Genomic DNA, 111652 nt, shown 5'->3' with positions numbered 1-111652 from the left:
AAGAAGGCACCGGCGAAGAAGGCACCGGCGAAGAAGGCACCGCGCACCACGGGGTGACGCCCGGGAGCAAGGGGCGGGGCGACCGGAAGCCGCCGCCCCGCCCGGGCCCCCGGCCGACCGCGCAACGCCGCCCGCCGCCCCCGCGTCCTCACTGGCGCGGAGGCGGCGGCGGCCTGCCCGGCCGCCCCGCGGGAAGCGGGGTGAACAGCCGCCGGGTGTGACATCCATGATCGCGATGAGGGGTACCGCCGGCTCCCTGGCCGGGCGCCTTGGCGCCGCCGCGCGCAAGCCCTACTGGCAGCGGCCCAGTACCGCCTACCTGGTGCGGCGCTGGCCTGACCTGACCGCGACCTGCGTGGCCACGGTCTTCTTCTGGCTCTCCCTGACCCCCTCACTGGTGCCCCGGCCCTGGTACCTCCAAGGGCTCATCGGCGGCATCAACGCCGCCATCGGCTACACCCTCGGTGTCACCCTCAGCTGGCTCTTCCGGCTCCTGGTCGCGCGCCGTCCGAGCCGCGCCGTCCGCGCCCACGCCTGGCAGGCGTACTTCCTGATCAGCCCTCTCTGCGCGGTCTGGCTGATCTCCGAGAGCGCCCACCTGCAGCGCCAGCTCCGCGCACTGCAGGGACTGCCGCCCTCGCTGACCTGGCACACCCCGATGATCGCCCTGATCACCGTGGCCCTCTGGGCGGTACTGCTCCTCCTCGCCCGCGCCGTGCGGCTCGGCGCGAGCCGTCTCATCCGGCTGCTCGGACGGCTGCTGCCACGACCGGCCGCCGTCGGGCTCGGACTGCTCCTGTCCAGCCTCGCCGTCCTCTTCTGCGTGCAGGACCTGGTCTTCGAACGCGGAGTGGTCGACATCGCCGACCGCATCGCCAAGGCCACCGACGACGGCACCAAGGAGGGCGTGAACCGGCCGGACTCGCGCCTGGTCTCCGGCGGCCCCGGCTCGTACATCCGCTGGCGCGACCTCGGCTTCCAGGGGCGCAACTTCACCGGCTCCGTCCTCACCAGCGAGCAGATCACCGACTGGACCGGCCGGGACGCCGTGGACCCCATCCGCGTCTACGCCGGTTCGGCCGCCCCGAAAGCCTTCGCCTACGACGAGGACCCCGTCGCCGCCCAGGTCGACCTGGCCATGAAGGAGCTGGACCGGACCCGCGCCTTCGAGCGGGACGTGCTCGCCGTCGCCGGGACCACCGGCACCGGATGGGTCAACGCCAACGTCGTGGAACCCCTCGAATACATCCACGACGGCAACACCGCCACCGTCGCCCTCCAGTACTCCTACCTGCCGAGCTGGCTCTCCTTCCTCGTCGACAAGGAGAAGGCCGCGCACGCCACCCGCGAACTCCTCGACGCCGTGCGCGCCCGCTGGGCTTCGCTGCCCCCGGACGAGCGCCCCCGCCTCGTCGTCACCGGCGAGAGTCTCGGCGCGTACGCCGTCGAAGCCGCGTACGAGCGGCCCGGCGAGCTGCTGGACAACGTCGACGGGGCCCTGCTGCTCGGACCGCCCGACTTCTCCCCCGTCTCCCAGGAGATCCGCGCCCACCGCGACCCGGCCAGCCCCGTCTGGCGGCCCCTCTACGAGGAGGGGCGCAACTTCCGCTTCGCCCAGTTCCCCCGCCGTGACCTCGCCCGCCCCGCCGGACCGTGGCGGGAGCCGCGCGTCGTCCACCTCCAGAACGCCTCCGACCCCGTCGTCTGGTGGTCCTACGACCTCCTGTTCAAGCGCCCCGAGTGGCTGGACGACCCGCTCGGCCCCGACATCACCCCGGAGGCCAACTGGTTCCCCTTCGTCACCTTCTGGCAGACCAGCGTCGACATGGCCGTCAGTTACGGCGTGCAGGCGCCGCACGGCCACCGGTACGGAGCCGGCCCGGTGGACGGCTGGGCGGCGGTGGCGCCCCGCGCGGGCTGGACCGAGGCCGACACCCGCCGCCTGCACGCGTTCATCGCCTCCCGCCCTGCTCCCTACTGACCGACGGCGCCACTGACCGGGGGCGAGGCCGGGACCCGGGCGGGCCCCGGTTAGGGTCGTGACCGAACCGAGCCGCCCACGGACCTCAGCGGAGGCGCCATGTCCGCCCACCCCCTCTCCCGCCGCACCGTCCTGCGGGGCGCGGCCCTGGTCCCGGCCGCCGGGCTGGGCGTGGCGGCCTGCGCGCCGCCGGACGACGGCCGCGCCGAGGGGCCCGCCGAGCCGGTCGAACTGGGCTCCGCCGACGCCGTGCCGAAGGGCGGGGCGGAGATCTTCCGCGAGCACCACGTCGTCGTGAGCCGTTCCGAGGACGGGGAGTACCGCGCCTTCAGCGCCGTCTGCACCCACCGCGCGTGCCCGCTGCACAAGATCAAGGGCACCGTCTCCACCTGCACCTGCCACGGCAGCCGGTTCGACGTCACCACCGGCGAGGTGCTGGAGGGGCCCGCCGTCGCCCCGCTCACCGAGCTCGACGTCTCCGCCGACGGCGGCCGCCTGGTGGCCCGCCCCCGGCCCGCCTGACCCGCCGCCGCGCGCCCAGGCCCCGTCACTGCGGGTGACGCCGGAGTGTCGGTGGCCGACAGTAGGGTGTCTGACATGGCCGACCCCTCCAGCTACCGTCCGAAGCCGGGGCAGATCCCTGACTCCCCGGGCGTCTACCGCTTCCGCGACGAGCACCGCCGGGTGATCTACGTCGGGAAGGCGAAAAGCCTGCGCCAGCGCCTCTCCAGCTACTTCCAGGACCTGGCCGGCCTCCACCCGCGCACCCGCACCATGGTCACCACCGCCGCCTCCGTGGAGTGGACGGTGGTCTCCACCGAGGTCGAGGCGCTCCAGCTGGAGTACACCTGGATCAAGGAGTTCGACCCCCGGTTCAACGTCAAGTACCGCGACGACAAGAGCTACCCGTACCTCGCGGTGACGATGAACGAGGAGTTCCCCCGCGTCCAGGTCATGCGCGGCCAGAAGAAGAAGGGCGTGCGCTACTTCGGCCCGTACGGCCACGCCTGGGCGATCCGCGACACCGTCGACCTGCTGCTGCGGGTCTTCCCCGTCCGCACCTGCTCGGCCGGCGTCTTCAAGAACGCCGCCCGCACCGGCCGCCCCTGCCTCCTCGGCTACATCGGCAAGTGCGCCGCCCCCTGCGTCGGCCGCATCAGCCCCGAGGACCACCGCGCCCTGGCCGAGGAGTTCTGCGACTTCATGGCCGGCCGCACCGGCGCCTACCTGCGCCGTCTGGAGCGGCAGATGCAGGAGGCCGCCGAGGAGATGGAGTACGAGCGGGCCGGGCGCCTGCGGGACGACATCGAGGCGCTGCGCCGCGCCATGGAGAAGTCCGCCGTGGTCCTCGCCGACGCCACCGACGCCGACCTCATCGCCGTCGCCGAGGACGAGCTGGAAGCCGCCGTCCAGATCTTCCACGTGCGCGGCGGCCGGGTCCGCGGCCAGCGCGGCTGGGTCACCGACAAGGTCGAGGCGGTCGACACCGCCGGTCTCGTCGGCCACGCCCTCCAGCAGCTCTACGGCGAGGAGCGCGGCGAGGGCGTCCCCAAGGAGGTCCTGGTCCCGGCCCTCCCGGACGACTTCGCCGCCGTCTCGCACTGGCTCGGTGACCGGCGCGGCACCCAGGTCTCCCTGCGCGTCCCGCAGCGCGGCGACAAGAGGTCCCTGATGGAGACGGTCCAGCGGAACGCCCAGCAGTCCCTGGTCCTGCACAAGACCAGACGCGCCTCCGACCTGACCACCCGCTCCCGCGCCCTGGAGGAGATCGCCGAGGCGCTGGAGCTGCAGAGCGCTCCGCTGCGCATCGAGTGCTACGACATCTCCCACTTCCAGGGCGACGACGTGGTGGCGTCGATGGTGGTCTTCGAGGACGGGCTGGCCCGCAAGAGCGAGTACCGCCGCTTCCAGATCAAGGGCCGGGCCGGTGACACCCAGCTCTGGCACGGCCAGGGCCAGGACGACGTCCGCTCCATGCACGAGGTGATCACCCGCCGCTTCCGCCGCTACCTGAACGACCGGGAGCGCACCGGCGAGTGGACCGAGGAGCACGACGCCGTGGAGGGCGGTGAGGTCACCGCCTCCCTCACCGACGAGGACGGCCGCCCCAGACGGTTCGCCTACCCGCCGCAGCTCGTCGTGGTCGACGGCGGCCAGCCGCAGGTCGCCGCCGCGCAGCGGGCCCTGGACGAGCTCGGCATCGACGACATCGCCGTCTGCGGCCTGGCCAAGCGCCTGGAGGAGGTCTGGCTCCCCGGCCAGGACGACCCGGTCGTGCTGCCCCGCACCAGCGAGGGCCTCTACCTCCTCCAGCGCATCCGCGACGAGGCCCACCGTTTCGCCATCACCTACCAGCGCGCCAAGCGCTCCAAGCGCATCCGCACCAGCCCCCTGGACGACGTCCCCGGCCTCGGTGAGACCCGTAAACAGGCTCTGATCAAGCACTTCGGCTCGGTCCGCAGACTGCGGGCCGCCACCGTCGAGCAGATCTGCGAGGTCCCCGGCATAGGCCGCAAGACCGCGCTCTCCGTCGCCGCCACGCTCTCCCGGTCCGCCCCTTCGGTCGCGGTCAACACCGCCACGGGTGAGATCCTCGGGGACGACACGGAGGACACCCCGGAGGCCACGGACCCCTCCACGGCACCGAGGGAGACCGCTCGGGTGCCGGGGGAGGGCGGCGCCGCGCCGCTCCAGGGGATGGCTCCCCAGCCGCCCGAGGGCGGACCGGGCCGTGGCGGCGACGAGACCGCCGGGCCGACCGGTGGCTCCCCGGGCCCGCCCCGCGCGGCCGGTGCCCCGGATGACGGGGCGGCGGGACAGACTGGAGGACCAGGGGTGTCCGGCCCGGCCGAGCAGAAGGGGCCGGACGGCCGGACCGCACCGGACGGCGGGCCTGACCAGGCGTCGCCGCAGACCGCACCGAAGAACCGGGGGCAGCAGACATGAGCGAGCACGACGGAGACGAGGCACAGGTGGGTACGGGCACGACCGGCGACGCGGCGGAGGCCACCGAGACGGCCATCCCCGAGCTGGTGATCATCTCCGGGATGTCCGGCGCCGGGCGCAGCACCGCGGCCAAGTGCCTGGAGGACCTCGGCTGGTTCGTCGTGGACAACCTGCCACCGGCCCTCATCCCCACCATGGTGGAGCTGGGCGCCCGCTCCCAGGGGAACGTCGCACGCATCGCCGTCGTCGTGGACGTACGCGGCCGCCGCTTCTTCGACAACCTCCGCGAGTCCCTCGCCGACCTCGACGTCAAGAACGTCACCCGGCGGATCGTCTTCCTGGAGTCCTCGGACGACGCGCTGGTGCGCCGCTTCGAGTCGGTCCGCCGGCCGCATCCCCTCCAGGGCGACGGCCGCATCGTCGACGGCATCGCCGCCGAGCGCGACCTCCTGCGCGAGCTGCGCGGCGACGCCGACCTGGTCATCGACACCTCCAGCCTCAACGTCCACGAGCTGCGCGCCAAGATGGACGCCCAGTTCGCGGGTGACGAGGAGCCCGAGCTGCGGGCCACGGTGATGTCCTTCGGCTACAAGTACGGCCTGCCCGTCGACGCCGACCTCGTCGTCGACTGCCGCTTCCTGCCCAACCCGCACTGGGTCCCCGAGCTTCGCCCCTTCACCGGGCTGAACGAAGAGGTGTCCGACTACGTCCTCGGCCGTCCCGGCGCCAAGGAGTTCCTGGACCAGTACACGGAGCTGCTCCAGCTGATCAACCGCGGTTACCGCCGGGAGGGCAAGCGGTACGTGACGATCGCGGTCGGGTGCACCGGCGGCAAGCACCGTTCCGTGGCCATGTCCGAGAAGCTCGCCTCGCGTCTCGCCTCCGAGGGCGTCGAGACGGTCGTCGTCCACCGTGACATGGGCCGGGAATGACCGGCCGCCCCTCGCGCCTGCGGCGGATGCGGCGGACCCCCCCGTCCACGACCGCCTCGGGCTGGGCGCCGCGCCCGCGCCCGCGTGGCCGCGGCGCCCAGCCCAAGGTCGTCGCCCTCGGCGGCGGAATGGGCCTGTCCGCCTCCCTGGCCGCACTGCGCCGCATCACCGGGGACCTCACCGCCGTCGTCACCGTCGCCGACGACGGCGGTTCCAGCGGCCGTCTCCGCGACGAACTGGGCGTGCTGCCCCCGGGCGACCTGCGCAAGGCGCTCGCCGCGCTCTGCGGCGACGACGACTGGGGCCAGACCTGGGCCCGGGTGATCCAGCACCGCTTCCACTCCCGCGGCGACCTGCACGACCACGCCGTCGGCAACCTGCTGATCGTCGCCCTCTGGGAGCAGCTCGGCGACCACGTCCAGGCGCTGGACCTGGTCGGCACCCTGCTCGGCGCGCACGGCAGGGTGCTGCCCATGTCCGCCGTCCCCCTGGAGCTCCAGGCGCTGGTCCGGGGCCACGACCCGGCCCGCCCGGACGCCGTGGACACCGTGTGCGGCCAGGCCACCGTGGCCCTGACGCCCGGCGAGGTCCAGTCGGTGCACCTGGTGCCGCACGACCCGCCGGCCGTGCCGGAGGCGGTCGAGGCGGTCCTCGACGCGGACTGGGTGGTACTCGGCCCGGGCTCCTGGTTCTCCTCGGTCATCCCGCACCTTCTGGTGCCCGAACTGCTCGACGCGCTGCTCTCCACGAAGGCCCGCCGGGTCCTCTCGCTCAACCTCGCGCCGCAACCCGGAGAAACCGAGGGGTTCTCCCCGCAGCGTCATTTGGAGGTTTTGGCCCGACACGCCCCTAAACTCGCCCTGGACGTGGTGCTCGCCGACGAGGCGGCCGTGCCCGACCGTCTCTCGCTCGACGACGCCGCCCGGCGTCTGGGCGCGACGGTCGAGCTGGCGCCCGTGGCCCGCCCTGACGGCAGCCCCCGGCACGACCCGGAGCTGCTGGCGGCCGCGTACGACCGTATTTTTCGGATGCATGGAAGGATCGGCCCATGGCGATGACGGCAGCGGTGAAGGACGAGGTCTCCCGGCTTCCCGTCACCCGCACCTGTTGCAGGAAGGCGGAGGTCTCCGCGGTCCTGCGGTTCGCGGGTGGGCTGCACCTGGTGAGCGGCCGCATCGTGATCGAGGCGGAGCTGGACACGGCGATGGCCGCCCGGCGCCTCAAGCGGGACATCCTCGAGATCTTCGGACACAGCTCCGAACTGATCGTGATGGCCCCCGGCGGGCTGCGCCGGGGTTCGCGATACGTGGTGCGGGTGGTGGCCGGAGGCGACCAGCTCGCCCGGCAGACGGGACTGGTCGACGGCCGCGGCCGTCCGATCAGGGGGCTGCCGCCGCAGGTCGTCTCCGGCGCCACCTGCGACGCAGAGGCTGCCTGGCGGGGTGCGTTCCTCGCCCACGGCTCGCTCACCGAGCCCGGCCGCTCCTCCTCCCTGGAGGTCACCTGCCCCGGCCCGGAGGCGGCCCTCGCCCTGGTCGGCGCGGCCCGCAGGCTCTCCATCGCCGGCAAGGCCCGCGAGGTGCGCGGCGTGGACCGGGTGGTGGTACGCGACGGCGACGCCATCGGTGCCCTGCTGACCCGCCTAGGCGCCCACGAGTCGGTCCTCGCCTGGGAGGAGCGGCGGATGCGGCGCGAGGTGCGCGCCACGGCCAACCGCCTCGCCAACTTCGACGACGCCAACCTGCGCCGCTCCGCGCGGGCCGCCGTCGCCGCGGGCGCCCGCGTCCAGCGGGCCCTGGAGATCCTGGGCGAGGAGGTCCCCGAGCACCTCGCCGCCGCCGGCCGGCTCCGCATGGAGCACAAGCAGGCGTCGCTGGAGGAGCTGGGCGCCCTCGCCGACCCGCCGCTCACCAAGGACGCCGTCGCCGGACGTATCCGGCGCCTGCTGGCCATGGCCGACAAGCGGGCCCAGGACCTGGGCATCGCCGGCACCGAGGCCGGTCTCAGCGAGGACCTGGCCGACCACCTCGTCGGCTGACGCGCCGCCCAGGTCAACCCGGACGGCGCAAGGTTCGCCCGTACGGACGACGCACCGCCCGGCCCCGCCCCCCGGACACGGGGGAGCGGGGCCGTTCCGGTCGCGGGTGGCGGTAACCGCGCGTACCCTGCGGCCTGTTGACGGAGCGTGACGAGAGTCCGCTCCGGCAGGTGGGCGAAACCCCCTTACCGGCTACCGGAGGGTAGTGCCGGGGGTGCCCCGCGCGGTCTCCTCCGATGTCACTCCCAGGGCGTCGGAGAGGTAGGGTCGGAGGCGGTCGGGGACATCCCATACAGCTCGCCGGCGTCGAAAACCGGCGTACCAACGAGGAGATCGGCTCGTGACGATCCGCGTAGGCATCAACGGCTTCGGCCGCATCGGTCGCAACTACTTCCGCGCGCTTCTGGACCAGGGCGCGGACATCGAGATCGTGGCTGTCAACGACCTGGGTGACACCGCGACCACCGCACACCTGCTGAAGTACGACACCATCCTCGGCAAGCTCTCCGAAGAGGTCTCGCACACCGAGGACACCCTCACGGTCGGTGACAAGACCATCAAGGTGCTCTCCGAGCGCAACCCTGCCGACATCCCCTGGGGTGAACTCGGCGTCGACATCGTCATCGAGTCGACCGGCATCTTCACCAAGAAGGCCGACGCCGAGAAGCACCTGCGGGGCGGCGCCAAGAAGGTCATCATCTCGGCTCCGGCCAAGGATGAGGACATCACCATCGTGATGGGCGTCAACGAGGACAAGTACGACCCCGCCACCGACAACATCATCTCCAACGCCTCCTGCACCACCAACTGTGTGGCGCCGATGGCCAAGGTTCTGGACGAGAACTTCGGCATCGTCAAGGGCCTGATGACGACGGTGCACGCGTACACCAACGACCAGCGCATCCTGGACTTCCCGCACAAGGACCTGCGCCGCGCCCGCGCCGCCGCCGAGAACATCATCCCGACCACCACGGGCGCCGCCAAGGCCACCGCGCTGGTCCTGCCGCAGCTCAAGGGCAAGCTCGACGGCATCGCGATGCGCGTCCCGGTCCCCACCGGCTCCGTCACCGACCTGGTGGTCGAGCTCAAGCGCGAGGTCACCAGGGACGAGGTCAACGCCGCGTTCGAGAAGGCGTCCCTGGAGGGCCAGCTCGCCGGGAAGCTCGTCTACACGGCCGACCCGATCGTCTCCTCGGACATCGTCTCGACCCCGGCTTCCTGCACCTTCGACTCGCTGCTGACCATGGCCGAGGGCACCACGGCCAAGATCATCGGCTGGTACGACAACGAATGGGGCTACTCCAACCGCCTCGTCGACATCACCGTCTTCGTGGGCGAGCGGCTCTGACCGCTCCCCGCACGGCAGGCAGCACCGCACGATGAGTGACAGGGTCCGGACCCGCGCGACGCAGCGCGGACCGGGCCCTGTCGCACGCCGCACGCCCGCCCCCACGACCATGCAGCACGAGAGCAGAGCCACGAGTCCAGGAGAGCAGTCATGAAGACGATCGACGAACTTCTCGCCGAGGGAGTGAGCGGCAAGCGGGTCTTCGTCCGCGCCGACCTCAACGTCCCCCTCGCCGACGGGCAGATCACCGACGACGGCCGCATCCGCGCCGTCCTGCCCACCGTCGAGGCCCTCGCCGGTGCCGGCGCCAAGGTGGTCGTCGCCTCGCACCTCGGCCGGCCCAAGGGAGCCCCCGACCCGGCCTTCTCGCTGCTCCCCGCGGCCGAGCGGCTCGGTGAACTCCTCGGCAAGCCCGTGGCGTTCGCCCAGGACACCGTCGGCCCCGCCGCACACGCCGCCGTCGACGGACTGGAGCCGGGCCAGGTCGCGGTCATCGAGAACCTCCGCTTCAACCCGGGGGAGACCAGCAAGGACGACGCCGAGCGCGGCACCTTCGCCGACGAACTCGCCGCCCTCGCCGACGTCTACGTGGGCGACGGCTTCGGCGCCGTGCACCGCAAGCACGCCTCGGTCTACGACCTCCCGGCGCGCCTGCCGCACTACGCCGGCTACCTCATCGCCACCGAGGTCGGCGTCCTCAGGAAGCTGACCGACGACGTCCAGCGCCCGTACGCGGTGGTCCTCGGCGGCGCCAAGGTCTCCGACAAGCTCGGCGTCATCGACAACCTGCTGGAGAAGGCGGACCGCATCCTGATCGGCGGCGGCATGGTCTTCACCTTCCTGAAGGCCAAGGGGTACGAGGTCGGTGCCTCGATGCTCCAGGAGGACCAGATCCCGGTCGTCCAGGAGTACCTGGAGCGTGCCGAGGAGAAGGGCGTGGAGTTCGTCCTCCCTGTGGACGTGGTCGTCTCCGGCGGCTTCCCCGACCTGAAGGCCAAGGCGCCCACCCACCCCGACACCGTCCCCGCCGACGCCATCCCGGCCGGGCAGATGGGCCTGGACATCGGCCCCGCCACCGCGGAGCTGTACGCCGGCAAGCTCGCCGACGCCCGCACCATCTTCTGGAACGGACCCATGGGGGTCTTCGAGCACCCCGACTACGCTGGCGGCACCCGGGCAGTGGCCCAGGCCCTGCTCGACTCCCCGGCCTTCACGGTCGTCGGCGGCGGCGACTCCGCCGCGGCCGTCCGACTGCTGGGCTTCGACGAAAACGCATACGGACACATCTCGACCGGTGGCGGCGCCAGCCTCGAATACCTCGAAGGCAAGACGCTCCCCGGCCTCGCCGCACTGGAGGACTGAACCACCGTGACTGACACCCAGGGACGCACCCCGCTGATGGCGGGCAACTGGAAGATGAACCTCAACCACCTGGAGGCCATCGCCCACGTCCAGAAGCTGGCGTTCGCCCTGTCCGACAAGGACTACGACGCCGTCGAGGTCGCGGTCCTGCCGCCCTTCACGGACCTCCGGTCGGTCCAGACGCTGGTCGACGGCGACAAGCTCAAGATCAAGTACGGCGCCCAGGACATCTCGGCCCACGACTCCGGTGCCTACACCGGCGAGATCTCGGGCCCGATGCTGGCCAAGCTGAAGTGCACCTACGTGGCCGTCGGCCACTCCGAGCGCCGCCAGTACCACAACGAGAGCGACGAGCTCTGCAACGCCAAGGTGAAGGCCGCCTTCAAGTACGGCATCACCCCGATCCTCTGCGTCGGTGAGGGCCTCGACGTCCGCAAGGCCGGCGAGCAGGTCCCGTACACCCTCGCCCAGGTGGACGGCGGCCTCAAGGACGTCCCCGCCGAGCAGGCCGAGACCATCGTCATCGCCTACGAGCCGGTGTGGGCCATCGGCACCGGCGAGGTCGCCACCCCGGAGGACGCGCAGGAGGTCTGCGGGGCGATCCGCGGCCGTCTGGCCGAGCTGTACTCCCAGGAGCTGGCCGACAAGGTCCGCATCCAGTACGGCGGCTCCGTCAAGGGCGGCAACGTCGCGGCGATCATGGCCCAGCCCGATGTGGACGGCGCCCTGGTCGGCGGTGCCGCGCTGGACACGGACGAGTTCGTCAAGATCGTCCGCTTCCGCGACCAGTGAGTCCGCGCTTCCGCGACCAGTGAGTATGCGGTAGAGCGGAATCGTCGTACCCTTGCGGGGGCCGGGGCACCTGACCCGGCCCCCGCAGTCCATCCAGTTCCGAGGAAGTTGGTCCAGCCGTGGTTATGGGGTTCTCGATCGCCCTGATCGTCTTCAGCCTGCTGCTGATGCTGCTGGTGCTGATGCACAAGGGGAAGGGCGGCGGCCTCTCCGACATGTTCGGTGGCGGCATGCAGTCCTCCGTGGGTGGCTCCTCGGTCGCCGAGCGGAACCTCGACCGGATCACGGTCGTCGTCAGCCTGCTCTGGTTCGCCTGCATCGTGGTGCTCGGCCTGCTGATGAAGCTGGACTGAGCCACCTGGCACCGTCGGCGCCGGTCCCGATCCGGGCGTGCGGCCTATCATGAGGCGTGCGCCCGGCGGGTACCGCGTCCGCGGAGCCCTGAACTCCGCTCCCTGGACGCCCGCCGCTCCATCCGTACACTGGTGCGCCCGCGGCGGAGCCGGTCACGCTTCGCGGCACCATCACCCAGGGAGTGACGACTGTGGCAAGTGGCAACGCGATCCGCGGCAGCCGGGTCGGAGCGGGGCCCATGGGGGAGGCTGAGCGGGGCGATTCGGCACCGCGTCTGCGGCTCTCCTTCTGGTGCGCCAACGGACACGAGACCCAGCCGAGTTTCGCCCGCGACGCGCAGGTCCCCGACACCTGGGACTGCCCCCGCTGCGGCTTCCCCGCCGGCCAGGACCGGGACGACCCCCCGGCGCCGCCGCGCACCGAACCGTACAAGACGCACCTCGCCTACGTCCGCGAGCGGCGCTCCGACGCCGACGGCGAGGCGATCCTCGCCGAGGCCCTCGCCAAGCTCCGCGGCGAGATCTGAGCCACCCGCCGCGCCGTTCCTCCGCCCGGCGCACCGGGAGTCGTCCCGGTAGCCGTCTCGCGGCCCCTCTGTGGCACCACCGCACGCGCCCCGCCATCAATTAGGTTGGTGGGGCAGCGGGGCAAGCCCAGACGAGAGAAGGCGGAAAGTCACCGATGAACCCAGCAAGCCGAACCGGGCTGTCCCAGCGGCCGCAGTGGACCGCGCTCGCCGACCACCGCGCGGCGCTCGGCGAGGTGAGTCTGCGTCAACTGTTCGCCGACGACCCGGGCCGCGGTGAGCGGTACACCCTCCACGTCGGCGACCTGCACATCGACTACTCCAAGCAGCTCGTCACCGACGAGACGCTGGTGCTGCTGCGGGAGTTGGCCGAGGCCACCGACGTGGCCGGGCTGCGCGACGCGATGTACCGCGGCGAGCGCATCAACACCACCGAGGACCGCGCGGTCCTGCACACCGCACTCCGCGCGCCGCGCGGCGCCGTCATCGAGGACGGCGGCCCCGGCGGGCCCAACGTGGTCCCCGAGGTCCACGAAGTCCTCGACCGCATGGCCGGCTTCGCCGAGAAGGTCCGCTCCGGCGAGTGGACCGGCGCCACCGGCCGCCCGTTGCGCACCGTCGTCAACATCGGCATCGGCGGCTCCGACCTCGGCCCCGCCATGGCCTACGAGGTGCTGCGCGCCTTCTCCGACCGCGACCTGACGGTGCGTTTCGTCTCCAACGTCGACGGCGCCGACCTCTACGAGTCGGTCCGCGACCTCGACCCGGCCGAGACGCTCTTCGTCGTGGCCTCCAAGACCTTCACCACCATCGAGACCGTCACCAACGCGACGTCCGCCCGCCGTTGGCTCCTCGACGGCCTCGGCGCCGGCCCCGAGGCCGTCGCCCGGCACTTCGTGGCGCTCTCCACCAACGCCGAGAAGGTCGCCGAGTTCGGCATCGACCCGGCCAACATGTTCGAGTTCTGGGACTGGGTGGGCGGCCGCTACTCCTACGACTCGGCCATCGGCCTCTCGCTGATGATCGCCATCGGCCCCGAGCGGTTCCGCGAGATGCTCGACGGCTTCCACCTGGTCGACGAGCACTTCCGCACCGCGCCGCCCGAGGCCAACGTGCCGCTGCTGCTCGGCCTCCTCGGCATCTGGTACGGCAACTTCCACGACGCCCAGTCGCACGTGGTGCTGCCCTACTCGCACTACCTCTCCCGCTTCGCCGCCTACCTCCAGCAACTCGACATGGAGTCCAACGGCAAGCGCGTCCAACGCGACGGCACGCCGGTCGCCTGGCAGACCGGACCGGTCGTCTGGGGCACTCCCGGCACCAACGGCCAGCACGCCTACTACCAGCTGCTCCACCAGGGCACCAAGCTGATCCCCGCCGACTTCATCGGCTTCGCCCGGCCGGTCGACGCGCTGCCGAAGGGCCTCGCCGACCAGCACGACCTGCTGATGGCCAACTTCTTCGCCCAGACCCAGGCGCTGGCCTTCGGCAAGACCGCCGACGAGGTCCGCGCCGAGGGCGTCCCCGAGGAACTCGTACCGCACCGCACCTTCCCCGGCGACCGGCCCACCACCACCATCCTGGCCGACGCGCTGACCCCCTCGGTCCTCGGTCAGCTCGTCGCCCTCTACGAGCACAAGGTGTTCGTGCAGGGCGCGGTCTGGGGCATCGACTCCTTCGACCAGTGGGGCGTGGAGCTCGGCAAGGTGCTCGCCAAGGAGGTCGAGCCGCTGCTGACCGCCGAGGACGGTGAGCGCTCCACCGGCTCCCTGGACAGCTCCACCGCCGCCCTCGTCGCCCGCTACCGCGCGCTGCGCGGCCGCTGACCCGGGTCACGCGTCAGGGCCCGGCCTCCCCGCGTGGGAGGCCGGGCCCTGACGTCTCGCAGGGGGCGCCGCGCTCAGGCGGACGCCGACGGGTAGAGGTCGCGCGGCAGCTGGGAGGCGGCCGCGTCGTCGAGCAGCCACAGCGTCCGCGACCAGCCGTACGCGCCCGCCGCCGGGGCCTGGACCTCCCCGGCGCCGGAGAGGGCGATGGCCGCGGCGTTCGCCTTGTCCTCGCCCGCGGCCAGCAGCCACACCTCGCGGGCCGCCCGGATCGCCGGAAGCGTCAGGGTGATCCGGGTCGGCGGCGGCTTGGGCGCTCCGTGCACCGCGACCACCGTGCGCTCCGTCTCCCGGACGGCCGGCAGCTCCGGGAAGAGCGAGGCCACATGGGTGTCCGGGCCGACGCCCAGCATCAGCACGTCGAAGTCGGGCACCGCGCCGTGGTCGTGGTGCCCGGCCGCCGCCGCCAGCTCGGCGGCGTACGCCTCGGCGGCCGCCTCCGGGTCGTTCCCCCACGGCCCGTCCGAAGCCGGCATGGGGTGGACGCGGTCCGGGTCGAGCGGGACGGTGTCCAGGAGCGCCTCCCGGGCCTGGGTGGCGTTCCGCTCCGGGTCGCCCTCGGGCAGGAACCGCTCGTCGCCCCACCACAGGTCGACCCGGCGCCAGTCCACCGCGTCCCGCGCCGGGGAGGCGCCGACCGCGGCCAGCAGGCCGTTGCCGTTGCGGCCGCCGGTGAGGACCAGCGAGGCGTGGCCGCGCGCCGCCTGGGCGTCGACCACGTGCGTGATCAGCCGGGCGGCGGCCGCCTGGGCCATCAGCCCCTTGTCGTGGTGGACCACCAGCTGGGGGGTGCGGGTCACTTGGCGCCCTTCTTCGCGGCCGTCGCCCTGGTCGTCCGCTTCACCGGCGCGTCCTTGTGGCCCTCCGCGCGGTGCGGGGCGTCCGGCGCGTCGGCGACCGGCGGCACCTCGTGCTCGTCGAGACGCTCCACGCCGTACCGCAGCGCGGCAGCGTAGGTGTCGTCCGGGTCGAGGCGCCGCAGCTCCTCGGCGATCAGCTCGGCGGTCTCGCGGCGCTTGAGGGCGACCGCGCGCTTCGGCTGGCCCTCGATGGAGAGGGTGGCCAGGGCCCCGTCGGCCCGGTCCAGGACGATCGGGCCGCAGTCGGTCTCCAGCCGCACCCCGGTCAGTCCGGGCCCCGGCGACGCCTTGCGGACCACCGGCACCTGGAGCCGTTCGGCGAGCCACATGGCGAGCAGCTCGCAGCTCGGGTTGTACTCCTCACCCTCCACCTCGACGGAGGCGACCTGGCAGATCACCTGGTCGAGCGCGGCGGCCAGCATGGAGCGCCACGGTGTGATGCGGGTCCACGCCAGGTCGGTGTCGCCCGGCGTGTAGGAGGAGGCGCGCTCGGCCAGCTCCTTGATGGGCAGTTCACCGGCGTAGGTGTCGGTGACCCGGCGCTGGGCGAGGGCGCCCAGCGGGTCCTTGGCCGGGTCCAGCGGCCCGTTCACCGGCCACCAGACGACGACCGGCGCGTCGGGGAGCAGCAGCGGCAGCACCACCGACTGGGCGTGGCCGACGATCTCGCCGTAGAGCCGGAGGATGACCGTCTCGCCGGTGGAGGCGTCGGCGCCGACCCGGATCTCGGCGTCCAGCCGGGAGGTGGTGCGGTTGCGCGGGGAGCGCGAGACCCGCTTGATGACGACCAGGGTGCGCGAGGGGTGCTCGCGCGACGCCTCGTTGGCCGACTTCAGCGCGTCGTAGGCGTTCTCCTCGTCGGTGACGATGACCAGGGTCAGCACCATGCCGACGGCAGGGGTGCCGATCGCGCGGCGGCCCTGCACCAGCGCCTTGTTGATCTTGCTGGAGGTGGTGTCCGTCAGATCGATCTTCATGGCCGGCGCCAGCTCCGTCCGTCTCGTGCGAGCATCTCGTCCGCCTCCTTGGGGCCCCAGCTGCCGGCCGGGTACTGCGCCGGTTTGCCGTGGGTGTCCCAGTACTCCTCGATCGGGTCGAGGATGCGCCAGGACATCTCGACCTCCTCGGTGCGCGGGAAGAGGTTGGCGTCGCCGAGCAGCACGTCGAGGATGAGCCGCTCGTACGCCTCGGGGCTCGACTCGGTGAAGGACTCGCCGTAGGCGAAGTCCATCGACACGTCCCGGACCTCCATCGAGGTGCCGGGCACCTTCGAGCCGAACCGCACGGTCACGCCCTCGTCCGGCTGGACCCGGATGACCAGGGCGTTGTGGCCCAGCTCCTCCGTGGTCGTGGTGTCGAACGGGGAGTGCGGGGCGCGCTGGAAGACCACCGCGATCTCGGTGACCCGGCGGCCCAGCCGCTTGCCGGCCCGCAGGTAGAAGGGGACGCCCGCCCAGCGGCGGTTGCCGACCTCCAGCTTCACGGCGGCGTAGGTGTCGGTCTTGGAGCGGGGGTTGATCCCCTCCTCCTCCAGGTAGCCGACGGCCTTCTCGCCGCCCTGCCAGCCCGCGGAGTACTGCGCGCGGACCGTGTCCTTGCCCAGGTCGCCGGGGAGCCGGACGGCGCCGAGGACCTTGGCCTTCTCCGCCACCAGCGCGTCGGCGTCGAAGGAGGCGGGCTCCTCCATCGCGGTCAGCGCCATCAGCTGGAGCAGGTGGTTCTGGATGACGTCGCGGGCGGCGCCGATGCCGTCGTAGTAGCCGGCCCGGCCGCCGATGCCGATGTCCTCCGCCATGGTGATCTGCACGTGGTCGACGTACGACCGGTTCCACAGCGGCTCGAACATGGTGTTGGCGAAGCGGAGCGCCAGGATGTTCTGGACGGTCTCCTTGCCGAGGTAGTGGTCGATCCGGAACACCTGGTCCGGGGCGAACACCTCGTGCACGATCTCGTTCAGCTCGCGGGCCGAGACCAGGTCGTGGCCGAACGGCTTCTCGATGACGGCGCGCCGCCAGGAGCCCTCGGGCGCATCGGCCAGACCGTGCTTCTTCAGCTGCTGGACGACCTTGGGGAAGAACTTCGGCGGGACGGAGAGGTAGAAGGCGAAGTTGCCGCCCGTGCCCTGCTCCTTGTCCAGTTCCTCCATGGTCGCCTTGAGGGTCTCGAACGACTCGTCCTCGTCGAAGGTGCCCTGGACGAACCGCATGCCCTGGGCCAGCTGCTGCCAGACCTCCTCGCGGAAGGGCGTGCGGGCGTACTCCTTGACGGCGTCGTGGACGACCTCGGCGAAGTCCTGGTCCTGCCACTCGCGCCGGGCGAACCCGATGAGGGAGAAGCCCGGCGGCAGGAGGCCGCGGTTGGCCAGGTCGTAGACGGCGGGCATCAGCTTCTTGCGCGACAGGTCGCCGGTGACGCCGAAGATGACCAGGCCCGACGGCCCCGCGATACGCGGGAGCCGTCGGTCCGCGGCGTCACGAAGCGGGTTCGCTCCGTGCAGTGCGGTCAAGGGGATCAGCCCTCCGAGGAGGCGAGCCGGTCCAGCTCGGCCTTGGTCGAGGTGAGGAGGTCCTTCCAGGACGCCTCGAACTTGTCGACGCCCTCGTCCTCCAGGAGCTGGACGACCTCGTCGTACCCGATGCCCAGCCCGGCGACGGCGTCGAGCACGGCCTGCGCCGACTCGTACGTCCCCGAGACCGCGTCCCCGGTGATCCGGGAGTGGTCGGCGGCGGCCTCCAGGGTCGCCTCCGGCATCGTGTTGACGGTGCCCGGCGCGACCAGGTCGTCGACGTACATCGTGTCCCTGTACGCCGGGTCCTTCACGCCGGTCGAGGCCCACAGCGGGCGCTGCCGGTTGGCGTGCGCCTTCTCCAGCCCGGCCCAGCGGTCGCAGGCCGGGGTGGTGCCGTCGAGCGAGCCGAAGACCCGCTCGTACGCCTGGTAGGCGAGGCGGGCGTTGGCCACGGCCGAACGGCCCTTCAGCGCCCTGGCCTCGTCGGTGCCGATCGCGTCCAGCCGCTTGTCGATCTCGGTGTCGACGCGGGAGACGAAGAACGACGCCACCGAGTGGATCTTCGAGAGGTCCAGGCCCGCGGCCTTCGCCTTCTCCAGGCCGGCCAGGTAGGCGTCCATCACCTCGCGGTAGCGCTCCAGCGAGAAGATCAGCGTGACGTTGACGCTGATGCCCTTGCCGATCACCTCGGTGATGGCGGGCAGGCCGGCGCGGGTGGCGGGGATCTTCACCAGCGTGTTCGGCCGGTCCACCAGCCAGGCGAGCTGCTTCGCCTCGGCGACGGTGGCCTTGGTGTTGTGCGCCAGCAGCGGGTCGACCTCGATCGACACCCGGCCGTCCTGGCCCTCGGTGGCGTCGAAGACCGGCCGCAGGATGTCCGCGGCGTCGCGGACGTCGGCGGTGGTGATCATGCGGACGGCCTCGTCGACGGAGACCTCCCGCGCGGCCAGGTCGGCGAGCTGCGACTCGTAGCCGTCGCCCTGCGAGATCGCCTTCTGGAAGATCGACGGGTTGGTGGTGACCCCGACGACGTTGCTCTCGTCGATGAGCTCGGCGAGGTTGCCGGACGTGATGCGCTTGCGCGACAGGTCGTCCAGCCAGATCGCCACGCCCTCGTCCGAGAGGCGCTTCAGTGCGTCTGCCATGGAAAAAACATCTCCTACAGCTACAGAGGTATGTGCCGTCGTCAGCGCTGAGCGGCGGCGAGGGATTCCCGGGCGGCCTCGGCGACCGCGTCCGCGGTGAAGCCGAACTCGCGGAACAGCACCTTCGCGTCCGCCGAGGCACCGAAGTGCTCCAGCGAGACGATCCGGCCCGCGTCGCCCACGAAGCGGTACCAGGTCAGGCCGATGCCGGCCTCGACCGCCACCCGCGCGCGCACGGCACGCGGCAGCACCGACTCGCGGTACGCCTCGTCCTGCTCCTCGAACCACTCGACACACGGCACGGAGACCACCCGGGTGGGCACGCCGGCCGCCTGGAGCTGCTCGCGGGCCGCCACGGCCAGCTGCACCTCGGAGCCGGTGCCGATCAGGATGACCTGCGGCTCGCCGCCCTCGGCCTCGGCGAGGACGTAGCCGCCGCGGGCCGCGCTCTCGTTCAGCTCGTAGGTCGGCACGCCCTGGCGGGTCAGCGCCAGACCGTGGGGAGCCCCCTTGCCGTACACCTTGGTCCACCGGCGCATGATCTCCCGCCAGGCGACGACCGTCTCGTTGGCGTCGGCCGGGCGGACCAGGTTCAGGCCCGGGATGGCACGCAGCGAGGCCAGGTGCTCCACCGGCTGGTGGGTCGGGCCGTCCTCGCCGAGGCCGATCGAGTCGTGCGTCCAGACGTAGGTCACCGGCAGGTGCATCAGCGCGGAGAGGCGTACCGCGTTGCGCATGTAGTCGGAGAAGACCAGGAACGTGCCGCCGTAGATCCGGGTGTTGCCGTGGAGCTGGATGCCGTTCATCTCGGCGGCCATCGCGTGCTCGCGGATCCCGAAGTGGATCGTACGGCCGTACGGGTCGGCCTCCGGCAGCGGGTTGCCGGCGGGCAGGAACGACGAGGTCTTGTCGATCGTGGTGTTGTTCGAGCCGGCCAGGTCGGCGGAACCGCCCCACAGCTCGGGCACGACCGCGCCGAGCGCCTGGAGGATCTTGCCGGAGGCGGCGCGGGTGGCGACGGCCTTGCCGGTCTCGAAGACCGGCAGCGCGTCCTCCCAGCCCTCGGGCAGCTCACCGGCGGCGACGCGGTCGAAGAGCGCGGCGTGCTCCGGGCCGGCGGTGCGCCAGGCGGCGTACCCCTTCTCCCACTCGGCGCGCAGCTCGCGGCCGCGGTCCAGGGCGCCGCGGGTGTACGCCAGGACCTCGTCGGAGACCTCGAAGCTCTTCTCCGGGTCGAAGCCGAGGACGCGCTTGGTGGCGGCGACCTCGTCGTCGCCGAGCGCCGAGCCGTGCGCGGCCTCGGTGTTCTGCGCGTTCGGGGCCGGCCAGGCGATGATCGAGCGCATCGCGATGAAGGAGGGACGCCCGGTCTCCGCCTTCGCCGCCTGGAGCGCCTCGTACAGGGCGGCCGGGTCCAGGTCGCCGTTCTCCTTGGGCGCCACCCGCTGCACGTGCCAGCCGTACGCCTCGTACCGCTTGAGGGTGTCCTCGGAGACGGCCGTCTCGGTGTCGCCCTCGATCGAGATGTGGTTGTCGTCCCACAGCATGATCAGGTTGCCGAGCTTCTGGTGGCCGGCGGTGGAGGACGCCTCGGCGGAGATGCCCTCCTGGAGGCAGCCGTCACCGGCGATGCAGTAGACGTGGTGGTCGAAGGGGGAGGTGCCCTCGGCGGCCTCCGGGTCGAACAGTCCGCGCTCGTACCGTGCGGCCATGGCCATGCCCACCGCGTTGGCCACCCCCTGCCCGAGCGGGCCGGTGGTGGTCTCCACGCCGGTGGTGTGGCCGTACTCCGGGTGCCCGGGGGTCTTCGAGCCCCAGGTGCGGAACGCCTTCAGGTCGTCCAGCTCCAGGCCGAAACCGGCCAGGTAGAGCTGGATGTAGAGGGTCAGGGACGAGTGGCCCACGGAGAGGACGAAGCGGTCGCGCCCCGTCCAGTCGGCATCCGCCGGGTCGTGCCGCATCACCTTCTGGAACAGGGTGTACGCGGCCGGCGCGAGGCTCATCGCCGTACCGGGATGGCCGTTGCCGACCTTCTGTACGGCGTCTGCGGCCAGGACGCGGACGGTGTCGACGGCCCGCTGGTCCTCAGCGGTCCACTCGAAGTCTGTGGTGGTCGGCTTGGTGCTCACCCTGGGTCAGGGCTCCTCTCCACATGTCGAACGCCGGTGACGTCGGGACACCGGACGCGGTCGAGCCTACCGGTGACAGAAGGTGCCGATCCTCCCTTCACCGCCGCCCTCCCCGCGCCCCGCGCCCCAGGCCGCCGGGGCCCGGGAACGGGCGCCTGCCGGGTGCCACCGACGCGCGCCCCGCCGGGGCCCGGACGGACACGTTCCGTCAACCGGGTGGCGCACGCGGCCCCGTACCGGCGCCACCCGGACACGCTCCGTGCACCGGGGGGCGGGCGCCAACACGACGGACCCCCCGCGAGGGGCGGGGGACAGCAACGTCTAAAGTGACCAGGAAGGCGCGAGTCCTAACCGATCCTCCATGGCCGGTGACTTGCTGGAAATGTCTCTGTCAGGGGTGTGCGTGACGGCCGTTGAATCCCGTCCTGCGGGAGCGCTCGGGACCAGCCCAGGCCATCGGCCGTTCGGGGCCCGCGCCAAGGCATTCGTGGCGATGACCAAGCCGCGGATCATCGAACTGCTCCTCATCACCACCGTCCCGGTGATGTTCCTCGCCGAACAGGGGGTCCCCTCGCTGAAGCTGGTCCTGGTGACCTGCATCGGCGGCTACCTCTCGGCGGGCGGCGCCAACGCCCTGAACATGTACATCGACCGGGACATCGACGCCCTGATGGCGCGGACCGCGCAGCGTCCGCTGGTCACCGGCATGATCAGCCCGCGTGAGGGCCTGGTCTTCGGCATCGCGCTCGCGGTGGTCGCCACCCTCTGGTTCGGCCTGCTGGTCAACTGGCTCTCCGCCTGGCTCTCGCTCGGCGCCCTCCTGTTCTACGTGGTCGTCTACACGATGATCCTGAAGCGGCGCACCGCGCAGAACATCGTCTGGGGCGGCATCGCCGGGTGCATGCCGGTCCTCATCGGCTGGTCGGCGGTGACCAACACGGTCTCCTGGGCCGCCGTCATCCTCTTCCTCGTCATCTTCTTCTGGACGCCGCCGCACTACTGGCCGCTGTCGATGAAGGTCAAGGAGGACTACGCGCGAGTCGGCGTGCCGATGCTCCCGGTGATCGCCTCCAACCGCGTCGTCGCCCGCCAGATCGTGGTCTACAGCTGGGTCATGGTCGGCGTCTCGCTGCTCCTCCAGCCGCTCGGCTACACCGGCTGGTTCTACACGGCGGTCGCGCTGGTCACCGGCGGCTGGTGGCTCTGGGAGGCGCACGGCCTGCAGAACCGCGCCCGGCAGGGCACCACCGGGGCGAAGCTCAAGGAGATGCGGCTCTTCCACTGGTCCATCACCTACGTCTCGCTGCTCTTCGTGGCCGTGGCCGTGGACCCGTTCCTGCGCTGACCGCCCCTGCGGCAGCACTCCTCAGCAGCCTTCACCGACAGGCGGGGCGGGTGGCCAAGGCCACCCGCCCCGCCCGTCGCCCGTCGATCTACCGCTCGGTAGCATCTGGCCATGGCCAACACACAGCAGGACGACACCAAGCCGGACGCCCGCGACGAGCGCCGCGCGGCCAAGGCCGCCAAGTCCATCACCGCCTTCGCCGCCGCCCACGGGGGCGCCGAGGCCCAGTTCGCCCACCTCGGTGAGAAGGGCGCCCGCATCGTCCTCGTCTGCGGCGACGGCGCCTGGGGCGACGTGGTGGTGCCCAGCATCGAGGTGGCCCGCGCCGCCACCGAGAAGGCCGGCGTCACCGTCCACGACGAGTTCAGCGGCGAGTTCGCCGCCAAGGTCGTCACCGGCCCGTACGAGTGGTCGCGCATGGCCGGCATCCAGATCGGCGGCCCCGGCCAGCCGGGCGAGGCGGCCTGAGGACAGCCGCGACTCTCCCCGGGCGGACGGCTGCCCGGGGAAGCGGCCGGGGGCGATCTTCGGGGAGGGCAACACCTGACACCCTCTTCACCCGTTAGGCACAGCGGCAGCGCCGCGCGCCGACGGGGGGAACCCATGACCGACACACCGCTCCTGGTGGCCGACACAGCGAGTCTGGTCGACCAGTACTGCCACGGACTCGTCCGGGACGAACTGGGGCTCGCCACCTTCGAGGCCCGGCTGGGGCGCGGCAGCCCCGCCCCCGGCACCACCTTCTTCGACAGCCGCACCGGGTTCGCGGTGCGCCGCTGGTGCCCGCCCCTGCTCGGCCTGGAGCCGCACTGCCCGCCCGCCGCGTACCTGGCACGCCGCCGTGAACTGGGGGTCCTGGAGTCCGGCCGACGGCTGTTGCGGGCCGTCCGGATCGCCGCCCACCTGGTGGACACCGGGACCGCCGAGGAGCTGACCGGGCCGCCGGAACTGGCCGCGACGGGCGGGGCGGTGGCGCGGGAGGTGGTGCGCCTGGAACACCTCGCCGAACAGGTGGCCGACACCTCGGGCACCGCCGACGCCTTCCTGACCAACCTCGCCGAGGCGGTGCACGCCGTCTCCGCCACCGCCGCCGCCTTCACCTCCACCGAGGGGCCCGGCGAGGACGCCGCCGTGGCGGGGACCCCGCCGGGGCCGGGCGCGGTACGGGCCGCCGCCGCCACCTGGCTGTCCGGGCGGGCGGCGGGCGCCAGGCTCGCCGGACCGGTGCTCGTCTCCCATCTGCTCTGGGTCGCGCTGACCACCGGCAGGCCGCTCCAACTGCACGCGCTGCCCGGGCCGCGCCGGGCTGCCGCGCTCACCGCCTTCGCGCGGGCCACGGCCGGGCTCGGCGCCGACGTGGTCCTGCTGGGCGGCGGCGGGCCCCACGACCACACCGCGCGGCTCGCCGCCCTCCACCCGCACGTCTACGCGGGGATCGGCCCGGTGGACCCGTACGGCGGGCCGCCGGTGCGCGACGCGCTGGCCGGCGCGCTGGAACGGGCCCCCTTCGGCAAGCTCATGTACGCCAGCGGCGCCGGCGGTCTGCCGGAGCTGCACGTGGTGGCCGCCCGCGAGTTCCGGCTGGCCCTGGAGGCGGTGGTCGGCGGCAAGGTCGCCGAGGGCGCCTGGTCCGCCCGGGACGGGCGCCGGGTCGCCCGGATGATCGCCTCGGAGAACGCGCGGCGGGTCTACGGGCTGGACTGAAGGCGCCCGGACACGGCGACGCCCCCGCTCCCACGGACGGGGAGCGGGGGCGACGCGGAAGGGTCAGCGGGCTGCCGCGACCGGGTTCTCCGGCTGGGCCGGGACCTGCCCGGGCGAGGCGTACGGGCGTTCCCGCAGGGACAGCAGGAGGCGCAGGACGCCGATCCACACCAGGCACGAGCCGAGCATGTGCAGGCCGACCAGGATCTCCGGCAGGTCGGTGAGGTACTGGACGTAGCCGATGACGCCCTGGAGGAGCAGGATCGCGAAGAGGTCGCGGGTGCGGGCCAGCGGACCGGCGGGCGCGTCGACCGCCTTGAGGACGAACCACAGGGCGAAGACCAGCGCCACCACGACCCAGGCGAGCACGGCGTGCAGCCGACTGACCACTTCCCAGTCGAGCGGCATCCGCGGGACCTCGCTGGAGTCACCCGCGTGCGGTCCGGCCCCGGTCACCACGGTGCCCACGGCGATCAGCAGGGCCGTCACCGCCACCATGACCTGCACCAGCTGGCGCAGCGGCTTGCCGACCAGCGGCCGGGGCGGCTCGTCGCCCTCCTTGGCCCGCTGCCAGGTCACGGTCGCCACCGCTATCAGCACGGTGGAGAGCAGGAAGTGCGCGGCGACGGTGTACGGGTTGAGGCCGACCAGGACCACGATGCCGCCGAGGACGGCGTTGCCCATGACCACCCAGAACTGCACCCAGCCGAGCCGCGTGAGGCTGCGGCGGTGGGGCTTGGCCGCGCGGGCCGCGATGATGGCCCAGCCGACGGCGGCGCACAGCACGTAGGTCAGCATCCGGTTGCCGAACTCGATGGCGCCGTGCAGCCCCATCTCGCGCGTGGAGGTCAGCGAGTCCTCGGTGCACTTGGGCCAGGTCGGGCAGCCCAGCCCCGAGCCGGTGAGGCGGACGGCGCCGCCGGTGACCACGATGACCACCGTCATCACGAGGGCGGTGAGCGCCGCCCGGCGGACGATCCCGGGGGAGGGGGTCCATCGCGCGGCGATGAAGGCGAGCGGGTTGCGTGCGGCCTCGACGGCGGTGGCACGGGTCTTCTCAGGCACGGAGGACATGCTAGGCGGAAGCTTGTGCACGGTTTCACTTGGGGTGCCCGGCGGGTCGGCGGGTCACTCCCAGCGGAAGAAGCGCCCCGCCGCCGCCAGCGCGGCCACCGCCCACACCGCCAGGATGCCGATCTGCGCGAGGGGCAGCGCGGCCCCGTCCTGGAGGACGGCCCGCAGCCCTTCGGAGAGTGCCGAGATCGGCAGCCAGCCCAGCGCCGCGCCCACCGCGTCGGGGAACTTCGACAGCGGGACGACCACCCCGCCGCCGACCAGCAGCAGCAGGAAGACCAGGTTGGCCGCGGCCAGCGTCGCCTCCGCCTTCAGCGTGCCCGCCATCAGCAGGCCCAGCCCGGAGAAGGCGGCCGTACCGAGGGCCAGCAGCAGGAGCACGGCGAGCGGGTTGCCGAGGGGCGACCAGCCGAGCGCCAGCGCGATCACCGCCAGCAGCACCACCTGGATCACCTCGGTCACCAGCACCGCCAGCGTCTTCGACGCCATCAGTGCCCAGCGGGGCAGCGGGGAGGCGCCGAGCCGCTTGAGGACGCCGTAGCGGCGCTCGAAGCCGGTGGCGATGGCCTGGCCGGTGAAGGCGGTCGACATCACCGCCAGCGCGAGGATGCCCGGGGCGAGGAAGTCGACCGGCTGCCCGGCGCCGGTGTCGACCACGTCCACCGTCGAGAAGAGGACCAGCAGCAGCGACGGGATGATCACGGTGAGCAGCAGCTGCTCGCCGTTGCGCAGCAGCAGCTTGGTCTCGAAGGCGGCCTGGGCGGCGATCATGCGGCCCACCGGCGCCGCCCCGGGCCTCGGGGCGTAGGTACCGGTCCTCATGCGCGCAGCTCCTTGCCGGTCAGTTCGAGGAAGACGTCCTCCAGGGTGTGGCGCTCCACCGACAGCTGGTCGGGCATCACCCCGTGCTGGGCGCACCAGGAGGCGACGGTGGCCAGCAGCTGCGGGTCGATCGTGCCGGTCAGCCGGTACGAGCCGGGAGCCGGCTCGGCGGCGGTGGTGTCCGCGGGCAGCGCCTTCAGCAGGGACGCCAGGTCCAGGCCGGAGCGGCCGGTGAAGCGCAGGGTGTTCTCGGCGCCGCCACGGCACAGCTCCTCGGGGCTGCCCTGGGCCACGACACGCCCGGCGTCGATGATCGCCACGTCGTCGGCGAGCTGTTCGGCCTCGTCCATCGCGTGGGTGGTCAGCACGACGCTGACGCCGTCGGCGCGCAGCTCGCGCACCAGCTCCCAGGTGGAGCGGCGGGCCTGCGGGTCGAGCCCGGCGGTCGGCTCGTCGAGGAAGACCAGCTCGGGGCGGCCCACCACGGCCATGGCCAGCGCGAGCCGCTGCTGCTGCCCGCCGGACAGGCGCCGGTAGGTGGTGCGGCCGCAGGAGCCGAGGCCGAGGCGCTCGATCAGCGCGTCCACATCCAGGGGGTGGGCGTGCAGTTTCGCCATGTGGCGCAGCATCTCGTCGGCGCGGGCGCCGGAGTAGACACCACCCGACTGGAGCATCACGCCGATCCGGGGCCGCAGCGCCGCCGCCTCGCGGACCGGGTCGAGGCCCAGGACCCGGACGGTGCCGCCGTCGGGCCTGCGGTAGCCCTCGCAGGTCTCGACCGTGGTGGTCTTGCCCGCGCCGTTGGGGCCGAGGACGGCGGTGACGCCCGCCCGGGCGGTGAGGTCGAGACCGTCGACGGCCGTCTTGCCGCCGTACCGCTTGATCAGGCCCCTTACCTGGAGGACGGGCTCCGGCGGGGTGGGCCGGGGGATCTCGCCCGGTGGGGTGCTGCGCATACCGGAGAGTCTAGGGACGGGCCGCCGGGTGCCGGCACGCGGCCCGAGGCCGCCCGGGACGGGTGAGACCCCCGGGGCCAGTACCACAGCAGGGACGGTTAGGTGACCCTAAGTGATCGAAACCACCCCGGGGCCGCCACCTGGGCGGTTGTCGCTCTCGGATGAATTACGCAACAATGGCGTTGTGAAAAAGGCTGGCGAGGCTCCGCAGGAGGAACTCGCGACCGGTGAGCGGTCCACCCGCAACCGTGTCGCGCGCTCCATCCTGGACCACGGCCCCTCCACGGTCGCCGCCCTCGCGAAGCGGCTCGGGCTCACCCAGGCCGCCGTCCGCAGGCACCTCGACGCCCTCGGCGCCGACGGCGTCGTCGAACCCCGCGAACAGCGCGTCTACGGTGCCCGGACCAGGGGCAGGCCGGCCAAGGTCTTCGCCCTCACCGACTGCGGACGCGACGCCTTCGACCAGTCCTACGACGCCCTCGCCGCCGACGCGCTGCGCTGGATCGCCGAGACGGCCGGGCCCGGCGCGGTCGCCGCGTTCGCCCGCGCCCGGGTCGCCGCCCAGGCCGCGCAGTACCGCTCCGCGGTGGAGGAGGCGGACCCCGCCGACCGCGCCCACGCACTGGCGAGGGCGCTGAGCGCCGACGGGTACGCTGCTACGGCGCGTAGCGCCCCCGAGCCGCAGCAGGGCGAGCAGCTCTGCCAGCACCACTGCCCGGTCGCGCACGTGGCCGAGCAGTTCCCACAGCTCTGCGAGGCGGAGACCGAGGTCTTCTCCCAGCTCCTGGGCACCCACGTCCAGCGCCTCGCGACCATCGCGCACGGGGACGGCGTCTGCACGACGTTCATCCCGCGCGCCACCCCGCAGACCACCGACACATCAGCAAGCACGGCCGGGAGGAACCCCGCATGACGCTCCCCACGGAGACTGCCCACCCCGAACTCGAGGGCCTGGGTACGTACGAGTACGGCTGGGCCGACTCCGACGCGGCCGGAGCCTCCGCCCGGCGCGGCATCGGCGAGGACGTCGTCCGCGACATCTCGGCCAAGAAGTCCGAGCCCGAGTGGATGACCAAGCTCCGCCTCAAGGGCCTGAAGCTCTTCGGCAAGAAGCCCATGCCGAACTGGGGCTCGGACCTCTCCGGGATCGACTTCGACAACATCAAGTACTTCGTGCGGTCCACCGAGAAGCAGGCCGAGTCCTGGGAGGACCTGCCGGAGGACATCAAGAACACGTACGACAGGCTCGGCATCCCGGAGGCGGAGAAGCAGCGCCTGGTCGCCGGTGTCGCCGCGCAGTACGAGTCGGAGGTCGTCTACCACCAGATCCGCGAGGACCTGGAGGAGCAGGGCGTCATCTTCCTCGACACCGACACCGCGCTGAAGGAGCACCCGGAGCTCTTCCAGGAGTACTTCGGCACCGTCATCCCCGCCGGTGACAACAAGTTCGCCGCGCTCAACACGGCCGTGTGGTCCGGCGGCTCCTTCATCTACGTGCCGAAGGGCGTGCACGTCGAGATCCCGCTCCAGGCGTACTTCCGCATCAACACCGAGAACATGGGCCAGTTCGAGCGGACGCTGATCATCGTCGACGAGGACGCCTACGTCCACTACGTCGAGGGCTGCACCGCGCCGATCTACAAGACCGACTCGCTGCACTCCGCGGTCGTCGAGATCATCGTCAAGAAGGGCGGCCGCTGCCGCTACACGACCATCCAGAACTGGTCGAACAACGTCTACAACCTGGTCACCAAGCGCGCCGTGGCGTACGAGGGCGCGACCATGGAGTGGATCGACGGCAACATCGGCTCCAAGGTCACCATGAAGTACCCGGCCGTCTACCTGATGGGCGAGCACGCCAAGGGCGAGACGCTCTCCATCGCCTTCGCCGGCGAGGGCCAGCACCAGGACGCGGGCGCCAAGATGGTCCACATGGCCCCCAACACCTCCTCCAACATCGTCTCCAAGTCGGTGGCGCGAGGCGGCGGCCGCACCTCCTACCGCGGTCTCATCGAGATCGGCGAGGGTGCCCCGGGCGCCAAGTCGAACGTGCTGTGCGACGCGCTGCTGGTCGACACCATCTCCCGCTCGGACACCTACCCCTACGTGGACGTCCGCGAGGACGACGTGTCCATGGGCCACGAGGCGACCGTCTCCAAGGTCTCCGAGGACCAGCTCTTCTACCTGATGAGCCGCGGCCTCACCGAGTTCGAGGCGATGGCGATGATCGTGCGCGGCTTCGTCGAGCCGATCGCCAAGGAGCTCCCCATGGAGTACGCCCTGGAGCTCAACCGGCTGATCGAGCTCCAGATGGAAGGCTCCGTCGGCTGACGCCGAGCCCGCACCACAAGCGAAGTCCTCCGGCTCGGTTCGCTGAGTCCGACGCAGAGAGAGAGCACCACGACAGCCATGGCTGAGGCCCAGAACGCCCCCGTCCAGGGGGGCACCGTGCCGGCGGGTTCCACCACCGCCGGTCAGATCGCGGTGGCCGCCGAGTCGACCGTCGCCACGCGCATGAGCGCACCCCCCTCGTACGACGTGGCGGACTTCCCGGTCCCGCACGGCCGCGAGGAGGAGTGGCGGTTCACGCCGCTGGAGCGGCTGCGCGGCCTGCACGACGGCAGCGCCGTCGCCGACGGCGGCATCCGCATCGAGATCTCCACCCCCAACGGGGTCACCCAGGAGACCGTCGGCCGTGACGACGCCCGCGTCGGCCGGGCCGGCAAGCCCGTCGACCGCGTCGCCGCCCAGGCGTACAGCGCCTTCGAGAAGGCGTCCGTCATCACCGTGCCCAAGGAGGCGCGCCCCGAGGGGCCGATCCGGATCACCGTGCACGGCGAGGGCGGCACCGCCTACGCCCACCAGGTGATCGAGGTCGGCGCCTTCGCCGAGGCCGTCGTGGTCATCGACCACACCGGTGACGCGGTCCTCGCCTCCAACGTCGACTACCTCCTCGGCGACGGGGCCAAGCTGACCGTCGTCGCCGTCCAGGACTGGGACGACAAGGCCGTCCACGTCGCCCAGCACAACGCGCTGGTCGGCCGGGACGCCTCGTTCAAGTCCGTCGTCGTCACCTTCGGCGGCGACCTGGTCCGGCTGCACCCGCGGGTCTCGTACGCCTCCACCGGAGGTTCGGCCGAGCTGATCGGCCTGTACTTCACCGATCAGGGCCAGCACCAGGAGCACCGCCTGCTGGTCGACCACAACCAGCCGCACTGCACCTCGAACGTCGTCTACAAGGGCGCGCTCCAGGGCGACGACGCGCACGCCGTCTGGATCGGCGACGTCCTCATCGAGGCCGCCGCCGAGGGCACCGACACCTACGAGATGAACCGCAACCTCGTCCTCACCGACGGCGCGCGGGTCGACTCGGTGCCGAACCTGGAGATCGAGACCGGCGAGATCGTCGGCGCCGGCCACGCCTCGGCGACCGGCCGCTTCGACGACGAGCAGCTCTTCTACCTGATGGCGCGCGGCATCCCCGAGGCCGACGCCCGCCGCCTGGTGGTCCGCGGCTTCTTCGCCGAGCTGGTCCAGCAGATCGGCCTGCCCGACGTCGAGGAGCGCCTGCTCGCCAAGATCGAGGCCGAACTGGAGGCCGCGGTCTGATGGCCATCGCGTACGTGAGGGCGTGCGGGCTCAGCGAGCTGGAGGAGGACACCCCCAAGCGGGTGGAACTCGACGGCACGCCCGTCTCCGTGGTGCGCACCCAGGGCGAGGTGTTCGCGATCAACGACATCTGCTCGCACGCCAACGTCTCGCTCTCCGAGGGCGAGGTCGAGGACTGCCAGATCGAGTGCTGGCTCCACGGCTCCGCCTTCGACCTGCGCACCGGCAAGCCCTCCGGCCTGCCGGCCACGCGCCCCGTCCCCGTTTACCCCGTAAAGATCGAAGGGGACGACGTGCTCGTCTCCCTCACCCAGGAGTCCTGAGGCACCATGGCAACGCTTGAAATCCGCGACCTGCACGTCACCGTCGAGGCCGACAACGCCACGAAGGAGATCCTCAAGGGCGTCGACCTGACCGTGAAGCAGGGCGAGACGCACGCCATCATGGGCCCGAACGGCTCCGGCAAGTCGACGCTCGCCTACTCGCTGGCAGGCCACCCCAAGTACACGATCACCGGCGGCACCGTCACTCTCGACGGTGAGGACGTCCTGGAGATGTCCGTCGACGAGCGCGCCCGCGCCGGCCTCTTCCTCGCCATGCAGTACCCGGTCGAGGTCCCCGGCGTCTCCGTCTCCAACTTCCTGCGCACCTCCGCCACCGCCGTCCGCGGCGAGGCCCCCAAGCTGCGTACCTGGGTGAAGGAGGTCAAGGAGGCCATGGCGCGTCTCCACATGGACCCCGCCTTCGCCGAGCGCAACGTCAACGAGGGCTTCTCCGGCGGCGAGAAGAAGCGCCACGAGATCCTCCAGCTCGAACTGCTCAAGCCGAAGGTCGCGATCCTCGACGAGACCGACTCCGGCCTCGACGTCGACGCCCTGCGGGTCGTCTCCGAGGGCGTCAACCGCGTCCGCGAGGGCGGCGAGGTCGGCACTCTGCTGATCACGCACTACACCCGCATCCTGCGGTACATCAAGCCCGACCACGTCCACGTCTTCGCGGGCGGCCGCATCGCCGAGTCCGGCGGCGCGGAGCTGGCCGACAAGCTGGAGGCGGAGGGCTACGAGTCCTACGTGAAGGGTGGCGCATCCGCGTGACTGTGGCCCATCAGGGGCTCTCCGGCCTCCTCGACACCGAGGCGATCCGCAAGGACTTCCCGATCCTGGACCGGGAGATCCACGACAGCAGGAAGCTCGTCTACCTGGACAACGCGGCGACCTCCCAGACGCCCCGCCAGGTGCTCGACGTGCTCAGCGAGTACTACGAGCAGCACAACGCCAACGTCCACCGCGGCGTGCACGTGCTCGCCGAGGAGGCCACGGCGCTGTACGAGGGTTCCCGCGACAAGGTCGCCGCCTTCATCAACGCCCCGAGCCGCGACGAGGTGATCTTCACCAAGAACGCCTCCGAGTCGCTCAACCTCGTCGCGAACATGCTCGGCTGGGCCGACGACCCCTACCGCGTCGACGCCGACACCGAGATCGTCATCACGGAGATGGAGCACCACTCCAACATCGTGCCGTGGCAGTTGCTCTCGCAGCGCACCGGCGCGAAGCTGAAGTGGTTCGGGCTGACCGACGACGGCCGCCTCGACCTCTCCGACCTCGACGAGATCATCACCGAGAAGACGAAGATCGTCTCCTTCACCCTCGTCTCCAACCTGCTGGGCACGGTCAACCCGGTCGAGAAGATCGTCCGGCGCGCCCAGCAGGTCGGCGCCCTGGTCCTCATCGACGCCTCGCAGGCCGCCCCGCACATGCCCCTGGACGTGCAGGCGCTCCAGGCCGACTTCGTGGCCTTCACCGGCCACAAGATGTGCGGGCCGACCGGCATCGGCGTCCTGTGGGGCCGCCAGGAGCTGCTGGAGGACCTGCCGCCGTTCCTCGGCGGCGGCGAGATGATCGAGACCGTCTCGATGCACTCCTCGACGTACGCTCCCGCGCCGCACAAGTTCGAGGCGGGTACGCCGCCGATCTCCCAGGCCATCGGCCTGGGCGCGGCGGTGGACTACCTCAGCTCCATCGGCATGGAGAAGATCGCCGCCCACGAGCACGCGATCACCGAGTACGCCGTCGAGCGGCTGCTCCAGGTCCCCGACCTGCGCATCATCGGCCCGGCCTCGGCCGAGGACCGGGGTGCGGCGATCTCCTTCACGCTGGGCGACATCCACCCGCACGACGTCGGGCAGGTCCTCGACGAACAGGGCATCGCGGTCCGCGTGGGTCACCACTGCGCGCGCCCCGTCTGCCTGCGGTACGGAATTCCCGCGACCACGCGGGCGTCGTTCTACCTGTACTCCACGCCCTCCGAGGTCGACGCCTTGGTCGACGGCCTGGAGCACGTACGGAACTTCTTCGGCTGAGGGACGGGTCGTGAAGCTGGATTCGATGTACCAGGACGTGATCCTGGACCACTACAAGAACCCGCACGGGCGGGGGCTGCGCGACGGCGACGCCGAGGTGCACCACACCAACCCGACGTGCGGAGACGAGATCACCCTGCGGGTCAAGTACGACGGCGAGCGCATCGCCGACGTCAGCTACGAGGGGCAGGGCTGCTCCATCAGCCAGGCCAGCGCCTCGGTGCTGAACGACCTGCTGGTCGGCAAGGAACTGGCCGAGGCGCACAAGATCCAGGGCGCCTTCCTGGAACTGATGCAGTCCAAGGGCCGGATCGAGCCGGACGACGCCATGGAGGAGGTGCTGGAGGACGCGGTCGCGTTCGCCGGCGTCTCCAAGTACCCGGCACGCGTCAAGTGCGCGCTGCTGAGCTGGATGGCGTGGAAGGACGCGACCGCCCAGGCCCTGGGCGAGGACGCGAGCGACACGACTGCGAGGAGGACGGCATGAGCGAGAACGCAGAGGCCACTCTGAAGCCCGCCTCCGAGGAGGAGGTCCGCGAGGCGCTGCTGGACGTCGTCGACCCCGAGCTGGGGATCGACGTCGTCAACCTGGGGCTCATCTACGGGGTGCACGTCGACGACGCGAACATCGCGACCATCGACATGACCCTGACCTCGGCGGCCTGCCCGCTGACCGACGTCATCGAGGACCAGGCCAAGTCGGCCACCGACGGGATCGTGAACGAGCTTCGGATCAACTGGGTCTGGATGCCGCCGTGGGGTCCCGACAAGATCACCGACGACGGGCGCGAGCAGCTCAGGGCACTGGGCTTCAACGTCTGAGCCGTGGGCGCTGCGACGCGTCCCGGAGAGGCGGGGTCCACCGGTCATGGCCGGTGAGCCCCGCCTTTTCGGCGTGTCCGGGGGCCGTCGTGCCCGTTCCGGCGCCACGCGCGGCCGGGCCGCGGGCTCGGTTGGCCCGGGCGGGGTGGCGGCGGTTAGGTTGCCCTCATGACCGACTCGACTGCTACTCGTACCACCGGCGCCGTCGCCGCCGGGCTGGCCACGCTCTCCGCCGACGGCGTGGTGCTCGACACCTGGTTCCCCGCGCCCGCGCTGACCGGCACCCCCGGCCCCGCGGGCACCGAACGGCTCACCGCGACGCAGGCCGCCGAGCTCCTCGGCGCGGCAGCCGCCCAAGCGCTGGGCGAGGACCCGCGCCGCGGGGTGGAGACCGTCGCGGTGCGGACGGTCATCGGCTCCCTCGACGACAAGCCGCTCGACGCCCACGACGTCTACCTGCGGCTCCACCTGCTCAGCCACCGACTGGTCCGCCCGCACGGCCAGAACCTGGAGGGCATCTTCGCCCACCTCGCCAACGTCGCCTGGACCTCGCTCGGCCCGGTCCCGGTCGACTACCTGGAGCAGGCCCGCCTCAACGCCCGCGCCGCCGGGCTGCACCTCCAGGTCACCTCGGTGGACAAGTTCCCCCGGATGACCGACTACGTGGCCCCCAAGGGCGTCCGCATCGCCGACGCCGACCGCGTCCGGCTCGGCGCGCACCTCGCCGAGGGCACCACCGTGATGCACGAGGGCTTCGTCAACTTCAACGCCGGGACGCTCGGCACCTCCATGGTCGAGGGCCGTATCTCGGCCGGCGTCGTCGTCGGCGACGGCTCCGACATCGGCGGTGGCGCCTCCACCATGGGCACCCTCTCCGGCGGCGGCAACGTCGTCATCGCCGTCGGCGAGCGCTGCCTGGTCGGCGCCGAGGCCGGCGTCGGCATCGGCCTGGGCGACGAATGCGTGGTCGAGGCCGGGCTCTACCTGACCGCGGGCACCCTGGTCACCCTCCCCGACGGTGAGGTCGTCAAGGCCCGCGAACTGAGCGGCGCCTCGAACATCCTCTTCCGCCGCAACTCCCTCACCGGCAAGGTCGAGGGCCGCCCGAACAACGCGGTATGGGGCGGGCTGAACGAGGTGCTGCACAGCCACAACTGACCCGGCGGGCCAGGTGCCAGGACGAACGGCCCGCTCCGGAGCACCCCGGAGCGGGCCGTTCGCCGTGCCAGGGCTCAGGGAGTCACGGGCGGAACCGCAGCACCTGCGGGTCGTGGTCGCTGTCCTGGTCGGCGAACTCGGCGTTGATGTGGACGCTGTCGTAGCGGAAGTGCTTGACGGCGGGGCTGACCAGGATCTGGTCGAGGACCTGGCTGTTGCCCTGGAAGACGTACGAGTAGCGCTCGGCGGGCGGGAGGGTCAGGACGGCGGACTTCAGGGCCTTGCCCGAGGTCAGGGTCCTGGTGGTGCCGGAGAACTCGAAGTCGTTGATGTCGCCGAGGACCAGGACCTTGGCCTTGCGGTCGGCCGACAGGAGCTTCTTCACGAAGGTGTTGACCGAGGCGGCCTGGGCGTGCCGCTGGGTCTCCGAGGAGCGGGTGGGGGGCTGGTGGTGGCCGGCCAGGGGCTCGTCGCCGCCCTTGGAGGCGAAGTGGTTGGCGATCAGGAAGACGCGCTCGCCCCGGAAGGTGAACTCGCCCGCCAGCGGCTTGCGACTGTTCTGCCACGCCGGGTCGGCCGGGTCGACGCGGCCGGGGGAGTGGGTGAGGGCGGCGCCGCCGCGCTCGCGGACGACGCCGGTCGCGGTGGTGGCGTCCCCGCCGGGCCGGTCGGTGAAGGAGACGCGGGCGGGGTTGAAGAGGAACGCCTGGCGGATGTTGCCGCCGGGCTCGCCGCCGTCCGCCTTGTCCACCGGGTCGACGGTGCGCCATGCGTAGTGCGGCCCGCCCGCCGCCGTGATCGCCTCGGTGAAGCGGCGCAGCGTCTCCTCGGCGGAGACCGTGCCGTCGTCGGTGGCCCCGTTGTCGTCCTGGATCTCCTCCAGCGCCAGTACGTCGGGGGAGGCGAGGTTGGTCACGACGGCCCGCGCCAGCGCGTCGAACTTCTCCCGCGGGTCGCCCGGATCGAGGTTCTCGACGTTGTACGTGGCCACCGCCAGCTCGTCCTTCGCCTGCGGCCTGGTCCTCTCCCGCTCCAGGCCCCGGTTCTGGACCTCGCCCAGCTCGCGGGCGGCCAGCGTGTACCCGCCGTACTGGTTGTAGTCCAGCGGCCCCTCGGTGCGGCCGGTGAGCCGGTCGCCCACGTCGGCCCGGGGGAAGGGGCTCTCGGCGAGCGGCGCGAGCTGCTGCACCTGGAGCCGCCCGGTGTTCTGTGCCCCGTACGAGCCGTAGACGGTGCCGCCGCGCGCGCTCGGCCGCTCGTCCGGCTTCACGGTCACCCACAGCTCGGCGTACGGGTCGGTGGCGCCGACGACACGGGAGGTGCCGACACGGACGTTCATGCCCTCCAGCGACTCGTAGAAGTCCAGGGCGTACGAACGCGGTTGCAGCGGCAGGGAGTTGAGGGAACCCCCGGCGGCCGGGTCGCCCGCCTGGGTGTAGCGGGACGGGACGGTGCGGGCGTCGATCACCTGGGCGGGCGGCAGCGGGTTGCCGGAGGAGACGACGGTGACCGTGGGCCGGGAGAGCTGGGTGAGCGACTGGTTGCCGCTGGAGGCGCCGCCGGGGACGTATTCGGTGACCGTGCCGGAGACCTCGACGGCGTCGCCGGTCTTCACCGTCGGGACGCCACTGGTGAAGACGAAGACGCCCTCACTGGTGGCCGGGTCGGCGTCGGGGCGGGTGTCCTGGAACCAGAAGCCGCGCGAACCGTACGTCCGCACCCCCGTCACGACCCCGGGCACCGCCTCCACCCGCTGCCCCACCAGCGGCGAGGTCCGCGTGGCGCCCTGGATGTCGTGGATGCGCACGGTGGCGTCGGCGGCGGCCTGCGGCGAGGCGGCCACCAGCAGGCCCGCGCCGAGCGCGGCCGTGCAGAGGGCTGCGACGGCGGGGGAGTGGCGCGGCAGCGCGGCGCGAGGGACGGGGCGGGCGGGAGAACCGGCCATGGAGGGCTCCGAACATGGTGGAGAACGGGCAAGCAGAAAGGGTGCGGGAGCCGGTCCGCCGGGCGCACCGGCCCACGGGGTGCGGCTCTACGCGCGTCAATCTCTTGGAGTGCGGGGTGAGTTGTCAAGGGACGGCAGATGCACACCGGGTGACGCGGACCGGAACCGGTCGGCATGCCAACAAATCCGTTTACGCTGAACCGCACCAGGACACGCCGTCGACCGAGGAGAAGCACCCGATGCCCGCACACCCCCCGGCCCTGCCCCCGGTCAGGCTCACCTCCGAGGCGGAACTGGCGCGGGACGCGCTCGCCACGCCACTTCTGGGCCGCGCCGTGCGGCTCGCCCGCTGGGCGGGACCCGCCGCGCGGGTCGGCGCCGGCGGCGAACTGCTCGACGCCCAGCTGCCGTTGGCCGCGAAGGCGCTGGGACTGCCCGCCGGGGACGAGGGCGAGGCGTTGGCGGGCGAGGCGTGGCGGGTCGCCGTGGACACCGGGCTGGTCATCGTCACGGACCCGGTGGAGGGCGAGGACGGCGAGGAGGCGCCCGGCACCGCCGAGGCCGGGCCCGAGCTGGCGCTGCTCACCGGCGGCAGCCCGCAGGACGTGCTGGGCATCTGGGAGACGGCGGTGGAGACCGTCCTCGCCGACGCCGCCGTACCGGATCTGGAGGGGCTGGTCGAAGCGGTCGAGGCGGGCGGGGAGTTCGACCTCGACGCGCTCGACTGGGACCCCGAGGCGGAGGAGGAACTGCTCGACCTCGCCCTCACCAACCTCTACACGCTGACGCTCACCGCGGGCGCCGACGCCGGGACGCCGGTGCCGCTGCCCGCCCTCGCCGCCACCATGGTCGCCTCGGACGAGCCGGTGGGCGAACCCTCGGACGAACTCCTGGAGTTCGTCTCCGACACCATGATGCGGCTGGACGACTACTTCCGGACGCTGGAGCCGGTCGGGCTGGTGGAGTTCTGGCCGGTCGACGAGGAGTTGATGGCCGACGCCGACGAGGAGCCCGGCGCGCCCGAGCCGGAGGAGGACATCAGCCGCTACGGCATGGTCCGGCTCACCGGGCTGGGCCGCCACGCGCTGCGCCTCAGGCTCGCCGAGGCGGGGTACGAGACCCCGGTCGTCGGCGACCTGGCCGGCAAGGGCGCCGACGCCCTCCTCGACGGGATCGCCGCCTACCCGCCGCAGGCCGTCCGCGACGAGCTGGCCGCCTGGCTGGCCGGCCGCGAGGCCGTGCCCGCCGCCCGCGAACTGCTCGCCGCCGCCCGGGGCGCAGACGAGGGCGCGCCGCTGCGCAGGCTGCGCTGCCAGGAGGCGCTGTCGCTGGTCGGGCCCGAGGCGGAGGGTGCGCTGCGGGAGGTACTGGGCGACCCGGAGCTGGGCGGGCTCGCCCGGGTGTGGCTGGCGGAGCGGGGTGCGGCCGACGTGCCGGCGCCCTCGCAGGAACTGGTCTTCTGGCTGACGGTGGACACCATCGCGGCCCAGCTGGCGGCGGAGGGCAACTCCGGGGAACTGCGGGCGCTGGTGGAGGGCCTCGCCGACCAGCACAGCGGCTTCTTCGAAGCGGCGTGGCGGGTGGAGCACCCCGCCACCGCCGAGGTGCTGGAGGCGATGGGGCGGCTCCACCCGGACCGCAAGGTGGCGAAGGTGGCCCGCAAGGCCGCCTTCAAGGCGCGCTCCCGCCAGGGGGCGTGACCGCCGCGGCGTCAACTCCCCTACAGGGGGAACGCCCTTGGCTGGTCCTTGGGACATGTGACGGCGGCCCGGACCTTCACTGGTCCGGGCCGCCGTCGTCGTGTGCGCCCGTGTGTGCGTGCGTGCTCTCGCCCCGTCCGTCCCGGCGTCCGCCGGGGGCGTCAGGCCGCTTCGACGATCTCGTCGCGGATGGCCGCCGCCCACTCGGTGACGAGCCGCTGGTACTCCGCGGCCTCATCGGGGGAGAGGGAACCGCCCGCACGCAGCCACAGGCCGCGGATCTGCTCGTTCAGCACGGCTGCCGAACGCCGTGCGGGGCCGGAATGAGGGTGGTTCGTGGACATGCGGGCAAGCCTAGGGGAAAGAACTGACGTTCCGCCACGGAGCGGTCACTGATCGCACCGAGACGCGGCTGTGACCTGGGGGTTCTTCGTAGGCATGCTGCGAGGATCACATGCGTGGCCGTGTGGGGTGCCGCCGTACGGGGCGAGAACGCTTCTTCCGGGCGCATCCGGGGGCGCATCGAGGCGAGGGGGCGCGTGGCCCGGTTGCCGGGCGTACGGCACGAGGGGCGGGCGGGGCCGGCCTCCTGGTCGCGGTGAGGGGCGGCGAGCCTACGCGGCCTTGGCCTCGCCGGTGCTGACGGCCGTCGCCCACTCCTCCACCAGCGCCTCGTACTGCGCGCGCTGCTCCGCCGTGAGCCGTCCGGCAGAGCGCAGCATGAGGGCGCGGATCTGCTCGTTGATGACGGACGGGGGGCGCACGCGGGCGGTTACGGGGATGGAGGACATGTGAACAGAGTAGGGGCTCGCTGTGATCCCTCGCTGCCCATTGCAGGTCACCGAATTGGCCTCCCCTTCCGAGAACCTGCTCTGACCTGCGTGTACGCGTGAATTTCGGCCCCCTGGCGGCCGATTGTGACGTTCGACGCCTCATTGGCCCGGCGCGTTACGTACGAGGTCTGCGCCCCCTGGCAGAAATGCATCGGCCGTGGAGGACGGGGAGGGACGGGTGCGAGGCTCCGCAGGGCAGGCCGACCGGCGCCCTGGCCCCCGGCCCGGTGGCCGGGGCGGGGGAGGGGCGGACGTACGGCGGGGCGGCGCCGGCCGTCGCGCCGGTGCCGCCCCGCCGTGCCCGCCGGGTGGTGCGTCCTACAGCGCCTGGGCGCCCGGCTTGACCATGCCGCGTACGGTGCGGGACTTCACGAAGTCGCCGATGGCCGTCATCTCCCACTCGCCGGTGTACTGGCGGATCAGCTTGGCCATGAGGACCCCCGTCTGCGGCTCGGCCGAGGTGAGGTCGAAGCGGACCAGTTCCTCGTCGGTCGCCGCGTCCACCAGTCGGCAGTACGCCTTGGCGACCTCGGTGAACTTCTGGCCGGTGAAGGAGTTGACGGTGAACACGAGGCCGCTGACCTCGGCCGGGAGGCGGCCGAGGTCGACCACGATGACCTCGTCGTCGCCGCCGCCCTCGCCGGTGAGGTTGTCGCCGGAGTGCTTGACGGCGCCGTTCAGGATCGACAGGCGGCCGAAGTAGCAGCTGTCCAGCTGGTTGCGCTGCGGGCCGTAGGCGATGACCGAGGCGTCCAGGTCGATGTCCTTGCCACGGAAGGCGGGCTCCCAGCCCAGGCCCATCTTGACCTGGGTCAGCAACGGTTGGCCGCCCTTGACCAGCGAGACCGTCTGGTTCTTCCGGAGGCTGACCCGGCCCTTGTCCAGGTTGATCTTGCCCGAGCCGGGGGCGGGGGCGGGGGCGGCCGGCGCCGTCTGCGGGGCGGCGGGCGGCGGCGTCGACATGGCCGTACGCGGGTCCGGCGCGGCGGGCGGGACCGGCGCGGGGGCCGGGGGTGCCGCGGCCGGCTCCTCCTCGACACTCACCCCGAAGTCGGTGGCGATGCCGGCCAGTCCGTCCGCGTAGCCCTGGCCGACGGCGCGGGCCTTCCACGCGCCGTTGCGGCGGTAGACCTCGACGACGACGAGGGCGGTTTCGGCGCCGAGCCGCGGCGGGGTGAAGGTGGCGAGGGGCTGGCCGTCGCCGCCGCGGATGGTGGCGGTGGGCTCGATGCCCTGGAAGCTCTGGCCGGCCGCGTCCGGGCTGGCCGTCACCACGATCTTCTCGATCTCGGCCGGGACCGACGCCGTGTCCACCACGATCGCGTCGGGGGCGGAGCCGCCCCCCGAGCGGTAGGTGACACCGGCGCCGGCGGGCTGGTTGTAGAAGATGAAGTCGTCGTCGGAGCGCACCTTGCCGTCGGCGGTGAGCAGCAGGCCCGAGACGTCGAGCCGCACCGGGGCGGAGACGTCCACCGTCACGCTGGTGGCGGTGAGAGGGATGTTCGAGCCGGGGGTCATAGCTGTCATGCCCCAAGGAACGAACGACCCCGCTTTGCCGTTCCCTTACCTGCGCGGAACTTCTCCCGCTTCCCCCGAACGGACGCCCCGCACCAGCCACGCGGCACAGCCGAGAGCCCCCGCCCCGGCGGCCACCAGCAGCACCCGGTGGTCGGCGACCGCGAGCAGGCCGGCTCCCGCCGGCAGGGCCACCGCGTTCGGTGCGTACAGCAGGGTGTGGACCCGGCCGGCCGCCACCCCGAGGCGGTCGGCGGGCGTCTCCCGTTGCACCGCCGTGAGCGCGGCGATCAGGGCACCGGGCAGACCGGCGCCGATCAGCAGGCTGCCGGCGAGCACCGGGGCGTCGCCCGGGCCGCGACGCCCAGGCCGAAGAGGGCGCAGCCCCCGGCGGCGAACCCCCGCTCGCCGAGGCGCCGCAGCAGCGTCCCGGCGGCGAGGCCCGTCGCGACCGACCCGGCGCCCTGCACCGCCGGCCTTGGGGCACAGCGGTACAACGGGTGACGCCAAGCCGGTGATCATGGGATCGATGCGGGTCTACCGCAGCTCGACGTTCGGGTGGGGCTGGGCCTGGAGCCGTTCGCGTAGCTCGATCCCCTCGGCGCTGAGCGGCTCCCCGGTCCGACGGATGCGTACGGGCTTGGGCCGCATCGGCAGGCCGTCGTCCACCCGCTGCCGCCTCAGCTTCCGCGAGGGCCCGGTACAACGAGGCGACCGATGGAGACTTGCCCGCGTTCTTTCCGACCTTGAGGGTCAGCTTCTTGGCGATCTCGGGGACTGGGACGCCCTTGTCCTTCAGCGCGACGGCGAAGGTGAGCATGCCGCCGTCGACGACCTTCGGGCGTCCGCCGCGGTTGCCCTTGGACGCGGCGATGACCTGGCCTTCGAGGGTCTTCTCCCGGATGCAGTTGCGCTCGATCTGGCCGGCGACGGCGAGGACGGCGAAGAACATGGCGCCCATGCCGTTGGGGTCGTAGATGCCGGTGAGCGGCCCGGCGAGGAGTCCGAGCCGGATGCCGCCGGCCTGGAGCTCGGCGGACAGCGTCATCAGCTCGGCCGCGTTGCGCGCGAGGCGCTTGAGCTCGTCGACGGTGAGGACGACCGGGGTCTCGGGGGCGGCCTCCTCGAACTGGTGGGCCAGGGCGAGCGCCTTCTCCAGCTCGATCTCCTGGCCGGGGCGGGGCCCGTCTCGCGCAGCCCTGTCCGGTGGCGGTCCGGTGCGGCCGCGCCTCCCGGGTCACGAGCTGGTGGCCGATGGGCCCGTCCGGCGCCGCTCGCGGGACAACCCCGTGGAACGCAACCGGACCGGGAGCGGCCCGCCTGTGGCCGCCCCCGGTCCCGTGGCCCGGGCGCCGTGTGCGCCGGTGCGTGGTGAGCCGCTGCCAGCGACTCATCCGGTCCGCCTGCTCCACTCGGGTGAAGCGGGCGGACCGGGTTCACCTCACCGGGGTGAAGTCACGCGCCCCGATGAACTCCGGGCGCCGCACCGGCGCCGCGAAGGGCTCCTCAGCAGCGTTCTCGACGCTGTTGAAGACGATGAACACGTTGCTGCGCGGGTACGGGGTGATGTTGTCCCCGGAGCCGTGCATGGCGTTGCAGTCGAACCAGGTGGCCGAACCGGCCCGGCCGGTGAACAGCTTGATGCCGTGCTGGTCGGCGAACTCGGTCAGCACCTCGTCGGAGGGGATGCCCGCGTCCTGCATCTGGAGCGACCGCTTGTAGTTGTCCTTCGGCGTCACGCCGCTGCACCCCACGTAGGTGCGGTGCGACCCCGGCATGATCATGAGGCCGCCGTTGGTGTCGTAGTTCTCGGTCAGCGCGATCGAGACGGACACCGCGCGCATCCTGGGCAGCCCGTCCTCGGCGTGCCAGGTCTCGAAGTCCGAGTGCCAGTAGAACCCGGAGGCCCCGAAGCCCGGCTTGACGTTGATCCGCGACTGGTGGACGTAGACGTCCGAGCCGAGGATCTGCCGGGCCCGGTCCAGCAGCCGCTCGTCGCGGACGAGCCCGGCGAAGACCTCACTGATCCGGTGGACCTCGAAGACCGAGCGGACCTTCTCCGACTTGGGCTCGACGACGGCGCGCTCGTCGGCCCGGATGAGCGGGTCGGCGATCAGCCGGTCCAGTTCGGCCCGGTAGACCCCGACCTCCTCGGGGGTGATCAGCTCCTCGACGGCGAGGAAGCCGTTCTCGTCGTACGACTGCAGGTCGGACCGCGTAATGGGTCCAGGGGCGTCCTGCGAGGACCACACCACGGGGTCCTTGCGCGGGATCGTCACCTCGGTTGCAGTCCGGCTCGGGTAGAGATCGGTGCGCTCCGACGCGACAGTCATGACTCAGTCCTCCTCGGTCAGCAGCGGGTAGACGCCGTTCTCGTCGTGGTCCTCCCGTCCGGTCACGGGAGGGTTGAAGACGCAGACGCAGCGGAAATCTGTCTTCGGCCTCAGGGTGTGCTTCTCGTGGCCGTTCAGCAAGTACATCGTGCCGGGCTCGATCCAGTGGGTCTCGCCCGTTTCGCGGTTGGTCAGCTCGGCCTCACCCTCGACGCAGAGCACGGCCTCGATGTGGTTGGCGTACCACATGTCGGTCTCGGTGCCCGCGTAGAGGATGGTCTCGTGCAGCGAGAAGCCGACCTTCTCCTTGGCGAGCACGATGCGCTTGCTCTCCCAGGTGCCGGACGCCGACTTGACGTGCCGGTCGGTGTTCTCGATGTCCTTGAACGATCGGACGATCACAGTGTGGTCGTGCCCTTTCTTCCGTCGGTGTGTGTCAGGCCGTCTCTCGGACGGCGCGGGCGAGGATGCGCAGACCCTCGTCCAGCTCGTCCGGGCTCACGGTGAGCGGCGGCAGCAGCTTGACCACCTCGCTCTCCGGCCCGGAAGTCTCGACCAGCAGACCCAGCTCGAAGGCGCGCTTGGAGACGGCGCCCGCGCGGGACTTGTCGCTGAACTCCATGCCCCAGACCAGCCCCCGGCCGCGGACGGAGGAGATGGCCTCGCCGCCGTGCTCGTCGAGGATGGCGGTGAGCGCCTGCTCGACCTGCTCGCCCCGGGCGAGGGTCTGCTTCTCCATCTGGCCGTCGCTCCAGTACGCGTCCAGCGCGGCGGCGGCGGTGACGAAGGCCGGGTTGTTGCCCCGGAAGGTGCCGTTGTGCTCGCCCGGCTCCCAGATGTCCAGCTCGGGCTTGAACAGGCAGAGCGACATCGGCAGGCCGTAGCCGCCGATGGACTTCGACAGGGTGACGATGTCCGGGGTGATGCCCGCCTCCTCGAAGGAGAAGAACGGGCCGGTACGGCCGCAGCCCATCTGGATGTCGTCGACGATCAGCAGCATGTCGCGGCGCTTGCACAGGTCTGCCAGGGCGCGCAGCCACTCGGGCCGGGCCACGTTGATGCCGCCCTCGCCCTGGATCGTCTCGACGATGACCGCGGCCGGGGTGTTGAGGCCCGAGCCCTGGTCCGACAGCAGCCGCTCGAACCACAGGAAGTCCTGCACGGTGCCGTCGAAGTAGTTGTCGAACGGCATCGGCGTGCCGTGCACCAGCGGGATGCCGGCACCGGCGCGCTTGAAGGCGTTGCCGGTCACGGCGAGCGAGCCGAGCGACATGCCGTGGAAGGCGTTGGTGAAGGAGACGATGGACTCGCGGCCCTTGACCTTGCGGGCCAGCTTCAGCGCCGACTCGACGGCGTTGGTGCCCGTCGGGCCGGGGAACATGACCTTGTACGGCAGGTCACGCGGGCGCAGCAGCACGTTCTGGAAGGTCTCCAGGAACGCGCGCTTGGCGGTGGTGCCCATGTCCAGGCCGTGGGTGATGCCGTCGCGCTCGATGTAGTCGATGAGCGCGCGTTTCAGCACCGGGTTGTTGTGGCCGTAGTTGAGGGCGCCGGCGCCGGCGAAGAAGTCGAGGTAGGTGTGGCCGTCCTCGTCGTACAGGTAGCTGCCCTGGGCCCGGTCGAAGACGGCGGGCCAGCTGCGGCAGTAGCTCCGTACCTCCGACTCAAGGGTCTCGAAGACGCTCAGGGCGGGCGGGGTGATGGTCACGACTGCTCTCCTGGGAGATGGGGGGTGAAGCGGGGCGGAAGTCGGGGATGCGTGCGGAAGGGCGGCCGGGGGCCTGCTTCCCGGCCGGACCTTGAGTCGCGTGTGCGTTCCGGTGTCAGTCGGCGAACGGTCCGATGCGGTACAGCACCTCGGGGTCGTGCCCCCCGTCGGGGAAGAGCCCGGCACCGAAGAGGACCTCGCGCTCCAGCTCGGCGCCGTGGCGCTTGGCGTACGAGGTGAAGAGGCGCTCGGAGGGCGTGTTGCCCGGGGTGATGGTGGTTTCGATCCCGTCCAGCCGCCCCTTCTCACGGAGCCGGTCGGTGAGCCCGTCCAGCAGGGCGGCGGCGAGGCCGCGTCCGCGCTGCGAGGCGTCCACGGCGACCTGCCAGACGACGAGGGTGTGCGGGCGCTCGGGCCGGAAGTACCCGGTCACGAACCCGACCGGCTCGCCGTCGGCGTCGCGCGCCACCACGGAGGTGCCGGCGAAGTCGCGACACCACAGGAGGTAGCTGTAGGAGGAGTTGAGGTCGAGGGTGCGTGAGTCACGGGCGATGCGCCAGATGGCTGCCCCGTCCTCGACGCCCGGGTGGTCCAGGCGCAAATCCTCTGGCATTTCCTTCATGGTGGATCGGCCACGTGCAAGGTCGGCTTGTGCGGCGGTCATGCAAATTGAATTTACCGATCGAATCTGAAAAATGCATCGCGGGTCAGGGTTACATGACAGCACCTTCTGTGTTATCGGGCGCGGGGGTGCGCCTGCGCGGACGGCCGCCGGAATATGGTAATTTGTCATGCATATAGAGCGTGAAACGGTCACCGTGTGGAGTCAGTCACAAGTGCGTAACGCATGCGCGACGCGTCCGAATTACACGGTTTCGGTGTCCGGAAAATCGATGCGTTTAGCTTCGGAGGGAGCGGGCAGACGAATAGGGGAAGGTGGGCGGGAAAGAATTCGGAATTCCCTGTAGTAGGTCTATCGATAAAAATATTGTTTGTTGTCCGTGCCGAAGTCGGTGCGGACTTCGGCGTACCCGGGGGCGGAGAACGGGAAAAGCCGACGGGCCGCCCCGCGCGCGGCGTGAGCCGCGCACCGGACGGCCCGCCGGGCCGGTGCCGCGGGGTCAGCCCGCGGGGCGCTCCCAGGCCGCGGTCGTCGCGCGCCGCGCCGCGTCCAGGTCGACCGACCGGCCCGTGAGGTCGGTCAGCGCCGCCCCCAGCGCGGCCAGGCAGGAGTGGACGGTGGAGCCGGCCGCGGCCGTGCCGTAGTGGTTGACCCGGATCATCTCCTTGGCCAGCGCCCCGCCGCCCGCGACCAGCGGCAGCACCGGGTCCGCCGCCAGCGCCCGCGCCACCAGCTCCGAGGCGTCGACACCCTCCGGCGCCCGCAGCGTGGTCGCCACCGGCGCCGCGTCCCGCGCCTGGCGGACGTACGGCGCGAAACCGCCGCCGATCGCCTCCACGCCTGCCCGGGTGGCCGCCGCCGCCCGGGCGTGCCGGCCGATCACCGTCTCCAGGCCCTCGTCCTCGATCCGCTCCACGCACGCCTGGAGCGCCAGCATCTCCAACTGGGCGGGGGCGTGCAGCAGGGCGGTGCGCCCGGCGTCGATCCACCGCTCCTTCCAGTCCAGCAGCGAGAGGTACGAGCGGCGCGGCGCCCCGGGGTTGGCCGCCAGCCGCTGCCAGGCACGCTCGCTCACCGAGACCGCCGAGACCCCGGCGGGCCCGCCGAGCGCCTTCTGGGCGCCGATCACGCAGAGGTCCACGCCCCAGGCGTCCGGGAGCAGCGGCTCGGCGCCGACCGACGCCACCGCGTCCACCATGAAGAGCGCGCCGTGCTCGCGCACCACCCGGCCGATCTCCGCGACCGGGTTGGTGTTGCCGGTCGCGGCCTCGGCGTGCACCAGCGAGACGAACCCGGTCTCCGGGTGCTCCGCCAGCGCCTCGGCGACCTGGGCGGCGCTCACCGCCGAGTCGTAGGGCACCGCCAGGTCGATCACCCGCGCCCCGCAGTCGCGCAGCCAGGCACCGAAGGTCTGCCCGTACGGGCCGGTGATCACGTTGAGCGCGGTGGTGTCCGGGCCCGCCGCGCCGCGGATGCAGCCCTCCAGCGGCAGCAGCGCCTCACCCTGGGTGATGACGACGTCCTGCGAGGTGGAGAGCAGCGACGCGACGCGACGCTCGATGTTCGCGAAATGCGCGGCGGTCAGCGGGGTCAGGTCCAGGAGGGGGTGGGTCACGGGGGTGCTCTCTTCGCCGGTCGGTCGTCGGGCTGCCGGTTCGAGCGTACCCACCGGGTCCTACGCTGCCGTGCATGAGCGAAGACATGGTGCTGCACGTGAAGGGCCGGATACTGGTCGGTCCCCAGGAAGTCAGGGACGAACTCTGGGTGGTGGGCGGGCGGATCGCCTTCACCCGGCCGCCGGGCGCCCGCGAGGTGCGGACCGTCGAGGGGTGGGCGCTGCCGGGCCTGGTCGACGCCCACTGCCACGTCGGCCTGGACCGGCACGGACCGGTCGCCGCCGACGTCGCCGAGCGGCAGGCGCTCACCGACCGTGACGCCGGGGCGCTGCTGCTGCGCGACGCCGGCTCCCCGAGCGACACCCGCTGGATGGACGACCGCGACGACCTGCCCCGCGTCGTCCGCGCAGGCCGCCACATCGCGCGCACCCGCCGCTACATCCGCAACTACGCCCACGAGATCGAGCCGGACGAACTCGTCGCGTACGTCGGCCAGGAGGCGCGGCGCGGTGACGGCTGGGTCAAGCTGGTCGGCGACTGGATCGACCGGGGCGAGGGCGATCTGACGCCCTGCTGGCCCCGCGAGGCGGTCGAGGCCGCCATCGCCGAGGCGCACCGGCTCGGCGCCCGGGTCACCGCCCACTGCTTCGCCGAGGACTCGCTGCGCGACCTGGTCGAGGCGGGCATCGACTGCGTCGAGCACGCCACCGGGCTCACCGAGGACACCATCCCGCTCTTCGCCGAACGCGGCGTCGCCATCGTCCCCACCCTGGTCAACATCGCCACCTTCCCCGACCTCGCGGCGGGCGGCGAGGCGAAGTTCCCCGACTGGTCGGCCCGCATGCGGCGGCTGTACGAGCGCCGGTACGACACCGTCCGCTCCGCCTGGGACGCCGGCATCCCCGTCTTCGTCGGCACCGACGCGGGCGGCAGCCTCCCGCACGGCCTGGTCGCCGCCGAGGTGGCCGAACTGGTCACCGCCGGCATCCCGCCGCTCGACGCGCTCTCCGCCACGGCGTGGGGCGCCCGCGACTGGCTCGGCCGGCCCGGGCTGGCCGAAGGGGCACCGGGCGACCTGGTGGTCTACGCGAGCGACCCGCGCGCCGACGTCCGGGTGCTGGCGGCGCCCCGCCGGGTGGTGATCGGCGGCAAGGTCGTCGCCTGACCGCGAGAGGGGTGTTGACGGGCCGTTACGGGGGCCGGAGCGGCGTCGTTGTGCTCCGGCCCCCGTAACGGCCCCGCGCCCGCGTACGCCGTCCGTACACCCCTCGGGGGGCGGGAAGCAGGGGGGTGCGGGCGACTCGGAGGGAACGGCCGTGCCGATAAGGTCGAACGCGTGCACCAAAACCCCCCTTTGGAGTGAACTCGCCCCAGGTTGTCGCTCATTCACCCACAGTGCGTAAAGATTCCGGCAACGACGTCGTCGGCGACCGCCTGTCCCCAGGCGCGGTCCCCGGCGGCTCCATGTCTCTGTGGGGGTTTCACCATCTTGAACAGCACCAACTTCCGCATGCCCGCGCGCCGTCTGGTGGCCGCTTCGGCGGCCGGTCTGCTCGTCGCGGCACCGCTCGCCCTCGCCTCGGCCACCACGGCCCACGCCACCGGCGACCACGGGCGGGCGGACGCGGTCGTCCTGCGCACCGGCCTCGACGTCTCGCTGCTCAACAAGACCGTCAACGTGCCGCTGAGGGTCGCGCTCAACGAGGTCCACGCGCCGCAGAGCGCCGAGAAGACGGCGCTGACCGCCGAACTCTCCGGCGTCAACAACGGTGAGCCGTTCCGTGTGCTCAGCGCCCAGGTCGCCGAGGCGAAGGCCACCGCTGACGAGCACCAGGCGCAGGGGCACACCACGCTCGCCCACGCCGAGGTGCACCTGCCGGGCCTGCCCCTCCTGCCGCTGCTGGAGGTCGAGAAGGTCACCTCCACTGCGCTCTGCGAGGCCGGGAAGAAGCCGGTCGCCGAGGCCAACGTGCTCGGCCAGGTCACGGTCCTCGGCAAGCGCGTCGACCTCACCGCCGGCGGCACCACCGAGGTCAAGGTGGACGGCGTCGGCGAGGTCACCCTCAACCTCTCCGAGCGGCACACCACCACCTCCACCGCCGCGGCCACCGCCCTGGAGCTGAAGGTCGCCGTCAACCCGCTGAAGCTCGGGGTCGCCGAGGTCGACGGCACCGTCACCCTCGGCGGAGCCACCTGCGAGGCTCCCGCCGCCCCGGCCCCCGCGCCCGAGGAGGAGAAGCCCGCCGCCGAGGAGCCGGCCGGTGAGCAGGAGGCCGAGAAGCCGGCCGAGGACTCCGGTGCCGAGCAGGTGAAGACCGAGGACGACGGCGTCACCGCCCAGACCGGCAAGGCCCCCGCTACCGAGAACCTCGCCGAGACCGGCGGCAGCTCCATGACCCCCTACCTCGCGGGCGGTGCCGTCCTCCTGCTCGCCGCGGGCGGCGGCGCCCTCGCCCTGACCCGCCGCAAGCGCGCCTGATCCGACCCCGCCGCGCGGCTGCCGGGGGTGCGCTGTGCGGCGGAGGAGGCCGGACGTCGGAGAGAAGACGGCGTCCGGCCGTACGGACGGGCGGGAGCGGGGCGCGTGGGGCGCCCCGCTCCCGTACCGGAGGGGACGGTCGCGTGGGGCGGCCGTCCCCTTTTCCGGGCGGGGGCGGTCCGCGTTCCGGGGGAGGCCGGCGCCCGCACCGAGGACGCGTCGGGCGGAGCCGTACGCGGGGCGCGGTCCGGGCCCGTCGACTGCCGTCGGCCCGCCCCGATGCGCGGCGACGGCCTGCGGCGAGCTCCTGGGCCGCCCCCTACGACGACGCCATCGGTCCCGGCGATGGCTTCCGCGCCGGTCAGCACCCGGCGCGACGGGGCGTCGTCCGTGGGTACGGGCCGTCGCGGCTCGGCGAGCATGGCCGCGTCGGGACCGGTGGTGGCGACCGCGATGCCCCGCCCGGCGAACAGACGTATGGCCTACCTGTTCCGGCGCCGACCTCCAGGGCGGGTCCGGACCGGGCGGCCCGCGCAGCTCGTCACGAAGCGGCGAGTTCCACCGGGCAGCCCGGCCCGAACCGCTCGTACGCCTCTGCCAGAGCTCCGAAAGCCGACGCGCGTTCAGGCGTGCCGGGCAGGGTGTCACGGTCGCCCGTACCGGCGCCGGGGACCTCGTGCCGCCCAGCCCCGCCCCCGCCGGGCCAGCGCCATGTCCAGAGCCTCCAGGAACGCCTCCGTCGTCGCCGCGTCCCGGACCGCCAGGCGGAGCCAGTCGGGGCCCAGGCCCGGGAAGGTGTCGCCCCGGCGGACCGCGAAGCCGAGGGTGCGCAGCTCCTCGCGGACGGCAGCCGCGCCCTCGGCCCTCATCAGGACGAAGGGGGCCTCGGCCGGGCCCGCGACGCGTATGCCCGCCTCCGCCCGCCTCACCAGGCCCGTCACCAGCGACTCCCGGTCCACCGCGATGCGCTGGGCCGCCCGGTCCGCCTCGGCCAGGGCCGCCGGGGAGACGCACGCCTCGGCGGCGGTCAGGGCCGGGGTGGAGACCGGCCACAGGGGCTGGGCGGAGGTGAGCCGGGTGATCAGTTCCGGGGCGGCGAGGAGGTAGCCGATGCGCAGGCCCGCCAGGCCCCAGGTCTTGGTGAGGCTGCGCAGGACCACCAGGCCGGGGAGGTCGGTACGGCCGGCGAGGGCTTCCCGCTCGCCCGGTACCGCGTCCATGAAGGCCTCGTCCACGACGAGTACCCGTCCCGGCCGGGCGAGCCGGACCAGTTCGCGCGCGGGGTGCAGGACCGAGGTGGGGTTGGTGGGGTTGCCGACGACCACCAGGTCGGCGTCGTCGGGGACGGCGGCCGGGTCCAGCCGGAAGCCGTCGACCTCGCGCAGCAGGACCCGGTCCACCCGGTGTCCGGCCTCCCGCAGTGCCGCCTCCGGCTCGGTGAACTGCGGGTGGACCACGACGGGACGGCGTACCGGCAGCGCCCGCGCCAGCAGGACGAACGCCTCCGCCGCGCCGGAGGTCAGCAGCACCCGTTCCGGCACGACGCCGTGCCGTGCCGCGACCGCCGCGCGGGCCGCATGCCCGTCCGGATAGGCGGCCAGGCCGTCCAGCGAGGAGGCGATCCGCTCCCGCAGCCAGCGCGGGGGTGTGCCGGTACGCACGTTCACCGCGAGGTCAGTCAGACCGGCGCCGCGTACCTCGGCGTCGCCGTGGTGGCGCAGGTCGGGCTCGTCCATCGTCACTCCCTCCCGGGCCCGCGCCGGGCCACCGCGCAGGTTGCCACCGCCGGGCCAGGGCCGCCCGACTTCCTCTTCGGCACGAGGAGTTCACCGCCGCCCGCCAGCGCCGCGGCCTCCGCGACCGAGGCCACCCCGAGCGCCGCCAGCGCGGTCGGCGAGGAGTGCGGGGTCGCCACCTCGGCCAGTACCCCGGGCGCCCAGGACCGCAGCTGGACCCCCAGCAGCCGGGCCGCCTCGACGAGGCCCGGCTCGGTGGCCTTCGCCTCCACGGTGGCCAGTTCCAGCAGCGGCCCGGCGTCCGGGCCCAGCTCCGCCAGTACCTCGCGTACCAGGGCGTGGACGGCCTCGGCGGGGGCGTCGCGGCAGGCGCCCACGCCCACCACCAGCCCGGCCCTGGTCATACGGCGGCGCCCGGCCGCACCGCGCGGGCCACCAGCCCGGCCGCCGCAGACGGCAGGGCGGCCCAGTGGACGTGCAGGTAGGAGGCGTGCACGCCGCCCCGCACGAAGCCCTCGGTGCGCGGCGGGCCGGGCCGCACCACGCCCCACGCCGGGGTGGCGCCCGCGCCGGGCTCCAGCCGGGTGCGGTGGAACTCGTGGCCCGCCACCCGTGTCCCGGCCGGGGCCAGCACGCTGTCGCCGACCGCCACCGCGTCCCGGTAGCCCAGCGTCAGCCGCTCCGTCATCCGCGCGGCGGCGTCCAGCACGCCGCACATCGGGGCGCCGTCCAGCTCCCGCGCCAGGTAGAGCAGGCCCGCGCACTCGGCGGCGACAGGCGCCCCGGCGGCGGCGAGCGCGGCCACCTCGGCGCGGAGCGCGGCGTTGGCCGACAGCTCGGGCGCGTACACCTCGGGGAAGCCGCCGCCGATCACCAGCGCGCCGGTGGACTCGGGCAGCCGCTCGTCGCGGAGCGGGTCGAAGGGGACCACCTCGGCGCCGGCCGCCGTCAGCAGTTCGGCGTGCTCGGCGTAGGAGAAGGTGAAGGCGGCGCCGCCCGCCACCGCCACCACCGGGCGCGGCCCGGCGGGCGGGGGCGCGGCGGTCCCGGCCAGCGCCCCGGCCGGGTCCCAGGGCGCGCCGGTGAGCGGCGGCGCCGAACGGGCCAGTGCCCACAGCGCGTCCAGGTCGCAGCCGGCGCGGACCTGCTCGGCCAGGGCGGCCACCGCCGCCACCGCGTCCGGCTCACGCTCCGCCACCGGGACCAGGCCCAGGTGGCGGGAGGGCGTCGCGGCCTGCGGGGTGCGGCGCAGCACGCCGAGCACGTCGACGCCCGCCTCGTCCAGGGCCGCCCGCAGCAGTTCCTCGTGCCGGTCGGAGCCGACCTTGTTGAGGATCACCCCGCCGATCCGCACCTGGGGGTCCCAGGAGGCGAAACCGTGCACCAGCGCCGCCACCGAACGGGACTGCGAGGAGCCGTCGACCACCAGCACCACCGGCGCCCGCAGCGCCTTGGCCAACTGCGCCGTGGACGCCAGCTCGCCCTGGCCGGCCGCGCCGTCGTAGAGCCCCATGACACCTTCGACCACGGCCAGGTCGGCCCCGGCCGCGCCGTGCGCGAAGAGCGGGCCGAGCAGGCCGGTGCCGCAGAGGTGGGCGTCGAGGTTGCGGCCCGGGCGGCCGGTGGCCAGCGCGTGGTAGCCCGGGTCGATGTAGTCGGGGCCCGCCTTGTGCGGGGAGACGGCCAGGCCCCGCGCCGTGAAGGCGGCCATCAGGCCGGTCGCCACCGTCGTCTTGCCGGAGCCCGACGACGGGGCCGCCACCACCAGTCGGGGGACGCGCAGCGTACTCACCACTCGATGCCCCGCTGGCCCTTCCGGCCCGCGTCCATCGGGTGCTTCACCTTGGTCATCTCGGTGACCAGGTCGGCGAAGCCGACCAGTTCGGCGGGGGCGTCCCGGCCGGTGATCACCACGTGCTGGTTGCCGGGCCGGGCCCGCAGCACCTCGATGACCTCGGCGGTGCCGATCCACCCCCAGCGCAGCGGATAGGCGAACTCGTCCAGCACGTACAGCCGGTACGTCTGGGCCGCCAGGTCGCGCTTGACCTGCTCCCAGCCCTCGCGGGCCTTGGCCTCGTTGTCCTGCTGGTCGTCGCGCTGGACCCAGGACCAGCCCTCGCCCATCTTGTGCCAGTCGACGCGGCCGCCCTCGCCGCTGGCGCCCAGCACCTTCAGTGCGTTCTCCTCGCCGACCTTCCACTTCGCCGACTTGACGAACTGGAACACCCCGATCGGCCACCCCTGGTTCCAGGCGCGCAGCGCCAGGCCGAAGGCGGCCGTCGACTTGCCCTTGCCCGGGCCGGTGTGGACCGCGACCAGCGGGCGGTTGCGGCGCTGACGTGTGGTGAGTCCGTCCTCGGGGACGACGGACGGCTGTCCCTGCGGCATTACGCGGCCCTCCTGGCGCTGTGGTGCTCGGTGACGTCCTTGACCAGGCCGGTGAGCGCGTCGGCCCGCAGCTCGGCCAAGGCGACGGCGGTGCCCCGCAGTTCGCGGGCGAGTTCACCGGCGAGCCCGAGGCGGACCGGGCCCGCCTCGCAGTCGACGACCACGCTCGCCGTCGCCTCGGCGGCGTGCAGCCGGGCCGCCCTGGCCGCCAGCGCCGCCGGCGCCGGACCGCCGGTGGCCCGGCCGTCGGTGACGACGACCAGCAGCGGGCGGCGCGTGGCGTCCCGCAGCCGCTCCACCCGCAGGACGTCGTGGGCCTTGAGCAGCCCCGCCGCCAGCGGGGTCCGCCCGCCGGTCGGCAGTGACGTCAGGCGGGCGGCGGCCGCGTCCACCGACGAGGTCGGCGGCAGCGCCACCTCGGCCTCGCGGCCCCGGAACGTCACCAGGCCCACCTTGTCGCGCCGCTGGTAGGCGTCGAGGAGCAGCGACAGCACCGCCCCCTTGACCGCGCCCATCCGCCTGCGCGCGGCCATCGACCCGGAGGCGTCCACCACGAAGAGCACGAGGTTGCCCTCCCGGCCCTCCCGGGTCGCCTGCCGCAGATCGTCGCGGCGGACCACCAGGCCCCGCCCCGCCCGGCCGCGCGCCCGCTGGTGCGGGGCCGCCGCCCGGACCGTCGCCGTCAGGTGCAGCTTGGTCAGCGCACCCTCGGGACGGGTCGCGCCGGTGGTCCGGCCGTGCTCCGTACGCGCCCGCGACCTGCGGCCGGCCGCGCCCGCGCCGAGCCCCGGCACGCTCAGCACCCTGGTGCGGAACGGCTCGCCCGCCGCCACCGCCGGCTGCTCCGAGGAGGCCGGGCGGGGCGTACCGCCGCCGGACTCGCCGGGCCCCGCGCCGGTCAGCGCCTCGGGGGCGTCCCCGGGCGCCGGGGCGCCGACGTCCTCGGCGCGCTGCGGCGGGAGGCCGCCGGAGCCGTCGGCACCGTCGCCGGTGCCCGGCTGCCCGCCCCCGCCGCCGTCCGGGCCGGGCCCGTCGCCGCCGTCCGGGTCCCCGGGCGGCGTCGGCGGCTCGTCCTCGGGGCCGTCGGCCGCCGCGTCCCGCAGGACCTCGTCGAGCTTCTCCTCGTCCAGCCCCGGCGCGTCGAAGGGGTTGCGGCGCCGCCGGTGCGGCAGCGCCAGCAGCGCGGCCCGCCGTACGTCCTCGACGGCGACCTCGGTCCGGCCCGCCCAGGCGGCCAGCGCGGTCGCGGTGCGGGCCATCACCAGGTCGCCGCGCATCCCGTCCACCTCGAACGCCGCGCAGACCGCGGCGATCCGGCGCAGCGCGCCGTCACCCAGGCGCACCCGGGGCAGCAGCGCCCGGGCGGCGGCCACCCGCCCGCGCAGCTCCGCCTCCTCGCCGGACCAGCGGCCCGCGAAGGCGGCCGGGTCGTCCTCGAAGGCGAGCCGGCGGCGCACCACCTCGACGCGCTGGTCCGGCTTTCGGGAGGCGGCCACCTCGACGGTCAGCCCGAACCGGTCGAGGAGCTGGGGCCGCAGCTCGCCCTCCTCCGGGTTCATGGTGCCGACCAGCAGGAACCGGGCCGCGTGCCGCACCGAGACGCCCTCTCGCTCCACGTACGAGGCGCCCATCGCCGCCGCGTCGAGCAGCAGGTCGATGAGGTGGTCGTGGAGGAGGTTGACCTCGTCGACGTAGAGGATGCCCCGGTGCGCGTCGGCCAGCAGGCCCGGCTCGAACGCCTTCACGCCCTCGGCCAGGGCCCGTTCGATGTCGAGCGCGCCCACCAGCCGGTCCTCGGAGGCGCCGACCGGCAGTTCCACCATCCGCGCCGGCCGCTCGCCGCCCGGCCCGTCCACCGGATGCGGCCCGTCCGGGCATCCCGGCTCGGGCGCGTCCGGGTCGCAGGAGAACCGGCACCCCTCCACGGTCCGCACCGGCGGCAGCAGCGCGGCCAGCGCGCGCACCGCCGTCGACTTGGCGGTGCCCTTCTCCCCCCGGACGAGGACACCGCCGACCGCCGGGGAGACCGCGTTCAGCAGCAGCGCCAGCCGCAGGTCGTCCTGACCGACGATCGCGGTGAACGGATAACGGGAACTGGTACTCATCGGGACTGCACTCCTTCACTCACCGGGACCCCGTACCGCGCGGCGGCGGAACGGGCACGGCGGACAGGGGACGCGGGGCCGGAACGTAGGGGCGGGCGCGTCACGGCGCACCCGGCGGGAGGAACGGCAGGCCGGGCGGGGCGCCCCGCTCGATGAGGCGCAGCAGGGCCTCGGTGTCGGCGTGCTCCTCGACCAGGTCGCCGAGCCGGTCGAGCTGCTCCTCGCGCAGCAGGCCGAAGGAGGTGTCGGGGGCGGGGACGAAGCGGCGGCCCGCCGCCCGGGCCACCTCGGTGAGGAACGCCCTGCGGTAACCGTCGCTCTCCAGCGAGCCGTGCCAGTGGGTGCCCCACACCGGGCCGACCCGGCAGCCGTCCAGAGCGCGCCCGCCGGCGTCGGTGAAGACCGGCTCGCCGCCCAGCACCTCGGCGACGCCGTGATGGATCTCGTACCCCTCGGCGGGCTCGCCCAGCGCCGAACCGCTCGGCCTGGCCAGCGTCTTCTCCGCCGCGAACCGCACCCGGACCGGCAGCACGCCGAGCCCGGCCACGGTGCCCGCCCGGGACTCCACCTCGTCCTCGATCCGTTCGCCGAGCAGTTGGTAGCCGCCGCAGACGCCGAGCACCGGACGCCCCTCGGCGGCCCGCCGCAGCAGCGCGTCCGCGAGACCCCGCTCGCGCAGCCAGGCCAGCGCGCGGACCGTGCCCCGGGTACCGGGGACGACCACCAGGTCGGCGTCGGCCAGCTCCTCGGCCCGGTCCACGAACCGCACCACCACGCCCGGTTCGGCGGCCAGCGCGTCCACGTCGGTGAAGTTCGACATCAGCGGCACCGCGCAGACCGCGACCCGCAGTACGTCCTCGCCGACCGGCGGCGCCACCACCGGCTCACGGACCGCCCCGCGCAGCGAGGACCGCAGCCCGTCCTCCTCGTCGATGCCCAGTCCGCCGACGTACGGCAGGACGCCGTAGGTGTGCCGTCCGGTGAGGGAGCGCAGCATCTCGACGCCGGGCCGCAGGAGGGCGACGTCCCCCCGGAACTTGTTGACGACGTACCCGGCGACCAGCGCCTGGTCCTCGGGGGCCAGCAGCGCCGTGGTGCCGAAGAACGAGGCGAAGACGCCGCCGCGGTCGATGTCGCCGACCACCAGCACCGGCAGTCCCGCCGCCCGGGCCACGCCCATGTTGACGATGTCGGTACGGCGCAGGTTGATCTCGGCGGGGCTGCCCGCGCCCTCGCAGACCACCACGTCGTGGGTGGCCCGCAGCCGGGCCAGGCAGTCCAGGACCGGCTCCAGCAGCGCTTCCCGCCGGCCGCCCGACACCGCCCGGCCCGGTTCCCCGGGGCGTGCCGAGCCGAAGAAGCCCTGGGCGCTCAGCTCCCCGACCGGCTTGCCGAGCAGCACCACCTGGCTGGAGCGGTCGCCGCCGGGCTTGAGCAGCACCGGGTTCATCAGCGCCGTCGGCTCCACCCGGGCCGCCTGCGCCTGCATCGCCTGGGCCCGGCCGATCTCCGCGCCCTCCCGTGTGACGAAGGAGTTCAGGGACATGTTCTGCCCCTTGAACGGCGCCACCTTCACCCCGCGCCGCGCCAGCCACCGGCAGATGCCGGCCGTCAGCACGCTCTTCCCGGCGTCCGAGGTGGTCCCCGCGATCAGCAGCCCGCCGCTCATGCCCCTGCCCGTCCCTTTCCCGTCGCCGCGCGCCGTGCGCGCCCGCGTATCGCTCCGGCGGCCAGCCGCGCACCCGCCCCCGCCACCAGTGCCAGCGCGCCGACCCGCCGGGAGAGCCGGGCGGCCCGCTCGATGTCACCGGGCCGCACCGCGCGGCCCGTCCCGCCCAGTACCGGCCGGTGCTCGGTCCGCCCGCCGTACGCGAGGGTGCCGCCGAGCCGCACGCCGAGCGCCCCGGCGAACGCCGCCTCGACCGGGCCCGCGTTGGGGCTCGGGTGGCGGTGCGCGTCGGTGCGCCAGGCCCGCACGGCGCCGCGCGGGTCGGGCCCGGCGAGGACGGCAAGGGCCGCCGTCAGCCGGGCGCCCGGGTGGCCGACGGCGTCGTCGAGCCGCGCCGAGGCCCAGCCGAACCGGCGCAGCCGGGGCGACTTGTGGCCGACCATCGCGTCCAGCGTGTTGACGGCGCGGAAGCCGACCAGGCCGGGCACACCCGCCAACGCGCCCCACACCAGGGCGCCGACCACCGCGTCCGAGGTGTTCTCGGCGACCGACTCCACCACGGCCCGGGCCAGCGCCCCGGCGTCCAGCGCCTGGGGGTCACGCCCGCAGAGCCGGGGCAGCAGCCGCCGGGCCTCGGCCACGTCACCGGCCTCCAGGGCGGCGCCGATCGCCCGCGCCTCGCGCACCAGCGAGGTCCCGCCGAGCACCGCCCAGGTCGCGGCGGCGGTCAGGACGACGGCCGCGCGGGGGTGAGGGCGTACCGCGCGGGCGGCCAGCGCGGCGCAGGCGGTGGCGCCGCCGGCGCACAGGGCGGTGTGCAGCGCGCCCCAGCCCCGGTGGTCGTGCCACAGGCGCCGCTCCACCGCCGAGGCGGCCCGGCCGAAGAGGGCCACGGGGTGGCCCCGGCGGGGGTCGGCGAAGAGGGTGTCGGCCAGCAGCCCGGCGGTGGCGCCGTACGCGAAGACGCGGTCGGCCCGGTCCACGGGGCTCAGCCGGTTCGGCGCTCGGCGTACCGGGGGAGCGGGGGAGGGGGCGGCGACGGGCAGCCACGCATGGCGGTGTGTCCTCACTCAGGGTCCGCGCCCTGGTTCGACGTGACCGGGGGCGAGAGTCTCCTGGCTTCCGGATCGGCGGCACCCCCTGGCCTTCCCGTCCTCGCGGACCGTGGCGCTCGTGCGGAGATGCCGCTCCCCGGTGACAGTGGCGGGACCGCGCCGGATTCGCACCGGCTTCCTCTGCTGCCTCCGTGTTTTGGCCCCAGCAGTCCACCACGGCCCCGGAACGCCCGTCAACTCGCCGTTGACCTGCGACGAAGAGCGTGTGGAGCCGGGTACGGCGAAGGGCGGGCCGGACGGTGTACGTCCGGCCCGCCCTTCCCTGGCGGGGGATGGCCCTCAGGTCACGATGATGGAGATCCCGTAGGCGACCGCCGCCGCGCAGAGCGCGAAGCAGAGGTAGCCGCCGGCCTTCGCCGCGGTCCCCGACCCGCCGTCCCGCGTGCTGGTGGCGCCCTTGGAGAGCCCCACGATGCCGAGGGTGAAGAAGCCGACGAGTGCGACGGTGACCACGAGGCTCACGCCGAAGACGGAGCCGAGGGCTGCCCAGTCGATGTGCATGGTGAGGTGTCCTTACGTACGCGGGGCCGGGTCAGACCTTGGCCGGCCGGGCAGCCGGTTCGGCGGTGGCGGAGCCCGGCTGGGCCGGGATCGAGGCGAGCGGGGAGCCGCCCGCCGGTGCGCCGCCGTCCTGGCCGCCCAGCGGCCGGGCACCCGCCTCGTCGGAGGCGGCGGCCGCGCCGGTGGGCGGCGGGGCGACGGAGGCCATGGCCTGGGTGACGACGCCCGACGGCCCGTCCTGGACCGGCTCGACGTCGTTGACGTTGTCGTGGGTGACGGGGGAGCGGCGCGAGCGGAGCCAGATCGCGAAGGACCCGCCGACCAGGAGGACCGTGGTGGCGGCGACGCCCCAGTCGCCCTGCTTGGTGAGGAGTTCGGCGGCCGCGCCGACCAGGGCGGCGGCCGGCAGGGTCAGGCCCCAGGCGACGAACATCCGGGTGGCGGTCGACCAGCGGACCACGCCGCCCTTGCGGCCGAGGCCCGCGCCCATCACCGCGCCGGAGCACGACTGGGTGGTGGAGAGGGAGAAGCCCAGGTGGGAGGAGGCCAGGATGACCGTCGCGGCGCTGGTCTGGGCGGCGAAGCCCTGCGGCGGCGTGAGGTCGGTGAGGCCCTTGCCCATGGTCCGGATGATGCGCCAGCCGCCCAGGTAGGTACCGAGCGCGATGGCGATTCCGGCGGAGACGATGACCCACAGCGGGGGGTTGGAGCCGGGCGCGAGGACACCGCCGGTGACCAGGGCGAGGGTGATGACACCCATCGTCTTCTGGGCGTCGTTGGTGCCGTGCGCCAGCGAGACCAGGCCGGCCGAGGCGATCTGCCCGGCGCGGTAGCCCTTGGCGGTGGACTTCTCGTCCACGTTCCGGTTGATCCGGAAGGTGAGGCGGGTGGCGAGCATCGCGGCGAGGCCGGCGACGATCGGCGCGGCGAGCGCGGGCAGCAGCACCTTGGTGACCACGGTGCCGCCGTTGACGGAGGACCACCCCGCCGACATCACCGCGGCGCCGATGAGTCCGCCGAAGAGCGCGTGCGAGGAGCTCGACGGCAGACCGACGAGCCAGGTCAGAAGATTCCACAGAATGGCGCCTACGAGGGCGGCGAAGATGACTTCCGTCTTCAGGCCGTCCTCGTTGATGAGTCCGCCGGAGATCGTCTTGGCGACCTCCACGGAGAGGAACGCGCCGACGAGGTTGAGGACGGCGGACATCGCCACCGCCGCCTTGGGCCTCATCGCGCCGGTCGAGATGGTGGTGGCCATCGCGTTGGCTGTGTCGTGGAAACCGTTCGTGAAGTCGAACACGAGAGCGGTCACGATCACGATCCCGAGGAGAAGCGTGATGTGTTCCATTTACCCGGACTTCTGTGGGACGTCGTTGGCTCCTCGAACGTAGGGGCGTTGGGTGAACAGAAGATGAACTGGGGCGGGCAACGTGGTGACCCGAAACGGAGTCCCCTCGGCCGCCCCGCGCCCGGACCCGCCCCGACCCCTTGGGAGAGCGGCCCCGAGCCCCCTCGCCGGGCCCGGCTCGCGGGCTCCCGCGCGGTTTCCGCAGCCTCCCGATGTGAGGCAGGTCGCACCCCACACAGGGGTGCGGGGCGCCGGAAGCGGAATGAGACGCCCGCCCGGCGCACGCCCCGACGGTGGCAGGATGCCCCGTCATGAAGAAGAACGTCGCGCACCCCGGCCGCGCCTGGCGGCTGCTGGAGGACCAGGCCGTCGCCCGTGCCTGGCACGACCTGCTGGAGACGGCCCGGGCCACCGCCCGCGACGGACTGGTGGTCGGCACCTCCGGCAACGTCTCGGTCCGCGTCACCCCCGACCGCCCGGCCGTCGCCACGGACGACCTCGTCCTCGTCACCCCCACCGGCGTCCCCTACGACCGGCTCGGCCCCGAGGACGCCGTCGCCGTCACCCTCGACGGCCGCCAGGTCCTCGGCACCCTGGAACCCACCAGCGAACTCCCCCTCCACCTCACCGTGCACCGCTCCGGCACCGCCCGCGCCGTCGTCCACACCCACGCCCCGCACGCCACCGCCGTCTCCACGCTCGTCGACACGCTGCCGCCCGTCCACTACCTGGCGGCAGCGTTCGGCGGCCCCGTCCGCACCGCCCCCTACGCGCTCTACGGCACCCAGGAACTCGCCGGCCACCTCCGCGAAGCCCTCCGGGACCGCACCGCCTGCCTGCTGCGCAACCACGGCACCGTCACCACCGGCGACACCCTCGCCCAGGCCCTGGACCGCACCGCCCAGCTCGAATGGCTGTGCCGCGTCTGGCTGCTCGCCCGCTCCGTCCCCGGCCACACCCCCTCGCTCCTCGACGAGGAGCAGCTCGCCGAGGTGGCCGAGCGGCTGCGCGGCTACGGCCAGCCGGGCGGGTGACCGCGGCCCCGCGCGTCACCCGCCGGGCCGCGTCCGCTGGCCGTGCGGCACCGGGTGCCCGCAGACTGGAGCGGTGCGTATCGCCCGAACGACGGCACTGGCCGTCACCGCCGCAGTCGGAGCCGGGGCCGCCGCCGTAGCGGCCGGCCGGTACGCCAGCGATGCCGCCCTGCGGCTCCCGCCAGGCCACCGGCTGCCCACCGAGCCGAAGCTGACGATCCACCGTGCCGAGGTCGGCCGGATCGTCCTCACCCGCGACCTGGCCTCCCTGCGCCCGGGCCGCTACGGCCTCGTGGGCCGCGACTTCCACGCCGCCGTCGGCCCGGTGCTCGACCGGTCCGACGGCGAGGTGGCGGCCGACACCGTCGTCCGCCGCCTGGAGCGCGTCTTCCACGGCACCCCCGACACCGGCGACCGGGCCTGGCTCACCCCCCAGCTCTACGGCGGCGACCCCGCCACCGCCCTCGGCCTCTCCTACGCCGAGGTCGAGATCCCCGGCGAACTGGGCGTGCTGCCCGGCTGGGTGGTCCCCGGCGACCGCCGTACCTGGGTCCTGGCCGTCCACGGCCTGGCCGGCACCATCGAGCACCCCATGGTCGTCACCGAGCAGCTGCACCGCCTGGGCCTGCCGGTGCTCTCCCTCGCCTACCGCGGCGACCGGGGCGCCCCGCGCCCCCCGGACGGCCTCAGCCACCTCGGCGACAGCGAGTGGCGCGACGTCGACGCGGCCCTGCGCTTCGCCGTCGCCAACGGCGCCGCCCGCGTCATCCTCTACGGCTGGTCCACCGGCGCCACGATGGCCCTCTTCGCCGCCGCCCGCTCCGCCCTGCGCGGCCGCATCGGCGGCCTCGTCCTCGACTCCCCGGTCCTCGGCCGCGCGGAGGCGGTCCGAGCCCTGGCCGCGGCCAAGCACGTCCCGGGCGCCTTCCTCCCCCTCGCGGTGCGCGCCGCCGAGGGGCGCACCGGCCTCAGCGACGACCGCCTCCCGCACATCGGCGGCCCCGAGGGCATCCGCGTCCCCACCTTCCTCGCCCACGGCCCCGGCGACGAGATCGCCTCCTACGACTACTCCCTGGCCCTCGCCCGCAGCCGCCCCGACCTCGTCACCCTCCACACGGTCCAGGACGCCCCCCACGCCGCCATGTGGAACGCCGACCCCACCACCTACGACGAGGCCCTGCGCCGCTTCCTGACCCCGCTGCTCTGAGCCCGGCACAGTCCGCGCCTCTGCGCCCCGCCGGTGATCACCACCGCATAACGAATCGACCCCTCGTTGCGTGTGCAATGTGTGAACGCGTCGCGAAGGGTGGGCGGGCCGGTCACGACAAGGCCGGACAAACGGCCCGGTGAATCCGGTCTCATCCCGCATCTGAGGCATTGTGGACGGCGGTTGCCCGCCTCCTCGGTGCGCGCGGTGAGGATCGCCACGGCCCGGCGGGGCTGTTATGGTCCCTGGCGTTTGCGGGCACAAAGGATGCCCCGTTGCGTGGACGTCTCCGGCGACGACGACTCCGCCCGGAGAGCCAAGGAGGAGCCCCGTCGGCGCATCCGGCGCGAGGCGCGTCCGCGGCCGCCCCTTCGGGGGGAGCGGCCGGCGCCGCGCCCTGCCGCGCGGCTCCGTGAACCGAGGGAGGTGGCGCGTGTGAACGGACTGGAAACAGCCGGGTTCAGCGCCGTGGTGGTGGTGGGATTGCTGGTCCTGTTCTACGGAGGGACCTTCCTGATCTCGACCCGCATCGGCAAGAAGGACGAGAACGCCGACGGGTACATGACCGGCGGCAACAACATCGGGTTCGGCGTCTCCGCCGCCAGCATGACCGCGACCTGGATCTGGGCGTCCTCGATGTACGCCTCCGCCACGTCCGGATACACCTACGGCATCTCGGGCCCCATCCACTACGGGCTCTGGGGCGCCCTGATGATCCTGTTCATCTACCCGTTCGGCAAGCGCATCCGCACCGTCGCCCCGAAGGCCCACACGCTCGCCGAGGTGATGTACGCCCGGCACGGCCGCTCCAGCCAGCTGATGCTCGCCGGGTCCAACATCGTCGGCAGCCTGATCAGCCTGATGTCCAACTTCATCGCCGGCGGCGTGCTGATCTCCCTGCTCTCCCCGTTCACCTTCACCCAGGGCGTCTTCGCCGTGGCGGCCGGAGTGTTGCTGTACACCCTGTGGTCCGGTTTCCGGGCCTCCGTGCTGACCGACTTCGTGCAGGTGGTCGCGATGCTCGGCGCGGTGGCGGTGATCGTCCCGTTCATCTTCTTCGCGGCCGGATTCCCGGCCGCGTTCGAGACCGGGGCGCAGAACCTGACGCCCCAGCAGGGCGACTTCTTCTCCAGCGAGGCGTTCATGGAGCAGGGCGCCCCCTACATCGCCGCCGTCCTCGCCTACGCCATCGGCAACCAGACCATCGCCCAGCGGCTCTTCGCCGTGAGGCAGACCCTGATCAAGCCGGTCTTCGTCACCGCGACCGTCGGCTACGGCGCCATGGTCATCGGTGTCGGCATGCTCGGCGTGCTCGCCCTCTACCTGGGCTTCGAGCCGACCGGCGGCGACCTCAACAACCTCGTCCCCGAGATGGCCGCCGCCTACCTGCCGCCCGTCCTGCTGGCGCTCTTCTTCATCATGATCGTCGGCGCGCTCTCCTCCACCGCCGACTCCGACCTCTCAGCCCTCTCCTCGATCATGATGGCCGACGTCTACGGCCAGAACCTGGCCGGCGAGAAGAAGGCCGACCCCCGGACGATGCTGCTCATCGGGCGCGTCACGATGGTGGTGGCCACCGCGTTGGCCGTCGCCTTCGCCAGCCTCCAGCTGAGCATCCTCGACCTGCTGGTCTTCGTCGGAGCGCTGTGGGGCGCCCTCGTCTTCCCGGTGCTGGCCAGCTTCTACTGGGAGAAGGTCACCAACAAGGCGTTCACCGTCTCGGTGCTCGCGGCGCTCGCGGCGTTCCTGCCGGTCCGCTTCGGCTGGCTGCCCCTGGACGGCTTCCTCGGCATCGTCGTGGACGTGGTGTCGGTGGTCGGCGTCGGTGTCGTCCTCGGCCTGATGGTCTTCGGCTTCCTCGGCCTCAAGGCGGCCAGGATCGCCGCGGTGGCGGCCATGGCCGCCACCGCGCCGTTCGCCATCGGCTCCCTCCACGAGTACGCGACGCTCTGCGGCTCGCTCGTCGCGTACTCCGTGAGCACCACGCTCTGCTGGGCGCTGTCCGCCTGGCGGCCGGACGGCTTCGACTTCGCCCTCATCGCGCAGCGCACCGGCGACTTCGACGACGGCTCGGCGGGCAGGACCGGCGCCGCCGCCGTCCCGCCGCCCCGTCCGGGGGCCGACGACCGCGCCCCCGAGACCCCCGCCAGCCCCAAGTGACCGTCGAGGAGGCACCGTGACCACCATCGCCCTGACCGTGTACGTCCTGATGTGGCCCGTCGGCGTGGCAGCCGTGCTGTACGTGATCAGCCGCGCGTTCTTCCGCGAGTGGGCGAAGGCCCGCCGCGAGGGCGAGCCCATGATCTGACCGCCACGCCCGACCCGGCGGGCCGGGTCGGGACAAAGCGGCCGGAACATTTCGTTCCGAGGTGCCCATAGCAGTCCCGGCACCGCTTCCGTTTGGGAATTCCGTACTTCACCCGGAAGACTGCCCCCGTGACGTCCCGTATCCCGCGCGACTCCAGGCTCCGAATCGTCCGCCCACGACCCCTCGCCGCCGCCCCGGCCGCGGCCGACGAACGGCGGGCCCGGAGGCCCGCGCCCCGCCCGCCCGAGGGCACACCGCCCCGGGCCCGGCTCGCCACCATGGCGAGGGAGGGCCTGGCCGACGCCGTCCGGGTCGCCCGTTGGGCCGAGGCGGCACTGCCGCGCGGCGGCCCCGCCGCCCAGCCGGCCGCACCCTCCGACGGGGAGGGGACGCTCTCCGGGGCGACCGCCACCCGGGCCGCGGGAGAGCTGGGGCTGACCCCGGCCAAAGTCCGCGCCGACTGGGACACCGCCCGCCTCGCCGGACTGGTCGAGGTGCACGGCGGCGTGGCCCGCCCCGGATGGCGCCTGCGCGCCTGGGACCGGGACGACTCCGCCGTGCTGCGCGGCTGGGTGGCGCTCTTCGACGCCTGGTCGCTGGTCCACCCCGGCCCGGACCAGCTGACCCCCGCCGCGGGCGCCGAGGTGATCGAGGCCGTCCCGCAGCTACTGACCCTCCTCCAGCTCTCGGACGGCCCCGTCCCGGTCACCCAGCTCCTGGACCTCCTCGAACAGCGCGTGGAGGAACTCCGCACCCAGCGCTGCGAGATCCCGTACGGCCCCCGGAGCGAACCGCTCTCCGAGGCCGAGGGCGTCCCGCTGGCCACCCTGCTCGACTGGGCCCTGCACGGCCTCGCCGCCGTCGGCGCGCTCACCTACGCCGGCGGCCACGCCACGCTGACCCCGCTCGGCAGTTGGGCGGTGTGGGTGCGGCTGGAGCAGATCTGCGTGGCCGCCCAGAGTCCGGCGGGCAACATCGAGCAGCCCGCCGAGGAGATGCTGCGCGGCTGCGCCCGGCTGCGTCCGCAGTCGGCCCGCTCCGAGTACCGCGCCTGGCTCGCCGCCCGCCCGGTCGGCAGCGCCGTCGCCGAGCTGCTGGAGGCGGCCCGGGGCGAGGACGCCATGGTGCGCAGCCTCGCCTTCGAGGCGCTCAGGGTCGTCGGCGCCCCCGCCGAGGCCGAGGTGCGCGCCGCCGCCGAGGACGTCCTGCTGCGGCCCTACGCCCTGCTCTGGCTCGCCGAGCACGACGGCACCGACCCCGAGGACGCGCCGCTGGTCCTCAGCCGCCAGGAGGCGACCTGGCTCTGGGTCGACACCGCCGCCGCCGTCGCCGACCACGGTGAGGCCCCGCTGCTCGTACGGCACCTGGAGGCGGCCGTGCAGCCGACGGTGCCCGCGCTGCTCGACGACGTCCGCGCCGTCGGCCACCCCCGCACCGTCCAGGTCCTGGTGGCGCTGGCCGCCGCACACCCGGACCCGGCGCTCGCCAAGGCCGTGCGCCGGGCCGCGTTCCAGGTCCACACCGGCGGCGCCTGACCCGCACCGGGGCCCGGTGCGCCGCCGGGCCCCGCCCGCCGCGTCAGGCCGGCAGCTCGGGACCGTACGTACCGAAGCTCCAGATGTTGCCCTCGGCGTCCCGCGCCATGTAGTCGCGGGAGCCGTACTCCCGGTCGGCCGGGGGAACGAGGATCTCGACACCGTCGTGGGCGGCGGCGCGCGTGTGGTGGGCGTCCACGTCGGCGACCACGACGTAGACGCCGACGGGCCCGCCCCGAGCCATCGCCCGGTCGTAGGCACTGCCGGTGCCCTTGGAGCCGATCATCACGGCGCCGTTGCCCAGCGACAGCTCGGCGTGGGCGACGCGGCCGTCGTCCGTCTCGTGGAGGGTCGCCGGGGTGAAGCCGAACGCCTCGGTCAGGGTCGTGACGGCCGCCCGCGCGTCCGCGTACAGGACCGTCGGGAAGACGGTGGGGGGCCCGCTCGCCGTGGCGGCCATGGCAGTCACTCCTCGGTCTCAGGTTCCGGTGCGGGTGATTCCGCTCACCGGCGGGAGGGGCGCCGGTGCGCCCCGGTGCCGAGTATCTGCCGGTTCGTGCCCCCGCGCCCCCGGGGGGTGCGCCTGCGGCGGGGCGAAAAGCGGTTGACCGCCGCCGGTAGAATCGCCGTATGGCCATTCTCCGCACGCATTAGACGGCGTCGACCGTTCACATCAGTCCGCCGTCCGTTCCATTCCTGCCCAGGAGTCTGTCCGTGATCACCGCCTCCGGTGTCGAGCTGCGCGCCGGCGCCCGCGTCCTCATCGAGTCCGCCACCTTCCGTATCGCCAAGGGCGACCGCATCGGCCTCGTCGGCCGCAACGGCGCGGGGAAGACCACCCTCACCAAGTGCCTCGCGGGGCAGGGCCAGCCCGCCGCCGGCACCATCACCTCCTCCGGCGAGGTCGGCTACCTCCCGCAGGACCCGCGCACCGGCGACCTCGACGTCCTCGCCCGCGACCGCATCCTCTCCGCCCGCGGCCTCGACACCCTGCTCAAGAAGATGCGGGAGAACGAGCAGCGGATGGCCACCGGCCAGGGCGCCACCCGCGAGAAGGCGATGCGCAAGTACGAGCGGCTGGAGACGGAGTTCCTCACCAAGGGCGGGTACGCCGCCGAGGCCGAGGCCGCCACCATCGCCGCCGCGCTCAACCTCCCCGACCGCGTGCTCGGCCAGCCCCTGCACACCCTCTCGGGCGGTCAGCGGCGCCGGATCGAACTGGCCCGCATCCTCTTCTCCGACGCCGACGTGCTGCTCCTGGACGAGCCCACCAACCACCTCGACGCCGACTCCATCGCCTGGCTCCGCGACTACCTGCGGACCTACCGCGGCGGCTTCATCGTGATCTCCCACGACGTCGACCTGGTCGAGACGGTCGTCAACAAGGTCTTCTACCTGGACGCCAACCGCGCCCAGATCGACATCTACAACATGGGCTGGAAGCTCTACCAGCAGCAGCGCGAGGCGGACGAGAAGCGCCGCCGCCGCGAGCGGCAGAACGCCGAGAAGAAGGCCGCCACCCTCAACGCGCAGGCCGACAAGATGCGCGCCAAGGCCACCAAGACGGTCGCCGCGCAGAACATGGCCCGCCGCGCCGAGCGGCTGCTCTCCGGCCTGGAGGCCGAGCGGGTCAGGGACAAGGTCGCCAAGCTGCGCTTCCCCGAGCCCGCCCCCTGCGGCAAGACCCCGCTCACCGCCGAGGGCCTCTCCAAGTCGTACGGCTCGCTGGAGATCTTCACCGACGTCAGCCTCGCCATCGACAAGGGCTCCCGGGTCGTCATCCTCGGCCTCAACGGTGCCGGCAAGACCACACTGCTGCGGCTGCTCGCAGGCACCGAGAAGCCCGACACCGGCAGCGTCGTCGAGGGCCACGGCCTGAAACTCGGCTACTACGCCCAGGAGCACGAGACGCTCGACCCCGCCCGCACCGTCCTGGAGAACATGCGCTCGGCCGCGCCCGACCTGGACCTGGTCGAGGTCCGCAAGACGCTCGGCTCGTTCCTCTTCTCCGGCGACGACGTCGACAAGCCGGCCGGGGTGCTCTCCGGCGGCGAGAAGACCCGGCTGGCCCTGGCCACCCTGGTCGTCTCCTCGGCCAACGTGCTCCTCCTGGACGAGCCCACCAACAACCTCGACCCGGCCAGCCGCGAGGAGATCCTCGGCGCGCTCCAGACGTACAAGGGCGCCGTCGTCCTCGTCACCCACGACGAGGGCGCCGTCGACGCGCTCCAGCCCGAGCGGATCATCCTGCTCCCCGACGGGGTCGAGGACCTCTGGGGCGCCGACTACCTCGACCTGGTCACCCTGGCCTGACACCGGCCGCCCCGCCGCGCCCGCCCCCTCCGCGAGCCGTCCGCCCCGCCCGGGCGGGCGGCTCCGGCGTGCGGCCCGCGCGGGTGCGGGAGCCGCGTCCCCCCATGCGCGGGAAGGGCGCGTGGAGATCATCCCCGGATGGATCATTCGGCCCAGTCCTGATCCGTCATCTGCGTGAGCGTCTCTCACCCCCGCGCTCCGCGGCCGTCGACAGGCGCCCTCGCGGGCCACGGTGCCACCCCCGCATCCCTTGTGCCGCTTGGCCTGTGCCCGTCCGCCACGCTGACCAGCCGCTTCCCGAGGCAACCCGTTCGGCGGCAAGACGCGCGGAACGTGCGGAATGCTTGATTCCACAGGCCATGGCCCATTTCCCTGGCAAAACCCGCTCTGGCCGACCTTGCCGAATGGGTGGCCAGGAGGGCCGGGAGGGGTGATCATGAGAGACAAGAGCGCACTTCGCATGAGGAGGCACGGGTGGCCGAGACTCTGAAGAAGGGCAGCCGGGTGACCGGCGCGGCGCGCGACAAGCTCGCCGCCGACCTGAAGAGGAAGTACGACGACGGCGCGAGCATTCGTGCGCTGGCGGAGGAAACCGGACGTTCCTACGGGTTCGTCCACCGGATGCTCAGCGAATCCGGTGTCACACTGCGCGGACGTGGCGGCGCGACCAGAGGCAAGAAGCCCTCGGCGGACTGACCCCGCTCCGTACGGACCAGGCAGTACGAGTACCAGCGCCTTTCCCTGGCGTTGCTCCACGAGCGCGGCCCTTCGGTCCGCGACCGCCAGCGTGATCACCTGCTTGCGTACCACCCGGTCGGCCCTCCGGTCGGCCGGGTGGTTACTGTGCAGTCACTTACGGGCGCTACCGCGCGCCCGCACCGACCGCACGGAGGCAGGCCATGGCCGCGACCGACCCCGCAACCCCGCTGCTCGACCAGGACGGCGTCCGCCTCACCGTGGACGGGGCGACCGCCACGGTGACGCTGACCAACCCGGCGAAGCGCAACGCGCAGAGCCCGGCACTGTGGCGCAGCCTCGCCGAGGCCGGCCGCCTGCTGCCCGGCTCCGTGCGGATCGCCGTGGTCCGGGGCGAGGGCAAGTCCTTCTCCGCCGGGCTGGACCGGCAGGCGTTCACGCCGGAGGGGTTCGAGGGCGAGCCGTCCTTCATCGACATGGGCAAGGGCCCGGCCGAGGAGATGGACGCCATCATCGCCTCGTACCAGGAGGCGTTCACCTGGTGGCGGCGGAGCGACCTGATCACCATCGCCGCCGTGCAGGGCCACGCGATCGGCGCCGGGTTCCAGCTGGCGCTCGCCTGCGACCTGCGGGTGGTCGCCGAGGACGTGCAGTTCGCCATGCGTGAGACCAGCCTCGGTCTGGTGCCCGACCTGACCGGCACCCAGCCGCTGGTCCACCTGGTCGGCTACGCCCGCGCCCTGGAGATCTGCGCCACCGGCCGCTTCGTCCACGCCGAGGAGGCGGAGCGCACCGGCCTCGCCAACCTCGTCGTCCCCGCCGGTCAGCTCGACGCCGCCGTCGCCGACCTGGCCGCCGCCCTGCTCGCGGCTCCCCGTGACGCCGTCGTGGAGACCAAGGCACTGCTCCAGGGCGCCGTCGGCCGCGGCCTCGACGAACAGCGCGCCGCCGAGCGCGCCGCCCAGGGCCGCCGCCTGCGCGACCTGGTGGGCCAGGGCGACTGACACCGCCCCGCCCCGCCAGGCTCCTTCGAACGAGGCCGGGGAAGCCCAACGGAGTGTGAGAGCCCGCGAGTCGACCTCTGGCGGGGTGGGCCGGAGCACATCGGGTGTCCTGGCCCGCCGTCAGGACCGGCGCGGGCGCCAGGGCGTGGTCCACGAGGCGTACGAGCGCGGCGGGCAGTGCGTAGGGCCGCTTCGCGGCGGAGACGGGGCGCTCCGCACTCCCCGCACGCGGCGCCGGGTGCCGCCGAAGGCCCGCGGCGCCGCGTGCCCTTCAGTCCAAGGCGGTCACCAGCACCGCCACCGAAGGCCGGTCCGGCAGTGCCTCGGTGACCGCGTGGCGGACCGCCCGGGCCACCTCCAGGGGGCGGTGGCCGGGGGAGACCACGAGTTCGAGGCGGACGTGGGCAGGGCGGCCGGGGGCCGGGTGGTCCATGCGTACCGCGCCGGTGCGGCCGCCGAACGCGCCGCCGAGGCGGGCCACTCCGGGGACCGCGAGGGCGGTCGAGGCGGCCCGGTGCTCAGGGGTGTCCTCGCCCGCGGGCCGGTCCTCGGCAGGAGCGTCGGAGGGGTCGGCGGCGGGGGAGGGCTGCTCGGGCGGCTCGTCGGGCTGGTCGACCCCGGTGATTCGCAGGTCCACCTCGGTGACGCGCAGGCCCAGGCGGTCGGCGGCCGCGTCGGCGAGTGCCGCGCGGAGCCGGTCGGCCAGGGCCGGGAAGGGCTCCAGGCGGGTCGCCGCGAACTCCGCGCCGATCCGCAGCGGACCCGGCCACAGCGCGCTCGGCGGTGGCGGCACCCCCGGCTCCTCGGTCGGCGCGCCGTCCACGGGGCCGACCCGCAGCGTCCCCAGCCGCACTCCGGGCACCGCGTCCGCCGAACGGCGGAGCACCGAGCGCGCCGCCGCCTCCGTCAACCACGCACCGTCATCGGCCCCTCCCATCGGCAACAGCCTGCCGAGTCCCAGTTGATGCCGTACCGCTTCGGTCCACCCGTCCGTACTCATGGACCCAGACTGCCGTATCCAAGGCGCGAACCGGGGCAACCCGGCATAACGTGGGCGCCACGAGTGGATCACCGTGCGGAAGGGAAGTGCCGCGATGACCGAGCCCACACAGCGCGAGGGCCAGGGGGAGCTGGGAGGCCGCCGGGGCCACGGCGGCCCGGGCACCCGGGGGAAGACCACCATCGCCGACGGCGTGGTGGAGAAGATCGCGGGCCTCGCCGCCCGGGACGTCGACGGCGTGCACGCCATGGGCAGCGGGATCTCCCGGACCCTCGGCGCCATGCGCGACAAGGTGCCCGTCGGCGGCAAGTCCGTCTCCCGCGGCGTCAGCGCCGAGGTCGGCGAGGTGCAGACCGCCCTCGACCTGGAGATCGTCGTCGACTACGGCGTGTCGATCGCCGACGTGGCCCGCTCGGTGCGGGAGAACGTGGTGAACGCGGTCGAGCGGATGACGGGCCTGGAGGTCGTCGAGGTCAACATCGCCGTCAGCGACGTCAAGCTGCCCGACGAGGACGACGATGACGACGGCGGCGACGGCCGCAACCTGCAGTGACCCGACCGCGCAGGCCCCCGCACCCGGGCCGGAGCAGCCGGCTCGGGCCGGCCAGAAGGAGCACGAGATGAACATGGCCCTGATCGGCCTGGTGGCCGGCCTGACGCTCGGCTTCGCCGGATACTTCGGCGGGTTCGGCGCCTTCGTCCTGGTGGCGGCGCTCGGCGCGGTCGGGTTCCTCCTCGGCAGGTTCGCCGACGGAGACCTGGAACCCGGCGACTTCTTCCGCTCGCGCGGACGTGACACCGGGCGCGGGTGACGCCTGTGACCAGCGAACCGGTCGCTCCGGCGGAGCGCGGCGAGACCCGCATCGCGGACCGGGTCGTCGCCAAGATCGCGGGGCAGGCCGCGCGGGAGGCGCTGCGCGGCAACCAGCGGGACGCGGACCCGCCCCGTGCCACCGTCAGCATCCACCAGGACCGCGCCCGCGTCCGGGTCAGCGTCGACATCGGCTACCCGACCGACATCGGCCGCCAGTGCGGCGCCGTACGCCGCCGGGTCACCGAACGCGTCGAGGGACTCACCGGCATGACCGTGCCCGAGGTCGCCGTCCAGGTCGAGAAGTTGCGTGTCGCCACGGGCCGCACGCAAGGGAGGGCCCGATGAGCGAGACCCCCGAGCCGGGCGGAGCCACCCGCTCCGGCAGCGGCGGGGTGCTGGAGAAGGACCCGCGCGTGCTCGACGCCACCCCGGCCGAGCACGGACCGGGACTGGCCCCCGGCGGACGCGCCCACCGCTTCTGGTCGGCGCGCCGCATCCCCGCCGCCCTCACCGCCCTGGTGCTCCTCGGCGCCAGTGGCCTCCTGCTGTACGACGTGGTCGCGGTGCGGGCGGGGCACCGGGCGATGGCCTGGCGCCGCACGCTCGCCGACGAACTGGCCACGCGCCCCCTGGACGACATCTGGACGCTGGTCGGCGCCGGTGTCGCCACCGGGCTCGGCCTCTGGCTGCTGCTGCTCGCGCTCACCCCCGGGCGCCGCCGCCTGCTGCCGATGAACCGTGTCCACCCGGACGTCCGCGCCGTGCTGCACCGCAAGGCGGCAGCCCTCGCCCTGCGCGACCGGGCGATGCGGGTGGCGGGGGTGCAGAGCGCCAAGGTGCGGCTGAAGCGCCGCAAGGCCAAGGTGCGGGCCGTCGCCCACTTCCGGGACGTGGACGAGGTGCGTGCCGATCTGCGCTCCGCCGCCACCGAGGCGGTCGAGGACCTCGGCCTCGCCCGCTCCCCGAAGGTGTCGGTCAAGGTCGTCCGTCCCCAGCGAAAGAGGTGACCGGCGTGCGAACCAAGGTCAACCGCGTCCTGCTCACCCTGGCCGGCCTGCTGCTGCTCGTCGCGGGCGGCGCCACCCTCGCCGTCGGCCTCGGCGTGAAGCCGCCGTCCTGGTGGATCTACGACAACCGCCACGAGGTACTGCTCACCGAGGCCAACCGCACCCGCTGGCGTGACGAGGGCTGGTGGTGGCCGGTGGTGATCGCCGCCCTCGCGGTGATCCTGCTGCTCGCCCTGTGGTGGCTCTCGGCCGAACTGCGCCGCCACCGCCTCGCCGCGCTCGCCGTCGACACCGGCGACGGGGACGGTGCCGAGGTGCGCGGCAGCGCGGTGGAGGACGCCCTCGGCGACCAGGCGGAGCGGCTGCCCGGCGTGGACCGGGCCAAGGTGCTGCTGCGCGGCCGCCGCGACTCTCCCGAGGTCAAGGCCGGCCTGCGGCTGGAGCCGAACGCCGGGCCGCGCGAGACGCTGGAGCGACTGGTCGGCCAGGGCCTGCGGGATGCCCGGGGCTCCCTCGGCCGGGACGAACTCCCCGCCGAGGTCATCCTCAAGTCAGCCCGTCACAAGGCGGAACGGGTCTCCTGACCCGCGTACGGAAAAGGGGCCCGGCGGCGTGCCGGGCCCCTTCCGCGCGCTTCGCGGCCGGTCAGAAACCGTGCCGTACGCCGCCGTCGACCGGGACCATGACGCCGGTCAGGTAGGAAGCGGCGGGCGAGAGGAGGAAAGCGGCGGTGCGGCCGAACTCCTCCGGGCGGCCGTACCGCTTCAACGGGATGGACGCCTCGGCGGCGGCGCGGGCGGCGGCCGGGTCCTCGGCGAATCCGTCGATCTCCCGGATGCGGTCGGTGTCGATCTTCCCGGGCAGTACGCCCACCACCCGGATGCCGCGCGGGCCGACCTCGTTCGCCAGCGACTTGGCGAACCCGGCGAGCCCGGGGCGCAGTCCGTTGGAGACGGTCAGGCCGGTGATCGGCTCGTGGACGGAGCCGGAGAGCACGAAGCCGATGACGCCGCCCTCACCCAGTTCGGCCGCGGCCGCCCGCGCCAGGCGCACCGCGCCCAGGAAGACCGAGGCGAAACCGGCCTCCCACTGCTCGTCGGTGGTGGAGGCGGCCGAGCCGGGCGGCGGCCCGCCCACGCTGATGAGGACGCCGTCGAGGCGGCCGAAGCGCTCCTCGGCGGTGGCGAGCAGCCGCCCGGCCGCCCGGGGATCGGCGTTGTCGGCGCCGACACCGACGGCGTTCGGGCCGATCGCCTCGGCCGCCTGCTCGGCGGTGCCCTGGTCGCGGCCGCTGACGACGACCTTCGCGCCGTCGGCGGCCAGCGCACGGGCGGTGGCGTTGCCGAGGCCACGGGTGGCGCCGGTGACGACGTAGACGCGGTCCTTCAGTCCAAGATCCATGGCGCACATCCTGCCGTGCGGGGGCGGCCGGGGGCGAGGTGGGGGGTGGCGCGGACCCAGACCCGGGTCAGCCGCCCACGGCGACGGGCTCCGACTCGGGCGTGCCGCCGTCGCCGCCCGTACCGCTCCCGGCCTCCCCGGAGGCGGCCTCGCGCCGGTCGCGGGCGTCGCGGCGGACCAGGACCACCCAGCCGATCGGGACCGCCGCCGCGAAGAGCCACCACTGCACGGCGTACGCCATGTGCGGGCCGATGCCGCCGTAATCGGGGCCCTTGACCAGCTCGGGGCCGTCCGCGCCCGGGGCGGGGGAGACCTGTTCGACGTAGCCGCCGACGACCGGCACGCCGAGGGCGTCGGCCTGCTGGCCGCTGCTGATCAGCATGATCTGCCGGTCGGGCAGGCCCTTCAGGTCCTTGATGCCGCTGGCGGCAGTGGTCTCGTCCGGCATCAGCCGGCCGGTGAGGGTGATCTCGCCGGAGGGCGGGGCGGGGATCTTCGGCAGCGAGGTCTGCGGCCCGTCGGAGGGGACCCAGCCCCGGTTGACCAGCAGCACGGTGCCGTCGTCGAGCCTGAAGGGGGTGAGGACGTGCACGCCGACCTTGTCGTCGGCGTTGGTGCGGCGGCGCACCACGACCTCGTGCTCCGGGTCGAAGGTGCCCTCGGCGGTGACCCGCCGCCACCGGTCGCCCTCCGCCACCGAGCCGCCCGGCTCGGTCAGCTCCCGCACCGGCACGGGGTCGGCCTTGACCGACCGCTCGATGCGCGCGTTCTGCTCGACGCGGTGCTCGTGGCGGTGCAGTTGCCAGAAACCCAGCTCGATCATGGTGGGGATCAGGAGCAGGAAGACCAGCGTCACGATCACCCACTGCCGGGACAACAGGAAGCGGTACACGCCTTGACGGTACCTGGCGGTCCCGAGGCTCCTCAGGCCGGGCCCGCCCCATTCGTCCCGAGCCCCGGCGGCCGGGGGCTCAGCCGCCCGGCGCGGGGGCCACGTCGTGGAGCAGCTGGCCGAACGCGGCCTCGTCCACCACCGGCGTGCCGAACTGGCGGGCCTTGACCGTCTTGGACGTGCCCGAGTCCGGGTCGTTGGTCACCAGCAGGCTGGTGAGCCGCGAGAGGCTGGTCGCCACGTGCAGCCCCGCCTCGGTGGCCCGGTCCTCCAGCAGTTCCCGCTCGGTGGAGGTGTCCCCGGAGAAGGCGATCCGCATCCCCTGCGCCAGCCGCCCGCCCGGCTCGTACCGACCCGGGTTCGGGTAGGGGCAGGCCGGCCGCTTGCGGGCAGGGCGCCAGGAGGACGGGCCGCCGTAAACGGCCTGGCGGCCGACCCTCGGGGTGGCGGGCGGCTCGGACCACTCGGTCAGCGGGCGGCACTCCAGCAGGGGCAGCCGCACCCCGCCCCCGGCGGCCGCCGCGAGGCTCGGGCGGAACGCCTCGGCCAGCACCCGGGCGTCGTCCAGCGCGTGGTGGGCGCGCTCCTGGACGACCCCGAAATGCGCGGCGAGCGACTCCAGCTTGTGGTTGGGCAGCGGCAGCCCCAGCTCCTTGGAGAGGGCGATCGTGCACAGCCGCTGCCGTACCGGCGCGACGCGCTCGGCGCGGGCGTACTCGCGCGCCAGCATCGACCAGTCGAAGGCGGCGTTGTGGGCCACCAGGACCCGGTCGGCCAGGCGTGCCGACAGCTCGTCCGAGATGTCCTTGAAGAGCGGGGCGTCCTTCAGGACGCCGGTGGTCAGCCCGTGAATCCACACCGGGCCCGGGTCGCGCTCCGGGTTGACCAGCGTGTACCAGTGGTCCTCCACGCGCCCCAGCGCGTCGAGTTGGTAGACACCGGCCGAGACGATGCGGTCGTCCCTGGCCAGACCGGTGGTCTCGACGTCGACCACGGCGTAACCCGTCGGGTAGGTGGCCGGCCAGGCGGATGCGGGCGTGTGGTCTTCGAGCATGGTCGTAGAGAATACGGGGTGCGTGGAGCGCGGGCAGTGGGGTGTCTGTCCCTTTGCTCCCCGGCGGGTGCGAGAGGGCGTGCCCCGAGCCGGGCGGACGGAGCGTCAGGCGGGCGTGCGCCGGGGGCGCGCACTTGGTGGAATCCGCCAACGGGAGCGGTCTTACCCCCGGTAAGAGTTGTCGTGCCGGACCCCTCCCGCCAGGCCGCGCCCCGCCTTACCGTGCGGGCATGCCGAACCTCGCCGACGTGGCGCTCCGCTCCGTACCCGCCTTCGTCCCGCTCACCGAGCGGATCGGCCGCCGCCTGCCACGCCCGGTCGGGTTCCTCTTCGACACCCTCTCCCGCCACCGGGTCCACCACACCTCCCCGAGCGGCTACCCGGAACGCGGCTCCGGCGGCATACTCATCGTCCGGGACCGCCTCGCCGGCTCCTTCGCCCCCGAGACCGTCCGCCCCGTCCACGGCCTCGCCGAGGACATCCAGAGCGGCGGCCCGCTGCGCGTCGCCACCCACGAGCACGCCGCCGCCCGGCCCGTCCGCGCCGCCGCCCGGCGCGAGCGGGCCGGCCGCGTCCTGCGGGCACCTGGCCGGCCACCCGCCCCGCCCACCACGAACACCACCCCGGAGGCCACCCGATGAGTACCGGCACCCCGCTGCCCCCCCGCCGTGCCCTGGCCGCGCGCCTGCTGCTCGGCGCCTTCGCCGTGGTCGTCGCCCTGGACCTGGGCGGCCTGCTCGCCGGGCACCCGGAACTGCACCTGGCGGTCAAGCCCCTGCTGCTCTCCGTCCTCGCCGCCTGGGCCGCCGTGCGCGGCGGACCGCCGCTGCTGATCGCCGCCGCCGTCTTCGGCTGGGGCGGCGACACCCTGCTCCGCTTCGAGGACGACACCGCCTTCCTCCTCGGCATGGGCTCCTTCGCCGTCGGCCACGTCTGCTACCTGTTCCTCTTCGCCCGGTACGGCAGCGCGCCGCGCCGCGCCCTGCCGCTCGGCGCCGCCTACGCCGCCGCCCTCGTCCTGCTCGTGGCGCTGCTCTGGCCCGGCCTGCCCGCCGGACTGCGGCTGCCGGTCGCCGCGTACAGCCTGCTGCTCACCGCGATGGCCTTCGGGGCGCTGCGGCTCGGCGCCGCCACCGCCGTGGGCGGGCTGCTCTTCCTGCTGTCGGACGCCCTGATAGCGATGGACATCGCCGAGTGGAACACCCCGGCCCCGCACGACTTCTGGGTGATGTCGACCTACCTGGCCGCCCAGTACCTGCTGGTGACGGGTGTGCTGCGGGCCGCCGCGACACCGCGCGCCGAGGCGGCACCGGACCAGCTCCGCCCGCCCGTGGGCGCCTGAGCAGTCACCAGCGGATCGGTACGGGCAGGGCGGTGAGCAGCGCCGACACCGCCACCACCAGGCCGAGCAACGCCACCTCCGCGCGGCCCGGGGCGAACACCGCTCCGGGGTCGCCGGCGGCGACCGCGCGGCGCCGGGCCCGCAGCGCCAGCACCGCGACGACGGCGAGCAGCAGCAGCTTGGCCAGCAGCGCCCGCCCGTAGCCGGTCGCGGTGAGCTGCTCCAGCACGGTGTCCGGCGGCATCCTGCGCAGCGTGGAGAGGGTGCCGGTGACCGTGACCGCGGCGAACAGCCAGGCGGCGGCGCGGGCGTAGCGGGCCAGCAGCGCCGCCCCCTGCCCCCGCAGGCCGTGGCCCTGCCAGAGCCGCAGCACACGCAGCACCTGGAACAGGCCGCCGGCCCACAGTGCGCCGCACGTCAGGTGGACCACGGTCAGGGCGGAGCCGAGCAGCGGCGTCTCGATCTCGGGATGCGCGCGCACCGCCTCGGCCACCACCAGCACCGCCAGCGGCAGCGCGGCGAGCCCGGGCCGTTTGGAGAGCGCCAGCAGCCAGGCCGCCGCGAAGGCGTTGATCTCCAGCAGCGCCAGCACGCCGTCCCCGGTGCCGTACAACTCGCCGAAGCGCAGCTCGGACCAGTCGCGCGGCCAGATGTTGCCGTTGGCGACGACCGCGGAGAGGGCGACGGCCGCGACCAGGCCGCAGCAGGAGGCCGCCGCCGACCAGGCGCGCGGCATCAGCCGGTCCGGGGCGCCGGGGACCGCCGGGACCATCCGCGCCACCCACACCTCGCCCGCCTGGACGCAGAGGGCGGCGAAGAGCACCGCCCGCAGCAGCCCGGCCGGCCGGGCCGCCGGGGCGAGGGCCTCACCGGTGCCCTCCAGCACCGGCCCCGGGCCGAGCAGCGGGATCAGCGCGCCGAGCGTCAGCAGACCCACCACGGCCAGTGCGCGCGCCGCGCCCGTGACCGACGGCAGCGCGACCACGCGCGCGGGCCGGACACCGTGTTCCTCGGCCACCGGGGCGGCCTCGGCGGGGCGGGGCGTGCCGACGGGGCCGTCGGCGGGCGGTCGTATGAAGCTCATTACAGGATCTTCACTGTCGGCGCGCGAGGACGGCAAGTCGCGCAGAGCAACGGGAGGACCCCCTTCCGGATCAGTGCGTGGACTCCTCCCAGCACGGCGCGTCCGCGCCCCACAGGCCGGGTGTCCGGGACCAGTCGCGGGGCCCGCCCGCGAACTCCACGGGAGACGGCGCGTACCGCAGGGTGCCCCGCTCCGTGACGGCCTCGCGCAGCAGCGGTTCCGGTGCCGCGCCCGGCCCGGGCGGCGTGCCCCCGGGTACGTCCGCGTGCAGCAGGGTGTGGGCGGTGCGGGCCAGGCTCAGACGCAGCAGGGAACCCTCGCCGGTGCGGTGGCGCCGGGTCAGCGCGCGCAGGACGGCCGCCGCCAGGAGGTAGCCGGTGCCGTGGTCGAGGGCCTGCGCGGGCAGGGCGCCGGGCGGGCCGTCCGCCGCGCCCTCGTCGCGCTCGGCCACCGCGACGCCGCTGGCCGCCTGCACCAGGCTGTCGAAGCCCCGCCGCCCGGACCACGGCCCGGTCCACCCCCATGCGGAGAGCTGGGCCACCACCAGCCCCGGCCGGCGCGCCGCCAGTTCCTCCGGCGCCATCCCCGGCAGGGCCTCCAGGGCGCCGGGCCGGTAGCCGGTGACGACCACGTCCGCCGTCTCCAGCAGACGGCCGAGGACCGCCCGCCCCTCGGCGGTGGCCAGGTCGAGCCGGGCCGAGCGCTTGCCGAGGCCCGTGTCGTCCAGCGCGTCCTGGCTCTCCGGCAGCCACGGCGCGTCGAGCCGCAGCACGTCCGCGCCGAGCAGCGCCAGGGTGCGGGTGGCGACGGGCCCGGCCAGCACCCGCGTCAGGTCCAGGACCCGCAGCCCGGCCGTCGCGTACCCGGGCGGGCGGCCGGAGGGCGGCAGGGGCGCACCGCCCGGCGCGAGTGGCCGCCGCTCGGCCAGGGAGTGCCCGGCCGCCGCCACGCCCTGCGGGTGGCGGGCCCAGGTGGCGCGGTCCCGGACCGCGACGGCGAGGCCGCCCGCCGCGTACACCGCCTCCTCGGTGTCGGCCGCGTCCCGCCCGGCGAGCTCGGCGGCCAGCTCGCGCGGCCCCGCGCCCTCGGGCAGCCCGAGGGCTCCGAGGAGCCGGGCGCGGTGGTGCGGGTAGTTGGCGTGGGTGCGGACCCAGCCGTCGGCGGCCCGCCAGAAGCCGGAGAGCGGTGCGAAGGTGACGGGCTCGCGGGCGTTCAGCCGGACCAGCCGGTCGCTGCGGAAGGCGCCGCCCACCGCCCGGTCCGCCACCCGCACCCGGGGTACGGGCCCGCCGCCGCGGGCCGACGCCAGCTCGGCCGCCGCCAGGGAGCAGACGGCCACCGTGGCGCGCGCCAGTGCCGCGGCGGGCAGCGCGGCCCGGTCCAGCGCGGCCGGCGCGCGCTCCTGCGCGATCCGCTCCAGCTGCCCGGGGCCGCCGCCGAGCGCCGCCCACATCTCCCGTGACATGTCGTCCGTCATCCGGCCATCCTGCCGCGTGGGCGGGGGAGGGCACGCGAAAGCCCGGGAACGGGGAAGGAGTCCGGCGCTACGCCGTCGTCCCGCCCGTTCCCGGGCCCAGAGGGTCGAGCGCCGGAGGCCGGCGCCCGGGTCAGCGCCTGGTGACCGCGTCCAGCGCGTCGGCCATGCCCGCGCCGTAGAAGCCGGCGCCTGACTTGCCGCCTTCGCAGACCGCGTCGGCGACGCCGTCACCGTCGAGGTCGTACGGCTCCGGGCAGGCCAGCGTGTCGGCCTGGGCCTTCAGCAGCGCCTTGACCTGGAAGGCCGGGGCCTTCGGATGGGTCGACTTGATCAGCGCGGCGACGCCCGCGACGTGCGGGCCGGCCATCGAGGTGCCCGCCATGTAGCCGTAGCCGCCGCCCGGCAGGGTGCCGAGGATGCGGCCGTCCACGGCCGGGGCCTCGGGGGTCTGCAGACGGGTCGAGTCGCCGCCGGGGGCGGTGATGTCGATGACGCCCTTGCCGTAGTTGGAGTACGACGACTTGAGGTTCTTCGCCCCGGTGGCGGAGACCGTCACGACGCCCGGCAGCTGGGCCGGGATGTCCAGGCAGGTGTCGGGGTCGATCTCACGGTCGACCGGCTCCGAGTCGTTCGGGCTGTCACTGTCCGGCAGGGTGTCGGCGGCCAGGTCCAGGTCGGAGTTGCCCGCCGAGGCGACGTTGACCGCGCCCTTGCGCTCCGCGTACGCCGTCGCCCGGCCGACCGCGTGGACCAGCGCCTTCTGGTCGGCGTCGTCGGTGCAGTTGAACATCCACGGGTCGGTGTAATAGCTGTTGTTGGTGACGTCCACCCCGTGTTCGGCCGCCCACATGAAGCCGCAGACCACGGCCTCGGTGTAGAAGAACCCGTCCGGCTGCGCCACCTTGATGCCCGCGATCTTCACGCCCGGGGCGACACCGGTCATGCCGATGCCGTTCTTGGCGGCGGCGATCTCGCCCGCGATGTGCGTGCCGTGCGGGCTCTCGCCGGCCTGCGGGCGCCAGGCGCCGTCCGCCGTGTCCGGCACGCCGCCCACGCAGTTGACCGAGGCCGCGCGGTCGAAGTTGGGGGCCAGGTCGGGGTGGGTGTCGTCCACGCCGGTGTCGATGACCGCGACGGTCACCTTGCTCGACCCGAGCGACTTCTGGTGCGCCTTGTCGGCCTTGATGGCCGGCAGGTCCCACTGGAGGCCCTGCAGCGGGTCCTCGTCGCCCTCGGCCTTGAGCGCGGCCGCGTCCAGCTGCTTCTCGCTCAGCGCCACCGGGGCACCCATGTCGTGGGTGGACTGCGTGGCGAGCGGCGTGGTCCGGGTCGCGCCGGCGCTCTGCACGCCGGGCACCTTGCGGATCTTCTCCGCGAAGTCGGCCCGCGCCGAGTGCGCCACGACGACACCGATCTTGTCGTACGCCTTGACGACGGTGCCGCCGGCCTTGGCTATCGCTCTCTCGGCGAGAGCCGAAGCGAGCTTGCCCGGCAGGATGTTCACCACGTAGCTGAACTGCTCTCCGTCGGCGGCACCCGCGGTGGTGGCCGTCGTGGCGGCGGGGGCCTCCTCGGCGGCCGAGGCCGTCGTGACGGGGACCAGTACGAGGGACGAGGCCACCGCCAGCCCCATCGGGAGGGCGAACGCGCGGCGCGCGCGTGCGGAGGAAGCGGTCATGAGGCTCTCCGAATTCTGTAAGGAGTGCGCACCACCCGGCCGCCAGGACGCGTGGACCCCCGGCCGGCCGGAGTCGTGCGGAGGACCCGGCATTCGTGCACCGTGGACCGACCGCCCGGCAGCCGATGGCGGCACCTGGGCAGGTACATGACGCGTGTGCAGAACGCAGCCAATCACCAAGCCGCCCTGCCAGCAATGGCCTTCGGGAAGAAATCAACTTCACCGTGAACCACTTCGGCCGGGCCGCCGTGACGTTGTGCAGGGGAGAAGAGCCAGGGGTGCCCCGGTAGGCCCGTATCGCGGCTTCGCGGAAGGCCCCTGGTCCAACCCCCTTACGGATCACGCCCCGGCCGCCTAGCATCGCCAACCGTCGCGTGATCCACATCACTGCGAGGTCCGCGCACCGTCATGCCCACCCCCGCTGAACACCCCATTCCGTCCGGCACGACCGGACTGCCGGGCCCCTCGGTCCCGGCAGCGCCGGCCGGCCCGGTGGACCCGTCACATCCCACCGCACCCGCACCGCGAGGAGATTCCGTGGCTACCGAAGCCTCTCCACCGTCGAAGGGCGAAGCGCCCGACAAGCCCCCTGCCATGCCCTCGACGGCGGCTTTCGTGGAGGCGCAGGAAAGCGCGGAGTTCGGCGAACTCCGCCGTGCCCACCGCTCCTTCGCCTTCCCCCTGACGATCGCCTTCGTCCTGTGGTACCTGCTCTACGTGCTGCTCTCGAACTACGCGGGCGGCTTCATGGGCACCAAGCTCTTCGGCAACATCAACGTGGCCCTCGTCCTTGGACTCGGCCAGTTCGCCACCACCTTCCTCATCGCCTGGTGGTACTCCCAGCACGCCGCGAAGAAGCTCGACCCGCGCGCCGAGGCGATCAAGGCCCGTCTGGAGGGCGACGCATGAGCACCACGACCACGCTCGCGACAGGAGCGGCCCACCTCGCCGCCAACGAGGCCAGCCAGCACCGCCCGCTGATCATCACGCTCTTCGGCCTCTTCGTCGTCGCCACCCTCTTCATCACCGTGTGGGCCGGCCGCCAGACCAAGAACGCCTCCGACTTCTACGCAGGCGGCCGCCAGTTCACCGGCTTCCAGAACGGACTCGCCGTCTCCGGCGACTACATGTCGGCCGCCTCGTTCCTCGGCATCGCCGGCGCCATCGCCCTCTTCGGCTACGACGGCTTCCTCTACTCCATCGGCTTCCTCGTCGCCTGGCTGGTGGCGCTGCTGCTGGTCGCCGAACCGCTGCGCAACTCCGGCCGCTACACGATGGGCGACGTCCTCGCCTACCGCATGCGCCAACGCCCGGTCCGCACCGCCGCCGGCACCTCCACCATCGTCGTCTCGATCTTCTACCTGCTCGCCCAGATGGCCGGCGCCGGCGTGCTCGTCTCGCTGCTCCTCGGCATCACCAGCGACAGCGGCAAGATCCTCATCGTCGCCCTGGTCGGCGTTCTGATGATCGTCTACGTGACGATCGGCGGCATGAAGGGCACCACCTGGGTGCAGATGGTCAAGGCCGTCCTGCTCATCTTCGGCACCCTGCTCATCACCTTCATGGTGCTGCTGAAGTTCAACTTCAACATCTCCGACCTACTGGGCAAGGCCGCCGAGAACAGCGGCCACGGCGCCGCCTTCCTGGAACCCGGCCTCAAGTACGGCCTGACGCCCACCTCGAAGCTGGACTTCCTCTCGCTCGGCATCGCCCTGGTCCTGGGCACCGCCGGCCTGCCCCACATCCTGATCCGCTTCTACACGGTGCCGACCGCCAAGGCCGCCCGGAAGTCGGTCAACTGGGCCATCGGCATCATCGGCGCCTTCTACCTGATGACCATCGCCCTCGGCTTCGGCGCCGCCGCGCTCATCTCGCCCGAGGAGATCACCGGCTCCAACAAGGCCGGCAACACGGCGGCACCCCTGCTCGCCCTGCACATCGGCGGCGTCGACTCGACGTGGGGCGCGGTCCTGCTCGCCACCATCTCCGCGGTCGCCTTCGCCACCATCCTCGCGGTGGTCGCCGGACTCACCCTCGCCTCGTCCTCGTCGTTCGCCCACGACATCTACGCCAACGTCATCCGCAAGGGCGAGGCCACCGACAAGGAGGAGGTCCGCGCCGCGCGCTGGGCCACCGTCGCCATCGGCATCGTCTCCATCGCGCTCGGCGCCCTCGCCCGCGACCTCAACGTCGCCGGCCTGGTCGCCCTCGCCTTCGCGGTCGCCGCCTCGGCCAACCTCCCGACGATCCTCTACAGCCTCTTCTGGAAGCGCTTCACCACCCAGGGCGCGCTGTGGTCGATCTACGGCGGCCTCGCCTCCTCGGTGCTGCTGGTCCTCTTCTCGCCGGTCGTCTCCGGCAAGGAGACCTCGATGTTCCCGAGCGTCGACTTCGCCTGGTTCCCGCTGGAGAACCCGGGCCTCATCTCCATCCCGCTGGGCTTCCTGCTCGGCTGGCTCGGCACGATGCTGTCGAAGGAGACCCCGGACAAGGAGAAGTACGCCGAGCTGGAGGTCCGCTCGCTGACCGGCACCGGCGCGCACTGACCCGCTCCCCGGCGCCCCACCGGCCCCACGGCCGGCGGCCGGCGCCGGGACGCGCGACCCCGGGCGGATCGGACCGCTGCCGCCCGCCCCCGCCTCGCGTACGCTCGCCAGCAGGCAACGGAACGACGACCACGGGAGCTGGCGCGGCAGATGCTCATCGACACCTACGGCCGAGTCGCCACCGACCTGCGCGTCTCCCTCACCGACCGGTGCAACCTCCGGTGCACCTACTGCATGCCGGAGGAAGGGCTCAGCTGGCTCGCCAAGCCCGACCTCCTCACCGACGAGGAGATCGTGCGGCTGGTCCGTGTCGCCACCACCGCGCTCGGCGTCACCGAGGTCCGCTTCACCGGCGGCGAGCCCCTGCTCCGCCCCGGCCTGGTCGGCATCGTCCAGGAGTGCGCCGCCCTGGAACCGAGGCCGCAGCTCTCCCTCACCACCAACGGCATCGGCCTCGGCCGCACCGCCGGCGCCCTGAAGGAGGCCGGACTCGACCGGGTCAACGTCTCCCTGGACACCCTGCGGCCCGAGGTCTTCAAGACCCTCACCCGACGCGACCGCCACCGCGACGTCCTCGCCGGACTGGCCGCGGCCCACGCGGCCGGCCTGACCCCCGTCAAGGTCAACTCCGTCCTCATGCCGGGCCACAACGCCGACGAGGCCCCCGACCTGCTCGCCTGGGCCGTCGCGCACGGCTACGAGCTGCGCTTCATCGAGCAGATGCCGCTCGACGCCCAGCACGGCTGGAAGCGCGAGGGCATGATCACCGCCGGGGACGTCCTCGCCTCCCTGCGCACCCGCTTCACCCTCACCGAGGAGTGCGCCGGCGAGCGCGGCTCCGCCCCCGCCGAACGCTGGCTGGTCGACGGCGGCCCGCACCGCGTCGGCGTCATCGGCTCGGTCACCCGGCCGTTCTGCGCCGCCTGCGACCGCACCCGGCTCACCGCCGACGGCCAGATCCGCACCTGCCTCTTCGCCTCCGAGGAGACCGACCTGCGGGCCGCGCTGCGCTCCGGTGCCCCGGACGGGGAACTGGCCCGGATCTGGCGGCAGGCGATGTGGGGCAAGAAGGCCGGCTCGGGCCTCGACGACCCCGCCTTCCTCCAGCCCCGGCGCCCCATGTCCGCCATCGGCGGCTGAGCCGCACCCCGCGTACGCGTCGTTCAGCGCGGCTCGTCGGGCGCCTCCCAGTCGGCGAGCGGCACCACGTCCTTGAGGAAGCCGCGCACCCCCAGGAACTGCGAGAGGTGCTCGCGGTGCTCCTCGCAGGCCAGCCAGGTCTTGCGCCGCTCGGGCGGGTGAAGTTTCGGGTTGTTCCAGGCCAGCACCCAGACGGCGGCAGCCCGGCACCCCTTGGCCGAGCAGATCACGGCGTCGGGGTGCCGGGCGCCGCCGAGGGGCCCGGGAAAGTCGGGGAAGTTCACACCCGCGACCCTAACTCCCTCACTCCATACGGATTCCGGCCCCCGGCCCGAGCGGCAGGTCGAAGGCGTAGAAGAGCCCCAGCACCGCCAGCCAGGTCACCAGGAACGGCACCACGAAGACCGCGAGGCGCGACATCAGCGTGCCGAGCTGCGCGCTGGGCTCGTACCGCTTCAGCAGCGCCAGCGCGAGGAAGAGGTACGGGTTGAGCGGGGTGATCATCTGGGTGGCGGAGTCGGCGATGCGGAAGGCGGCCTGGGTGAGGGCCGGCTCCATGCCGATCAGCATGAAGGTCGGCACGAAGACCGGAGCCATCAGCGACCACAGGGCCGAACCGGAGGTGATGAAGAGGTTCAGCACCGCCACCAGCAGCACGAAGAGGACCACCGCGGTGAATCCGGTCAGCCCCACCGACTCCAGCAGCCCCGCACTCTCCACGGCCAGCAGCGTGCCGACGTTCGACGAGTTGAAGACCGCGATGAACTGCGCGATCACCAGGATCAGCACGATGTACGAGGCCATGCCGGTCACCGACTCGGCCATCATCCGCGGCACGTCCGCCGCCTGCTTCACCGTGCGCGCCACCACGCCGTGGACCACGCCGCCGATCAGGAAGGCGCCGAAGAGCAGCGGCACCACGCCGGTGAGCACGGGGGAGGGGACCAGCGCCCCGCCCTCGCCGCGCAGCGGACTGCCCGGCATCAGCCACACCGCCAGCACCACCGCCGCGTAGACGGCGACGGCGGCGCCCGCCGCCAGCAGGGCGCGGAGCTGGAGCGGGGTGACCTCGGCCGAGTGCTCCTCCTCGCCCCGCGGCGCCGAACCGTCCCCGGCCGGCTCCGGCAGCCTCGGCTCCAGCACCTTGGTGATGAGCAGCCCGCCGACCAGCGCCAGCAGCAGGCTGGCGGAGGCGGTGAAGAAGTAGTTGACCAGCAGATGGGTGGCCGCCTCGGCGCTCATCGGCAGCACCTGGGCGGCCTTCTCGGTGATCCCCACGTACAGCGCGTCCAGCGCGCCGACCGTGAAGCCGGCCGCGTAACCGGCGCAGACGCAGGCGAACGCGCCGATCAGCCCGGCCACCGGGTTGCGCCCGGCGGCCCGGAAGGCGATGGCGGCCAGCGGCGGGATGACGAGCATGGCGATGTCGCTCATGACGTGCGCCTGGCAGGCGACGAACGCCACCACGTACGGCAGGACGCGGACCGGGGCGCGGGCGATGGTGGCGCGGACGGCGGTCTCCAGCAGGCCGGACCGCTCGGCCACACCGACCGCCATCATCATCAGCAGCACGGTGCCGAGCGGCGGGAAGCCGGTGAAGTTGACCAGCGCGTTCTCCAGCAGCCAGCTGATCCCCGCGCCGGAGAAGAGCCCCTTCACCTCCAGGTGCTCGTCGGTGCCGGGCACCGTCACCCCCGCGCCGGTGGCGGCGAGGACGGTGGAGACGACGCCGAGCACCAGGAAGAGGACGGAGAAGAGGTAGAAGGGGTGGGGCAGCTTGTTGCCGAAGCGCTCCAGGCCGGTCATCAGCCGGTCGAGTAGGCGTCCGGCCCGGGTGTCGGGCGCGGTGGCGGTGTCCTGCACTGCGGCGGCCTTTCGGGGGGTTGGGGGCGGGGACGTGGCGGCGAGGGGGTCAGCCGCGCGGCAGGGTGTCCTTGCGGACCACGCCGGACCGGGCGACCAGGCGGACCGAGGCCGGGTCGGCGAGGGAGGCGACGTCGGACAGCGGGTCGCCGTCGCAGACCACGAGGTCGGCCTCCTTGCCCACCTCCAGCGTCCCGACGCGGTCCTGGACGCCGAGCAGTTCGGCGGCGACCCGGGTCCCGGCGGCGATGGCGCCCTCGGGGGACATGCCGAGCGCCACCAGGTGCATCAGCTCCCGCAGGTTCCGGCCGTGCGGCACCATCGCGGAGTCGGTGCCCAGGGCGATCTTCACCCCGTCGGCGATGGCCGCCGAGATGTTCTCCTTGGTCACCCCCGACCAGCGGACCTTCTTCTCGTAGTGCGAGGGCTCCATCCGGCTGCGGTCGATGCCGTCGAAGACGGTGGAGAGGGTCGGTACGACGTATGTGCCGTGCTCGCCCGCCAGCTGCCGCGCGTGCGCGTCCAGGCCGTAGCCGTGCTCGACGCTGGTGACGCCGCCGCGGATGGCGTTGAGGATGCCCGCCGTGCCCTGCGCGTGCGCGGCCACCGGGCGGCCACCGTGCCGGGAGACCTCGTCGACGACGGTGCGGATCTCCTCCTCGCTGAGCCCCTCGTCGTCCGGGTGGTCGTGCGGGCTGCTCATGCCGCCGGTGGCGCAGAGCTTGATCACGTCGGCGCCGTCCCGCAGCAGCCGCCGCACCGCCACCCGCACCTCGTCGGGGGAGTCGGCGATCTCGCTCAGCCCCGCCGACGGGTCGAAGCCGCCGGGCAGGGAGAAGTCCGCGTGCCCGCCGGTGTGCCCGAGCAGCCGTACGGCGGTCCGGATACGCGGCCCCTCGGCCAGCCCCGCCTCGACGGCCGTGCGGTACCCGGCGGACAGGCCGCCCAGGTCGCGCACGGTGGTCACGCCCGCCTCCAGGGTGCGCCGCATCCGCTCGGCGGTACGGAAGACCTCCATCGTCGGGTCGAGCCGCGCCCGGTTGCCCAGATCCTTGGCGGTCTCCACACCGAGGTGCACGTGGCAGTCGATGAACCCGGGCAGCACGGTCCGCCCGGCCACGTCCACGACCCGGTCGCCGGGCGCCGCCACGGGCGCCCCCGCCGCCGGACCGACGTACCGCAGCACGCCGTCCGCGTCCGCGCACACCACACCGTCGGTGACGGGGGCGGCGCCGGTGCCGTCCACGATGCGGGCGCCGGTGATCCTGAGGGGGGTGGCGGTGGTCACAGGTGACTCCTTCTTCTGCCGGCGGCGCGCAGGCGAGGGCCGCCCCAGCGGCGGCCGGGCCTCCACGCCGGAACGTGCGTGTGACGGAGCACGCTGGAACGCCAGGATCACGGCACGGTTTAATCGCCTGATCCGGTCACAGGGAGAGATCCAATGCAGGAATCCATCACACCGGGCTCCCGCGAGGGGCGGACCGATCAGCCGTGGAGCGCCCCGGAACGGCTCTGGCCGAGGCCCGCCGCGCCGCCCGGCCCCGGCGACGCGCGTCCGCTGCCCGCCCTGACCGAACTGGACCTCGCCGTCGTCAACGCCCTCCAGATCCAGCCGCGCGCCCCCTGGTCACTGGTGGGCGAGGTGCTGGGCGTCGACGCCGCCACGGTGGCCCGCCGCTGGAGGCGGCTGTGCGACTCCGGCACCGCCTGGGTCGACGGCTACTGGCCGCCCGCCGACGACGGGCAGGTCCGCGCCCAGGTCGAGATCGTCACCGAGGCGGACCGCTCCTGGGAGATCGGCCGGATCATCGCCCACGACCCGGAGACGATGAGCGTCAAGCACACCTCCGGCGCCCGCGACCTCCTCGCCATCGTCTGGGCCTACGACATGGACGGCCTGGTCGACTACATCGGCGGCCGGATCGCGGGCCTGCCGGGCGTCCACCTCACCCGCACCCACGTCATCACCGGCGCGCCCTTCGAGGGGAGCCGCTGGCGGCTGCGGAGCCTGTCCGCAGGCCAGCGGGCCCGCCTCGCCCCGCCCGCCGCCCCGGCCAGGCCCGAGCCGGTCACCACCGTCGACCGGCGGATCGCGGTGGCCCTCGGCGAGGACGGGCGGATGCCGCTGGCCGAACTGGCCCGGCGGGCGGGGACCAGCGTCGCCACCGTCGGCCGACGGGTGCGGCGGCTGGTGGGCAGCGGGCAGTTCGTGCTGCGCTGCAGCCTCGCCCGGCCGCTCACCGGCTGGCCCGTCTCGGTGGTCTACTTCGCTTCGGTCCCCGCCGAACACCTCGACGCCGCCACCGCCTCACTGCGCACCCTGCCCGAACTGCGGCTGTGCACCGTCACCGCCGGGCCGCACAACCTCATCCTCGACGTGTGGCTGCGCGGTGTCCCCGAGGTGCACACTCTGGAGGCCCATCTCGTGCAGGAACTGGCCCACTTGCGCTTCCGCGTCGATGACCGGGTGATGGTGCTGCGGACCGAGAAGAACGTCGGCCGGGTCCTCGACCGGCGGGGCCGCAGCCTGCGCGCCGTCCCGATGGAACTCCCGGAGGCACTCGCCTGACACCCCGTCAGGCACCGTGGAGAACAGAGGAAAACGACGCCGGGCAGCCACGGGGGGAGCTGCCCGGCGTCGGTCCGTCGCTCCGACGGGGGATGCGGAGCGCTCCCGAAGTATGTCACGGGGTGCCCGGTGCGGTGCACCGGAACAACATGATTGATCTGAGCTTTTCTTGAGGTTTCCGGAGGGTGGGTCGGGGGCGTCGGCAACACCCCAGTTCAGAGCCGGTGGCCGGTCCCGGACGGGCTCAGGCGGAAGGCGCCTTACCCTCGCTCCGCGCTCCGCCGGACTCCCGCACGGCCGTCGGAGGCAGCTCGTACGCCCCCGAGGGCAGCGCCTTCAGGCCGGAGGGCACGTACGCGTCGGGCAGGCCCGGGGCGTTCTCCCGTCCGGCGTTGGCGATCACCACCGCCACGTAGGGGAGGAGGACACCCAGGACGAGGGCGCCGATCGCCACGTACCGCTCGACGTTCCACAGGGCCGCCGCCGCGATCACCGACAGGGTGCGTACCAGCATCGCGATCACGTAGCGCCGCTGGCGGCCCCGCACGTCGTCCGCGAGGGACTTCCGGGCTCCGGTGATCCGGATGACCTCGGCTCCGCGCCGCTTCCGCATCCGCTCCGCCACCCTTCCTCGCCCCTGTGGGGCCCGGGAGAAACCAGGTCCGTCCGCCGGGGGCCAGACCGCCCCGGCGGGCCTCAGATTACGCCCGCCCGCCCGGGCGGGCACCGGCGGGTGGCCTCCTGGGCATGTCCGACATGCGTCGAACGCGCGCCGGGCGGAGACTGGAGCGACGATCCGCCTCCCCAGGAGGAGATATGAGCTGGTTGTGGGCCATCATCGTCGGCCTGATCCTGGGTCTGCTCGCCAAGGCGATCCTGCCCGGGAAGCAGCAGATCCCCATCTGGCTGACGGTGATCTGCGGAATCATCGGCAGCGTCATCGGCAACTCCGTGGCGAGCGGGATCGGCGTCGAGGACACGCGAGGCATCGACTGGATCAGGCACGTCCTCCAACTCGCCGGCGCCGTCCTCGTCGTCTGGATCGGCGACATCCTCTGGGCCAAGGTCAGGGGCCGGCCACGCGCCTGACCCGGCAGACGGAACGCCGCTGCCCCGGTCCCCCTTCCGAAGGGGGCCGGGGCAGCGGCGTACGCGTCCGTGTCAGCCGGCGATCTCCACCGCGGCCAGGTTCTTCTTGCCGCGCCGCAGTACCAGCCACCGGCCGTGCAGCAGGTCCTCGGGAGCCGGGACAGCGTCCTCGGCGGTGACCTTGACGTTGTTCACGTAGGCACCGCCCTCCTTCACCGTCCGGCGGGCGGCCGACTTGCTGGCCACCAGGCCGGTCTCCGCCAGCAGGTCCACCACCGGGGCGAAGCCGTCGGCCCGCACGTGCGGCAGCTCGTGCAGGGCCGCCTCCAGCGTCGCCGCGTCCAGGTCCGCCAGCTCGCCCTGGCCGAAGAGCGCCTTGGAGGCGGCGATCACGGCCCGGCACTCGTCCTCGCCGTGGACCAGCGTGGTCAGCTCCTCGGCCAGCGCCCGCTGCGCGGTCCGCGCCTGCGGCCGCTCCTCGGTGACCTTCTCCAGCTCCTCCAGCTCCTCACGGCTGCGGAAGGACAGGATGCGCAGGTACCGCGAGACGTCCCGGTCGTCGGTGTTGAGCCAGAACTGGTAGAAGGCGTACGGCGTGGTCATCGAGGCGTTCAGCCAGATCGCGCCGCCCTCGGACTTGCCGAACTTGGTGCCGTCCGCCTTGGTCATCAGCGGCGTCGCCAGGGCGTGCACCCGGGCGTCCGGCTCCAGGCGGTGGATCAGGTCGATGCCCGCCGTGAGGTTGCCCCACTGGTCGCTGCCGCCCTGCTGGAGGGTGCAGCCGTGGTTCCGGTAGAGCTGGAGGAAGTCCATGCCCTGCAGGAGCTGGTAGCTGAACTCGGTGTAGCTGATGCCCTCCTGCGACTCCAGGCGGCGGGCGACCGACTCCTTGGTGAGCATCTTGTTGACCCGGAAGTGCTTGCCGATGTCCCGCAGGAACTCGATGGCCGAGAGGTTCGCGGTCCAGTCGAGGTTGTTGACCATCCGGGCGGGGTTGGGCAGGGACGGGTCGAAGTCGAGGAAGGGCTCGATCTGGTCCCGCAGCCGGTTCACCCACTCCGCGACGGTCTCGGGGGAGTTCAGCGTGCGCTCGGCGGTCGGGCGCGGGTCGCCGATCTGGCCCGTCGCGCCGCCGACCAGCGCCAGCGGCCGCAGGCCGGCCCGCTGGAGCCGCCGCATGGTCAGCACCTGCACCAGGTGGCCGACGTGCAGGCTGGCCGCCGTCGGGTCGAACCCGCAATAGAAGGTGACGGGCCCGTCCGCGAGAGCCTTGCGCAGAGCGTCTTCGTCGGTGGACTGGGCGAACAGCCCGCGCCACTTCAGCTCGTCGACGATGTCCGTCACGATCCACTGTCTCCTTGAACGATGGTGAAGGGGCAAGCACGACCCCCCGGCCAGTGTATGGGCGCCCCGGAGGACCGCGAGGCCGCCACCCGTTCCGGCCCTGCGGACTGTAGGGACCCGACAGTGCCGCCCGCACGCCCCTGTCGGTGACCGATTCTTCGGTTGCCCGTGCGTACCGATAGGTTTTCGGCTGTAGTCGCTCCCGCACAACCGCAACCGAAAGGGTGGTCCGTTGAGCCGCTCGGTTCTCGTCACCGGAGGAAACCGGGGCATCGGCCTCGCCATCGCCCAGGCCTTCGCCGACGCAGGCGACAACGTCGCCATCACCTACCGCTCCGGTGAGCCGCCCGCCGGTTTCCTCGCCGTCAGGTGCGACATCACCGACGCCGAGCAGGTGGAGCAGGCGTACAAGGAGATCGAGGAGAAGCAGGGGCCCGTGGAGGTGCTGGTGGCCAACGCCGGCGTCACCAAGGACCAGCTTCTGATGCGGATGTCCGAGGAGGACTTCACCTCCGTCCTCGACACCAACCTCACCGGCACCTTCCGCGTGGTCAAGCGCGCCAACCGCGCCATGCTCCGCGCCCGCAAGGGCCGTGTCGTGCTGATCTCGTCCGTCGTGGGCCTCCTCGGCTCCGCCGGCCAGGCCAACTACGCCGCCTCCAAGGCCGGACTGGTCGGTTTCGCCCGTTCGCTCGCCAGGGAGCTGGGCTCGCGCAACATCACCTTCAACGTCGTCGCCCCGGGCTTCGTCGACACGGACATGACCAAGGTCCTCACCGACGAGCAGCGCGCCGGGATCGTCGGCCAGGTCCCGCTGGGCCGCTACGCGCAGCCCGCGGAGATCGCCGCCGCCGTCCGGTTCCTCGCCTCCGACGACGCCGCGTACATCACTGGAGCCGTCATCCCCGTTGACGGCGGATTGGGCATGGGTCACTGATCGCCATGAGTGGACTTCTCGCAGGCAAGCGCATCATCGTCACCGGCGTCATCACCCAGGCGTCGATCGCCTTCCACGTCGCCCGCCTCGCCCAGGAGGAGGGCGCGGACGTCGTCCTCACCGGCTTCGGCCGCCTCTCCCTGGTGGAGCGCATCGCCAAGCGCCTCCCCAAGCCCGTCCCGGTCATCGAGCTGGACGTGCAGAACGAGGAGCAGCTCGCCTCGCTCGCGGGGAAGGTCGCCGAGCACTACGGCGACGACGCCGGCGTGGACGGGGTCGTGCACTCCATCGGCTTCGCGCCGCAGGACGCCTTGGGCGGCAACTTCCTCAACACCCCGTGGGAGTCGGTCGGCACCGCCGTCCACGTCTCGGCGTACTCCCTGAAGTCGCTGACCATGGCGCTCCTGCCGCTGCTGGAGAAGCGCGGCGGCTCGGTCGTCGGCCTCACCTTCGACGCCACCCTCGCCTGGCCGAAGTACGACTGGATGGGCGTCGCCAAGGCGGCTCTGGAGTCGACCAGCCGCTACCTCGCCCGCGACCTCGGCCCGAAGAACATCCGCTGCAACCTCGTCTCCGCCGGACCTCTCGGCTCCATGGCCGCCAAGTCCATCCCCGGCTTCGAGGACCTGGCCACGGTCTGGGACGAGCGCTCCCCGCTCTCCTGGGAGCTGAGCGACCCCGAGCCGGCCGCGCGCGGTGTCGTGGCGCTGCTCTCCGACTGGTTCCCGAAGACCACCGGCGAGATCGTCCACGTCGACGGCGGCCTCCACGCCCTCGGCGCCTGACCTCGGCGTACGCGCCTCCCGACGCCCCGTCCCCGCCCTCGGCGGGCGGCGGGGCGTCGCCCGTTCGGGTGACCCGGCGGGCGGCGCGACGGGGCGGACCGCAGGGTGGAGCACGAGTAACCCCTTGTGGTGCAGCAGCGCCCCGGCCTCACCGGTCCGGGGCGCAGTACGGCCGAGGAGGTCCCTCTCGTGCACGTGTCCTGGAGCCCGCCCCGCCCCGCCGTCCGCCGTGGTCGCGCCGCCGCGGTCGCGCTGCTCCTGCCGCTGCTGACGGTCTCCCCGGCACAGGCGGCCGACGAGGACCCGCCCCCACGCCCGTTCGGCGCCCACTGCCGGGTGATCACCGAGGGCGCCGAGGTCACCGGCTACTGCCACAACCCGTACCCCGAACCCGACCGGGTCCGGCTCCACCTGCGGTGCGCCGCCTGGTGGGACCTGGACACCGACGGCCCGGCCCGCGAGGTCGGCCCCGCCCGCACGGTCGAGCTGACCGGCCGGTGCTGGCAGGCGGTCCACTCCGCCTGGGTCAGCCACGCCCGCTGAGCCGCCGGGCCCCGCTCACCGCTGCCAGAGCCGCCCGGGCCGGCACATCAGCGGGTAGGTGGCCGCCTCGGCCCCGGCCCGCTCCGCGTCGCCCGCGCGGATCGCGTCGACCAGACGGGTGTGGTCCATGTGGTTCTCCGGCTGGAGCTGGTCGCCGATGTCCCCGCGCAGCCAGTGCCGCAGCACCTCGCCGAGGTCGGCGTGGAGTGCGGTCAGCACGTCGTTGTGGGAGGCCGAGACCACCGCGAGGTGGAAGGTGGTGTCCGCCTGGACGAACCGCTCCGCGTCCCCCGACTCCCAGGCGTCCTCCCGGCGCCGCAGCAGCGCGTCGAGCTGGGCGAGGTCCTTCTCGGTTCGGCGCGCGGCGGCCAGCTCGGCGCCGGCCGACTCCAGGGTGGCGCGCAGCTCGGCGATGTGCCGGGGATCGGCGTCGGCGAACCTGCGGTGCATCACCCCGGCGAGTTCGCTGGCGGCCACCACGTAGGTGCCCGAGCCCTGCCGGATGTCGAGCAGGCCGTTGTGGGCGAGGGCCCGTACCGCCTCGCGCACCGTGTTCCGGGCCACGCCGAGCTGCTCCACCAGCTCCGGCTCGGTGGGGATGCGGGAGCCGACGGGCCATTCCCCGGAGGTGATCTGCTGGCGCAGCTCGGCGATGACCTGCTCGGACAGGGCCGAGCGGCGGGGCGAAGTCAGCGGCATGTCGGACCTTCGTGCGGTCGGGCCCCGGCGCCGGAGGGGTGTCGCGGCGGCCGGGTGCGGGAGGGGATGGACACAGACGGTACCGAAAGGCGGCCGAGGTCCAGGCCGAGCGGGCCGTGGCGTCGAGGGCCATGCGCACCGTACGACGATTGGACAACCAATCATCCCATGAATCTATGATGGCGCCCATGGCACGCGAGGACAGCGAGACGAGGACGGCCCCCGCGACCCGGCGGTCCGCACCCACCGAGCGGTTCGCCGCGCCCTTCGCGGTGCGCACCTGGGCCATGCGGCTCATGCCGCTCGCCGTCGTCCTCGCCGCGCTCAACCTCCGCCCCGCCATCACCAGCCTCGGCGCCCTCCTCGAAGAGGTCCGCGACGGGCTCGGCATGAGCGGCAGCACCGCCGGGCTGCTCACCTCCGTGCCGCCGTTCTGCTTCGCCCTCTTCGGCGTCATGGCGCCCCGGCTGGCCCGCCGGTTCGGCCCGCCCGCCGTGGTCTGCGCCGGGATGGCCGCCCTCGCGACCGGCCTGCTGGTCCGCCCCTTCACCGGCGCCACCCCGGCGTTCCTGCTCTTCAGTGCCCTGGCCCTGATGGGGATCGCGGTCAGCAACGTCCTGATGCCGGTCATCGTCAAGCGCTGGTTCCCCGACCGGGTCGGCACCATGACCGGCCTCTACTCCATGGCGCTGGCCGTCGGCACCTCCGCCGCGGCGGCCGTCACCGTCCCGCTGACCCGCGCCCTCGGCGACGACTGGCGCTTGGGCCTGCTGGTCTGGGCGGCCCTCGCCGTCGCCGCCGTCCTGCCCTGGCTGCTGTTCGTGCGCGAGCGCCACGAGCTGACCGCCCCCGCCGGGGAACCGGCCGCCAGGCTCAGCATGGTCCGCAGCCCCACCGCCTGGGCCCTCGCCGTCTTCTTCGGCCTCCAGGCCACCGGCGCCTACATCACCATGGGCTGGATGGCGCAGATCTTCCGCGACGCCGGGGTCGCCGCGGGCACCGCCGGCATCCTGCTCGCCGTCACCATGGCCATGGGCATCCCGCTCGCCTTCGTCATCCCCCGCGTCGCCATCCGCCTGCCCCGCCAGGGCCCGGTCGTGGTCGTCCTCGGCACCTGCGGCCTCATCGGCTACGCCGGGCTCCACCTCTGGCCGGTAGGCGGCGCCTGGCTCTGGGCCGTCCTGCTCGGCGTCTCCAACTGCGCCTTCCCGCTCGCCCTCACCATGATCGGCATGCGCGCCAGGACGGGACCCGGGGTCGCCTCGCTCTCCGCCTTCGCCCAGAGCACCGGATACCTCATCTCCATCCCCGGCCCGCTCCTGGTCGGCGTCCTCTACCAGCACAGCGGCGGCTGGGGCCTGCCCATCGCGCTCATGGCCGCCCTGATGGTGCCGCAGATCATCGCCGGCGTCCTCGCGGGCAAGAACCGCGTCATCGAGGACGAGGCCGCCGCGCGGGCCTGACCCGGGTCCGCCAGGGCCGGGCGGCGATGCGAAACTAGGGTCCATGGGCGTACTGGAACCGAATCCTCCGAACGGGCAGCGCAAGTTTCTCGGCCTGCTCAGCCTGATACTCGGCATCAGCGTGATCATCGGCATCATCGCCACCGTCGCCTCACCCTGAGGCGGCGGGGCCACCGGCCCGCCCCCGTCTCCGGTGGGGGTGGGGCCAGCCCCACCTTCCCCTAGGGGGCGGGCGTCAGGGGCGACTGGGTGGAACGCCTGATGGGCCAGGCGCCCTCGCCCGCGTACGTTCGAAGCGTGTGGCCGCACCGGGGCCCCGCAGCCCTCCCGACGGCGCCGCACACCGTCATGTACGCGTGCGACCGCTGCCAGGAGGCGCCATGCAGGCCCCGACGACCGAGCCTGCGGGGACCCCCGCCCACCCCGGCCTGCCCTGGTGGGCCCTGGCCCTGCCGGTGCTCACCTTCGCCGCGCTGCTGCTGCTCGCCTTCGGGCCCACCGCCGCGTCAGCGAGCGGCGACCCGGTCCTCCCCCAGTTGCTGGAGCGGGTCCAGCGCACCCTCGCCCACCACCCCGGCTGACCTTCGCGGGGCACCGGCACCCGAAGGGGGAGCGACCGCCAACTCCCGGCGCCGCACCCCTCGTTTCGTGCGAAGCTGGGAATCATGAGTGCCGCTGAGCCGTCCACCGGGACCACCCCCGGACCGTCCCCCGTCCGCACCATCGCCGTCGTCCGCCACGCCAAGGCCGAATGGTCCGACGGCGGCGACCACGAGCGCCCGCTGACCGACCGGGGCCGCCTGGACGCCCCCGCCGTCGGCAGCCGGCTCGCCGCCAGCGGCCTCCCCTTCGGCCTGGCCCTCTGCTCCACCGCCACCCGTACCCGCGAGACCTGGCGCCTGGCCGTCGCCGAACTGCCCCGGCGCCCCAGGACCGTCTACGAGGAGCGGGTCTACGAAGCGTCGCCCGGCGAGCTGATCGCCGTGCTCAACGAAGTCGACGACGAGGTCCGGAACCTCGTTCTGGTCGGCCACAACCCAGGTGTCCAGGGCGTCACCGAGGTCCTGGCCGGCAGCGCCGAGCAGGAGGCCGCCGCCCTGATCGGCCGCCGCGGCTTCCCCACCGCCGCCCTCGCCCTGCTGGCCTTCACCGGCCCCTGGAAGAGCCTGGAGCCCGCCTCGGCGACCCTCACCGAGTTCTGGACCCCGCACCCCGGCTGACCTGCCCGGCCCCCGGCGTACGGCCCGGGCCGGCCCCCCTGAGCGGAGAGCCGGCCCGTGGTGCCTACCCCTACGGCGGGACGGATGGTCAGGAGTCGAGGGCGTCGGCCGCCTCGACCTCCTCGCGGGTGATGCCCAGCAGGTACAGCACGGTGTCCAGGAACGGCACGTTGACCGCGGTGTGGGCGGCCTCGCGGACCAGCGGCTTGGCGTTGAAGGCCACACCGAGGCCCGCCGTGTTCAGCATGTCGAGGTCGTTGGCGCCGTCCCCGATCGCCACCGTCTGGTTGAGCGGCAGCCCCGCCTCGGCCGCGAACCGGCGCAGCAGCCGCGCCTTGCCCGCCCGGTCCACGATCTCCCCGGTGACCCGGCCGGTCAGCTTCCCGCCGACGACCTCCAAGGTGTTGGCCTGCGCGAAGTCCAGCCCGAGCCGCTCCTTGAGGTCGTCGGTGACCTGCGTGAAGCCGCCCGAGACCACCCCGACCTGATAGCCGAGGCGCTTCAGCGTCCTGATCAGCGTGCGCGCGCCGGGCGTCAGTCTCACCTCGCCGCGCACCTTCTCGATCACGGAGGCGTCGAGCCCCGCCAGCAGCGCCACCCGGGCGTGCAGCGACTGCTCGAAGTCCAGTTCACCGCGCATCGCCGCAGCCGTCACCTCGGCCACCTGCTCCTCGCAGCCCGCGTGGGCCGCGAACAGCTCGATGACCTCGTCCTGGATCAGCGTCGAGTCGACGTCCATCACCACCAGCCGCTGCGCGCGGCGCCCGAGGCCGGAGGCCATCACGGCGATGTCCACGCCGAGCGCCGCCGCCTGGGTCGCCAGGGCGGTCCGCAGCGCCTCGGTCCCGGCGCCGGAGACAGCGAACTCCACTGCCGTCACAGGGTACTTGGCGAGCCGGAAGATACGGTCGATGTTGCCGCCGGTCTCGGTGATCCGGGCCGCTATGGCGGCGGTCGACTCGGAGGTCAGGGGGTTGCCGAGGACGGTGACGTGCGAGCGGCCGACGCCGCGCGGCCGGTTGTCGCCCGTACCGGAGATGATCTCGGCCTGGAGCTTCAACGACTCGGCCCAGCCGTGCACGGTCGCCCGCAGCTCTCCCTCGCTCACCCCCGCCGGCTCCGTCACCAGGGCGCACAGCACGATGCGCCCCCGGGTCACGACTTGCTCGATGTCGACCACGTCGACGGAGAACGCCGCGAGGGTCTCGAATAGGCCCGCGGTGATTCCCGGGCGGTCCTTGCCGAAGATCTTGACGAGCAGAGTGGGGACGTCGGCGGCCGGTGCGCCGTTGGTCTCTGGGGGCTGCGATGCGCTCATGGTGTTCCCACCGTATCCAAAGCGGTCCCGGGCGCGTTTGCGGTGCCGAAGGATGGACAGCGGCCGCCGCGGCCCGGCAGACGGGAGCGTGAGACGGCCGGAAACCGACGCCGCCCCAGGGGAGCGATGCTCCGCTTCGAGTTGTTTGCCCGGCGTGCGCGGGCCCAACGCGAGCCCGGCCACGAGGTCTTCACGGTGGCCCGACTTTCGGTCGGGGGGCTCGGCCTGGAATAGTTCCCCCTCGATGTTCGACATCCCTAGACCCCCGTCCACGGGGGCTAATCGGGGGACAACTCAGTGGGGCTGGAGTGCCGGAACTCGTACTGGAAGTGAACGGACGGTCCTGGACGCTTGATGCGTCCCGGCCATACACCCTCGGACGTGATCCGCAAGGAGATATCGCACTCGACGACGCCAGGGTCTCCTGGCGGCACGCGTCGATCAGCTGGAGAGGCGGGAGCTGGGTCATCGAGGACCACGGCTCCACCAACGGCACCTTCGTCGAAGGGCGCCGAGTCCGGCAGCAGGAGATCGGTCCCGGTGCGGCCGTCAACCTCGGCAACGCCACCGACGGACCGCGTCTGAACCTCAGCGGTGCCGCGCAGGGAGCCGCACCGCAGGGCGCGCAGCAGACGCCCGCGCAGCAGCAGGCGGGAGGCTGGGCGGCTCAGGCCCCGGCCCAGTCGGCCGCGCCCGGGCGGTCCCCGCAGCACGGCCAGGGGCAGTACGCGCAGCAGGAGTGGCAGGCGCCGCAGCAGCAGGTGCCCGCGCAGGGCCGGGCCCCGCACGCGGCGCAGCAGCAGCCGCAGGGTGGGCGGCAGCAGGGCGCCCAGCCGGTCCACGGCGACCGCAGCCCGACCACGTTCCACCAGCTCGCCCTCGGCCGCAGGATGCGGATCGGCCGTGCGCTGGAGAACGAGCTGGTCGTCTCCGACCTCCAGGTCTCGCGGCTGCACGCGGAGTTCACCGCGACGCCCGACGGCCGGTTCGAGCTGCGCGACCTCGGCTCGCACAACGGCACGTACCTCAACGGTCAGCCGATACCGAAGTCGGGCACCGCGCTGATCGGGCCGAACGACATCGTCGGTGTCGGTCACTCGACGTTCCGGCTGGTGGGGGACCGGCTGGAGGAGTTCGTCGACACCGGCGAGGTGTCCTTCTCCGCCCGCCACCTGACGGTCACCGTCGACGGCGGCAAGCAGATCCTCAAGGACGTCTCCTTCGGCGTCCCGGAGAAGTCGGTCATCGCGGTGATCGGCCCCTCCGGCTCCGGCAAGTCGACGCTGCTCAAGGCGCTCACCGGGTACCGCCCGGCCGACCAGGGCGACGTCCTCTACGACAACCGGAACCTCTACAAGCAGTTCGCCGAGTTGCGGCAGCGCATCGGTCTGGTCCCGCAGGACGACATCCTGCACAAGGAGCTGACCGTCAAGAAGGCCCTCAAGTACGCGGCCAAGCTCCGCTTCCCCGCGGACACCACGGAGGCGGAGCGGCAGTCCCGGATCGACGAGGTCCTCGGGGAGCTGAAGCTCGACATCCACAAGGAGAAGAAGGTCACCTCCCTCTCCGGCGGCCAGCGCAAGCGCGTCTCGGTCGCCCTGGAGCTGCTGACCAAGCCCTCCCTGATCTTCCTCGACGAGCCGACCTCCGGCCTCGACCCGGGCATGGACCGCGACGTCATGCAGCTGCTGCGCGGCCTCGCCGACGACGGCCGAACCGTCCTGGTCGTCACCCACTCGGTGGCCGAGCTGGCGCTCTGCGACAAGCTCCTGGTGATGGCGCCGGGCGGCTCCGTGGCGTACTTCGGCCCGCCCGAGGAGGCGCTGAACTTCTTCGGCTACCAGACCTGGGCCGACATCTTCTCCGCCTTCGAGAACTACCGCGACTACGACTGGGCGGACCGCTGGAAGGGCTCGCAGCACTACCAGATGTACGCGGCCGACATCGACGCCGTCGCCTCGCAGCCCAGCGCGGTCCCGTCGGTCGAGGCGATCCGCCCGCCCAAGCCGCAGGCGTGGGGCTCGCAGCTGCTGACGCTGATGCGCAGATACGCCTCGGTGATCGCCTCCGACAAGGGGTTCCTGGGGCTGATGCTGGTCCTGCCGGCCGTGCTCGGCGTGGTCTCCACGGTGATCCCGGCCGACTTCGGCCTGGCCCCGCCGACGCCGCCGGCGATCTTCAACAGCACCGCCGGGACGATCATGCTCATCATCATGGTCGGCATGTGCTTCTCCGGCGCCGCCAACTCGGTCCGCGAGCTGATCAAGGAACGCGTCATCTACGAACGGGAACGGGCCACCGGCCTCTCCCGCTCGGCGTACCTGATGTCGAAGGTCATCGTCCTCGGCGTGATCACCGCTGTGCAGGGCGTCATCATCTGCGCCATCGGCTTCTTCCCGCGCGACCTGCCCGAAGAGGGCCTGGTCCTGCCCCCGGCGGTCGAGCTGTGCCTGGTCGTCATCGCGCTGGGCTTCACCTCGATGATGTTCGGCCTGGTCATCTCCTCGCTGGTGAAGACCTCCGAGAAGACCATGCCGCTGCTGGTGATGTTCTCGATCGTCCAGGTCGTCTTCACCGGCGTCCTCTTCAAGGTCTTCGGCTCGCCGGGGCTGGAGCAGGTCGCCTGGCTGATGCCCTCGCGCTGGGCCATGGCCGGCGCGGCCACCACCTTGGACCTCACCCACCTCATGCCGCCGTGGGACCGCGAGAACCCGACCGACCTCGACCCGCTCTGGGAGTCCACGGTCGCCCAGTGGGGGGTGAACGTCACCGTGCTCCTGGTGATGGCCGCGGTCTGCGGCTTCGCCGTGGCACGGCTGCTGCGCCGCCACGAGCCCGAGGTGATGCGCAAGTGACACGTCGAGCCGGGCCGCACCGGCGGCCCGGCTGCTGACACGCCGCGAGGGCGGCACCCGGTCCGGGTGCCGCCCTCACTGCTGTCCTCAGGTGCGGAACGCGCCTCCGCGAGAGGTCCGGATCAGTACGCGCTGTCGACGTTGTCGATGGTGCCGTACCGGTCGGCCGCGTAGTTGGCGGCGGCGGTGATGTTGGCGACCGGGTCGTACAGGTCGTGCTTGGTGCCGGCGACGTGGTAGGTGTCGAAGGTCGGCTGGATGACCTGGAGCAGACCCTTGGACGGGATGCCGTTGATGGCGTTGATGTCCCAGTTGTTGATCGCCCGCGGGTTGCCCGACGACTCACGCATGATGTTGCGGTGCAGACCCTCGTAGGAACCGGGGATGCCCTTGTCCTGCATGATGTCGAGGGCCTCGCGGATCCAGCCGTCGAGGTTGTTGGCGTAGGCCGGCGTCGAGCGCTCGGCGGAGCGGCTCGCCGACTCCTCGGACTTCCGCTCGTTGGCGGCCTTCTTCTCCGCCTCGGCCTTCTTGACGGCGTCGGCCTGCTTCGCGGCTTCGGCCTTCTCGACGGCCTCGGCGGCGGACTTCGCGCCCTGGTAGGCGACGACCTGCTGCTGGGCGACGTGGTCGCTCAGCGCGGAGCTCTGCTCCCACTGCTTGGCGGTCGACCACGCGGGGGCCGCGACGGACTGGGAGGCGGCGACAGGCTCGATCTCGGTCGAGGACGAGCCCGGAACGAGGGAGACCGTCAGGGCGGCGATGCCCGCGGTGGCGACACCGGCGATGGAGATCTTCTGGTTTCGGGTCAGCGTGTTCAGACCGGGAATGCGGGACTGCGTCATGGGAAGGACCTCTTCGTGTAGCGGAGGTCGCTCTCGGCTCGGCGGGGACAGTTGCGATGTTCCGGCACTAACGCTGCGGGGGTGTTGGCCCGTCGCAGCGCCGAGCGACGTGAGCCATTGTTAGCGGCAGCAAAAACGCGTGGCAATGATGTGACGTACGAAGTCAGGTAGTGGACGCCGGACGCGAAGACTCCTCGCTTGTCCCTTTTACGCCTCGCCAAACCAGGCTTTTCGGGTCCACTAACCCGCTTCGTACGTGACCTGGGCCCTATGCCGGGCCTCACAGGCCACCCCCCTCGATCTCGCACTCCGTTGCCAGTGCAACGCTTTCCGTGACCGATTTCGAGGGGGTTCCCGGGAAGCGGGCGTTTCGCCGGGTACGCCCCGCCGGGGCCGCGCCTGCCCAAGGAGGCGGACTCCCATGCCCGCCCCTTGCTACGGCGTCCTCAGTCCCGCCGCGCCAGCAGATGCACGTCCCCTGACTCGTGCCACAGCAGCCGTGCCCGCACGGCTGCCTCGTAGCCGCGCTCCACGGCGGCCGGCCCCGCGACCGCCTCCAGCATCAGCAGGTGGGAGGCGTCCGGCTCGTGCAGGCCGGTCAGCAGCCCGTCCACGACGCGCACCCCGCGCCCGGGGGTCACCACCAGGCCGGTCCAGCCGGAGGCGCCCCGTACCCGGCCGTCGGGGCCCACCGCCGCGTCCGAGCTCACCGAGACCACGGCGCCCGCCGCCGACCGCAGCAGCCGCAGCGCCTCCCGCACCAGCCCGTGCGCGGCCACCACCTCACTGCGGTGCCCGGCGTCGCCCACGTCCCCCGCCACCGTCCGCACCGCACCGCCGCACCCCTCGGCCACGCGCCCGGCCTCCGCCAGCGCCCCGGCGCCCGGCGCCGTCAGTACCAGCGACCAGCCCCGCTCCGCCGGCGCCAGGGCCAGCGCCCTGCCCCACCCCTCCGAAACCCTGTGATGACCGCCACCGGCATGGTCGTCCCCTTCGTGTCTCACGTCTGTTCCCGTACGGGAAGGAGGCCGGCTCCACACCGGCACCGGCGGCGCCACGTCAGCGGCCCCTCACGGACCGCCACCGCCACCGGCCCGCCCACCGCAGGAACGTGACGCCCGTCACCGCCTCCGCCGCCCGCGCCAGGTCCCAGGGGCACTTCGGCCTGGTCCGGACCCCGCCGGACCTACGCCCACGGCCCCGGCCACCCGGACCCCGGGACCGATACACCCGCCCCCGTCCGCCGGTAGCGTGACCACATGACCGACCCCACGAGCCCCGCCCGGACCGGCGGCAGGCCGCCCGGCGCCGGGCTCCTCGCGGTGAGCAGCGCCCTGCTCGCGATGAGCCGCCCCCTGGAGGTCCGCGACGTCCTCAAGACGATCGTCGCCTCCGCCCGCGAACTCCTCGACGCCGAGTACGCCGCCCTCGGCGTCCCCGACGACCACGGCGGCTTCGCCCAGTTCGTCGTGGACGGCGTCAGCGACGCCCAGTGGAAGGCGATCGGGCCGCTCCCGCGCCAGCACGGCATCCTCGCCGCGATGCTCCACGACGACCACCCGCAGCGCCTCGCCGACGTCCGCGAGGACCCCCGATTCGGCGGCTGGCCGGACGCCCACCCGGAGATGTCCGACTTCCTGGGCCTGCCCATCCGCGACGGCGACCGCACCATCGGCGCCCTCTACCTCGCCAACAAGCGCTGCCCCAGGCCCGGGGGCGGCTGCGGCTTCACCGAGGCCGACGAGGAACTCCTGTCGATCCTCGCCCAGCACGCCGCCATCGCCCTCACCAACGCCCGCCTCTACGAGCGCAGCCGCGAGCTGACCATCGCCGAGGAGCGCTCCCGCCTCGCCCACGAACTCCACGATGCCGTCAGCCAGAAGCTCTTCTCGCTGCGCCTCACGGCCCAGGCCGCCACCGCCCTGGTCGACCGCGACCCGCACCGCGCCAAGGAGGAGCTGCACCAGGTCGCGGCCCTGGCCGCCGAGGCCGCCGAGGAACTCCGCGCCGCCGTCGTCGAGCTGCGCCCCGCCGCCCTCGACGAGGACGGCCTCGTCGCCACCCTGCGTACCCAGGTCCAGGTCCTGGACCGGGCCCACGCCGCCCGCGTCACCTTCACCTCCACCGGCGTCCGCGCCCTCCCCGCCGCCCAGGAGGAGGCCCTGCTGAGGGTCGCCCAGGAGGCGCTGCACAACGCGCTGCGCCACTCCGGCGGGGCCCAGGTCGACGTGGGGCTGACGAAGAAGGGGAGCGGTGCCGTGCTGACCGTCCGCGACGACGGCAGCGGGTTCGACCCCGACGCCACGCGGGAAGCCGGACGGCATCTGGGTCTGGTCTCCATGCGGGACCGGGCCGGCGGCGTCGGCGGCCGCCTCACCGTGCACGCGGAGCCCGGCAGGGGCACCACGATCGAGATGGAGGTACCCGGTGGCTGACACCGAGCGCGAGGAACGGCAGACGCCCGTCATCCGGGTCCTCCTCGTCGACGACCACCAGGTCGTCCGCCGGGGCCTGCGCACCTTCCTGGAGGTGCAGGACGACATCGAGGTGGTCGGCGAGGCCGGTGACGGCGCCGAGGGTGTGGCCCGCGCCGAGGAACTCCGGCCCGACGTCGTCCTGATGGACGTCAAGATGCCCGGCATGGACGGCGTCGAGGCCCTGCGCCGCCTGCGGGAACTCGCCAGCCCCGCCCGCGTCCTGATCGTCACCAGCTTCACCGAGCAGCGCACCGTGGTCCCCGCCCTGCGCGCCGGAGCCGGCGGATACGTCTACAAGGACATCGACCCCGAGGCGCTCGCCCGCGCCATCCGCTCCGTCCACGCGGGACACGTCCTCCTCCAGCCCGAGGTCGCCGGCGCCCTCCTCAGCCAGGACGCGCAAGGGCCGGGCCAGGGCCGTGGCGGCTCCCTGACCGAACGCGAACGGGAGGTGCTCGGCCTGATCGCCGACGGTCGCTCCAACCGAGAGATCGCCCGGGCCCTCGTCCTCTCCGAGAAGACGGTGAAGACCCACGTCTCGAACATCCTGATGAAACTCGACCTCGCCGACCGCACCCAGGCCGCCCTCTGGGCCGTACGTCACGGAATGGCACGCTGACGACCTGCGCGAAGACGGTGGCGGGGGCCGGTGGGAGCCCCGGTTCCCGGCCGGAATGAGATTCATACTGTCGGGTGGATGTCACCCGGACGGCGTATCCGCCCGGGCCTGCCCCGCGTTCCTGGGACATGCCGTGGCGGCCGGCCGCGGCACCTGTCCCAGGTCCGAGGAGTACGCAGTGAACAAGTTCAAGAAGGCCGCCGCCGTCACCATGGTCGCGGGCGGCATCCTCGCCGCCGGCGCGGGCGCGGCCTCCGCCACCGGCGGTGCCCAGGCGGACGGCGCCGCCGTCCACTCGCCGGGCGTCGGTTCGGGCAACGTCGTGCAGGTCCCCGTGCAGGTCCCGGTCAACGTCGTCGGCGACACCGTGAACGTCGTCGGGCTCCTCAACCCCGCCTTCGGCAACCTCGGCCTCAACGGCTGACCCCCGCCGCCCTGCCGCGACGGCCCCTCGGCTCCCCCCGAGGGGCCGTCGCCCTGTCCGAGGCCGGACCACGGCGCAGGGGCGGGTCAGCCCTCCGTCGCCGCTCCGTACGCCGCCACCTTCGCCCGCCGCGCGGTCCGCTCCACCGGCCGCAGCGCCTCGGCCCGCGCGGCCATCTCCGCCGCGCTCACCGCCCCGCCGTGCCCGCTGCGCTCCGCCAGCTCCACCAGCAGCGCCACCCGGTCGGCCAGCTCCAGCACCCGTACCGCACGCTGCGGGTACCCGGGCGCCAAGGCGTCCTTCGCCCCGGCGTGCGCCCGCGCCCGGTAGGCGTCCAGCGCCGCGTCCGCCACCGGCCCCGAACCGGCCACGTCGAGCCGCGACAGCATCTCGGTCGCCTCCCGCAGGGCCTGCGCCAGCTCCCGCTCCGCCTCCCCGAGCGAGGGCACGTCCGCCGCGGGCGCCTCCCGCACCGGCAGGCAGTGCCACACCACCTCCACGTGCACGTCCCCCTCGGGCCCCGCCACCGCCACCTCCGGTACGAGACCGAGCCCGGCCCCGACCGTCACCACGGCCTCCTCGGCCTCCATCGCCCGTTCGTTGAACTCCGGGGGCCCGCTCAGCCCCAGCGGGTGGCCCGGTACCGGCAGCGCCACCCGGAACCCGGTCGCCCCGAGCGACCGCAGCCGCCCGAGCGCGAGGGTCAGCCCGACCGGCTCCGGCCAGTCCGGCAGCCCGACGACGCGATGGCGCGCGTCCTGGCCGACGATGGCAGACGCGGCGTCATCGGGGGGCACCAATCCGGCAAGCAGGGCATTTCCCCATGCCGCCAGCAGTCCTGAACGCGGTTCCGTGAGCATCCCCCCACCCTAAGGACAGGAGGGGGGACGGTACCGCTCGGCCGGTGGCGTAGGTTTGTACGGGGGCCCGCGTCCCGGAGGTCCGGGGGCGCGGCCGAACACCGAGACTGCAATGGGAGACAACGCGCTCATGAGCGATGTGCTGGAGCTGGTGGACGTATCCGTGGTCCGCGAGGGCCGGGCTCTGGTGGACCAGATCTCCTGGTCGGCGAAGGAGGGGGAGCGCTGGGTCATCCTCGGACCCAACGGCGCCGGCAAGACCACTTTGCTCAACCTCGCCTCCAGCTACCTCTTCCCGAGCACCGGCACCGTCTCGATCCTCGGCGAGCAGCTGGGCAGGCCCGGCACGGACGTCTTCGAACTCCGCCCGCGCATCGGCGTCGCCGGTATCGCGCTGGCCGAAAAGCTCCCCAAGCGCCAGACGGTCCTGCAGACCGTGCTCACCGCGGCCTACGGCATGACCGCCGCCTGGCACGAGGACTACGAGGACGTCGACCGCGACCGCGCCCTCGCCTTCCTCGACCGCCTCGGGATGAACGAGCACCTGGACCGCAGGTTCGGCACCCTCTCCGAGGGCGAGCGCAAGCGCACCCTGATCGCCCGCGCCCTGATGACCGACCCCGAGCTGCTCCTCCTCGACGAGCCCGCCGCCGGCCTCGACCTCGGCGGCCGCGAGGACCTGGTCCGCCGCCTGGGCCGGCTGGCCCGCGACCCGATCGCCCCCTCGATGATCATGGTGACCCACCACGTCGAGGAGATCGCCCCGGGCTTCACCCACGTCCTCATGATCCGCCAGGGCCAGGTGCTCGCCGCCGGACCGCTGGAGCTGGAACTCACCTCCCGCAACCTCTCCCGCTGCTTCGGACTGCCCCTCGTCGTCGAGCAGCAGGACGACCGCTGGACCGCCCGCGGTCTCCCGATGCGCTGAGCCCTCTCGATAGGGGCCCGAAAAGGCCCCTGTCCCCGGGCGTCCCCCGCGCCTACCATGAACGCGTGGACATCGACGCGTGGGTGTGGTGGCTTGTCGGCGCGGTCGCCCTCGGTATTCCGCTCGTGATGACGGCCATGCCGGAGTTCGGCATGTTCGCCGTCGGAGCGGTCGCCGCGGCGATCACGGCGGGGCTCGGCGGCGGCATCGTCGCCCAGGTACTGGTCTTCGTGGTGGTCTCGGTGGCGCTGATCGCCGTGGTCCGCCCGATAGCGGCGCGCAACCGCGCCCCTTCACCCGGCACCGTCACCGGCTTCGACGCCCTCAAGGGCAGGCAGGCCGTCGTGGTCGAGCGGGTCGACGGTTCCGACGGCCGCATCAAGCTGGCCGGCGAGATCTGGTCGGCCCGTTCCCTCGACGTGAACCAGGCGTACGAACCCGGCCGCGAGGTCGATGTCGTGGAGATCGACGGCGCCACCGCCGTCGTCATGTGACCGGATCGGTCCCACGCACCGCCGAGGTCTGACAGACTCGGCCACCAAGATCCTCCCGCCCGTCCGGCGGGGGGTGACACCAGCCCGCGAAGGCACGGAAGGCACGGGGAGCCGCGATGGAACCGATCATCATCGTCCTGATCATTCTGGTGGTGCTCGTCTTCATCGCCCTGATCAAGACGGTCCAGGTCATCCCGCAGGCCAGCGCCGCCATCGTCGAGCGCTTCGGCCGCTACACCCGCACCCTCAACGCGGGCCTCAACATCGTCGTCCCCTTCATCGACACGATCCGCAACCGCATCGACCTCCGCGAGCAGGTCGTGCCGTTCCCGCCGCAGCCCGTCATCACCCAGGACAACCTGGTCGTCAACATCGACACCGTCATCTACTACCAGGTGACCGACGCCAGGGCTGCCACCTACGAGGTGGCCAGCTACATTCAGGCCATCGAGCAGCTCACCGTCACCACCCTCCGCAACATCATCGGCGGCATGGACCTGGAGCGGACGCTGACCTCCCGCGAGGAGATCAACGCTGCGCTGCGCGGCGTCCTCGACGAGGCCACCGGCAAGTGGGGCATCCGCGTCAACCGCGTCGAGCTCAAGGCGATCGAGCCGCCCACCTCCATCCAGGACTCGATGGAGAAGCAGATGCGCGCCGACCGCGACAAGCGCGCCGCCATCCTCCAGGCCGAAGGCGTCCGCCAGTCCGAGATCCTGCGCGCCGAGGGTGAGAAGCAGTCCGCGATCCTCCGCGCCGAGGGCGAGGCGCGCGCCGCCGCCCTCCGCGCCGAAGGTGAGGCCCAGGCCATCCGTACCGTCTTCGAGTCCATCCACGCCGGAGACCCGGACCAGAAGCTCCTCTCCTACCAGTACCTCCAGATGCTGCCGAAGATCGCCGAGGGCGACGCCAACAAGCTCTGGATCGTGCCCAGCGAGATCGGTGACGCCCTCAAGGGCCTCAGCGGTGCCTTCGGCAACCTCGGCGGACTGGGCGGCGCCCCGGCTCCGGCGGTGCCCCCGGCCCGGGAGCGCACGGAGAAGCCCACCATCGACTGACCCGCGCATGCCGTACGACGAAGGGCCGCCACCCCGGCTGCGGGGGAGCGGCCCTTGGCCGTACGTAAGGGCGGGGTCAGGCCGCCGGGAGCGCCAGCCACTCCGGCAGGTCCTCGGTGCTGCCCGGGCCGAGCGACAGCAGCATCGCGTCCGACGGCGACGGCTCGAACGGCTGCCGCAGCAACGGCATCCCGGCCTCCTCAGGCGTCCGGTTCGCCTTGCGGTGGTTGTCGGCGGCGCAGCACGCCACGGTGTTCAGCCAGGAGTCCGCCCCGCCCTTCGACCGGGGCACCACGTGGTCCACCGTCGTCCCGCGCCCGCCGCAGTACGCGCACCGGTGCCGATCACGCACGAGCACCCCGCGCCGCGACCACGGGGCCCGTCTTCGGAACGGCACCCGTACGTACCGGCAGAGCCTGATCACACGGGGTACCGGTATGTCCACCAGCGCGGCCCGCACGCGCTGATCCGGGTGGACCATCTCCACGACGGCCTTGTCCTGGAGGACCAGCACCACGGCCCGGCTCCACGTCACCGTCGACAGCGGCTCGAAGCTCGCGTTCAGCACCAGCGTGTCCCGCATGTCCAGCCCACCTCCCGTGTGCCGCCCGCCCCCTGGCGGACCGCTACAACTCTGGCCGGGCGCGGCGCGGCGGACAACGCAATATCGGTGCCGACGCACCGGGGGCCGTGGGCACGGCGGCCACCCGACGCAAGAAAGCTGCCCGCCCGCGGCCACGTTCAGACCACGGGCGGGCAGCAATCGGGAAAACACCTCCGCGCGGACGCGGAGCGGGGCGGAGCGGGCGGATCAGCCTTCGGCGGGCACCTCGTACTCGCCGATGAGCTGGGCGCGGCCCAGCGTGTGGAACCGCAGGTTGAAGCCGACCACCGCCGGCGAGGAGTCCGCGTCGGCGTCCAACCGCTCGGTGTCCACCGCGTACACGGTGAAGACGTAGCGGTGCGGACCGTCGCCAGGCGGCGGCGCGGCACCGCCGAACTCCCGCGTCCCGTAGTCGTTCCGCGCGTGCACGGCGCCCTCGGGCAGCCCGGCGGCACCGGGCGACCCGGCGCCCGCGGGCAGCTCCGTCACCGAGGCCGGGATGTTGAAGAGCACCCAGTGCCAGAACCCGCTGCCGGTCGGCGCGTCCGGGTCGAAGCAGGTCACCGCGAAACTCTTCGTCCCGGCCGGGAAACCCTCCCAGCGCAGCTGCGGCGAGCGGTTCCCGACCGCCTGGACCTGAGCGTCGTCCAGCGTCGCGCCCGGCTTCACCTCGTCGCTCACCACGGTGAACGACGCGACCTCGGGCAGGAAGTCGTGGGGGAGCGGGGGCCTCGGGTCACTCACGTGCGTACCTCCAAGTACGGCTGTCGTTCCTGTCTGCCGCCGAGCCTAGAACCAGTTGCGCCGGCTTCCGACCTCCGACAGCCACTGGTTCAGGTATCCGGCCCAGTCGGTG

Annotated in this window: 109 protein-coding genes, 3 pseudogenes and 1 riboswitch (2 of these 113 only partly in view); of the genes and pseudogenes, 62 read left to right on the top strand and 50 right to left on the bottom strand. The window is 73.1% G+C overall.

What is annotated here, in order from left to right:
• The 13 genes from uvrA to pgi all read left to right on the top strand — a co-directional run.
• Window positions 1–57, top strand: the end of a protein-coding gene (uvrA, locus tag ACSLIC_RS04610) for an excinuclease ABC subunit UvrA (RefSeq protein ID WP_436736386.1). 2964 nt of this gene lie to the left of the window's left edge; only the last 57 of its 3021 coding nucleotides appear in the window; its start codon lies off the left edge, out of view; its stop codon occupies window positions 55–57.
• 169 nt (window positions 58–226) lie between these two features.
• The gene (locus ACSLIC_RS04605) at window positions 227–1981 is read left to right on the top strand and encodes an alpha/beta hydrolase (RefSeq protein WP_436736385.1); all 1755 of its coding nucleotides are present in this window, start codon (window positions 227–229) and stop codon (window positions 1979–1981) included.
• A 99-nt stretch (window positions 1982–2080) separates the two neighbouring features.
• Window positions 2081–2503, top strand: a complete 423-nt coding sequence (locus tag ACSLIC_RS04600) for a Rieske 2Fe-2S domain-containing protein (RefSeq protein WP_436736384.1) — start codon at window positions 2081–2083, stop codon at window positions 2501–2503.
• A gap of 75 nt (window positions 2504–2578) precedes the next feature.
• Window positions 2579–4927: an excinuclease ABC subunit UvrC gene (gene uvrC, locus ACSLIC_RS04595; protein WP_436736383.1), complete on the top strand. Its 2349-nt coding sequence runs from the start codon at window positions 2579–2581 to the stop codon at window positions 4925–4927.
• Entirely contained in the window at window positions 4924–5859 is a 936-nt protein-coding gene (gene rapZ, locus ACSLIC_RS04590; protein WP_436736382.1) for an RNase adapter RapZ, read from the top strand. Before uvrC ends, rapZ begins: the two co-directional genes overlap by 4 nt.
• Window positions 5856–6917, top strand: a complete 1062-nt coding sequence (locus ACSLIC_RS04585) for a gluconeogenesis factor YvcK family protein (RefSeq protein WP_436736381.1) — start codon at window positions 5856–5858, stop codon at window positions 6915–6917. Before rapZ ends, ACSLIC_RS04585 begins: the two co-directional genes overlap by 4 nt.
• Complete coding sequence (gene whiA, locus ACSLIC_RS04580) at window positions 6908–7897, top strand: DNA-binding protein WhiA (RefSeq protein ID WP_023419981.1); 990 nt, start codon at window positions 6908–6910, stop codon at window positions 7895–7897. The genes ACSLIC_RS04585 and whiA overlap by 10 nt, the downstream gene beginning before the upstream one ends.
• A gap of 340 nt (window positions 7898–8237) precedes the next feature.
• Entirely contained in the window at window positions 8238–9245 is a 1008-nt protein-coding gene (gap, locus tag ACSLIC_RS04575; RefSeq protein WP_436736380.1) for a type I glyceraldehyde-3-phosphate dehydrogenase, read from the top strand.
• Between the two features lie 150 nt (window positions 9246–9395).
• A complete protein-coding gene (locus tag ACSLIC_RS04570) occupies window positions 9396–10607 on the top strand; it encodes a phosphoglycerate kinase (protein ID WP_436736379.1) in 1212 nt (403 codons plus the stop codon).
• A 36-nt stretch (window positions 10608–10643) separates the two neighbouring features.
• The gene (gene tpiA, locus ACSLIC_RS04565) at window positions 10644–11399 is read left to right on the top strand and encodes a triose-phosphate isomerase (protein WP_436740270.1); all 756 of its coding nucleotides are present in this window, start codon (window positions 10644–10646) and stop codon (window positions 11397–11399) included.
• A gap of 125 nt (window positions 11400–11524) precedes the next feature.
• A complete protein-coding gene (gene secG / locus ACSLIC_RS04560) occupies window positions 11525–11752 on the top strand; it encodes a preprotein translocase subunit SecG (RefSeq protein WP_008406068.1) in 228 nt (75 codons plus the stop codon).
• Window positions 11753–11943: 191 nt separating this feature from the next.
• Complete coding sequence (locus ACSLIC_RS04555) at window positions 11944–12279, top strand: RNA polymerase-binding protein RbpA (protein WP_436736378.1); 336 nt, start codon at window positions 11944–11946, stop codon at window positions 12277–12279.
• A 155-nt stretch (window positions 12280–12434) separates the two neighbouring features.
• Window positions 12435–14105, top strand: coding sequence for a glucose-6-phosphate isomerase (gene pgi, locus ACSLIC_RS04550; protein ID WP_436736377.1), 1671 nt, complete (start codon window positions 12435–12437; stop codon window positions 14103–14105).
• A 74-nt stretch (window positions 14106–14179) separates the two neighbouring features.
• On the opposite strand, the gene pgl is transcribed toward pgi, so the two are convergent.
• Genes pgl through tkt form a run of 5 tightly spaced genes read right to left on the bottom strand, consistent with a single transcriptional unit; the run spans window position 14180 to window position 20808 of the window.
• Entirely contained in the window at window positions 14180–14965 is a 786-nt protein-coding gene (pgl, locus tag ACSLIC_RS04545; protein ID WP_436736376.1) for a 6-phosphogluconolactonase, read from the bottom strand.
• Window positions 14962–16002, bottom strand: a complete 1041-nt coding sequence (opcA, locus tag ACSLIC_RS04540; protein WP_436736375.1) for a glucose-6-phosphate dehydrogenase assembly protein OpcA — start codon at window positions 16000–16002, stop codon at window positions 14962–14964. The genes pgl and opcA overlap by 4 nt, the downstream gene beginning before the upstream one ends.
• Window positions 15999–17522 (bottom strand): glucose-6-phosphate dehydrogenase, encoded by a 1524-nt coding sequence (gene zwf / locus ACSLIC_RS04535; RefSeq protein WP_436740269.1) that lies wholly within the window; start codon window positions 17520–17522, stop codon window positions 15999–16001. Before zwf ends, opcA begins: the two co-directional genes overlap by 4 nt.
• Window positions 17523–17536: 14 nt before the next feature.
• The gene (tal, locus tag ACSLIC_RS04530; protein WP_436736374.1) at window positions 17537–18679 is read right to left on the bottom strand and encodes a transaldolase; all 1143 of its coding nucleotides are present in this window, start codon (window positions 18677–18679) and stop codon (window positions 17537–17539) included.
• A gap of 41 nt (window positions 18680–18720) precedes the next feature.
• A complete protein-coding gene (tkt, locus tag ACSLIC_RS04525; RefSeq protein ID WP_436736373.1) occupies window positions 18721–20808 on the bottom strand; it encodes a transketolase in 2088 nt (695 codons plus the stop codon).
• A gap of 382 nt (window positions 20809–21190) precedes the next feature.
• Here tkt and ACSLIC_RS04520 point away from each other — a divergent pair, with 382 nt between their 5' ends.
• The 3 genes from ACSLIC_RS04520 (at window position 21191) to ACSLIC_RS04510 (ending at window position 23857) form a co-directional block, all read left to right on the top strand.
• Window positions 21191–22153, top strand: a complete 963-nt coding sequence (locus ACSLIC_RS04520) for a heme o synthase (RefSeq protein ID WP_436736372.1) — start codon at window positions 21191–21193, stop codon at window positions 22151–22153.
• Between the two features lie 111 nt (window positions 22154–22264).
• Window positions 22265–22621 carry a hypothetical protein gene (locus tag ACSLIC_RS04515; RefSeq protein ID WP_436736371.1) on the top strand — a complete coding sequence of 119 codons (357 nt, stop codon included), beginning with the start codon at window positions 22265–22267 and terminating at the stop codon, window positions 22619–22621.
• Window positions 22622–22756: 135 nt separating this feature from the next.
• Window positions 22757–23857 carry an amidohydrolase gene (locus tag ACSLIC_RS04510; protein WP_436736370.1) on the top strand — a complete coding sequence of 367 codons (1101 nt, stop codon included), beginning with the start codon at window positions 22757–22759 and terminating at the stop codon, window positions 23855–23857.
• Between the two features lie 63 nt (window positions 23858–23920).
• On the opposite strand, the gene ACSLIC_RS04505 is transcribed toward ACSLIC_RS04510, so the two are convergent.
• Genes ACSLIC_RS04505 through ACSLIC_RS04495 form a run of 3 tightly spaced genes read right to left on the bottom strand, consistent with a single transcriptional unit; the run spans window position 23921 to window position 26709 of the window.
• The gene (locus ACSLIC_RS04505; RefSeq protein WP_436736369.1) at window positions 23921–24931 is read right to left on the bottom strand and encodes a COX15/CtaA family protein; all 1011 of its coding nucleotides are present in this window, start codon (window positions 24929–24931) and stop codon (window positions 23921–23923) included.
• 54 nt (window positions 24932–24985) lie between these two features.
• Window positions 24986–25753 (bottom strand): ABC transporter permease, encoded by a 768-nt coding sequence (locus ACSLIC_RS04500; protein WP_436736368.1) that lies wholly within the window; start codon window positions 25751–25753, stop codon window positions 24986–24988.
• Window positions 25750–26709 (bottom strand): ABC transporter ATP-binding protein, encoded by a 960-nt coding sequence (locus tag ACSLIC_RS04495; RefSeq protein ID WP_436736367.1) that lies wholly within the window; start codon window positions 26707–26709, stop codon window positions 25750–25752. Before ACSLIC_RS04495 ends, ACSLIC_RS04500 begins: the two co-directional genes overlap by 4 nt.
• A 184-nt stretch (window positions 26710–26893) precedes the next feature.
• On the opposite strand from ACSLIC_RS04495, the gene ACSLIC_RS04490 reads away from it, so the two are divergent.
• The 9 genes from ACSLIC_RS04490 (at window position 26894) to dapD (ending at window position 34657) form a co-directional block, all read left to right on the top strand.
• Complete coding sequence (locus ACSLIC_RS04490; RefSeq protein ID WP_436736366.1) at window positions 26894–27622, top strand: helix-turn-helix transcriptional regulator; 729 nt, start codon at window positions 26894–26896, stop codon at window positions 27620–27622.
• Complete coding sequence (gene sufB, locus ACSLIC_RS04485) at window positions 27619–29040, top strand: Fe-S cluster assembly protein SufB (RefSeq protein WP_436736365.1); 1422 nt, start codon at window positions 27619–27621, stop codon at window positions 29038–29040. The genes ACSLIC_RS04490 and sufB overlap by 4 nt, the downstream gene beginning before the upstream one ends.
• A 78-nt stretch (window positions 29041–29118) precedes the next feature.
• Window positions 29119–30318 (top strand): Fe-S cluster assembly protein SufD, encoded by a 1200-nt coding sequence (sufD, locus tag ACSLIC_RS04480; protein WP_436736364.1) that lies wholly within the window; start codon window positions 29119–29121, stop codon window positions 30316–30318.
• Between the two features lie 5 nt (window positions 30319–30323).
• A complete protein-coding gene (locus ACSLIC_RS04475) occupies window positions 30324–30641 on the top strand; it encodes a non-heme iron oxygenase ferredoxin subunit (protein WP_436740268.1) in 318 nt (105 codons plus the stop codon).
• 6 nt (window positions 30642–30647) lie between these two features.
• The gene (gene sufC, locus ACSLIC_RS04470) at window positions 30648–31412 is read left to right on the top strand and encodes a Fe-S cluster assembly ATPase SufC (protein ID WP_436736363.1); all 765 of its coding nucleotides are present in this window, start codon (window positions 30648–30650) and stop codon (window positions 31410–31412) included.
• The gene (locus ACSLIC_RS04465; protein ID WP_436736362.1) at window positions 31409–32677 is read left to right on the top strand and encodes a cysteine desulfurase; all 1269 of its coding nucleotides are present in this window, start codon (window positions 31409–31411) and stop codon (window positions 32675–32677) included. The genes sufC and ACSLIC_RS04465 overlap by 4 nt, the downstream gene beginning before the upstream one ends.
• 10 nt (window positions 32678–32687) lie before the next feature.
• Entirely contained in the window at window positions 32688–33164 is a 477-nt protein-coding gene (sufU, locus tag ACSLIC_RS04460) for a Fe-S cluster assembly sulfur transfer protein SufU (RefSeq protein WP_436736361.1), read from the top strand.
• The gene (locus ACSLIC_RS04455; RefSeq protein WP_100453208.1) at window positions 33161–33499 is read left to right on the top strand and encodes a metal-sulfur cluster assembly factor; all 339 of its coding nucleotides are present in this window, start codon (window positions 33161–33163) and stop codon (window positions 33497–33499) included. The genes sufU and ACSLIC_RS04455 overlap by 4 nt, the downstream gene beginning before the upstream one ends.
• 168 nt (window positions 33500–33667) lie before the next feature.
• On the top strand, window positions 33668–34657 hold the full coding sequence (gene dapD / locus ACSLIC_RS04450) for a 2,3,4,5-tetrahydropyridine-2,6-dicarboxylate N-succinyltransferase (protein ID WP_436736360.1): 990 nt from the start codon (window positions 33668–33670) through the stop codon (window positions 34655–34657).
• Between the two features lie 82 nt (window positions 34658–34739).
• Here dapD and ACSLIC_RS04445 read toward each other — a convergent pair whose 3' ends face one another.
• On the bottom strand, window positions 34740–36602 hold the full coding sequence (locus ACSLIC_RS04445) for an endonuclease/exonuclease/phosphatase family protein (protein ID WP_436736359.1): 1863 nt from the start codon (window positions 36600–36602) through the stop codon (window positions 34740–34742).
• Between the two features lie 239 nt (window positions 36603–36841).
• On the opposite strand from ACSLIC_RS04445, the gene ACSLIC_RS04440 reads away from it, so the two are divergent.
• Entirely contained in the window at window positions 36842–38302 is a 1461-nt protein-coding gene (locus tag ACSLIC_RS04440; protein ID WP_436736358.1) for a hypothetical protein, read from the top strand.
• Window positions 38303–38463: 161 nt separating this feature from the next.
• Here ACSLIC_RS04440 and ACSLIC_RS04435 read toward each other — a convergent pair whose 3' ends face one another.
• The 11 genes and pseudogenes from ACSLIC_RS04435 to ACSLIC_RS04385 form a co-directional block, all read right to left on the bottom strand.
• Window positions 38464–38646, bottom strand: coding sequence for a hypothetical protein (locus tag ACSLIC_RS04435; RefSeq protein WP_436736357.1), 183 nt, complete (start codon window positions 38644–38646; stop codon window positions 38464–38466).
• A gap of 270 nt (window positions 38647–38916) precedes the next feature.
• Window positions 38917–39093, bottom strand: a complete 177-nt coding sequence (locus ACSLIC_RS04430; protein ID WP_436736356.1) for a hypothetical protein — start codon at window positions 39091–39093, stop codon at window positions 38917–38919.
• A gap of 360 nt (window positions 39094–39453) precedes the next feature.
• On the bottom strand, window positions 39454–40653 hold the full coding sequence (locus ACSLIC_RS04425; protein WP_436740267.1) for a TerD family protein: 1200 nt from the start codon (window positions 40651–40653) through the stop codon (window positions 39454–39456).
• A gap of 45 nt (window positions 40654–40698) precedes the next feature.
• Complete coding sequence (locus ACSLIC_RS04420) at window positions 40699–40989, bottom strand: hypothetical protein (protein ID WP_436736355.1); 291 nt, start codon at window positions 40987–40989, stop codon at window positions 40699–40701.
• A 198-nt stretch (window positions 40990–41187) separates the two neighbouring features.
• On the bottom strand, window positions 41188–41319 hold the full coding sequence (locus tag ACSLIC_RS04415; RefSeq protein WP_436736354.1) for a hypothetical protein: 132 nt from the start codon (window positions 41317–41319) through the stop codon (window positions 41188–41190).
• Window positions 41320–41515: 196 nt separating this feature from the next.
• A pseudogene (locus tag ACSLIC_RS04410) lies at window positions 41516–41791 on the bottom strand (recombinase family protein); the annotation flags it as partial.
• A gap of 295 nt (window positions 41792–42086) precedes the next feature.
• Window positions 42087–42983 carry an ectoine hydroxylase gene (gene thpD / locus ACSLIC_RS04405; RefSeq protein ID WP_436736353.1) on the bottom strand — a complete coding sequence of 299 codons (897 nt, stop codon included), beginning with the start codon at window positions 42981–42983 and terminating at the stop codon, window positions 42087–42089.
• Between the two features lie 3 nt (window positions 42984–42986).
• Window positions 42987–43385 carry an ectoine synthase gene (locus tag ACSLIC_RS04400; protein WP_003947422.1) on the bottom strand — a complete coding sequence of 133 codons (399 nt, stop codon included), beginning with the start codon at window positions 43383–43385 and terminating at the stop codon, window positions 42987–42989.
• Window positions 43386–43419: 34 nt separating this feature from the next.
• The gene (gene ectB, locus ACSLIC_RS04395; protein ID WP_436736352.1) at window positions 43420–44691 is read right to left on the bottom strand and encodes a diaminobutyrate--2-oxoglutarate transaminase; all 1272 of its coding nucleotides are present in this window, start codon (window positions 44689–44691) and stop codon (window positions 43420–43422) included.
• A 115-nt stretch (window positions 44692–44806) separates the two neighbouring features.
• Window positions 44807–45313: a diaminobutyrate acetyltransferase gene (ectA, locus tag ACSLIC_RS04390; protein WP_436736351.1), complete on the bottom strand. Its 507-nt coding sequence runs from the start codon at window positions 45311–45313 to the stop codon at window positions 44807–44809.
• A 499-nt stretch (window positions 45314–45812) separates the two neighbouring features.
• Entirely contained in the window at window positions 45813–46928 is a 1116-nt protein-coding gene (locus ACSLIC_RS04385; protein ID WP_436736350.1) for a pyridoxal-phosphate-dependent aminotransferase family protein, read from the bottom strand.
• Between the two features lie 74 nt (window positions 46929–47002).
• On the opposite strand from ACSLIC_RS04385, the gene ACSLIC_RS04380 reads away from it, so the two are divergent.
• Window positions 47003–48094 (top strand): amidohydrolase family protein, encoded by a 1092-nt coding sequence (locus ACSLIC_RS04380; protein WP_436736349.1) that lies wholly within the window; start codon window positions 47003–47005, stop codon window positions 48092–48094.
• Window positions 48095–48418: 324 nt separating this feature from the next.
• Complete coding sequence (locus ACSLIC_RS04375) at window positions 48419–49408, top strand: SCO1860 family LAETG-anchored protein (protein ID WP_436736348.1); 990 nt, start codon at window positions 48419–48421, stop codon at window positions 49406–49408.
• 644 nt (window positions 49409–50052) lie between these two features.
• Here ACSLIC_RS04375 and cobC read toward each other — a convergent pair.
• From cobC to ACSLIC_RS04330, 9 genes are all read right to left on the bottom strand, one after another.
• Complete coding sequence (gene cobC, locus ACSLIC_RS04370; protein ID WP_436736347.1) at window positions 50053–51144, bottom strand: Rv2231c family pyridoxal phosphate-dependent protein CobC; 1092 nt, start codon at window positions 51142–51144, stop codon at window positions 50053–50055.
• 2 nt (window positions 51145–51146) lie between these two features.
• Window positions 51147–51548, bottom strand: a complete 402-nt coding sequence (locus ACSLIC_RS04365; RefSeq protein WP_436736346.1) for a cobalamin biosynthesis protein — start codon at window positions 51546–51548, stop codon at window positions 51147–51149.
• On the bottom strand, window positions 51545–52936 hold the full coding sequence (locus ACSLIC_RS04360) for a cobyrinate a,c-diamide synthase (RefSeq protein ID WP_436736345.1): 1392 nt from the start codon (window positions 52934–52936) through the stop codon (window positions 51545–51547). The genes ACSLIC_RS04365 and ACSLIC_RS04360 overlap by 4 nt, the downstream gene beginning before the upstream one ends.
• A complete protein-coding gene (cobO, locus tag ACSLIC_RS04355; RefSeq protein ID WP_436736344.1) occupies window positions 52933–53532 on the bottom strand; it encodes a cob(I)yrinic acid a,c-diamide adenosyltransferase in 600 nt (199 codons plus the stop codon). The genes ACSLIC_RS04360 and cobO overlap by 4 nt, the downstream gene beginning before the upstream one ends.
• Window positions 53532–55637, bottom strand: coding sequence for a putative cobaltochelatase (locus tag ACSLIC_RS04350; protein ID WP_436736343.1), 2106 nt, complete (start codon window positions 55635–55637; stop codon window positions 53532–53534). Before ACSLIC_RS04350 ends, cobO begins: the two co-directional genes overlap by 1 nt.
• A gap of 100 nt (window positions 55638–55737) precedes the next feature.
• Entirely contained in the window at window positions 55738–57306 is a 1569-nt protein-coding gene (locus ACSLIC_RS04345; protein ID WP_436736342.1) for a cobyric acid synthase, read from the bottom strand.
• Window positions 57303–58289 (bottom strand): cobalamin biosynthesis protein, encoded by a 987-nt coding sequence (locus tag ACSLIC_RS04340; protein WP_436736341.1) that lies wholly within the window; start codon window positions 58287–58289, stop codon window positions 57303–57305. Before ACSLIC_RS04340 ends, ACSLIC_RS04345 begins: the two co-directional genes overlap by 4 nt.
• A 126-nt stretch (window positions 58290–58415) precedes the next feature.
• A riboswitch (cobalamin riboswitch) is annotated at window positions 58416–58541 on the bottom strand.
• A gap of 159 nt (window positions 58542–58700) precedes the next feature.
• Window positions 58701–58922, bottom strand: coding sequence for a hypothetical protein (locus ACSLIC_RS04335; protein ID WP_436736340.1), 222 nt, complete (start codon window positions 58920–58922; stop codon window positions 58701–58703).
• A 31-nt stretch (window positions 58923–58953) separates the two neighbouring features.
• Window positions 58954–60270 carry an anion permease gene (locus tag ACSLIC_RS04330; protein WP_436736339.1) on the bottom strand — a complete coding sequence of 439 codons (1317 nt, stop codon included), beginning with the start codon at window positions 60268–60270 and terminating at the stop codon, window positions 58954–58956.
• 311 nt (window positions 60271–60581) lie between these two features.
• Between ACSLIC_RS04330 and ACSLIC_RS04325 the strand changes: the two genes are divergently transcribed.
• From ACSLIC_RS04325 to ACSLIC_RS04305, 5 genes are all read left to right on the top strand, one after another.
• On the top strand, window positions 60582–61304 hold the full coding sequence (locus ACSLIC_RS04325) for a class II aldolase/adducin family protein (protein ID WP_436736338.1): 723 nt from the start codon (window positions 60582–60584) through the stop codon (window positions 61302–61304).
• 73 nt (window positions 61305–61377) lie between these two features.
• The gene (locus ACSLIC_RS04320) at window positions 61378–62511 is read left to right on the top strand and encodes an alpha/beta hydrolase (protein ID WP_436736337.1); all 1134 of its coding nucleotides are present in this window, start codon (window positions 61378–61380) and stop codon (window positions 62509–62511) included.
• A 435-nt stretch (window positions 62512–62946) separates the two neighbouring features.
• Window positions 62947–64671: a sodium:solute symporter family protein gene (locus tag ACSLIC_RS04315; protein ID WP_436736336.1), complete on the top strand. Its 1725-nt coding sequence runs from the start codon at window positions 62947–62949 to the stop codon at window positions 64669–64671.
• Between the two features lie 16 nt (window positions 64672–64687).
• A complete protein-coding gene (locus tag ACSLIC_RS04310) occupies window positions 64688–64819 on the top strand; it encodes a putative transporter small subunit (RefSeq protein WP_436736335.1) in 132 nt (43 codons plus the stop codon).
• 128 nt (window positions 64820–64947) lie between these two features.
• Window positions 64948–66354 (top strand): hypothetical protein, encoded by a 1407-nt coding sequence (locus ACSLIC_RS04305; RefSeq protein ID WP_436736334.1) that lies wholly within the window; start codon window positions 64948–64950, stop codon window positions 66352–66354.
• Between the two features lie 43 nt (window positions 66355–66397).
• On the opposite strand, the gene ACSLIC_RS04300 is transcribed toward ACSLIC_RS04305, so the two are convergent.
• Entirely contained in the window at window positions 66398–66814 is a 417-nt protein-coding gene (locus tag ACSLIC_RS04300; protein ID WP_436736333.1) for a VOC family protein, read from the bottom strand.
• 254 nt (window positions 66815–67068) lie between these two features.
• Here ACSLIC_RS04300 and ACSLIC_RS04295 point away from each other — a divergent pair, with 254 nt between their 5' ends.
• The 3 genes from ACSLIC_RS04295 (at window position 67069) to ACSLIC_RS04285 (ending at window position 70367) form a co-directional block, all read left to right on the top strand.
• Window positions 67069–68667: an ABC-F family ATP-binding cassette domain-containing protein gene (locus ACSLIC_RS04295; protein ID WP_436736332.1), complete on the top strand. Its 1599-nt coding sequence runs from the start codon at window positions 67069–67071 to the stop codon at window positions 68665–68667.
• Between the two features lie 474 nt (window positions 68668–69141).
• Window positions 69142–69363 carry a helix-turn-helix domain-containing protein gene (locus ACSLIC_RS04290; protein WP_436736331.1) on the top strand — a complete coding sequence of 74 codons (222 nt, stop codon included), beginning with the start codon at window positions 69142–69144 and terminating at the stop codon, window positions 69361–69363.
• A 203-nt stretch (window positions 69364–69566) separates the two neighbouring features.
• Window positions 69567–70367 (top strand): enoyl-CoA hydratase/isomerase family protein, encoded by an 801-nt coding sequence (locus ACSLIC_RS04285; protein ID WP_436736330.1) that lies wholly within the window; start codon window positions 69567–69569, stop codon window positions 70365–70367.
• Between the two features lie 271 nt (window positions 70368–70638).
• Here ACSLIC_RS04285 and ACSLIC_RS04280 read toward each other — a convergent pair whose 3' ends face one another.
• Window positions 70639–71253 carry a nucleopolyhedrovirus P10 family protein gene (locus ACSLIC_RS04280; RefSeq protein ID WP_436740266.1) on the bottom strand — a complete coding sequence of 205 codons (615 nt, stop codon included), beginning with the start codon at window positions 71251–71253 and terminating at the stop codon, window positions 70639–70641.
• 208 nt (window positions 71254–71461) lie between these two features.
• Between ACSLIC_RS04280 and ACSLIC_RS04275 the strand changes: the two genes are divergently transcribed.
• The 5 genes from ACSLIC_RS04275 (at window position 71462) to amaP (ending at window position 73772) form a co-directional block, all read left to right on the top strand.
• A complete protein-coding gene (locus tag ACSLIC_RS04275; RefSeq protein WP_436736329.1) occupies window positions 71462–71920 on the top strand; it encodes an Asp23/Gls24 family envelope stress response protein in 459 nt (152 codons plus the stop codon).
• Between the two features lie 67 nt (window positions 71921–71987).
• Window positions 71988–72179, top strand: a complete 192-nt coding sequence (locus ACSLIC_RS04270) for a hypothetical protein (RefSeq protein ID WP_436736328.1) — start codon at window positions 71988–71990, stop codon at window positions 72177–72179.
• Entirely contained in the window at window positions 72176–72526 is a 351-nt protein-coding gene (locus ACSLIC_RS04265) for an Asp23/Gls24 family envelope stress response protein (protein WP_436736327.1), read from the top strand. The genes ACSLIC_RS04270 and ACSLIC_RS04265 overlap by 4 nt, the downstream gene beginning before the upstream one ends.
• The gene (locus ACSLIC_RS04260) at window positions 72523–73188 is read left to right on the top strand and encodes a DUF6286 domain-containing protein (RefSeq protein ID WP_436736326.1); all 666 of its coding nucleotides are present in this window, start codon (window positions 72523–72525) and stop codon (window positions 73186–73188) included. The genes ACSLIC_RS04265 and ACSLIC_RS04260 overlap by 4 nt, the downstream gene beginning before the upstream one ends.
• Window positions 73185–73772 (top strand): alkaline shock response membrane anchor protein AmaP, encoded by a 588-nt coding sequence (gene amaP / locus ACSLIC_RS04255; RefSeq protein WP_436736325.1) that lies wholly within the window; start codon window positions 73185–73187, stop codon window positions 73770–73772. Before ACSLIC_RS04260 ends, amaP begins: the two co-directional genes overlap by 4 nt.
• 61 nt (window positions 73773–73833) lie before the next feature.
• Here the strand turns inward: amaP and ACSLIC_RS04250 are convergent, their stop codons facing one another.
• The 3 genes from ACSLIC_RS04250 to ACSLIC_RS04240 form a co-directional block, all read right to left on the bottom strand.
• Window positions 73834–74589 (bottom strand): SDR family oxidoreductase, encoded by a 756-nt coding sequence (locus ACSLIC_RS04250; protein WP_436736324.1) that lies wholly within the window; start codon window positions 74587–74589, stop codon window positions 73834–73836.
• A 67-nt stretch (window positions 74590–74656) separates the two neighbouring features.
• Complete coding sequence (locus ACSLIC_RS04245) at window positions 74657–75481, bottom strand: SURF1 family cytochrome oxidase biogenesis protein (RefSeq protein ID WP_436736323.1); 825 nt, start codon at window positions 75479–75481, stop codon at window positions 74657–74659.
• A 79-nt stretch (window positions 75482–75560) separates the two neighbouring features.
• Entirely contained in the window at window positions 75561–76535 is a 975-nt protein-coding gene (locus ACSLIC_RS04240; protein WP_436736322.1) for a DEDDh family exonuclease, read from the bottom strand.
• Window positions 76536–76819: 284 nt separating this feature from the next.
• Here ACSLIC_RS04240 and ACSLIC_RS04235 point away from each other — a divergent pair.
• A pseudogene (locus ACSLIC_RS04235) lies at window positions 76820–77176 on the top strand (sterol desaturase family protein); the annotation flags it as partial.
• Window positions 77173–77877, top strand: coding sequence for a lysoplasmalogenase (locus ACSLIC_RS04230; RefSeq protein ID WP_436736321.1), 705 nt, complete (start codon window positions 77173–77175; stop codon window positions 77875–77877). The pseudogene ACSLIC_RS04235 and the gene ACSLIC_RS04230, both read left to right, overlap by 4 nt.
• A gap of 4 nt (window positions 77878–77881) precedes the next feature.
• On the opposite strand, the gene ACSLIC_RS04225 is transcribed toward ACSLIC_RS04230, so the two are convergent.
• The 3 genes from ACSLIC_RS04225 to ACSLIC_RS04215 all read right to left on the bottom strand — a co-directional run bounded on the left by ACSLIC_RS04225 (window position 77882) and on the right by ACSLIC_RS04215 (window position 82116).
• On the bottom strand, window positions 77882–78961 hold the full coding sequence (locus ACSLIC_RS04225; protein ID WP_436736320.1) for a CopD family protein: 1080 nt from the start codon (window positions 78959–78961) through the stop codon (window positions 77882–77884).
• A gap of 70 nt (window positions 78962–79031) precedes the next feature.
• Window positions 79032–80438: a CoA transferase gene (locus ACSLIC_RS04220; protein ID WP_436736319.1), complete on the bottom strand. Its 1407-nt coding sequence runs from the start codon at window positions 80436–80438 to the stop codon at window positions 79032–79034.
• A gap of 130 nt (window positions 80439–80568) precedes the next feature.
• Window positions 80569–82116: a S8 family peptidase gene (locus tag ACSLIC_RS04215; RefSeq protein WP_436736318.1), complete on the bottom strand. Its 1548-nt coding sequence runs from the start codon at window positions 82114–82116 to the stop codon at window positions 80569–80571.
• A 594-nt stretch (window positions 82117–82710) separates the two neighbouring features.
• Between ACSLIC_RS04215 and ACSLIC_RS04210 the strand changes: the two genes are divergently transcribed.
• The 3 genes from ACSLIC_RS04210 to moaA all read left to right on the top strand — a co-directional run bounded on the left by ACSLIC_RS04210 (window position 82711) and on the right by moaA (window position 85802).
• Window positions 82711–83025: a DUF485 domain-containing protein gene (locus tag ACSLIC_RS04210; RefSeq protein ID WP_018470487.1), complete on the top strand. Its 315-nt coding sequence runs from the start codon at window positions 82711–82713 to the stop codon at window positions 83023–83025.
• Window positions 83022–84662 (top strand): solute symporter family protein, encoded by a 1641-nt coding sequence (locus ACSLIC_RS04205; RefSeq protein ID WP_436736317.1) that lies wholly within the window; start codon window positions 83022–83024, stop codon window positions 84660–84662. The genes ACSLIC_RS04210 and ACSLIC_RS04205 overlap by 4 nt, the downstream gene beginning before the upstream one ends.
• Window positions 84663–84812: 150 nt before the next feature.
• On the top strand, window positions 84813–85802 hold the full coding sequence (moaA, locus tag ACSLIC_RS04200; protein ID WP_436736316.1) for a GTP 3',8-cyclase MoaA: 990 nt from the start codon (window positions 84813–84815) through the stop codon (window positions 85800–85802).
• A 23-nt stretch (window positions 85803–85825) separates the two neighbouring features.
• Here the strand turns inward: moaA and ACSLIC_RS04195 are convergent, their stop codons facing one another.
• Genes ACSLIC_RS04195 through ACSLIC_RS04185 form a run of 3 tightly spaced genes read right to left on the bottom strand, consistent with a single transcriptional unit; the run spans window position 85826 to window position 88953 of the window.
• On the bottom strand, window positions 85826–86086 hold the full coding sequence (locus ACSLIC_RS04195) for a hypothetical protein (protein WP_436736315.1): 261 nt from the start codon (window positions 86084–86086) through the stop codon (window positions 85826–85828).
• Window positions 86087–86105: 19 nt separating this feature from the next.
• Window positions 86106–87665 carry an AbgT family transporter gene (locus tag ACSLIC_RS04190; RefSeq protein WP_436736314.1) on the bottom strand — a complete coding sequence of 520 codons (1560 nt, stop codon included), beginning with the start codon at window positions 87663–87665 and terminating at the stop codon, window positions 86106–86108.
• Window positions 87666–87714: 49 nt separating this feature from the next.
• Complete coding sequence (locus tag ACSLIC_RS04185) at window positions 87715–88953, bottom strand: amidohydrolase family protein (protein WP_436736313.1); 1239 nt, start codon at window positions 88951–88953, stop codon at window positions 87715–87717.
• A gap of 153 nt (window positions 88954–89106) precedes the next feature.
• Between ACSLIC_RS04185 and ACSLIC_RS04180 the strand changes: the two genes are divergently transcribed.
• Complete coding sequence (locus ACSLIC_RS04180) at window positions 89107–90234, top strand: Lrp/AsnC family transcriptional regulator (RefSeq protein WP_436736312.1); 1128 nt, start codon at window positions 89107–89109, stop codon at window positions 90232–90234.
• A gap of 244 nt (window positions 90235–90478) precedes the next feature.
• Here the strand turns inward: ACSLIC_RS04180 and ACSLIC_RS04175 are convergent, their stop codons facing one another.
• On the bottom strand, window positions 90479–90847 hold the full coding sequence (locus ACSLIC_RS04175) for a DUF3099 domain-containing protein (protein WP_436736311.1): 369 nt from the start codon (window positions 90845–90847) through the stop codon (window positions 90479–90481).
• 203 nt (window positions 90848–91050) lie between these two features.
• On the opposite strand from ACSLIC_RS04175, the gene ACSLIC_RS04170 reads away from it, so the two are divergent.
• The gene (locus ACSLIC_RS04170; protein ID WP_436736310.1) at window positions 91051–91323 is read left to right on the top strand and encodes a GlsB/YeaQ/YmgE family stress response membrane protein; all 273 of its coding nucleotides are present in this window, start codon (window positions 91051–91053) and stop codon (window positions 91321–91323) included.
• A 72-nt stretch (window positions 91324–91395) separates the two neighbouring features.
• On the opposite strand, the gene tyrS is transcribed toward ACSLIC_RS04170, so the two are convergent.
• Window positions 91396–92667: a tyrosine--tRNA ligase gene (tyrS, locus tag ACSLIC_RS04165; protein WP_436736309.1), complete on the bottom strand. Its 1272-nt coding sequence runs from the start codon at window positions 92665–92667 to the stop codon at window positions 91396–91398.
• Between the two features lie 232 nt (window positions 92668–92899).
• Here tyrS and fabG point away from each other — a divergent pair, with 232 nt between their 5' ends.
• The 3 genes from fabG (at window position 92900) to ACSLIC_RS04150 (ending at window position 94932) form a co-directional block, all read left to right on the top strand.
• The gene (gene fabG, locus ACSLIC_RS04160) at window positions 92900–93604 is read left to right on the top strand and encodes a 3-oxoacyl-[acyl-carrier-protein] reductase (protein ID WP_003947377.1); all 705 of its coding nucleotides are present in this window, start codon (window positions 92900–92902) and stop codon (window positions 93602–93604) included.
• A gap of 5 nt (window positions 93605–93609) precedes the next feature.
• The gene (fabI, locus tag ACSLIC_RS04155; RefSeq protein ID WP_436736308.1) at window positions 93610–94389 is read left to right on the top strand and encodes an enoyl-ACP reductase FabI; all 780 of its coding nucleotides are present in this window, start codon (window positions 93610–93612) and stop codon (window positions 94387–94389) included.
• Window positions 94390–94578: 189 nt separating this feature from the next.
• Complete coding sequence (locus tag ACSLIC_RS04150) at window positions 94579–94932, top strand: hypothetical protein (protein ID WP_436736307.1); 354 nt, start codon at window positions 94579–94581, stop codon at window positions 94930–94932.
• Between the two features lie 15 nt (window positions 94933–94947).
• On the opposite strand, the gene ACSLIC_RS04145 is transcribed toward ACSLIC_RS04150, so the two are convergent.
• On the bottom strand, window positions 94948–95631 hold the full coding sequence (locus tag ACSLIC_RS04145; RefSeq protein WP_436736306.1) for a FadR/GntR family transcriptional regulator: 684 nt from the start codon (window positions 95629–95631) through the stop codon (window positions 94948–94950).
• Between the two features lie 179 nt (window positions 95632–95810).
• Here ACSLIC_RS04145 and ACSLIC_RS04140 point away from each other — a divergent pair, with 179 nt between their 5' ends.
• From ACSLIC_RS04140 to ACSLIC_RS04125, 4 genes are all read left to right on the top strand, one after another.
• A complete protein-coding gene (locus ACSLIC_RS04140; protein ID WP_436736305.1) occupies window positions 95811–97094 on the top strand; it encodes a CynX/NimT family MFS transporter in 1284 nt (427 codons plus the stop codon).
• A 43-nt stretch (window positions 97095–97137) separates the two neighbouring features.
• Window positions 97138–97254, top strand: coding sequence for an SGM_5486 family transporter-associated protein (locus ACSLIC_RS04135; protein WP_436736304.1), 117 nt, complete (start codon window positions 97138–97140; stop codon window positions 97252–97254).
• A 220-nt stretch (window positions 97255–97474) separates the two neighbouring features.
• Window positions 97475–97675, top strand: coding sequence for a hypothetical protein (locus ACSLIC_RS04130; RefSeq protein ID WP_436736303.1), 201 nt, complete (start codon window positions 97475–97477; stop codon window positions 97673–97675).
• 84 nt (window positions 97676–97759) lie between these two features.
• The gene (locus ACSLIC_RS04125) at window positions 97760–98314 is read left to right on the top strand and encodes a SixA phosphatase family protein (RefSeq protein WP_436736302.1); all 555 of its coding nucleotides are present in this window, start codon (window positions 97760–97762) and stop codon (window positions 98312–98314) included.
• Between the two features lie 88 nt (window positions 98315–98402).
• Here the strand turns inward: ACSLIC_RS04125 and serB are convergent, their stop codons facing one another.
• Window positions 98403–99632, bottom strand: a complete 1230-nt coding sequence (gene serB / locus ACSLIC_RS04120; protein WP_436736301.1) for a phosphoserine phosphatase SerB — start codon at window positions 99630–99632, stop codon at window positions 98403–98405.
• A gap of 308 nt (window positions 99633–99940) precedes the next feature.
• Here serB and ACSLIC_RS04115 point away from each other — a divergent pair, with 308 nt between their 5' ends.
• The gene (locus tag ACSLIC_RS04115) at window positions 99941–102487 is read left to right on the top strand and encodes an FHA domain-containing protein (protein WP_436736300.1); all 2547 of its coding nucleotides are present in this window, start codon (window positions 99941–99943) and stop codon (window positions 102485–102487) included.
• Window positions 102488–102609: 122 nt separating this feature from the next.
• Here ACSLIC_RS04115 and ACSLIC_RS04110 read toward each other — a convergent pair whose 3' ends face one another.
• Both ACSLIC_RS04110 and ACSLIC_RS04105 read right to left on the bottom strand, forming a co-directional pair.
• Window positions 102610–103332 (bottom strand): transglycosylase SLT domain-containing protein, encoded by a 723-nt coding sequence (locus tag ACSLIC_RS04110; protein ID WP_436736299.1) that lies wholly within the window; start codon window positions 103330–103332, stop codon window positions 102610–102612.
• A gap of 446 nt (window positions 103333–103778) precedes the next feature.
• Window positions 103779–104030 (bottom strand): annotated as a pseudogene (locus ACSLIC_RS04105) (S-adenosylmethionine:tRNA ribosyltransferase-isomerase); the annotation flags it as partial.
• 561 nt (window positions 104031–104591) lie between these two features.
• Here ACSLIC_RS04105 and ACSLIC_RS04100 point away from each other — a divergent pair.
• The 3 genes from ACSLIC_RS04100 to ACSLIC_RS04090 all read left to right on the top strand — a co-directional run bounded on the left by ACSLIC_RS04100 (window position 104592) and on the right by ACSLIC_RS04090 (window position 106852).
• Window positions 104592–105767: a GAF domain-containing sensor histidine kinase gene (locus ACSLIC_RS04100; RefSeq protein WP_436736298.1), complete on the top strand. Its 1176-nt coding sequence runs from the start codon at window positions 104592–104594 to the stop codon at window positions 105765–105767.
• Entirely contained in the window at window positions 105760–106428 is a 669-nt protein-coding gene (locus ACSLIC_RS04095; RefSeq protein ID WP_436736297.1) for a response regulator, read from the top strand. Before ACSLIC_RS04100 ends, ACSLIC_RS04095 begins: the two co-directional genes overlap by 8 nt.
• A 178-nt stretch (window positions 106429–106606) precedes the next feature.
• Window positions 106607–106852 (top strand): chaplin family protein, encoded by a 246-nt coding sequence (locus ACSLIC_RS04090; RefSeq protein WP_436736296.1) that lies wholly within the window; start codon window positions 106607–106609, stop codon window positions 106850–106852.
• An 86-nt stretch (window positions 106853–106938) separates the two neighbouring features.
• Here the strand turns inward: ACSLIC_RS04090 and ACSLIC_RS04085 are convergent, their stop codons facing one another.
• Window positions 106939–107712 (bottom strand): hypothetical protein, encoded by a 774-nt coding sequence (locus ACSLIC_RS04085; protein ID WP_436736295.1) that lies wholly within the window; start codon window positions 107710–107712, stop codon window positions 106939–106941.
• Window positions 107713–107842: 130 nt separating this feature from the next.
• On the opposite strand from ACSLIC_RS04085, the gene ACSLIC_RS04080 reads away from it, so the two are divergent.
• The 3 genes from ACSLIC_RS04080 to ACSLIC_RS04070 all read left to right on the top strand — a co-directional run bounded on the left by ACSLIC_RS04080 (window position 107843) and on the right by ACSLIC_RS04070 (window position 110192).
• The gene (locus ACSLIC_RS04080) at window positions 107843–108640 is read left to right on the top strand and encodes an ABC transporter ATP-binding protein (protein WP_436736294.1); all 798 of its coding nucleotides are present in this window, start codon (window positions 107843–107845) and stop codon (window positions 108638–108640) included.
• A 65-nt stretch (window positions 108641–108705) separates the two neighbouring features.
• Window positions 108706–109134 carry an NfeD family protein gene (locus ACSLIC_RS04075; protein WP_436736293.1) on the top strand — a complete coding sequence of 143 codons (429 nt, stop codon included), beginning with the start codon at window positions 108706–108708 and terminating at the stop codon, window positions 109132–109134.
• 116 nt (window positions 109135–109250) lie between these two features.
• Window positions 109251–110192: an SPFH domain-containing protein gene (locus tag ACSLIC_RS04070; RefSeq protein WP_436736292.1), complete on the top strand. Its 942-nt coding sequence runs from the start codon at window positions 109251–109253 to the stop codon at window positions 110190–110192.
• Between the two features lie 76 nt (window positions 110193–110268).
• Here ACSLIC_RS04070 and ACSLIC_RS04065 read toward each other — a convergent pair whose 3' ends face one another.
• The 3 genes from ACSLIC_RS04065 to ACSLIC_RS04055 form a co-directional block, all read right to left on the bottom strand.
• Window positions 110269–110775: an HNH endonuclease gene (locus ACSLIC_RS04065; RefSeq protein WP_436736291.1), complete on the bottom strand. Its 507-nt coding sequence runs from the start codon at window positions 110773–110775 to the stop codon at window positions 110269–110271.
• Between the two features lie 228 nt (window positions 110776–111003).
• On the bottom strand, window positions 111004–111540 hold the full coding sequence (locus ACSLIC_RS04060) for a YbhB/YbcL family Raf kinase inhibitor-like protein (RefSeq protein WP_436736290.1): 537 nt from the start codon (window positions 111538–111540) through the stop codon (window positions 111004–111006).
• A 45-nt stretch (window positions 111541–111585) separates the two neighbouring features.
• A protein-coding gene (locus ACSLIC_RS04055; protein WP_436736289.1) for a sporulation protein crosses the window boundary here: on the bottom strand, window positions 111586–111652 show its end. The gene runs 716 nt beyond the window's last position; the window shows 67 of its 783 coding nt (coding positions 717–783); its start codon lies beyond the right edge, outside the window; the stop codon is at window positions 111586–111588.

It is taken from the genome of Streptomyces sp. BBFR102 (assembly GCF_051397025.1).
GTDB lineage: Bacteria > Actinomycetota > Actinomycetes > Streptomycetales > Streptomycetaceae > Streptomyces.
This window is presented reverse-complemented; position numbering and strand designations above follow the sequence as displayed.

Coding starts and splice junctions, on each gene's coding strand:
- sufB (WP_436736365.1), top strand. CDS start 27,619: ATGACGCTCCCCACGGAGACTGCCCACCCCGAACTCGAGGGCCTGGGT.
- ACSLIC_RS04125 (WP_436736302.1), top strand. CDS start 97,760: ATGAGTGCCGCTGAGCCGTCCACCGGGACCACCCCCGGACCGTCCCCC.
- ACSLIC_RS04350 (WP_436736343.1), bottom strand. CDS start 55,637: ATGAGTACCAGTTCCCGTTATCCGTTCACCGCGATCGTCGGTCAGGAC.
- ACSLIC_RS04215 (WP_436736318.1), bottom strand. CDS start 82,116: ATGACCGCTTCCTCCGCACGCGCGCGCCGCGCGTTCGCCCTCCCGATG.
- ACSLIC_RS04130 (WP_436736303.1), top strand. CDS start 97,475: ATGCAGGCCCCGACGACCGAGCCTGCGGGGACCCCCGCCCACCCCGGC.
- secG (WP_008406068.1), top strand. CDS start 11,525: ATGGGGTTCTCGATCGCCCTGATCGTCTTCAGCCTGCTGCTGATGCTG.
- ACSLIC_RS04495 (WP_436736367.1), bottom strand. CDS start 26,709: ATGCGCAGCACCCCACCGGGCGAGATCCCCCGGCCCACCCCGCCGGAG.
- cobO (WP_436736344.1), bottom strand. CDS start 53,532: ATGCCGCAGGGACAGCCGTCCGTCGTCCCCGAGGACGGACTCACCACA.
- ectA (WP_436736351.1), bottom strand. CDS start 45,313: ATGAAGGAAATGCCAGAGGATTTGCGCCTGGACCACCCGGGCGTCGAG.
- ACSLIC_RS04300 (WP_436736333.1), bottom strand. CDS start 66,814: ATGGCCGCCACGGCGAGCGGGCCCCCCACCGTCTTCCCGACGGTCCTG.
- ACSLIC_RS04515 (WP_436736371.1), top strand. CDS start 22,265: ATGGCCAACACACAGCAGGACGACACCAAGCCGGACGCCCGCGACGAG.
- opcA (WP_436736375.1), bottom strand. CDS start 16,002: ATGAAGATCGATCTGACGGACACCACCTCCAGCAAGATCAACAAGGCG.
- serB (WP_436736301.1), bottom strand. CDS start 99,632: ATGAGCGCATCGCAGCCCCCAGAGACCAACGGCGCACCGGCCGCCGAC.
- ACSLIC_RS04225 (WP_436736320.1), bottom strand. CDS start 78,961: ATGAGCTTCATACGACCGCCCGCCGACGGCCCCGTCGGCACGCCCCGC.
- ACSLIC_RS04270 (WP_436736328.1), top strand. CDS start 71,988: ATGAACATGGCCCTGATCGGCCTGGTGGCCGGCCTGACGCTCGGCTTC.
- moaA (WP_436736316.1), top strand. CDS start 84,813: ATGCTCATCGACACCTACGGCCGAGTCGCCACCGACCTGCGCGTCTCC.
- ACSLIC_RS04335 (WP_436736340.1), bottom strand. CDS start 58,922: ATGCACATCGACTGGGCAGCCCTCGGCTCCGTCTTCGGCGTGAGCCTC.
- tpiA (WP_436740270.1), top strand. CDS start 10,644: ATGGCGGGCAACTGGAAGATGAACCTCAACCACCTGGAGGCCATCGCC.
- ACSLIC_RS04455 (WP_100453208.1), top strand. CDS start 33,161: ATGAGCGAGAACGCAGAGGCCACTCTGAAGCCCGCCTCCGAGGAGGAG.
- ACSLIC_RS04365 (WP_436736346.1), bottom strand. CDS start 51,548: ATGACCAGGGCCGGGCTGGTGGTGGGCGTGGGCGCCTGCCGCGACGCC.
- ACSLIC_RS04170 (WP_436736310.1), top strand. CDS start 91,051: ATGAGCTGGTTGTGGGCCATCATCGTCGGCCTGATCCTGGGTCTGCTC.
- ACSLIC_RS04080 (WP_436736294.1), top strand. CDS start 107,843: ATGAGCGATGTGCTGGAGCTGGTGGACGTATCCGTGGTCCGCGAGGGC.
- ACSLIC_RS04210 (WP_018470487.1), top strand. CDS start 82,711: ATGCCCTCGACGGCGGCTTTCGTGGAGGCGCAGGAAAGCGCGGAGTTC.
- ACSLIC_RS04440 (WP_436736358.1), top strand. CDS start 36,842: ATGCCCGCACACCCCCCGGCCCTGCCCCCGGTCAGGCTCACCTCCGAG.
- ACSLIC_RS04600 (WP_436736384.1), top strand. CDS start 2,081: ATGTCCGCCCACCCCCTCTCCCGCCGCACCGTCCTGCGGGGCGCGGCC.
- ACSLIC_RS04110 (WP_436736299.1), bottom strand. CDS start 103,332: ATGACGCAGTCCCGCATTCCCGGTCTGAACACGCTGACCCGAAACCAG.
- ACSLIC_RS04380 (WP_436736349.1), top strand. CDS start 47,003: ATGAGCGAAGACATGGTGCTGCACGTGAAGGGCCGGATACTGGTCGGT.
- cobC (WP_436736347.1), bottom strand. CDS start 51,144: ATGGACGAGCCCGACCTGCGCCACCACGGCGACGCCGAGGTACGCGGC.
- whiA (WP_023419981.1), top strand. CDS start 6,908: ATGGCGATGACGGCAGCGGTGAAGGACGAGGTCTCCCGGCTTCCCGTC.
- ACSLIC_RS04220 (WP_436736319.1), bottom strand. CDS start 80,438: ATGACGGACGACATGTCACGGGAGATGTGGGCGGCGCTCGGCGGCGGC.
- ACSLIC_RS04285 (WP_436736330.1), top strand. CDS start 69,567: ATGGCCGCGACCGACCCCGCAACCCCGCTGCTCGACCAGGACGGCGTC.
- ACSLIC_RS04240 (WP_436736322.1), bottom strand. CDS start 76,535: ATGCTCGAAGACCACACGCCCGCATCCGCCTGGCCGGCCACCTACCCG.
- ACSLIC_RS04065 (WP_436736291.1), bottom strand. CDS start 110,775: ATGCGGGACACGCTGGTGCTGAACGCGAGCTTCGAGCCGCTGTCGACG.
- sufC (WP_436736363.1), top strand. CDS start 30,648: ATGGCAACGCTTGAAATCCGCGACCTGCACGTCACCGTCGAGGCCGAC.
- ACSLIC_RS04330 (WP_436736339.1), bottom strand. CDS start 60,270: ATGGAACACATCACGCTTCTCCTCGGGATCGTGATCGTGACCGCTCTC.
- ACSLIC_RS04520 (WP_436736372.1), top strand. CDS start 21,191: ATGTCTCTGTCAGGGGTGTGCGTGACGGCCGTTGAATCCCGTCCTGCG.
- ACSLIC_RS04140 (WP_436736305.1), top strand. CDS start 95,811: ATGGCGCCCATGGCACGCGAGGACAGCGAGACGAGGACGGCCCCCGCG.
- dapD (WP_436736360.1), top strand. CDS start 33,668: ATGACCGACTCGACTGCTACTCGTACCACCGGCGCCGTCGCCGCCGGG.
- rapZ (WP_436736382.1), top strand. CDS start 4,924: ATGAGCGAGCACGACGGAGACGAGGCACAGGTGGGTACGGGCACGACC.
- ACSLIC_RS04505 (WP_436736369.1), bottom strand. CDS start 24,931: ATGTCCTCCGTGCCTGAGAAGACCCGTGCCACCGCCGTCGAGGCCGCA.
- ACSLIC_RS04145 (WP_436736306.1), bottom strand. CDS start 95,631: ATGCCGCTGACTTCGCCCCGCCGCTCGGCCCTGTCCGAGCAGGTCATC.
- ACSLIC_RS04570 (WP_436736379.1), top strand. CDS start 9,396: ATGAAGACGATCGACGAACTTCTCGCCGAGGGAGTGAGCGGCAAGCGG.
- ACSLIC_RS04425 (WP_436740267.1), bottom strand. CDS start 40,653: ATGACCCCCGGCTCGAACATCCCTCTCACCGCCACCAGCGTGACGGTG.
- sufD (WP_436736364.1), top strand. CDS start 29,119: ATGGCTGAGGCCCAGAACGCCCCCGTCCAGGGGGGCACCGTGCCGGCG.
- ACSLIC_RS04260 (WP_436736326.1), top strand. CDS start 72,523: ATGAGCGAGACCCCCGAGCCGGGCGGAGCCACCCGCTCCGGCAGCGGC.
- ACSLIC_RS04085 (WP_436736295.1), bottom strand. CDS start 107,712: ATGCTCACGGAACCGCGTTCAGGACTGCTGGCGGCATGGGGAAATGCC.
- ACSLIC_RS04430 (WP_436736356.1), bottom strand. CDS start 39,093: ATGTCCTCCATCCCCGTAACCGCCCGCGTGCGCCCCCCGTCCGTCATC.
- ACSLIC_RS04070 (WP_436736292.1), top strand. CDS start 109,251: ATGGAACCGATCATCATCGTCCTGATCATTCTGGTGGTGCTCGTCTTC.
- ACSLIC_RS04325 (WP_436736338.1), top strand. CDS start 60,582: ATGAAGAAGAACGTCGCGCACCCCGGCCGCGCCTGGCGGCTGCTGGAG.
- ACSLIC_RS04100 (WP_436736298.1), top strand. CDS start 104,592: ATGACCGACCCCACGAGCCCCGCCCGGACCGGCGGCAGGCCGCCCGGC.
- ACSLIC_RS04445 (WP_436736359.1), bottom strand. CDS start 36,602: ATGGCCGGTTCTCCCGCCCGCCCCGTCCCTCGCGCCGCGCTGCCGCGC.
- pgi (WP_436736377.1), top strand. CDS start 12,435: ATGAACCCAGCAAGCCGAACCGGGCTGTCCCAGCGGCCGCAGTGGACC.
- ACSLIC_RS04275 (WP_436736329.1), top strand. CDS start 71,462: ATGACCGAGCCCACACAGCGCGAGGGCCAGGGGGAGCTGGGAGGCCGC.
- ACSLIC_RS04180 (WP_436736312.1), top strand. CDS start 89,107: ATGCAGGAATCCATCACACCGGGCTCCCGCGAGGGGCGGACCGATCAG.
- ACSLIC_RS04175 (WP_436736311.1), bottom strand. CDS start 90,847: ATGCGGAAGCGGCGCGGAGCCGAGGTCATCCGGATCACCGGAGCCCGG.
- ACSLIC_RS04435 (WP_436736357.1), bottom strand. CDS start 38,646: ATGTCCACGAACCACCCTCATTCCGGCCCCGCACGGCGTTCGGCAGCC.
- fabI (WP_436736308.1), top strand. CDS start 93,610: ATGAGTGGACTTCTCGCAGGCAAGCGCATCATCGTCACCGGCGTCATC.
- ACSLIC_RS04585 (WP_436736381.1), top strand. CDS start 5,856: ATGACCGGCCGCCCCTCGCGCCTGCGGCGGATGCGGCGGACCCCCCCG.
- ACSLIC_RS04205 (WP_436736317.1), top strand. CDS start 83,022: ATGAGCACCACGACCACGCTCGCGACAGGAGCGGCCCACCTCGCCGCC.
- ACSLIC_RS04345 (WP_436736342.1), bottom strand. CDS start 57,306: ATGAGCGGCGGGCTGCTGATCGCGGGGACCACCTCGGACGCCGGGAAG.
- ACSLIC_RS04605 (WP_436736385.1), top strand. CDS start 227: ATGATCGCGATGAGGGGTACCGCCGGCTCCCTGGCCGGGCGCCTTGGC.
- ACSLIC_RS04250 (WP_436736324.1), bottom strand. CDS start 74,589: ATGGATCTTGGACTGAAGGACCGCGTCTACGTCGTCACCGGCGCCACC.
- thpD (WP_436736353.1), bottom strand. CDS start 42,983: ATGACTGTCGCGTCGGAGCGCACCGATCTCTACCCGAGCCGGACTGCA.
- ACSLIC_RS04135 (WP_436736304.1), top strand. CDS start 97,138: ATGGGCGTACTGGAACCGAATCCTCCGAACGGGCAGCGCAAGTTTCTC.
- ACSLIC_RS04230 (WP_436736321.1), top strand. CDS start 77,173: ATGAGTACCGGCACCCCGCTGCCCCCCCGCCGTGCCCTGGCCGCGCGC.
- tal (WP_436736374.1), bottom strand. CDS start 18,679: ATGGCAGACGCACTGAAGCGCCTCTCGGACGAGGGCGTGGCGATCTGG.
- ACSLIC_RS04510 (WP_436736370.1), top strand. CDS start 22,757: ATGACCGACACACCGCTCCTGGTGGCCGACACAGCGAGTCTGGTCGAC.
- ACSLIC_RS04500 (WP_436736368.1), bottom strand. CDS start 25,753: ATGAGGACCGGTACCTACGCCCCGAGGCCCGGGGCGGCGCCGGTGGGC.
- uvrC (WP_436736383.1), top strand. CDS start 2,579: ATGGCCGACCCCTCCAGCTACCGTCCGAAGCCGGGGCAGATCCCTGAC.